At 54.7% G+C, this 89023-nt stretch carries 74 protein-coding genes and 1 pseudogene (1 of these 75 cut by a window edge); 34 read left to right on the top strand and 41 right to left on the bottom strand.

Features of this window, described 5'->3' with window-relative positions; genetic code table 11:
* Positions 1-256, bottom strand: a pseudogene (locus QVF11_RS03460) (DUF2157 domain-containing protein); the annotation flags it as partial.
* Between the two features lie 15 nt (positions 257-271).
* Positions 272-1138 (bottom strand): helix-turn-helix transcriptional regulator, encoded by an 867-nt coding sequence (locus QVF11_RS03455; protein ID WP_142512091.1) that lies wholly within the window; start codon positions 1136-1138, stop codon positions 272-274.
* Positions 1139-1247: 109 nt separating this feature from the next.
* Between QVF11_RS03455 and QVF11_RS03450 the strand changes: the two genes are divergently transcribed.
* Entirely contained in the window at positions 1248-2675 is a 1428-nt protein-coding gene (locus tag QVF11_RS03450) for an MFS transporter (protein ID WP_287855231.1), read from the top strand.
* 77 nt (positions 2676-2752) lie between these two features.
* Positions 2753-3997 carry a mechanosensitive ion channel family protein gene (locus QVF11_RS03445; RefSeq protein WP_287855230.1) on the top strand — a complete coding sequence of 415 codons (1245 nt, stop codon included), beginning with the start codon at positions 2753-2755 and terminating at the stop codon, positions 3995-3997.
* 5 nt (positions 3998-4002) lie between these two features.
* Here QVF11_RS03445 and QVF11_RS03440 read toward each other — a convergent pair whose 3' ends face one another.
* Both QVF11_RS03440 and QVF11_RS03435 read right to left on the bottom strand, forming a co-directional pair.
* Entirely contained in the window at positions 4003-4983 is a 981-nt protein-coding gene (locus tag QVF11_RS03440) for a LacI family DNA-binding transcriptional regulator (protein WP_287855229.1), read from the bottom strand.
* Positions 4984-5053: 70 nt separating this feature from the next.
* A complete protein-coding gene (locus tag QVF11_RS03435; RefSeq protein WP_287855228.1) occupies positions 5054-5959 on the bottom strand; it encodes a LysR family transcriptional regulator in 906 nt (301 codons plus the stop codon).
* Positions 5960-6140: 181 nt separating this feature from the next.
* Here QVF11_RS03435 and QVF11_RS03430 point away from each other — a divergent pair, with 181 nt between their 5' ends.
* Both QVF11_RS03430 and QVF11_RS03425 read left to right on the top strand, forming a co-directional pair.
* Positions 6141-6890, top strand: a complete 750-nt coding sequence (locus QVF11_RS03430) for an SDR family NAD(P)-dependent oxidoreductase (RefSeq protein ID WP_112215328.1) — start codon at positions 6141-6143, stop codon at positions 6888-6890.
* A gap of 117 nt (positions 6891-7007) precedes the next feature.
* Positions 7008-7424, top strand: coding sequence for an Exc2 family lipoprotein (locus QVF11_RS03425; RefSeq protein ID WP_112215329.1), 417 nt, complete (start codon positions 7008-7010; stop codon positions 7422-7424).
* 39 nt (positions 7425-7463) lie between these two features.
* On the opposite strand, the gene QVF11_RS03420 is transcribed toward QVF11_RS03425, so the two are convergent.
* From QVF11_RS03420 to QVF11_RS03380, 9 genes are all read right to left on the bottom strand, one after another.
* A complete protein-coding gene (locus tag QVF11_RS03420) occupies positions 7464-8615 on the bottom strand; it encodes a Gfo/Idh/MocA family protein (protein ID WP_287855227.1) in 1152 nt (383 codons plus the stop codon).
* A complete protein-coding gene (locus QVF11_RS03415; RefSeq protein ID WP_287855226.1) occupies positions 8612-9640 on the bottom strand; it encodes a sugar phosphate isomerase/epimerase family protein in 1029 nt (342 codons plus the stop codon). The genes QVF11_RS03420 and QVF11_RS03415 overlap by 4 nt, the downstream gene beginning before the upstream one ends.
* 16 nt (positions 9641-9656) lie before the next feature.
* Positions 9657-10898, bottom strand: coding sequence for an MFS transporter (locus QVF11_RS03410; protein ID WP_287855225.1), 1242 nt, complete (start codon positions 10896-10898; stop codon positions 9657-9659).
* 353 nt (positions 10899-11251) lie between these two features.
* On the bottom strand, positions 11252-12628 hold the full coding sequence (gene pheP / locus QVF11_RS03405; protein WP_287855224.1) for a phenylalanine transporter: 1377 nt from the start codon (positions 12626-12628) through the stop codon (positions 11252-11254).
* Between the two features lie 140 nt (positions 12629-12768).
* Complete coding sequence (locus QVF11_RS03400) at positions 12769-14979, bottom strand: TonB-dependent receptor (RefSeq protein WP_112215334.1); 2211 nt, start codon at positions 14977-14979, stop codon at positions 12769-12771.
* Between the two features lie 46 nt (positions 14980-15025).
* Positions 15026-16108: a YncE family protein gene (locus QVF11_RS03395; RefSeq protein ID WP_287855223.1), complete on the bottom strand. Its 1083-nt coding sequence runs from the start codon at positions 16106-16108 to the stop codon at positions 15026-15028.
* A 341-nt stretch (positions 16109-16449) separates the two neighbouring features.
* Positions 16450-17403, bottom strand: a complete 954-nt coding sequence (locus QVF11_RS03390) for an aldo/keto reductase (protein WP_287855222.1) — start codon at positions 17401-17403, stop codon at positions 16450-16452.
* 131 nt (positions 17404-17534) lie between these two features.
* Positions 17535-18311: an ABC transporter substrate-binding protein gene (locus QVF11_RS03385; protein WP_110273196.1), complete on the bottom strand. Its 777-nt coding sequence runs from the start codon at positions 18309-18311 to the stop codon at positions 17535-17537.
* Between the two features lie 19 nt (positions 18312-18330).
* Positions 18331-19509 carry a M20 aminoacylase family protein gene (locus QVF11_RS03380; protein ID WP_287855221.1) on the bottom strand — a complete coding sequence of 393 codons (1179 nt, stop codon included), beginning with the start codon at positions 19507-19509 and terminating at the stop codon, positions 18331-18333.
* Positions 19510-20043: 534 nt separating this feature from the next.
* On the opposite strand from QVF11_RS03380, the gene QVF11_RS03375 reads away from it, so the two are divergent.
* Both QVF11_RS03375 and QVF11_RS03370 read left to right on the top strand, forming a co-directional pair.
* Entirely contained in the window at positions 20044-21585 is a 1542-nt protein-coding gene (locus QVF11_RS03375; protein ID WP_287855220.1) for a DUF1593 domain-containing protein, read from the top strand.
* 97 nt (positions 21586-21682) lie between these two features.
* A complete protein-coding gene (locus QVF11_RS03370) occupies positions 21683-22699 on the top strand; it encodes an ROK family protein (protein ID WP_112215338.1) in 1017 nt (338 codons plus the stop codon).
* A gap of 108 nt (positions 22700-22807) precedes the next feature.
* Here the strand turns inward: QVF11_RS03370 and QVF11_RS03365 are convergent, their stop codons facing one another.
* Both QVF11_RS03365 and QVF11_RS03360 read right to left on the bottom strand, forming a co-directional pair.
* Positions 22808-23290, bottom strand: coding sequence for an RcnB family protein (locus QVF11_RS03365; RefSeq protein WP_112215339.1), 483 nt, complete (start codon positions 23288-23290; stop codon positions 22808-22810).
* 216 nt (positions 23291-23506) lie between these two features.
* Complete coding sequence (locus tag QVF11_RS03360) at positions 23507-23896, bottom strand: hypothetical protein (RefSeq protein ID WP_287855219.1); 390 nt, start codon at positions 23894-23896, stop codon at positions 23507-23509.
* A gap of 272 nt (positions 23897-24168) precedes the next feature.
* On the opposite strand from QVF11_RS03360, the gene QVF11_RS03355 reads away from it, so the two are divergent.
* The 8 genes from QVF11_RS03355 to QVF11_RS03320 all read left to right on the top strand — a co-directional run bounded on the left by QVF11_RS03355 (position 24169) and on the right by QVF11_RS03320 (position 34065).
* A complete protein-coding gene (locus QVF11_RS03355; protein ID WP_287855218.1) occupies positions 24169-25287 on the top strand; it encodes an ABC transporter substrate-binding protein in 1119 nt (372 codons plus the stop codon).
* Positions 25288-25347: 60 nt separating this feature from the next.
* Positions 25348-26376: a FecCD family ABC transporter permease gene (locus QVF11_RS03350; RefSeq protein ID WP_185928577.1), complete on the top strand. Its 1029-nt coding sequence runs from the start codon at positions 25348-25350 to the stop codon at positions 26374-26376.
* Complete coding sequence (locus tag QVF11_RS03345; RefSeq protein ID WP_287855217.1) at positions 26373-27164, top strand: ABC transporter ATP-binding protein; 792 nt, start codon at positions 26373-26375, stop codon at positions 27162-27164. The genes QVF11_RS03350 and QVF11_RS03345 overlap by 4 nt, the downstream gene beginning before the upstream one ends.
* Before the next feature lie 353 nt (positions 27165-27517).
* On the top strand, positions 27518-28441 hold the full coding sequence (locus QVF11_RS03340) for an aminoimidazole riboside kinase (protein WP_287855216.1): 924 nt from the start codon (positions 27518-27520) through the stop codon (positions 28439-28441).
* 164 nt (positions 28442-28605) lie between these two features.
* The gene (locus QVF11_RS03335) at positions 28606-30123 is read left to right on the top strand and encodes a carbohydrate porin (protein ID WP_287855215.1); all 1518 of its coding nucleotides are present in this window, start codon (positions 28606-28608) and stop codon (positions 30121-30123) included.
* A 136-nt stretch (positions 30124-30259) separates the two neighbouring features.
* Entirely contained in the window at positions 30260-31630 is a 1371-nt protein-coding gene (locus QVF11_RS03330; protein ID WP_112215348.1) for a sucrose-specific PTS transporter subunit IIBC, read from the top strand.
* Positions 31630-33030 carry a sucrose-6-phosphate hydrolase gene (locus QVF11_RS03325; protein WP_287855214.1) on the top strand — a complete coding sequence of 467 codons (1401 nt, stop codon included), beginning with the start codon at positions 31630-31632 and terminating at the stop codon, positions 33028-33030. Before QVF11_RS03330 ends, QVF11_RS03325 begins: the two co-directional genes overlap by 1 nt.
* A 30-nt stretch (positions 33031-33060) precedes the next feature.
* On the top strand, positions 33061-34065 hold the full coding sequence (locus QVF11_RS03320) for a LacI family DNA-binding transcriptional regulator (RefSeq protein ID WP_287855213.1): 1005 nt from the start codon (positions 33061-33063) through the stop codon (positions 34063-34065).
* A gap of 1 nt (position 34066) precedes the next feature.
* Here QVF11_RS03320 and licT read toward each other — a convergent pair whose 3' ends face one another.
* The 4 genes from licT to QVF11_RS03300 form a co-directional block, all read right to left on the bottom strand.
* Complete coding sequence (gene licT / locus QVF11_RS03315) at positions 34067-34906, bottom strand: BglG family transcription antiterminator LicT (protein WP_112215351.1); 840 nt, start codon at positions 34904-34906, stop codon at positions 34067-34069.
* Positions 34906-36327, bottom strand: a complete 1422-nt coding sequence (locus tag QVF11_RS03310; protein ID WP_287855212.1) for a glycoside hydrolase family 1 protein — start codon at positions 36325-36327, stop codon at positions 34906-34908. The genes licT and QVF11_RS03310 overlap by 1 nt, the downstream gene beginning before the upstream one ends.
* Entirely contained in the window at positions 36324-38204 is a 1881-nt protein-coding gene (locus QVF11_RS03305; protein WP_287855211.1) for a beta-glucoside-specific PTS transporter subunit IIABC, read from the bottom strand. The genes QVF11_RS03310 and QVF11_RS03305 overlap by 4 nt, the downstream gene beginning before the upstream one ends.
* A 211-nt stretch (positions 38205-38415) precedes the next feature.
* The gene (locus tag QVF11_RS03300; RefSeq protein ID WP_112215354.1) at positions 38416-39345 is read right to left on the bottom strand and encodes a LysR substrate-binding domain-containing protein; all 930 of its coding nucleotides are present in this window, start codon (positions 39343-39345) and stop codon (positions 38416-38418) included.
* 171 nt (positions 39346-39516) lie between these two features.
* Here QVF11_RS03300 and QVF11_RS03295 point away from each other — a divergent pair, with 171 nt between their 5' ends.
* From QVF11_RS03295 to QVF11_RS03265, 7 genes are read left to right on the top strand one after another with little or no spacing between them, the layout of a single operon-like run.
* Complete coding sequence (locus tag QVF11_RS03295) at positions 39517-40467, top strand: branched-chain amino acid ABC transporter permease (protein ID WP_112215355.1); 951 nt, start codon at positions 39517-39519, stop codon at positions 40465-40467.
* A 9-nt stretch (positions 40468-40476) separates the two neighbouring features.
* Positions 40477-41583, top strand: a complete 1107-nt coding sequence (locus QVF11_RS03290; RefSeq protein WP_112215356.1) for a branched-chain amino acid ABC transporter permease — start codon at positions 40477-40479, stop codon at positions 41581-41583.
* Positions 41580-42347, top strand: a complete 768-nt coding sequence (locus QVF11_RS03285) for an ABC transporter ATP-binding protein (protein WP_287855210.1) — start codon at positions 41580-41582, stop codon at positions 42345-42347. Before QVF11_RS03290 ends, QVF11_RS03285 begins: the two co-directional genes overlap by 4 nt.
* Complete coding sequence (locus tag QVF11_RS03280) at positions 42340-43059, top strand: ABC transporter ATP-binding protein (protein ID WP_112215357.1); 720 nt, start codon at positions 42340-42342, stop codon at positions 43057-43059. Before QVF11_RS03285 ends, QVF11_RS03280 begins: the two co-directional genes overlap by 8 nt.
* A 27-nt stretch (positions 43060-43086) precedes the next feature.
* Positions 43087-44244: a branched-chain amino acid ABC transporter substrate-binding protein gene (locus tag QVF11_RS03275; RefSeq protein WP_110273177.1), complete on the top strand. Its 1158-nt coding sequence runs from the start codon at positions 43087-43089 to the stop codon at positions 44242-44244.
* 17 nt (positions 44245-44261) lie between these two features.
* Positions 44262-44744: an L-2-amino-thiazoline-4-carboxylic acid hydrolase gene (locus QVF11_RS03270; protein ID WP_110273176.1), complete on the top strand. Its 483-nt coding sequence runs from the start codon at positions 44262-44264 to the stop codon at positions 44742-44744.
* Positions 44741-45982: a Zn-dependent hydrolase gene (locus tag QVF11_RS03265; protein ID WP_287855209.1), complete on the top strand. Its 1242-nt coding sequence runs from the start codon at positions 44741-44743 to the stop codon at positions 45980-45982. Before QVF11_RS03270 ends, QVF11_RS03265 begins: the two co-directional genes overlap by 4 nt.
* 46 nt (positions 45983-46028) lie before the next feature.
* Here QVF11_RS03265 and QVF11_RS03260 read toward each other — a convergent pair whose 3' ends face one another.
* From QVF11_RS03260 to QVF11_RS03245, 4 genes are all read right to left on the bottom strand, one after another.
* Positions 46029-47051 (bottom strand): ABC transporter permease, encoded by a 1023-nt coding sequence (locus tag QVF11_RS03260; protein ID WP_185928576.1) that lies wholly within the window; start codon positions 47049-47051, stop codon positions 46029-46031.
* A 19-nt stretch (positions 47052-47070) separates the two neighbouring features.
* Positions 47071-48555 carry a sugar ABC transporter ATP-binding protein gene (locus QVF11_RS03255; RefSeq protein WP_287855208.1) on the bottom strand — a complete coding sequence of 495 codons (1485 nt, stop codon included), beginning with the start codon at positions 48553-48555 and terminating at the stop codon, positions 47071-47073.
* A 26-nt stretch (positions 48556-48581) separates the two neighbouring features.
* Complete coding sequence (locus QVF11_RS03250; RefSeq protein ID WP_112215362.1) at positions 48582-49505, bottom strand: sugar ABC transporter substrate-binding protein; 924 nt, start codon at positions 49503-49505, stop codon at positions 48582-48584.
* Positions 49506-49918: 413 nt separating this feature from the next.
* A complete protein-coding gene (locus tag QVF11_RS03245; RefSeq protein ID WP_287855207.1) occupies positions 49919-50938 on the bottom strand; it encodes a LacI family DNA-binding transcriptional regulator in 1020 nt (339 codons plus the stop codon).
* A gap of 103 nt (positions 50939-51041) precedes the next feature.
* Between QVF11_RS03245 and QVF11_RS03240 the strand changes: the two genes are divergently transcribed.
* A complete protein-coding gene (locus tag QVF11_RS03240; RefSeq protein ID WP_287855206.1) occupies positions 51042-52046 on the top strand; it encodes a Gfo/Idh/MocA family oxidoreductase in 1005 nt (334 codons plus the stop codon).
* Positions 52047-52091: 45 nt separating this feature from the next.
* On the opposite strand, the gene QVF11_RS03235 is transcribed toward QVF11_RS03240, so the two are convergent.
* The gene (locus tag QVF11_RS03235; protein ID WP_287855205.1) at positions 52092-53123 is read right to left on the bottom strand and encodes a Gfo/Idh/MocA family protein; all 1032 of its coding nucleotides are present in this window, start codon (positions 53121-53123) and stop codon (positions 52092-52094) included.
* Between the two features lie 165 nt (positions 53124-53288).
* Between QVF11_RS03235 and QVF11_RS03230 the strand changes: the two genes are divergently transcribed.
* The gene (locus QVF11_RS03230) at positions 53289-54161 is read left to right on the top strand and encodes an extended-spectrum class A beta-lactamase OXY-8-4 (RefSeq protein ID WP_287855204.1); all 873 of its coding nucleotides are present in this window, start codon (positions 53289-53291) and stop codon (positions 54159-54161) included.
* Between the two features lie 268 nt (positions 54162-54429).
* On the opposite strand, the gene QVF11_RS03225 is transcribed toward QVF11_RS03230, so the two are convergent.
* The 3 genes from QVF11_RS03225 to QVF11_RS03215 all read right to left on the bottom strand — a co-directional run bounded on the left by QVF11_RS03225 (position 54430) and on the right by QVF11_RS03215 (position 56468).
* Complete coding sequence (locus QVF11_RS03225) at positions 54430-54843, bottom strand: DNA breaking-rejoining protein (RefSeq protein ID WP_112215367.1); 414 nt, start codon at positions 54841-54843, stop codon at positions 54430-54432.
* Between the two features lie 86 nt (positions 54844-54929).
* On the bottom strand, positions 54930-55871 hold the full coding sequence (locus QVF11_RS03220) for a LysR substrate-binding domain-containing protein (protein ID WP_112215369.1): 942 nt from the start codon (positions 55869-55871) through the stop codon (positions 54930-54932).
* Between the two features lie 102 nt (positions 55872-55973).
* Complete coding sequence (locus tag QVF11_RS03215; RefSeq protein ID WP_287855203.1) at positions 55974-56468, bottom strand: DUF1097 domain-containing protein; 495 nt, start codon at positions 56466-56468, stop codon at positions 55974-55976.
* 257 nt (positions 56469-56725) lie between these two features.
* On the opposite strand from QVF11_RS03215, the gene QVF11_RS03210 reads away from it, so the two are divergent.
* From QVF11_RS03210 to QVF11_RS03185, 6 genes are all read left to right on the top strand, one after another.
* Positions 56726-57331, top strand: coding sequence for an ankyrin repeat domain-containing protein (locus tag QVF11_RS03210; RefSeq protein WP_112215371.1), 606 nt, complete (start codon positions 56726-56728; stop codon positions 57329-57331).
* A gap of 38 nt (positions 57332-57369) precedes the next feature.
* Positions 57370-58245 carry an oxamate carbamoyltransferase subunit AllH family protein gene (locus QVF11_RS03205; protein WP_287855202.1) on the top strand — a complete coding sequence of 292 codons (876 nt, stop codon included), beginning with the start codon at positions 57370-57372 and terminating at the stop codon, positions 58243-58245.
* Positions 58223-59770 carry an acyl-CoA synthetase FdrA gene (fdrA, locus tag QVF11_RS03200; RefSeq protein ID WP_287855201.1) on the top strand — a complete coding sequence of 516 codons (1548 nt, stop codon included), beginning with the start codon at positions 58223-58225 and terminating at the stop codon, positions 59768-59770. The genes QVF11_RS03205 and fdrA overlap by 23 nt, the downstream gene beginning before the upstream one ends.
* Positions 59770-61185 (top strand): YlbE family protein, encoded by a 1416-nt coding sequence (locus QVF11_RS03195; protein WP_287855200.1) that lies wholly within the window; start codon positions 59770-59772, stop codon positions 61183-61185. Before fdrA ends, QVF11_RS03195 begins: the two co-directional genes overlap by 1 nt.
* An 85-nt stretch (positions 61186-61270) precedes the next feature.
* Positions 61271-62221, top strand: a complete 951-nt coding sequence (locus tag QVF11_RS03190; protein ID WP_287855199.1) for a carbamate kinase family protein — start codon at positions 61271-61273, stop codon at positions 62219-62221.
* A gap of 28 nt (positions 62222-62249) precedes the next feature.
* Positions 62250-63635: an amidohydrolase family protein gene (locus tag QVF11_RS03185; protein WP_287855198.1), complete on the top strand. Its 1386-nt coding sequence runs from the start codon at positions 62250-62252 to the stop codon at positions 63633-63635.
* A 62-nt stretch (positions 63636-63697) separates the two neighbouring features.
* Here the strand turns inward: QVF11_RS03185 and lysS are convergent, their stop codons facing one another.
* From lysS to QVF11_RS03130, 11 genes are all read right to left on the bottom strand, one after another.
* Positions 63698-65215 (bottom strand): lysine--tRNA ligase, encoded by a 1518-nt coding sequence (lysS, locus tag QVF11_RS03180; protein WP_112215377.1) that lies wholly within the window; start codon positions 65213-65215, stop codon positions 63698-63700.
* Between the two features lie 281 nt (positions 65216-65496).
* Positions 65497-66975 (bottom strand): dipeptide permease DtpD, encoded by a 1479-nt coding sequence (gene dtpD, locus QVF11_RS03175; RefSeq protein ID WP_142512121.1) that lies wholly within the window; start codon positions 66973-66975, stop codon positions 65497-65499.
* Between the two features lie 60 nt (positions 66976-67035).
* Complete coding sequence (gene cadA / locus QVF11_RS03170; protein WP_112215379.1) at positions 67036-69183, bottom strand: lysine decarboxylase CadA; 2148 nt, start codon at positions 69181-69183, stop codon at positions 67036-67038.
* Between the two features lie 81 nt (positions 69184-69264).
* Positions 69265-70602 (bottom strand): cadaverine/lysine antiporter, encoded by a 1338-nt coding sequence (cadB, locus tag QVF11_RS03165; protein WP_142512122.1) that lies wholly within the window; start codon positions 70600-70602, stop codon positions 69265-69267.
* A gap of 364 nt (positions 70603-70966) precedes the next feature.
* Positions 70967-72499, bottom strand: coding sequence for a lysine decarboxylation/transport transcriptional activator CadC (gene cadC, locus QVF11_RS03160; protein WP_287855197.1), 1533 nt, complete (start codon positions 72497-72499; stop codon positions 70967-70969).
* Between the two features lie 344 nt (positions 72500-72843).
* Positions 72844-73707, bottom strand: coding sequence for a ribokinase (locus QVF11_RS03155; RefSeq protein ID WP_112215382.1), 864 nt, complete (start codon positions 73705-73707; stop codon positions 72844-72846).
* Positions 73708-73709: 2 nt separating this feature from the next.
* Positions 73710-74567: a MurR/RpiR family transcriptional regulator gene (locus QVF11_RS03150; protein ID WP_112215383.1), complete on the bottom strand. Its 858-nt coding sequence runs from the start codon at positions 74565-74567 to the stop codon at positions 73710-73712.
* Positions 74567-75535, bottom strand: coding sequence for an ABC transporter permease (locus QVF11_RS03145; RefSeq protein ID WP_112215384.1), 969 nt, complete (start codon positions 75533-75535; stop codon positions 74567-74569). The genes QVF11_RS03150 and QVF11_RS03145 overlap by 1 nt, the downstream gene beginning before the upstream one ends.
* A gap of 32 nt (positions 75536-75567) precedes the next feature.
* Entirely contained in the window at positions 75568-77067 is a 1500-nt protein-coding gene (locus tag QVF11_RS03140) for a sugar ABC transporter ATP-binding protein (protein WP_287855196.1), read from the bottom strand.
* Positions 77068-77083: 16 nt separating this feature from the next.
* Positions 77084-78124, bottom strand: a complete 1041-nt coding sequence (locus tag QVF11_RS03135) for a sugar ABC transporter substrate-binding protein (RefSeq protein WP_142512127.1) — start codon at positions 78122-78124, stop codon at positions 77084-77086.
* Positions 78125-78187: 63 nt separating this feature from the next.
* Entirely contained in the window at positions 78188-79168 is a 981-nt protein-coding gene (locus QVF11_RS03130) for a TIM barrel protein (protein ID WP_112215387.1), read from the bottom strand.
* A 501-nt stretch (positions 79169-79669) separates the two neighbouring features.
* On the opposite strand from QVF11_RS03130, the gene QVF11_RS03125 reads away from it, so the two are divergent.
* The 3 genes from QVF11_RS03125 to QVF11_RS03115 all read left to right on the top strand — a co-directional run bounded on the left by QVF11_RS03125 (position 79670) and on the right by QVF11_RS03115 (position 84148).
* Positions 79670-80536 (top strand): GNAT family N-acetyltransferase, encoded by an 867-nt coding sequence (locus QVF11_RS03125; protein WP_287855195.1) that lies wholly within the window; start codon positions 79670-79672, stop codon positions 80534-80536.
* Between the two features lie 265 nt (positions 80537-80801).
* Complete coding sequence (locus QVF11_RS03120; RefSeq protein WP_287855194.1) at positions 80802-82913, top strand: TonB-dependent receptor; 2112 nt, start codon at positions 80802-80804, stop codon at positions 82911-82913.
* Positions 82914-82939: 26 nt separating this feature from the next.
* Positions 82940-84148 (top strand): YncE family protein, encoded by a 1209-nt coding sequence (locus QVF11_RS03115; RefSeq protein WP_287855193.1) that lies wholly within the window; start codon positions 82940-82942, stop codon positions 84146-84148.
* 45 nt (positions 84149-84193) lie between these two features.
* Here the strand turns inward: QVF11_RS03115 and QVF11_RS03110 are convergent, their stop codons facing one another.
* Positions 84194-85069, bottom strand: a complete 876-nt coding sequence (locus QVF11_RS03110) for a LysR substrate-binding domain-containing protein (RefSeq protein ID WP_287855192.1) — start codon at positions 85067-85069, stop codon at positions 84194-84196.
* A 138-nt stretch (positions 85070-85207) separates the two neighbouring features.
* Between QVF11_RS03110 and QVF11_RS03105 the strand changes: the two genes are divergently transcribed.
* Complete coding sequence (locus QVF11_RS03105) at positions 85208-86050, top strand: MBL fold metallo-hydrolase (protein ID WP_287855191.1); 843 nt, start codon at positions 85208-85210, stop codon at positions 86048-86050.
* A gap of 184 nt (positions 86051-86234) precedes the next feature.
* Positions 86235-88211, top strand: coding sequence for a glycoside hydrolase family 28 protein (locus QVF11_RS03100; RefSeq protein WP_287855190.1), 1977 nt, complete (start codon positions 86235-86237; stop codon positions 88209-88211).
* Between the two features lie 67 nt (positions 88212-88278).
* Here QVF11_RS03100 and QVF11_RS03095 read toward each other — a convergent pair whose 3' ends face one another.
* Both QVF11_RS03095 and QVF11_RS03090 read right to left on the bottom strand, forming a co-directional pair.
* On the bottom strand, positions 88279-88770 hold the full coding sequence (locus tag QVF11_RS03095) for a hypothetical protein (RefSeq protein ID WP_287855189.1): 492 nt from the start codon (positions 88768-88770) through the stop codon (positions 88279-88281).
* Positions 88763-89023: the 3' end of a winged helix-turn-helix domain-containing protein gene (locus QVF11_RS03090; RefSeq protein ID WP_287855188.1), read on the bottom strand. It continues 498 nt past the right edge of the window; the window shows 261 of its 759 coding nt (coding positions 499-759); the start codon falls outside the window, past its right edge; its stop codon occupies positions 88763-88765. Before QVF11_RS03090 ends, QVF11_RS03095 begins: the two co-directional genes overlap by 8 nt.

The following is an 89023-nucleotide window of genomic DNA, read 5'->3' as shown; positions in this document are numbered from 1 at the left end:
GCGTCAGCGCCGAGCTGCTGAACAGGCTAAGTAGATACTCAATCAGGTCGCTGTCAGCAAACAGGCTGCCCAGCGCCACCAGCACGCAGGCCAGCGCGGTCCAGAAAGCGTAGCGGCTCAGACGCTGCCAGTCGAAGGGTGAAACGTGCAGCGTTTGCGCCAATCGCTGGCTATCTTCCGGTATTAACTCGCCGCTGTTCTGCCAGGCGTCCAGAGCACGCTGAATGATGCGTTGCTCTTTACGGGTAATATTCATAGGCATTCCTTGTCATTATTGTTTATCCAGCCACGCCAGCGCTTTCTCGCCCGCTTCATCCATCGGTAAATAGACCAGCAGACGCGAGCCGTTGCGCGGGGCCGAATACCAGTACATCTGCTGCAAGCTAAAGCGTCCAAGCTGCGGATGGTTAAAGTTTTTCACCTGATTCTCCACTCCGCGCACTTCATAGCGCTGATGCCACAGTGCCTCAAACTCAGCCGAAGCGGCGAAAAAGCGCGCCAGTTTATTCTCCCACAGCGGGTCGCCGCGGTGCTCCGCCATCGCCGCGCGAAAGTAAGAGACAAATGTCGCCAGCACATCACGATTTTCGATCCGGCTGCGCCAGGTTTCATTGGTCAGGTACAGATAAATGCAGTTGCGATCCTCTTCCGGGATCGTGGCGAAGTCGATACCCATCAGCCGACAAAAGCTGTCGTTCCACGCCACAATATCGAAGCTCGGCTTCTGAATGCTGGCGGGCTGCGGCATCAGGCTATCAAGCATCCGCCGGGTACCGGGGCTAATGCCTTCGCATACCGTGATCTGAGTGGCCTCCGGCGGAGTCAGCCCGGCCAGTACAAACAGATGCCGGGTCTCCAGCGGGCTACACTGGAGCGCATTCGCCACCCCCACCAGCACCGCCTCAGACGGATTCACTTCCCGCCCCTGCTCCAGCCAGGTGTACCAGGTGACGCCAACATCCGCCAGCATCGCCACCTCTTCGCGACGCAGGCCCGGCGTGCGTCGCCGTCCGACGCGCGGCAGCCCCAGGCGCTGCGGGTCGAGGCTTTCTCGCCGGGCACGTAGAAAAGCACCCAATTGCTTACGGCTATCGTCGGGCACGATCGAAAGCGCTTCTCGTTGCGGCATCGTCGTCATAAAACCTCCAGCATGGTAGTACCAATACCAGTATAGACAGGAACTGGTACCCGTTTAAATTATCGGTGATGCTACGGCCATCCGCTGAATGACGCAATGGAGAGATCCGATGAATTCGTCTGCTGTTTCACCCGGCCGCGCCGGTTTATTCCTGCTGTTGACCGGCCAAATGCTGCCGTTGATCGACACCTCGATCACCAACGTCGCGCTGGATTCGATCACCCAATCACTGAATGCCAGCGCCACCCAACTGGAGCTGATTGTTGCGCTATATGGCGTCGCCTTTGCCGTCTGTCTGGCGATGGGCAGCAAACTTGGCGATAACTATGGTCGCCGTCATCTGTTTATGTGGGGCGTAGCGATTTTTGGCGTCGCCTCCCTGCTGTGCGGGATGGCAAATTCCATTCATACCCTGCTGGCGGCACGCACCTTACAGGGAGCCGGTGCAGCGCTGATCGTGCCGCAGATCCTCGCCACTTTGCATATCACCCTGAAAGGCACAGCCCACGCCCGGGCCATCAGCCTGTACGGCGGCATTGGCGGTATCGCGTTTATCGTCGGTCAGATGGGCGGTGGTTGGCTGGTATCGGCGGACATCGCCGGTTTAGGCTGGCGAAATGCGTTCTTTATCAACGTGCCAATCTGCCTGCTGGTGCTGGCTTTTAGCCCGCGCTACGTCCCCGAGACCCGGCGCGAAGCGCATTCGCGTATCGACTGGCAGGGCACTTTCAGCCTTGCGCTGATCCTCTGCTGCCTGTTGTTCCCAATGGCGCTGGGGCCGGAACTGCACTGGCCGTGGGCGCTCCAGCTAATGTTAGTCGCCGTGCTGCCGCTGCTGCTGTGGATGCGAGCCAGCGCGCTGGGCAAACAGCAGCGCGGCGAACAACCGTTATTACCGCCCCGCCTGCTGAAGCTCACCAGCATTCGCTTTGGCATGGCCATCGCCCTGCTCTTTTTCAGCGCCTGGTCCGGGTTTATGTTCTGTATGGCGCTGACGATGCAGGCAGGCCTGGGAATGGCGCCATGGCAGTCCGGCAACAGCTTTATCTCCCTCGGCGTGGCCTATTTCATCTCTGCGCTGTACGCGCCGAAGCTGATTGCCCGCTACACCATGGGGCGCATCCTGCTGATTGGCCTGTCGGTGCAGATTGTCGGCCTGCTGCTGCTGAGCGCCACGTTTTATCACCTCGGAACCCAAACCTCTACTCTGGCTCTGGTGCCGTCCACAGTGCTTATCGGCTATGGGCAGGCGCTGATCGTCAATAGCTTTTACCGCATCGGAATGCGCGATATCAGCGCCTGTGACGCCGGGGCCGGGAGTGCGATTCTCAGCACCCTGCAACAGGCGACGCTGGGACTTGGCCCGGCGATTCTTGGTTCGCTATTTTTAACCCTCGCCCACCGCAGCGGCGGCGACTATCCGCAGGCGTTAATCGATTTTCTGGCGGTTGAGGTGGTGATGATGCTGATATTGGGCGCCATCGCACTATGCCTGCGCCATCATCTGAACGTGCATCCGGCGGTAGCGGCTTCATAATTCACATCTGCGTAACCTGCGATTTGCATAATAGTCATCCAGCGGTCATCATAACCGCTGGATGTAAAGGAGACGTTATGCAGGAATTAATATCGCAAATCGCCGCATTAGGCATCGAAATAACCCCCACCACTTCACTCATTATTATCTTCGGCATTATTCTTCTGACGGCAGTTGTCGTTCACCTTATTCTGCACAAAGTGGTGCTGCGTACCTTCGAAAAGCGGGCGCAGGCCAGTAGCCATTTGTGGCTGCAAATCATCACGCAGAACAAACTGTTTCACCGCCTGGCCTTAACCCTGCAGGGGATCATCGTCAACGTGCAGGCGGTGTTATGGCTGCAAAAAGGCAGCGAGGCTGCGGAAATACTCACCACCTGTGCGCAGCTGTGGGTGATGATATACGCGATGCTGTCCTTCTTCTCACTGCTGGACGTGGTGTTCAATTTATCGCAGAAATTCGCCACCGCCTCTCAGCTTCCGCTTAAGGGGATATTTCAGGGGATAAAGCTGGTTTGCGCGATTATCGTCGGCATTCTGGTTATTTCATTATTGATAGGCCAATCCCCGGCGATTCTGATTAGCGGCCTCGGCGCAATGGCCGCGGTATTAATGCTGGTATTCAAAGACCCGATTCTCGGCCTGGTGGCCGGTATTCAGCTCTCCGCCAACGATATGCTTAAGCTCGGCGACTGGCTGGAAATGCCGAAATACGGCGCTGACGGCGCGGTGATCGACATCGGCCTGACCACGGTGAAGGTGCGTAACTGGGACAATACCATTACCACCATTCCAACCTGGTCGCTGGTGTCCGACTCGTTTAAAAACTGGAGCGGCATGTCCGCGTCCGGCGGTCGACGCATAAAGCGTAGCCTGAATATCGATACCACCAGCATTCATTTTCTTGATGAACAAGAGCAGCAGCGCCTGATTCAGGCCAAACTGCTGAAGCCGTATATGGATTCCCGTCATCAGGAAATTAGCGCCTGGAACCAGCAAAATGCGACCGATCAATCGGTGTTGAACCAGCGCAAAATGACCAACATCGGCACCTTCCGCGCTTATTTGCAGGAGTATTTACGCAATCACTCGCGCATTCGCAAAGATATGACGCTGATGGTGCGCCAGCTGGCCCCGGATGCCAGCGGTCTACCGATTGAGATTTACTGCTTCACCAATACCGTGGTGTGGGCAGAATATGAAAGCATCCAGGCGGATATTTTCGACCACGTGTTCGCGGTGGTTGATGAGTTCGGCCTGCGCATTCACCAGTCCCCCACCGGCAACGATATTCGCTCGCTGGCGGGAGCAGTATCTCAGTAAGGTTCTCAGGCACTGGCGCGGGGGATCACGCGCCAGTCCATCATCACCCGCTCAACGGCAGCGTCAGGATTGTCGATTCTTTTCATCAATAACGTCACCGCCGTGCGACCAATCGCGCGCGAGGGCTGCTCAACGGTGGTCAGCTGCGGCGAGACCACTTCCGCCAGTTCGGTGCCATCAAAACCAATCACCGCAATGTCTTCCGGCACCCGTAGTCCGGCCTGCGTAATGGCCCGCAGTGCGCCCGCCGCCAGTGAGTCAGAAACGGCAAATACCGCATCGGGCTTTTCGTCCAACGCCAACAGCTGTTCCATCGCCTTTTTACCGGCAGCGGCGCTAAGATCGCTGGCGTAGGTCACCTGTTGATAATTCAATTCGCGTACGTGCAGCACGCTTTTATAGCCGCGCTCGCGCAGACGGGAATAGCGATAGCTGAGATCGTGATTTATTAAAGCAATGCGTTTTCGTCCGCTGTCGACCAAACGCGAAACCGCCCCCTGAGCCGCGTCGACGTCGTTAATGCCGACGCAGGAGATGCTGCCGTTATCGGCATATTCCGCGCACTGGACCCACGGCGCGTCGCCAATCATGGTGGTGAGTTCCGGCAGGCTGGAGAGCGCGTTCATGGTGATAATGCCGTCAACCATTTTGCCAGAAAGTAGTTGCAGGCCAGAGGTAGAACGCGCCAGGTCCGACCCGGAGTTACACAGCAGGATCCGGTAGCCGTGCTTTTCAGCCTCTTCTTCAATCCCCTTGACCACTTCAGCGCAAAAGGGATTCGCAATGTTAGAGACCATCACCAGAATCATGTAGCTACGAGCCGTTCGCAGCTGACGGGCCAGCAGATTAGGCTGATAGTTACTCTCTTTAATGGCCTGCAGTACGCGCTCGCGATTCTTCTCTTTGACGGTATCGCTATTATTTAGTACCCGCGATACCGTCGCCACCGAGACGCCCGCCAGGCGAGCGATTTTCTGAATTGACATAGAGACTGCATTTCCTGCAATAGACGTTATATTTCGCAGGCTATCATAATTCTCTGGTTCCTGCGGTCAATTACCCTTTCACCGCCGCCGGAAACGTCTCCACAAGCCATTCGACAAATACACGTAGCCGGGACGTAACGTGTCGATTCTGCGCATAAACAACGTGAAATGGATAAGGAGTTGGACGCCATTTGCTGAGTATTTCCACCAGTGTTCCGTTCGCCAGTTCGTTTTTCAAAGAGTAGGAGAAGGTCTGCACAATACCCAGCCCAGCTTCCGCAGCCGCAATATGGGCATTGCTCTCATTAATACCAAGGTGATATTCCGTTTTGATCTCCTGGGTAATGCCATTGCCCTCAAAGCGAAATGGAAAGGCTCTTCCGCTGGCGGGAGACAAATAGCTGACAAGCCGGTGTCCGTTCTTCAATTCATCAGGATAAGCGGGAATACCGTAGAGTTTGAGGTAACCCGGCGTGGCGCAGGTCATTATCGTTGCTTCACCGATTTTGCGGGCGATAAGCGTCGAGTCGTCCAGCGGCCCACCTCGGATAGCACAGTCGATGTTGCCGCTGATAAGGTCCGTGGGGCTGTCAGCTACCGCCAGATCAATGCGGATATCCGGATAGGTCGCCATAAAGCCAGCCAGAAGAGGGATCAGAATATCGCGGGCGGTTGATCCTCCTACCGAGACACGCAGATGGCCCTTTGGCTTATTGCGAGAAGCTCTAAATGAGGCGTCAATCTCGTCCAGGTCCTTAAGAATACGCACTGCTTTTTCATAGTACTCGCGCCCTTCCGACGTGACGGTAATGCGTCGAGTTGTACGTTGCAGTAAGCAAACGCCAAGATGAGATTCAAGCTGTTGAATCGCTTTACTGAGGGTGGCATTGGGCATATTCAACGAGTCTGCGGCCCGGGTAAAGCTGTTGGCTTCGACAACGCGCGTAAAGACTTTGAGGGCTGAAAACCGATCCATTATTCGCTTTTTCCTGATAGCAGTCGGCGATTATTCATAGGTGTGAAGAGTGTTTTTCACATTACTACGTTTTTTGCACCCGTGGCTGAAGGTACAGTGACAACCGTACTTAGCCGCCAGGTTATCACTGTAAGTCGATGACTCAATTGGCATATTCATACTTTAGTTAAGGAAGTGCATCATGAGTAAAAAACTTTCGGCAAAAATCGCGTTAGTCACCGGCGGTAGTTCGGGTATCGGCCTTGCGTCAGCACAGGAGCTGGCAAATCAGGGTGCGACGGTGTACATCACCGGCCGCCGCCAGGAGGAACTTGACGCTGCGGTGGCGTTAATCGGTCCCGCAGCCAGAGGGATCCGTGCCGATGCCTCGATTTTAAGCGACCTGGATGGCGTGTTTTCGACCATTGCCAGCGAATCTGGACGACTGGACGTGCTTTTTGCCAATGCGGGCGGCGGCGACATGATGCCGCTGGGCGCCATAACAGAAGAGCACTTCGATCGTATTTTTGGCACCAACGTGCGCGGCGTGTTGTTTACCGTTCAGAAAGCCTTGCCGCTGTTGACGCAGGGTGCATCCGTCATCCTTACGGGCTCTACGGCGGCGGTCAAAGGGACCGCGAATTTCAGCGTGTACAGCGCCAGTAAGGCCGCCGTGCGTAATCTGGCACGTTCATGGGCGCTGGACCTGAAGGATCGCAGTATCCGCGTGAATGTGGTCAGTCCGGGGCCAGTGCGTACACCGGGCCTGGGAGGGCTTGTCGCGCAAGAGCAGCGCCAGGGACTCTTTGATATGCTGGCCGCCGACGTACCGCTGGGGCGCATTGGCGAGCCGGAGGAAGTAGGGAAAACTGTCGCTTTCCTGGCTTCTGACGACGCGAGCTTTATTAACGCATCTGAAATCTACGTTGATGGCGGGCTGGCGCAGATCTAAAAAATACGATACCTGAAGACCCCTGGATAAATGGGTCTTCGGGTGCTACCGTGCTATTTTTCCTGTACTCAAATTATCCAGAGTGCATATTCTAAATAATTAGGGATGATGTCATTAATGAAACTAAAAATAGCGATTATCGCATTCAGCTGTTCTCTTGCCGCTCTCTCCGGCTGCACCTCCTCAAAATCTTCGCCGGAGCGCCATGCTTACTATTTTGTCTCACACCGCACCGATTTTGTCGGCGGTAATTTCGCCACTAACCGTCAGGAAAATTACCGTTTAAATCTGCCAAACTTTACCGAGATATATGCTCAGGGCCAGAAAGACAAGGCGTCAGGCATGAGCGAAAACGATGCCCGCCGCACCGCTGATGCCATCAAGCAGCAGGCGGCGCAGGGCACAAAGACGCAGCACTCTTTCAACGGCAACGCTAGCGATAAGTGGGACAACGCAATGGAGGATAAAGACGCCGTGCTGTTCGGCAACGAGCTGTCCGGAGCGTATCTTGATGGCTATCATGGCGTGAAATAATTCAGCCGGTGCGCGAAATGCGCACCGCAGTCTCTCCCGTTACCTTGCCACCCTCACCCAGCGCTGCTGCTGATGGCTTTTCACTATTGCATCAATGATGTACATCACGTCCGCGCCCTCATAAAACGACGCAAAGCGCCGCAACCGCTCTTCCGGCATCTCTCCTGCACGAACCGCCTGATAAAAGCTCAGCATCATATTTTTAAACGCATCGGGCCAACCTTCGATATGCCCGCCAGGAAAATGAGCGCTGGCGGCGACCTCACCCTGCATCAGGCTTGGGTCGTCGCTCAGCAGCTGGTTTGGCCGCTGGCGATGCCCTATCCATAGACGCTGTGGTACTTCCTGATCCCAGGCCAGAGAGCATTGACTGCCGTTGATCTCTACCGTCAGGCCATTTTTTCTCCCGGCACTCACCTGTGAGACGGTGAAGCAGCCTTTGCCGCCATCATCAAAACGGAACAGTACCGACCCCATATCTTCAGTATCGACGGGACGTTCTTCATAACGCACATCGTCACTATGCTGGCTAAAAGTAGCATCCCCGGCAACGGGCGCTTTGCGCGTCGGCCAGACGATAGACAGATCAGCCATCACCTCTACGATGCGTCGGCCGGTCATAAACTGCACCGTATCGCACCAGTGGGAGCCGATATCCGCCACCGCCCGCGATGCGCCACCCTGCGCCGAATCGACCCGCCAGTTATAGTCTGTTTCCAGCAGCATCCAGTCCTGGAGATAGCTGCCGTGTACGCCAAACAGCCTCCCGACATCGCCATTGCGCATCATCGCTGCTGCCTGCTGCACCATCGCAAACTGGCGATAGACAAAACTAACACCGTGGACCACTCCTGCACGTTCTGCCAGCGCCACCAGTTCACGCGCCTCTTCCGGCGTCATGCATAGCGGCTTTTCAGAAAAGACGTGCAGCCCGGCTGAGAGGATCTGTCGGTTAATCTGCGCATGCAGATGGTTCGGCGTGCAGTTATGCACCACCTGCAATCCGGGGTGCGCCAACAATGCCTCAACGCTACCGTAGGCATGTGCCACGTTGAGCTGCCGCGCCTTCTGCTGCGCCAGCTCCAGGTTACCGTCGCACAGCGCGACCACCTCAATATCGCCCACTCTGCGTAGCGCTTCCAGATGCGCCGGGCCAATAAACCCGGAGCCAATAATACCGACTTGAATCATTTTGCCCCCTCCTTGCCTGCGGCAAAATCATCAAACGCCCGCCCGGAAACCGGGATGATATGACGACGGATAAACTCGCTGCCTTCACGCGCACCAACCTCTGCATCCTTCAGGCAGCATTCCCACTCCAGCACCGCCCAGCCGTCAAAATCGTATTCGGTAAGCTTGCTGAAAATCGTTTTGAAATCGATCTGCCCATCGCCCAGCGAACGAAAACGCCCCGACCGCTGCTGCCAGTTTTGATAGCCGCCGTAGACTCCACTGCGCCCGCTGCGGCGGAATTCCGCGTCTTTGACGTGAAACGCCTTTATTCGCGAGTGATAGATATCGATGTACGCCAGATAGTCTATCTGCTGGAGGTGCAGGTGGCTGGGGTCGTAGAGCATATTGCAGCGCGGGTGGTTATCAAGGCGTTGCAGGAAACGCTCAAAGGTCACGCCATCGTGGAGGTCCTCGCCGGGATGGATTTCGTAGCATAAATCCACGCCCTGCTCGTCGAATACATCAAGCAGAGGCCGCCAGCGCCGGGCCAGTTCGTCAAAAGCTTCATCCAGCAGCGGCTGGTTATGCGGCGGCCACGGATAAAAATAAGGCCACGCCAGCGCTCCGGAAAAGGTGGCGTGAGCTTTTAGCCCCAAACGCGCGGAAGCCACCGCTGCCTGACGTACTTTCTCCACCGCCCACTGCTGGCGCGCCCGCGGGTTACCGCGCAGCACAGCGGGAGCAAAAGCGTCAAAGGCCTCGTCATAAGCCGGATGCACGGCCACCAGTTGCCCTTCAAGGTGTGTTGAAAGCTCGCTGATCGCCAGGCCATATTCTGCCAGTATGCCGCTCACTTCATCGCAGTAGGTCTGGCTTGCCGCCGCCTGCTCGACATCGAAAATTGCCGGATGGTTGCAGGGGATTTGCAACGCCTGATATCCCAAACCAGCGGCCCACTGCGCTATCCCTTCCAGCGTATTAAACGGCGCATGCGCGCCGATAAACTGCGCCAGAAAAATGCCCGGTCCCTTGATCGTTTTCATACCACCTCCTGAAAAATTAATGCTGCTCTTTATCGTTGTACTGGAAAGAGAAAAGGAAAATCAGTGCGATAACCGCAGCGGCCACCGCCGGGATCCACCAGAAAGTCACCCACGCCTGCGGTACCGTTTGTCCCGCGACCAGTTGGTTATACAGCGCGCCGGAAATCTGCGAGCCCAGCAACATACCGATACCGTAGGTGAACATCACAATCATGCTCTGTGCCTGACCTTTGACCTTCTCGCCCGCCACGCGGTCGGTATAGATAAAGCCGACCACGAAGAAAAAGTCGTAGCACACGCCGTGCAGCAGGATGCCAAGATAAAGCAGGAAGCGCCCCTCTTCGCTAACGCCCAGCGCAAAGAAGGCGTAGCGTACGAACCACGCCGCCATGCCGATCAGCAACATGTATTTGACGCCCAGGCGGCGGAACAGCAGCGGGATCACCAGCATAAAGAAGATTTCTGACATCTGACCGAAGGACATGGCGGTGCTGACGTCCGCAACCCCGGCATCCGCCAGATAAGAGGCGGTATAGGCGTAGTAGGTGCCCAGCGGAATAGAGATCAGCGTCGCGCACAAGGAGAAAATCAGGAAGTGGCGCGTTTTCAGCAGCGCGAAAGCATCGGCGCACAGCAGATCGCGAAACTGCACCGGGGTCCCTTTCGCCGGGGCCGGCGTGTGCGGCAGCGTCAGGCTATAAATCGCCAGTACCACTGAACACAGCGCCGCGAGGGTGAAAATCCCGGTGGTATCGGAAATACCGGTCACGCCGATGCAGATGCCGGCGATAATCCAGCCGATAGTGCCGAAAACGCGGACCACCGGAAAAGTCTTGTCGACGTTCGCCAGGCTGTGGAACGCAATATTATTAGTCAGCGCCAGTGTTGGCATATAGCACAGGGTGTAGCCGAACAGCAGGCCAATCAGCAGCGCACCGTTTTGCGCCACCAACGCCTGCGGCACAAACCACAGAATCACCGCCCCGGCCAGATGCATGACCGCCATTACCTTCTGCGAAGCAAAGAAGCGATCAACCAGCATTCCCAGCACAAACGGCGAGAGAATCGACGCAATCGGCCCGGCAGAGAAAGCATCGCCAATCAGCAATGACATCTCATAGCGGGTCATCACCAGGCCCAGCGTGACCGACCAACTCCCCCAAATAAAGAACTGCATAAACATCATTAACGACAGCCGCGGCACCAGAAAACGGTGCGTTACGCGGGCACTTTCACGACCTTCGGTTGTTGTTGTCATGTTGACCGCCCTTAAAAAGTAATCGATTACAAAATAGATTCAAATGAAAAGTAATCGATTACAAAAAGAAGATCGCGGGGAAAATGCGCTAAGCGCGAAGAAGATCACAATAAAAGGCAATGTATACCCTAAATAATTCGAGTTGCAGGAAGGCGGCAACGCAGTGAATTCCCAGGAGCTTACTGAAGTAAGTGACTGGGGTGAGCGACAAATCTGTCAGGAACAGATTTGAACGCCGTATTGCGGCGGCCCGTAAGGGCGAGGCTCATGGATGAGCCGAGTAACAAAGCCAACGCACATGCAACTTGAAGTATGACGGGTATAGCCCCGCCGGACGGCGAGGCTGTCACGCCCTACGCCGGGCGGCGCAGAGTTTTAAAGGCCACAAACAGGAACAGGATCCACACCGGCAGCAGAATCGCCGACAGACGCATACCGTCGATCGTGCACATCAGCACCAGGATCAGCCCCAGAAAGGCGATGCAAAAATAGTTGCTGGCAGGCGACAGCAGCGCTTTAAACTTCGACTCACGCCCCTTGCGGCGCTGGGCAGCACGGAATTTCAGGTGCGCCAGGCAGATCATAATCCAGTTCAGCAGCAGCGTCGCCACCACCAACGCCATCAGCAGTCCGAGGGCTTTCTGCGGCAGCAGGTAGTTAAGCAGCACCACCAGCGAGGTGATAATCCCGGACAGTATCAGGGAGTTGACCGGGACGCCGCGCTTGCTGACGCGAGCAAGAAACTTCGGCGCGTTGCCCTGCACCGACAGGCCGAACAGCATCCGACTGTTGGAATAAACGCCGCTGTTGTAGACCGACAGCGAAGCCACCAGAATCACGAAGTTCAGCGCTGAAGCCACCACGTTACTGTCGAGATTATGGAAAATCATCACGAATGGACTACTGTCGGATTTGATTTCCACCCACGGATAAAGGGCCAGCAGAACTACCAGCGAACCGATATAAAACAGCAAAATACGGTACACCACCTGGTTAACCGCTTTCGGAATGCTCTTCTCTGGATTGTGCGCTTCGGCGGCGGTAATGCCGATAAGCTCCAGACCGCCGAAGGAGAACATGATCACCGCCAGCGACATAATCAGCCCGTGCCAGCCAGTGGCAAAGAAGCCACCGTGTTTCCACAGATTGTCGATCCCCGCTTTGCTGCCGCCGTGTCCGCCAAACAGCATCCACAGACCAAAGCCAATCATGCCGATAATCGCCAGCACCTTAATCAGCGCGAACCAGAACTCCGCTTCGCCGTACAGGCGAACGTTAACGAGGTTAACCGCATTGATAATAATGAAGAAGACGGCGGCCCAAATCCACGTCGGCACGTCCGGTAGCCAGTACTGCATGTAGATCCCGGCTGCGGTCAGCTCAGCCATCCCCACCAGCACAAACATCACCCAATAGTTCCAGCCGGAAAGAAAGCCCGCGAATGGGCCCCAGTATTTATAGGCAAAGTGGGCAAAGGAGCCAGAAACCGGCTCTTCGACGACCATTTCGCCAAGCTGGCGCATAATCAGAAAAGCAACGATCCCGGCGACGGCGTAGCCGAGCAGTACGGCCGGTCCCGCCATTTGAATCGCTGGCCCAATGCCGAGAAACAGGCCGGTACCGATGGCGCCGCCAAGGGCGATAAGTTGGATATGTCGGTTCTGTAAACCGCGGTGAAGCGTCGGGCCGCTTTCCTCTACGGCATCCGACGACGTTGACGCGTCTTTCACGTCGATCCCCTGTGTGTTTATATGAAGGGGCACCTTGTAACACTTATACCCGTCATACTTCAAGCCGCAGATGCCCTGGCTTCATACGTTCATTGATTTATCACAAGGGGCGAGCAGCCCTGCCCGCCCCAGCGTTTTGCTTAGAACTCGTAGCCGACCGAAACCTTAAACGTCCGCGGCTCACCGCGGAACAAATAGGTTCCACTGTCATCAGCTCCGGACCAGTAGTTCTCATCCGTCACGTTATCCACCCCCGCCCGTACCGTCATCTGGTTCTGATTCTCGTTAAGCGCCAGGCGATAGCGCACGCCGAGATCCAGGGTGGTGTAGCTATCAATCTTCTTGGTGTTCGCCTGATTGGCATACTGCGAACCGGAGTGGTTGAGGCGCGCGGTGGCGGTCAGACCGTCGATGGGCTTGATATCATACTCTGCGCCAAGCACCGCGTAGAACCCCGGCACGCCAATCGCTGTTTTACCATCGTTGATGCCATCTTTGGTTTTCGACAGCTCGGCTTCCAGCCAGGTGGCGCTGGCGTTAAGACGCAGGCCATATAAAGGTTCACCGAAGATATTAAATTCAACGCCGCGGTTACGCTGCTCGCCGTCAAGACCATAGTGTTTCTTGCTGTCGAGGAATGCTGATGGCATTTTAATTTCAAACAAGGCTAGCGAGCCGCCAATACGGCCGAAATCTGCCTTCACCCCTACTTCGTTTTGTTTGGAGTGGATGATCCCAATACTTTCACCGTAGTTAGTGGCGGAGTTCGGTGCATTGCTGCCCGGCTGAAGAGCTTCGGTATGGTTGGCGTATAAAGAGATAACCTCCCACGGCTTGTAGACCACCCCATAGGTTGGCATCCAGCGACTGTCGTCATACGCATCGCTTTGCAGACCGGTGGTTTTGTCGTAGTTACGCACAACCACTTTTTGATGGCGCGCGCCAGCGGTAAACAGCAGCGTATCGTCCAGCACGCCCAGGGTATCGCTCAGCAGCCAGCCCTGCGAACGGGTACGCCCGCTGGTGAGCGGATCGTAATAGTCGCCGCCGAAGGAAGAGTTAGCCGGAGGCGCAACCTGCTGGGTATTGTAAATATTGACCAGCGGGTTATCGGCAGCCTTAGACATCCGCCACGCGGTTTGGTCATTTTGAGTTTTCGCCGAATAGCCAACGTTCACTTTGTGCGAAACAAAACCGGTAGCGAACTCGCCGCGAATGCCGGCCATGCCGCTGGCGGTATCAATATAGCGGTTGGTATCCAGACGACCCGCCGTGGCGTTGCCTTCTCGATCGATAAGCTTCGAAGCGCTATACAGACCGATTTCATGGGCATGCTGAGCGCCCAGCGACGCATAGGCAGTCCATTTATCGACAATGTCGTACTCCATTCTCAGCATACCGAACTCATTTTCGATATCGCTGTAAGCCCATTTTTGCGTGTAGTTGTGGGTATTGCCCGGCAGACGCGGGATAAAATCAACAGCTGAAATATTGATGCCCATCGGGCCGCCGTGGAACGTTTTCTTCTGATAGCCAAAATCAAAAGAGCTGCGCAAGCGCTCGCCGCGATAGTCGAGACCAATAGCGGCCAGAGTGGTTCTGCGCTTGTCATTCTCGACCGCCGCCTCGCCTTCACGATGCACCAGGTTCACCCGCGCGCCGAACTGGTTATCGTCACCAAAGCGACGGCCTAAATCCAGCGAACCACCGACCTGAGAATCAGAGGTATAGTCCACGCCAACGTTGGCGGTCGGGGTATCTTCTGCACGCTTCGGCTCCAGGTTAATCATCCCGCCGACGCCGGAGCTGGCAGCACCGTTGAGCAGGGCGTTCGCGCCTTTAAAAATCTCGACCCGCTCCAGCATAGCGGTATCCATCACCTGACGCGGCACCACGCCGGACAGGCCGCTCAGGGTCATATCATCGCCATCGAATTTGAGGCCACGAATACGATAGGTCTCGGCATAGTTACCGTAGCCCTGCACCGGCTGAACTCCGGCATCGTTGCTCACCACGTCGGTAATGGTTTTTGCCTGCTGATCCTGAATCAGCTTCGAGGTATAGCCGATGATGCTAAACGGAACGTCCATCGCATTTTGTTCACCGAGCATCCCCAGACGGCCGCCGTTCGCTACCTGACCGTCCAGATAAGCAGGCACTACCAGATCGCCGCCAGATTTAAAATCGCTGTCGGAAGTCGCCCGGACGACCATCGTTTCTTCTGTTTTTTTGCGTTCAGCGTCGTTTTCCGCCGCCGTGGCTGAATGGGTAATAGCGCCAATAGTCAACGCCAGCAGCGTTTTCCGTAGCGGGAAAGCCGAATAGTGAGAGGTAAGCATAATTTGTCCCATAGGTGAGGAAAGTCAAACAAGGGGCCCGCCGTCGGGCCCAAATTTCTTATTTCGCGGTCAGGTCAATGCGGACAACGCTGTCCGGCCCTTTCGTCGAATGATCTTTGTTGAACGGCTGCTTAACGGTGACAAACAGCGTCTGGCCGTCAGCGGAAATCAGCAGGCTGTTAGGGTTAGCCGGAATATCCCACGACTTTTTCAGCGCGTAGCTGGTGCCATCGAGGCTGATAACCTTGCCGGATTCGCGCTGGGAGATATAAATCTCGTTGCGCTTAGGATTGAACTGCACCGCCAGCGAGTCGCCCACGTCCAGTTGCTTAATCACCTTGCCGCTGTGAATATCGAGTACCAGGGTGGTTTTAGCTTTGGAGTTATCGGTGACGAACAGACGACCGGTGGCGCTATCTTCGGCGATATTCAGCAGCAGCGCCGGTTTATCGCCCAGCGGCTTCCAGCGGTGCTCGATACGGTTGTTGCGCGGGTTAATCACCAGGATTTCGCCACTGCCGTTTGCCGCATACAGGCGTGAGGTTTGCGCAGAATAATGCAGGCCGGTCATCCATTTACCGGTGTTTTTGATCCGCGCTTTCAGCTTCAGGGTATCGGCATCAACGACCCAGATTTGTGCCGGGTCCGCGACTGCGCCAACGTAAAGCGTGTTATTGAGCAGCAGGATTTGACGCGCACCGTACGGAAATCCTTCTTTGTTGCGCTCGCTAAACAGCAGGCGTTTTTGGACTTTGCCATTGGCCGTGTCGATAGCGCTAATGCCGCCGTCCAGCGAGTTGGTGACAAACAGCATACTGCCGTCAGGGCTGAGCTGTACGGCAAAGTTTTTCAGGTCGGTGTGGGTCATGCCGATGGTTTTCAGGGTTGCCGGATCCAGCTTGTACACCGCGCCGCCCTGCACATCTTTAAAGCCTTCAGCGCTGGCAACATACAGCGCATCGCCTTTTGGACTGAGCGCCATTTCATACAAGCCTTCCGCCAGCTCGCGTTTGAGCGGCTGTACGGCGGTTTCCGCTTTTTGTTCGGCAACAGGTTGAGAAGCAGGAGAGGTGTGAGTGGCGGCGCAGCCGCTTAAGACCGCAGAGATAGCCAGCGCCAACGCCGGGAGAGTGTATTTCATAAGATCAATCCTGAACAAAATCAATGATCCGATGGTGACTCCGCCGCCGATGTTCTCTTTTTCGGTCTTGCGTTAGCGAGCCCCACCCTACGCCTTCGAAGTTTCCCTGTGAGCACGCCACTAATGCAGGTTATTCCCTGACAAGCCCGCAAACAAAAAGAAGAATGAGAACTATACGCATTATCTTATCGTAATCAAGCCTGTCTTTTTCCGAATGGAAAAACGTTTCATTTTTCGGTGAAAGGTATTCAGAGCAGTGGTATTGGCTGAGGATGAGGAAAAATGGAATACAAAACGCTGATGGAAAAGCGCCGGAACTCGACAGATTCCGGCGTCGAAAACTACGCGCTGGCGGTATCCAGACGCGCCAGCTGTTCAGCGCGGAGGTTCAACGCAGCGGCACGGGCAAAGCTCTCCACCTGAGCGATACTGGTGGCGCTGGCAATCGGGGCCGTTACGCCTTCACGACTCATTAGCCAGGCTAGCGCGACTTCGGCAGGTTTAGCATTCTGTTGTTCCGCCACCTCAACCAGAGTATCGACGATACGCAGCCCGCGCGGATTGAGGTATTTACCGATGCCGCCGCCGCGCTGGCTTTGCGCCAGATCGGACTGCTGACGGTATTTACCGGTCAGGAAGCCAGATGCCAGGCTGTAGTAGGTCACCACGCCGATATCGCGGCTGATGCACAGGTCGCAGAGCGCGCCTTCAAAGGCCGAACGATGATAAAGATTGTATTCCGGTTGCAGCACCTGCCAGGCCGGTAGACCGCTTTTGCGCGAGACTTCCAGGGCGCTCGAAAGCTGCTGTGCATCGAGGTTCGAGGCCCCCATCGCGCGGATTTTTCCCGCCTGCTGTAAGGACTGGAACGCGTCGAGGGTTTCGGCAACCGGGGTTTCCGGGTCCGGCCAGTGGGAAAAGTAAAGGTCGATATAATCGGTGTTCAGGCGGCGCAGCGAATCTTCCACCGCCTGCTGGATCCAGGCTTTTTTCAGTCCTTTATGGCCGGGAAGGCCTAAATCGGAACCGACTTTAGTGAAAATTTTCACCTTATCGCGCATGCCTGGCCGCGCCTGCAGCCAGCGACCGATAATGGCTTCGGACTCGCCGCCCTGGTTACCGTCCGCCCAGCGGGAGTAAACATCCGCCGTGTCGATAGCATCAAAGCCGTGGTCTACAAACGCATCAAGAATGGCAAAACTGGTTTTTTCATCGATGGTCCAGCCAAAAACGTTGCCGCCAAACACCAGCGGGGCGATGGAAAATCCGGTTTTGCCCAAGGGACGTGTCATCATGCCGTTCACTCCTTATCGCTTATATTCAGTATCCTTCGGAACGCCGTGAGGGTCAGGAAAGGACAATTACGGGATAGTAAGAAAAGGAAGCTTGAAGCGGGCTTTCCGTGCCCGCTGAATGCATAACAACATTATGTCCCGGAATAGACATCAAAGCTAAAATATTTCCCTGCTAGCTTTTTATAGGTGCCGTCGGCGAGGATTTTGGCGATCGCACCGTTAATTTCCTGACGCAGGGCTTCATCGTCTTTACGCAGACCAATCGCCGCCCCGGCGCCAAACAGCTTGTCGTCCTGCAAATGCCCGCCAACGAAAGCAAAATCTTTGCCCTGCGGCTGCTGCAGGAAGCTGTAGTCGGCCATCATCCCGGAAAGCACCGCGCCATCAATACGCCCGGACTCCAAATCCTGTACCACGCGATCCGCCCCCTGATAGGCAACGATATTGATTCCCGCCGTGCGCCAGTGCTGGTTGACGTACGTTTCCTGCGCCGACCCCTGCTCTACGCCGATGGTTTTGCCCTTCAACTGCTCGACGGTATTCCCGGCCAGCGTGTTTTTACGCGCCACAAGGAATACCGGGCCGTTATACAGCTTATCGCTAAAGCCAATCTGCTCTTTACGCTTCTCGGTCATATACATTCCGGAAAGGATCGCGTCGAACTTGCGCGCCTTCAGCGCCGGAATAATGCCGTCGAAGTTGCTTTCTACCCACACGCACTTCGCCTGGAGCTGCTCGCAAATCGCGTTCCCGAGGTCAATATCAAAACCCGCCAGTTTACCCTGTGGGTCTTTCCATTCAAACGGTGCGAAAGTCGGGTCAACGCCAAAGCGAATTTCCTTATTTTCTGCGGCCAGGGCTGAAGTTGAGGCCATCAGCGCGACCCACAGCAGAAGAGATTTTTTCATTATTTATGGACTCCAGAGATCAACGGCAGTGTGTTTCAACTAACCGGGCGAACAGGGTCGCGCCGGTGGAAATAATGTCATCATTAAAGTCATAGCCGGGGTTGTGCACCATGCAGCTGCCCTTCCCGCCTTTCTCGCCATTGCCCAGCAGGAAGTAGCAGCCGGGGCGCTCCCGCAGCATAAAGGCGAAATCTTCGCTGGCATTCATTGGAGGTATCGATTCCAGAACGCCTTCTTCACCAAACACCTCCAGCGCCAGCGCTTTAGCAAACTCAGTCTCCTCAACGCTGTTGGTCAGCACCGGATAGGAGTCAAAAACCTCGACCTCGCTGCTGGCGCCGTAGCTTTTGGCGGTAAACTCGGCGAGTTCCTTGATACGTTTAATCAGCAGGTCGCGGATTTCCGGCTTCATCGCCCGCACGCTCAGTTCCATCACCACGTTTTCAGGAATCACGTTAGACGCGATACCCGCCTGGAAGGTGCCCACGCTGACCACTGCGGTTTCACCCGGCGGCACGTTACGCGCCACGATACTTTGTAGATTCATCACCAGCGCCGCGCCGGTCACGATGGGGTCGACGGTGCGCTCAGGATGCGCGCCATGCCCGCCATAGCCGGTAATGGTGATTTTGACCGTATCCGCCGAGGCCATAAAGTTGCCAGCGTAAAAGCCGAGTTTCCCCACCGGCAGACCCGGCATATTGTGCAGGCCAAAGATGCGCTCGCAGGGGAAACGCTCAAACAGCCCGTCTTTAATCATTAAATCTGCGCCGCCGATAGCTTCTTCCGCAGGCTGGAATATCAGATGTACCGTGCCGTTAAACTGGCAGGCCGGAGAAGCGATATATTTCGCCGCCGCCAGCAGAATTGTGGTGTGACCGTCGTGGCCGCAGGCGTGCATTTTTCCGGCAATGGTGCTGGCCCAGGGAAGATCGGTCGCTTCGAAAATCGGCAGTGCGTCCATATCGGCGCGCAGGCCAATGGTGCGTGGAGAGTCGCCCTTACGCAACGTCCCTACCAGGCCGGTTTTTGCCAGCTCACGAGTTACCGTATAGCCCCACTCGGTCAGTTTCCCGGCCACCAGCTCACTGGTATTAAACTCTTCGAGGCTTAATTCCGGATTGGCATGTAAATAATGACGGATAGCAATCATCTCGTCTTCAGTGGCTTTAATTTCAGGAATAACAAAATCGGTCATGCCGGTCTCCGGGATATAAAAATAGGTGCTCAGTTTTAATAACTTAACTTGGCAGGGGTTTAATGCAAGCAGCATTTCTTATTACAGAGGCTGGTACCATCTCATTTATTCATAATGATTTACTCACGAAATTTCTTTCTTTATATCGCAGAGCAAAACAGCATCCTTTCTAATCATCTGATTATCATTACGTTATTAGTGCAATAATAATAAATTAAATGCATTGATGCAGATAAAGGTTCGATAAAATGCTTTACAGGTAATATTTTCGTCTTTCATGAGATCATCTGTAACCTGGAAAAAATCGCTACCACGATCACATAATTTTGCTTTTTCTTTTTACTTTGTTTCCTTTGTTAACTATATTGCACTCACTTGCTTAGTCACCAACGTATATACCCTAAATAATTCGAGTTGCAGGAAGGCGGCGACGCAGGGAATCCCCAGGAGCTTACTGAAGTAAGTGACTGGGGTGAGCGAGGAAAGCCAACGCACATGCAGCTTGAAGTATGACGGGTATATCGAGGTTTGAAGATGAAACAACCCCACAATAGAGTTGCCCAGGGAGTCTGGTTGGCGATGGCCGGGCTGCTGGCGTTATCGGCCCCCCTGACGGTAAACGCCGACGCGACCATCAGCGAAATAGCCGGTAAGGTTCTGCCGTATCAGGAAAACCCGCGCGTCTTCGTGTTAACTGACATTGGCAACGAGCCGGACGATCAGATGTCGTTAACTCGCTTTTTGCTCTATGCCAACGAGATGAACATCGAAGGACTGGTGGCAACAACCTCCACCTGGCAACGGGAAAAAGTACATACTGATATGATCGATCTGGTACTCGGTCATTACGGTGAAGTGCAGCCTAACCTGCTTAAGCATGCCGCCGGGTTCCCAACGGAAGACCAGCTTAAAGCCGTCGTTGCGCCGGGGCTTGCCAGCTACGGCATGGCAGCGACCGGTGAGGGGAAAAACACCGCCGGTTCCGACTTGCTGGTCAAGGCCATTGAAAAAAGCACCGACGATAACCGCCCGCTGTTTATCAACCTGTGGGGCGGCGCGAATACTCTGGCGCAAGCGCTGAAAGACCTGGCACAAAAACATCCTGCCAGCACCGTTCAGACGCTAACGCGTAATCTGGTGGTCTACTCGATTTCCGATCAGGACGACGCGGGTTTTTGGGTGCGCGAGCACTATCCGGACATCACTTACATCGTCGATCCTTCCAGCCAAAATGGCGAAGATTATGCCCGCGCCACCTGGACAGGCATCAGCGGCGACCAGTACTATCGCAACGCGCCGGGGGCGGATTTCACCACCGTGTCCCAACACTGGCTGGATGAAAATATCCGCAACGTCGGACCGATGGGCAAAGGCTACCTGCAATACCTGTTTATTATGGAAGGCGATACTCCGGCGTTTCTCGGCCTGATCCGCAACGGCCTGAATAGCGAACAGAACCCGGGCTGGGGCGGCTGGGGCGGGCGCTATATCGTACGCCAGCCGCAGCATGAAACGCGCGCCATCTGGAGCAGCGGCGGCGATTTCTATCCCGGCAACCCCAACGCCGCCGATACGGTTACCGGCGTCGACGGCAAGCGCTATACCTCAAATCAGGCCACCATCTGGCGCTGGCGTGAGGCATTCCAGCACGATTTTGCCGCCCGCATGGCGTGGGGAGTGAAAGATTACGCCTCCGCTAACCATAATCCACAAGTGATGGTGAACGGTCAGCAGGGACAACAGGTGGTGTATATGGATGCTAAAGCGGGCGACGTGCTCACATTAAGCGCCGCAGGGAGTAAAGATCCCGACGGCAATCAGCTTAGCTATAGCTGGTTCCGCTACCCGGAGGCCGGTTCCGCCAGCTCTCAGCCGGTGGCGGTAAACGATGTGCAAGGACGTCGCGGCGAGGATAATTTGCAGGCCCCCGCTATCCTCGAACTGAGCGATAACGGTAAACCAACGATTGAAGTTAAAGCGCTGCGCAGCGGCACGGAACATATCATTCTGGCAGTGACCGATAACGGCAAACCGTCTCTCACCTCTTATCGACGGATTATTGTTTCGGTCAAATAATCCATCTGGGGCGGCATACATTGCCGCCCGATGAACGGAATGCAGCGCAATGGTATGATGAACGCTAAAGCAACCCTGCGGGCAGAGGCGAGACGGCGTGGATTACAAACAGCAGATCCTCAATATATTGCATAGCGAAGCGGAATCCCGGGCGGAGATGACCAAACGCCTTGGCGTTACTAAAGCCTATATCACCAAGCTGACGGCACGCCTGCTCGATGAACAATTGATTGAGGAGCGGGAAGTCAAAGATCCGACTTTTGGTCGCCCGCAGCAGCTGTTAGCAGTGAAAAGCGCGAAAGCCTGGAGCGCTAATATTATGCTGCGTAAAGGCAGCTTTCAGGGCACGCTTAATGATTACAATACCCAATTGCCGCCGTTAGCGGATCTGCATTTTTCCCTGCCGGAGACAATGACCCCGGGCGAGTTGGTAGACTTTATTGCCGATGGTATCGCGCGGCTATGCGAGCAGGCCAAACTGCCGCGAAGCTCGCTGTGCGTAGCCAGTATCGCGCTACAGGGCGGGATAGAGCATTTCACCGGAGTTGTGCGCTATTGTCCGCTATTTCAGGAAAATAATATTCATCTCACTGCCCTGCTTGAGCAAAAATTAAACCTGCCAACCCGCATCTATAATATCGCCCACTGCACTAACTACCTGCTGGCGAAAAGCTCGCCCGGTCAGTCTTATGTGGCGTTTATGCCCGGATTTGGCAGCCTCGGCTATGGCTACTGCACCCACGGCGAACCGGGGTTGGGCGAAAACGGCTTCTACCCGGAAATAGTGCATCTTCCCTGGCCCGGTGGGCTGGAGCCGGCGTTTAACGTCGAGGTGAATAATATATCCGCTGGCGTAATGACCACCGCGCGGGCGCTCTATTTTGCAATTTGCTGTACCGCGCCGATTCATAATATTAAGCGAGTTATCGCGACCGGTGAGTTATTCGAAGATTACGGTGAGGATATTTTGCCGCTCGCACAGAAAATGCTTGATGAAAATCCTAACTCGCATATTCGCGAAATACGCATCCACCATTATAAAACCGGACACAATTATGGCTGGAAGGGATTAATACAGCTCAGTTCAGACAGTATCACCGGGCTGCTGGTGTAGCGATTTTTCCCTGGTGGCGCTGCGCTGACCGGGCTACCGTCCCGCAGAACATTGGGAACCTGTAGCCCGGACAGGTGCGCAGCACCGCCTCCGGGAACGAGATCAACGTTAGTGGTTCAGCGCGCCGTTAATCAGGATCGACGTAATAATCCCTGTCGCAGCCGCAATCAGTACATAGTTACCGTCAATATACGACCAGTGTTGCCCACGCGGCGGTGCCGGAAGCCCGCGATCGTTCCAGTCGTTCACCCGATAATCATTGCCGCGGAACCGTTCCGGAGCCGGCTGGCCTTTGCGGAAATCATGGCCACTCCACGCGAAGTGATCCTGCTCGTGGCGCTCCTGATGGCGATTATCGGACGAATGATTACCACCGCGATCCGGGCCACGATCGCCACCGTTACCCTGATGATTGTTAGCCTGCGGCCCCTTGCCCGGTCCCTGCTGATGGTTACCATCCGGACCACCGTGGCCGGAATCGTTCTGCCAGACCTGTTGCTGACCGCGATTGTTACCGCCAGGACCATCAGCCCATGAAACGGATGTAAAAGCACAAGATAAAATAATCGCCAGTGAAAGAATCTTTTTCATAGTACACCTCCTGATATATTTCCTTTTTACCGGGAAAATGTGGAGGAATAGTGAGTAATAATATAACCAGGATTATTCCTGGCCTATACCCTTCGTCTTTCAAGCTGCATTTTGTTGGCAGCGTTCTAACGTATTAAAAATATTATGCCGACACTGAATAAATCGCACATAAAAAAAGGCCGCTTTCGCGACCCTTTTGTAGAGTATTGTCAGTGATTATTCAGTAACTTTATTTTTTAACTCTTCAGCGCCTTGTTTGGTTTTATCCCAACCTTCTTTACTGACCTCTTTGGTCTTATTCCAGCCTTTTTCAGTGCCTTCTTTGGTTGCGTTCCAGCCTTTCTCGGTGCCTTCTTTGGTTTTATTCCATGTTTTCTGCGCGCCTTCGCTGACTTCACTACCTACGCTGTCGCTTTTCCCTTCCGCCGCGTGTTTGGCTTTGAGCTGCTGCTCTTCACTCTGGTGCTGAGCCTCATGCAGTTTTTCCTTCGCGGTGTTCGCTCCTTCATGAGCTGCCGCGACGGTATCATCAGTTGCGTGTGTTGTTGCAGCAAAAACAGGAGCTGCTACCAGAATCGCAGATAACGCAATCATTGCTTTTTTCATAATGTCCTCTCTCTAACGAACTTAATGTTACGAGTCGCATTTAGCATGGCACAAGATTTTGCCGTTTGGCTTTAGGGATTGTTCTTAAAACTAATTTCAGACTTTTCTGGCCACTTTTGGCCTGCCAGAGCCCGGTTCCGGCTGCTCGAATAAATTCCAACAAGTTTGTTACATTTTATGTAATTTGCCGCTGATATACTTGCCGTTTATGTTTACACGAGAATAATTCTCAGAATCATTATATTTATAAATTAGCAAACGGAACTCATATTATGGCAAGAAAATCAGTAAGTTCACTCATCCTTACTGCACTGCTCTCCGCCCCATTTTTTAGCTACGCCACCCAATATCCGCTCACCATCACCGACCTTGATGGCCGCAGCATTACGCTCCAGCATGAGCCGCAGCGCATCATTTTGCAGGATGGGCGCGATATTATGGCGATGGCCCTGCTCGACCGCGATAACCCCTTCAAACGGCTGGTTGCCTGGAATAACCTGGCGAAAAAGCAGGACATCAATACCTGGAAAATGCTGAAAGAGAAATGGCCGCAGTCGGCTGAGATCCTCGACATGGGCTTCAGCGATAAGGGTAACGTCGATCTTGAGAGCGTGATTTCCCGCCAGCCAGACCTGATGATCGCCCAGCTTCGCGCTAAACCGGCGCTGGAAGAAAGCGGTATCATCAATAAACTCAGCGCGCTGGATATTCCGGTTCTGTTCGTCGATTATGAAATCAACCCCGGCAAAGACACCGCGCCAAGCATTGACCTGTTAGGCAAAGTCCTCAACCGCGAAGATAACGCCAAAGCCTATACCGACTACTATCGCCAGCAACAGGACGCCATTCGCCAGAAAACCGCGACCATCACGCCGAAAGCCAACGTGTTCGTTGAAGCGCTGGCGGGTAATAGCGATGCCTGCTGCTTTACTCACGGGCACAGCGGTTGGGGCGGTCTGGTGGAAGCCGTCGGCGCGAACAATATTGGATCACAACTGCTGCCGGGCGCTTCCGGCTTTGTGTCGCTGGAAAAAGTGATCAGCATGAAACCTGACGCCTACATTATGACCGGCTCCAAACGCGGGAACAGTCAGGTTCTGCCTCTGGGTCTGGAGGTCGACGCGCAGGAGGTCAATAATCAGGCTCAGGTACTGCTTTCGCGTACCGGCGTCAGCGAGATCCCGGCCATCAAAGCAAAACTTGCTTACGGCATCTACCACCACTTCTACAACCATCCGTGGAATATCGTCGGCATGGAGTATCTGGCGAAGGACATCTATCCGCAGACCTTCAGTAGCCTCAATCCCGATGATAGCTGGCACTACATCGTCCGTCATTTCACCACGCTGCCAGACCTGCCGTTCGTTTTTTCCTGGCAACAAGGCGAGTAATAACCCATGAGTTCAACCACTGAAGCTGGTATCGGCGCGCTCTGCGTCGATAGCCACGGCGTGATGGCAAACTACCGCAATATTGTTCGCCGCCGCGTTATCATGATGCTATTGCTGGTAATACTGATTCTTGCCTCGCTACTGCTCGACTTCGTGATGGGGCCATCGGGCCTGTCGCTGCAAACGCTGTGGCAAACGCTTACCGACCCGGCCAGCGCCAATGCCGGGACGAGGGCGATTGTCTGGGATATCCGCATGCCCTATGCGCTGATGGCGATCGTCGTCGGTCTGGCCCTCGGCCTGGCCGGAGCGGAGATGCAGACTATCCTGAATAACCCGCTGGCCAGCCCGTTTACGCTAGGCGTCTCGTCGGCAGCGGCATTTGGCGCAGCGCTGGCGATTGTGTTGGGAATCGGTATCCCCGGCATTCCTGGCCAGTGGTTTATCTCGGCCAATGCCTTTATCTTTGCTCTGCTGGCGGCGCTGCTGCTGGACGGCATTACGCGTTGGACGCAGGTCGCCACCTCCGGAGTCATTCTGTTCGGCATCGCGCTGGTATTTACCTTTAATGCGCTGGTGTCGATGCTGCAGTTTGTCGCCAACGAAGATACTCTCCAGGGGCTGGTATTCTGGACCATGGGCAGTATTGACCGCGCCTCCTGGCAAAAAGTGGGGATTTTGCTGGCCGTGCTGGCGGTGGTGATGCCGCTATCAATGCTCAGTTCGTGGAAACTGACCGCGCTGCGCCTCGGTGAAGACAGGGCGATCAGCTTTGGTATCAACGTGCGCCGCCTGCGCCTGACGACGCTGCTGCGCATCAGCATTCTGTCGGCAATTTCGGTAGCATTTGTTGGCCCAATCGGCTTTATCGGTCTTGTGGCTCCGCATATCGCCAGGCTCATTTTCGGGGAAGATCACCGTTTTTATCTCCCGGCCAGCGCGCTTATCGGTGCGCTGGTGCTGTCGCTGGCCTCGGTTGCCTCAAAGAATCTCATCCCCGGTGCGATTATTCCGGTCGGTATTGTAACCTCCCTGGTGGGAGTCCCTTTCTTCCTGAGCATCATTTTGCGCCACAGGGGGCACGTATGAGCCATCTGTTATCCGGGCTGGCGCTGTCCCATTTCAGCGCCGGCTATCCCAAACGTCAGGTGATTCACGACCTGACCGTACCACAGCTACCGCGCGGCAAAATTACCGCGCTGCTCGGCCCCAACGGCAGCGGGAAATCCACGCTGATGCGGGCGATGGCCGGGCTGGGACCGAGCAGCGGCGAGCTGTCGCTTGACGGCGAGAACCTGCTGGCGCTGCCCTTTGCCCACCGCGCGGAAAAAGTGGTCTATCTTCCCCAAACGCTGCCTGCAGGCGTGCATTTGCACGTACTGGAGTCGATTATCGTCGCCCAGCGCGCCGCCGGAGGACTGCACAATCCGAAAAACCAGTCGCAGGTGATGTCGCTGCTGCGCCAGCTAGGTATTGAGCATCTGGCGCTGAGCTACCTCGATCAGCTTTCTGGCGGCCAGAAGCAGCTTGTCGGCCTGGCGCAATCGCTTATTCGTCAGCCTTCCCTGCTGCTGCTGGACGAGCCGCTTAGCGCGCTGGATTTAAACTACCAGTTCCACGTGATGGATCTGGTACGCAAAGAGACGCAAAAGCGCAATATCATCACTTTGGTAGTGGTCCACGATATCAATATCGCCTTGCGCCACGCGGATCATGTGTTGATGCTGAAGGAGGGGCGGCTACTTGGGGATGGTGCGCCAGCCAAGGTCATTAATCCGCAGACTCTGGCCACCGTTTACGGCGTGCGCGGGCGTATCGAGCCTTGTTCTCAGGGAGTGATGCAGGTGATTATTGATGGGCTGGTGGCCGGCGTTTAGGTCGCTGTTCGCTGTTGTTTTTATAAGGGTGTCATCAATTCCGTTCCCCGTCAGAGCTTTCCTGAGGTGGTGCCATGTGCCTGACCCGGGCACATTATCCCAGACGGCTGAAGCCCCGTAGTCCAGCTAAGCGCAGCGCAAGCAGGGGAAGTATCCGGGAATCATATAGCCCGACCAGCGCAACATCACCGAGAAAACCTCCAGACTTCCCGGATCGTCACTCTTCTGCGAGCGCGATCTCGTTTTCATGCCCTGGTTCGCACTTTTCCACATGTGACATTCCCCTCATTCTGTCCCTATGCTTTAATGTGCTAAAACGGTTTAATTAAGTTTAGCTATGGAGAATTTTCAGCATGAATGCAAAAGTTTGGGTTCTGGGAGATGCGGTTGTAGACCTGCTGCCGGAAAGCGAGGGCCGCCTGCTGCAGTGTCCCGGCGGCGCGCCGGCTAACGTGGCGGTAGGCGTTGCTCGTCTTGGCGGCAACAGCGGATTTATCGGGCGCGTCGGCGACGATCCGTTTGGCCGCTTTATGCGCCATACCCTGCAACAGGAGCAGGTCGACGTCAGTCATATGCACCTCGACGGCCAGCATCGCACCTCCACGGTGGTGGTCGACCTTGACGACCAGGGCGAACGAACCTTTACCTTTATGGTGCGCCCCAGCGCGGATCTATTCCTGGCTGAAGAAGATCTACCGGCATTCGCCGCCAACCAGTGGCTGCACGTCTGCTCTATTGCCCTTAGCGCCGAACCCAGCCGCAGCACCACTTTTGCCGCAATGGAAAAAATCAAACTTGCCGGTGGTCGGGTGAGCTTTGACCCGAATATCCGTCCGGACCTCTGGCAGGATCAGGACCTGCTGCACGCCTGCCTCGATCGCGCCTTGCGTCTGGCAAACGTGGTGAAACTGTCCGAAGAAGAGCTGGTGTTCATCAGTGGTAGTAATGATATAGCTCAGGGAATCGCCAGCGTCACCGAACGCTATCAGCCTGAATTACTGCTGGTGACCCAAGGGAAAGCGGGTGTACTTGCCGCATTCCAGCAGCAGTTTACCCATTTCAGCGCTAAGCCAGTTATCAGCGTGGATACCACCGGCGCGGGCGACGCTTTTGTCGCTGGACTGCTTGCCAGCCTTGCTGTCAACGGGATGCCGACAGATATTAACGCGCTGGAGCCGACTCTCACCCTGGCGCAAACCTGCGGCGCATTGGCCACAACGGCGAAAGGTGCAATGACCGCTTTGCCATATCAGCGCGATCTTAATCGCCAGTTTTGATCCTTAAGGCCGCTGCGTGCGGCCCACTTTGTTGCATCCATCACATTTATTAAACCGGTTTAGCAAATTAATTTTAAAATGTTAAAGATCATGCTTAACATAGCAATTAAACCGGTTTAGCAAACACACACCATTTTCAATTTTCCTTTTGGGATGCAACCAGCATGTATAGAAAAAGCACACTCGCGGTTCTTATCGCTTTGCTAACCGGCACTGCCTCAGCCCATGCGCAAACGGACCTCAGCAGTATTGAAGCCCGTTTAATCGCGCTGGAAAAGCGCCTGCAGGATGCAGAAAACAGGGCGCAAACGGCAGAAAATCGCGCCGAGTCAGCAGAGAAAAAAGTTCAGCAGCTCACTACGCAGCAGCAAAAAACCCAGGACACAACCCAGGAAGTGGCTCAGCGTACCGCCAAACTGGAGAAGAAAGCCGACGAGAAAAGCGGCTTTGAGTTTCACGGCTACGCTCGTTCCGGCGTGATAATGAATGATTCCGGAGCCAGTACCAAATCCGGCGCCTACATGACACCTGCGGGGGAAACCGGTGGAGCCATCGGTCGTCTGGGAAATCAAGCTGATACCTATGTTGAAATGAATCTTGAACATAAGCAGACCCTGGACAATGGCGCAACGACACGTTTCAAAGTGATGGTTGCCGACGGACAAACCACTTATAACGACTGGACGGCGAGCACCAGTGATTTGAACGTTCGTCAGGCCTTTGTCGAACTGGGCAATTTACCCACCTTCGAAGGAGCATTTAAAGGCTCCACGCTGTGGGCCGGGAAACGCTTCGATCGCGATAACTTTGACATTCACTGGATCGACTCTGATGTCGTATTCCTCGCCGGTACCGGCGGCGGTATTTACGACGTCAGGTGGAACGACAGCATTCGCAGTAACTTCTCTCTTTACGGGCGTAACTTCGGCGATATTGCTGATTCGAGCAACAGCGTGCAGAACTATATCGTTAGCATGAACAACTTTATCGGTCCGGTGCAGGTGATGGTCAGCGGGATGCGGGCAAAAGACAACGACGAACGTCAGGATACCAACGGTAATCCGGTCAAAGGAGATGCGGCAAATACCGGCGTGCATACGCTGCTCGGGTTGCACAACGACAGTTTCTACGGCCTGCGTGAAGGCAGCAGCAAAACTGCCCTGCTCTACGGTCACGGCCTGGGCGCGGAAGTTAAAGGTATCGGGTCTGACGGCGCGCTTCGCTCAGGTGCCAACACCTGGCGCTTCGCTAGCTACGGCACCACGCCGCTGAGCAAGAACTGGTTTATTGCCCCGGCGATACTAGCGCAAAGCAGTAAAGACCGTTATGTCGATGGCGACAACTATCAATGGGCAACGCTCAACATGCGCCTGATCCAGGAGATCAATCAGAACTTCGCCCTCGCTTACGAAGGCAGCTACCAGTATATGGATCTCAAACCCGAAGGTTATAACGATCGTCATGCAGTGAACGGTAGCTTCTACAAGCTGACCTTCGCCCCGACCTTTAAGGTTGGCAGCATCGGTGATTTCTTCAGCCGTCCTGAAATCCGCCTTTACACCTCGTGGATGGACTGGAGCAAAAAACTGAATAATTACGCCAGCGATGACGCGCTGGGCAGCAGTGGTTTTAAATCGGGCGGCGAATGGTCGTTCGGTATGCAGATGGAAACCTGGTTCTGACGGTTAACACCTGACGAGAGGAACCGCCGGGGCGGCAAAGTACGTTTCGTCGCCCCGGACACAATAACGACGCAGAGACTGCGCCCTGCTACCGTGGGACGACAGCTCGAAAATCAATACGCATTCAGAGGGTACTATGGATTTTGAACAGATTTCCCGCTCGCTGCTTCCGCTTCTGGGAGGCAAGGAAAATATCGCCAGCGCCGCGCACTGCGCCACACGTCTGCGCCTGGTGCTGGTCGATGATTCGCTGGCCGATCAGCAAGCCATCGGCAAAATTGAAGGGGTTAAAGGCTGTTTCCGTAACGCCGGGCAGATGCAGATTATTTTCGGCACCGGGGTGGTAAATAAAGTCTACGCCGCCTTTATCCAGGCGGCAGGAATTGGCGAGTCCAGCAAATCGGAAGCTGCGGACATCGCAGCGAAAAAGCTGAATCCTTTCCAGCGTATCGCCCGTCTGCTATCAAACATCTTTGTGCCGATCATCCCGGCTATCGTCGCCTCTGGTCTGTTGATGGGCCTGTTGGGGATGGTCAAAACTTACGGCTGGGTCGACCCGAGCAACGCCATCTACATCATGCTGGATATGTGCAGTTCGGCGGCGTTTATCATTCTGCCGATCCTGATTGGTTTCACCGCCGCCCGCGAATTCGGCGGTAACCCCTATCTCGGCGCGACGCTTGGCGGCATCCTGACCCACCCGGCGCTGACCAACGCCTGGGGCGTGGCCGCAGGTTTCCACACCATGAACTTCTTCGGCCTTGAGATTGCCATGATCGGCTATCAAGGCACGGTGTTCCCGGTGCTGCTGGCGGTGTGGTTTATGAGCATCGTTGAGAAACAGTTGCGTCGCGTGATCCCTGATGCGCTGGATCTGATCCTGACGCCGTTCCTGACGGTCATTATTTCCGGTTTTATCGCCCTGCTGATTATCGGCCCAGCCGGTCGCGCGCTCGGCGATGGCATTTCGTTTGTCCTCAGCACCCTGATTAGCCACGCCGGTTGGCTGGCGGGATTGCTGTTTGGCGGCCTCTATTCGGTTATCGTCATTACCGGTATTCATCACAGCTTCCATGCCATAGAAGCCGGACTGCTGGGCAACCCGTCCATCGGCGTCAACTTCCTGCTGCCGATTTGGGCGATGGCCAACGTTGCCCAGGGCGGAGCCTGTCTGGCAGTGTGGTTTAAAACTAAAGATGCAAAAATCAAAGCCATCACCCTGCCCTCGGCGTTTTCTGCCATGCTGGGTATCACCGAAGCGGCGATTTTTGGTATTAACTTACGCTTTGTAAAACCGTTTATCGCAGCGCTTATCGGTGGCGCGGCGGGCGGCGCGTGGGTGGTATCCATGCATGTCTACATGACTGCGGTAGGTCTGACGGCTATCCCCGGCATGGCTATCGTGCAAGCCAGCTCGCTGCTGAACTACATTATCGGGATGGTTATCGCCTTTGGCGTCGCCTTTATCGTCTCCCTGGTACTGAAATACAAAACGGACGCTGAATAATGTCACTTCCATCACGCCTGCCTGCGATTCTGCAGGCCGTTATGCAGGGCCAGCCGCGCGCGCTGGCCGACAGCCACTATCCTCGCTGGCACCATGCGCCGGTGAGCGGACTGATGAACGACCCCAACGGCTTTGTTGAATTTGCCGGACGCTATCACCTGTTCTATCAGTGGAACCCGCTCGCCTGCGATCATAAATTCAAGTGCTGGGCGCACTGGAGTTCTGCCGATCTGCTGCACTGGCAGCATGAGCCGATCGCCCTGATGCCGGACGAAGAGTACGACCGCAACGGCTGCTACTCCGGCAGCGCGGTGGATAATGACGGCACGCTAACGCTGTGCTACACCGGCAATGTCAAATTCGATGATGGTAGCCGAACCGCCTGGCAGTGTCTGGCGACGGAAAACGCCGACGGCACGTTTACTAAGCTCGGCCCGGTATTACCTCTGCCGGAGGGCTATACCGGCCACGTGCGCGACCCGAAAGTCTGGCAGCATGAAGGCCGCTGGTACATGGTGCTGGGCGCACAGAATCGGCAAAAGCGCGGCAAGGTGCTGCTGTTCAGCTCCACAGATCTCCATGAATGGACGAGTGAAGGCGAAATCGCGGGTTATGGCATCAATGGTCTGGACGATGCAGGCTATATGTGGGAATGCCCGGACCTGTTCCCGCTCGGTGACCAGCATATTCTGATTTGCTGCCCGCAGGGTATCCCCCGCGAGGAAACGCGCTTTCTTAACACCTACCCGGCAGTGTGGATGGCGGGTGATTTCGACTACGACCGCGCCGCTTTCAAACACGGCGAACTTCACGAGCTGGACGCCGGATTCGAGTTTTACGCACCGCAAACCATGCAGACCAGCGATGGACGCCGTCTGCTGGTCGGCTGGATGGGCGTGCCGGACGGCGAAGAGATGCGCCAGCCGACGCTGGCTAACGGTTGGATCCATCAGATGACCTGCCTGCGCGAACTGGAGTTTGCCGACAGCAAGCTCTATCAGCGCCCGCTGCGTGAACTCACCGCCCTGCGCGGTGAAGCGCACGGCTGGCCGGAAAGCATTCTGCCGCTGGCGCCGATGGAAATCAGCCTCGAAACCGCCCGCGACGCCGCGTTAAGCATTGATTTCGGCGGCGCGTTAACCCTTGAGCGCGATGCCAGCGGGATCCGTCTGGCGCGACACAGCCTTGCCAGCGATGAAACGCACTATCGCTACTGGCGCGGCGAGGTTCGCTCGCTGCGAATTTTTATCGACCAGTCGAGCGTGGAAATCTTCATCAACGACGGCGAAGGGGTGATGAGTAGCCGCTACTTCCCGGCCTATCCGGCGCAGTTGACTTTCACGGGCAGCAAGCCGGGCGCATTCTGTTACTGGCCGCTGCGCACATGCATGATAGAATAAGCGTTTTGCTTTCAGGCTCATGGCGTCGTGATGAAAACCAAACGCGTTACCATTAAAGATATCGCCGAACTGGCGGGCGTTTCCAAAGCGACCGCCAGCCTGGTGCTGAACGGGCGTGGCAAAGAGCTGCGCGTGGCGCAGGAAACGCGCGAGCGCGTGCAGGCGATTGCCCGCGAACAGCACTATCAGCCGAGCATTCATGCCCGTTCACTGCGCGATAACCGCAGCCACACCATCGGGCTGGTAGTGCCGGAAATCACCAACTACGGCTTTGCAGTCTTTTCCCATGAGCTTGAGATGCTGTGCCGCGAGGCGGGCGTCCAGTTGCTTATCTCCTGTACCGACGAAAACCCCGGTCAGGAGAGCATGGTAGTGAACAATATGATTGCCCGTCAGGTCGACGGGCTGATCGTTGCTTCCTGTATGCATAATGATGCCGACTATCTGAAGCTCAGCGAACAGCTGCCGGTGGTGCTGTTTGACCGCTGTCCTAATGAAAGCGGCCTGCCGCTGGTGATGACCGATTCAATTACCCCGACGGCAGAGCTGATTTCTCGTATTGCGCCTTCGCATAGCGATGAGTTCTGGTTTTTAGGCGGTCAGCCTCGCCTGTCGCCGTCACGCGACCGCCTGACGGGATTCACTCAGGGCCTGGCTCAGGTGGGTATCGAACTGCGCCCGGAGTGGGTGATTAACGGCAACTATCATCCCAGCTCCGGCTATGAGATGTTCGCGGCCCTATGCGCCCGTCTTGGTCGGCCGCCAAAGGCGCTGTTTACCGCCGCCTGCGGGCTACTGGAAGGGGTACTGCGCTACATGAGCCAGCACCATTTGCTGGATTCAGACATCCATCTGGCGAGCTTCGACGATCACTATCTCTACGATTCGCTGTCGCTGCGTATTGATACCGTACAGCAAGACAACCGCCAGCTGGCCTGGCACTGCTACGACCTGATAAGCCAGCTGATTGACGGCAACACGCCCGAGCCGCTACAGCGCTACCTGCCCGCAACGCTGCAGTTTCGTCATCGTTGATTCACGCATCCAGCCCGCTGATTCGCACCAGGTGCACGGTGAGCCATAGCAGTTCGTTGCCCCCGAGGGTGATATCGAGCTGGGCTTTGACGTAATCGCGGATCAGCAGCGCGCAGCGATACGCTTCTGGATACTCCTTAATCACCTGCACCAGCAGAAAACTGTCCCGCGCGCCGTCCAGTTCCCCCTCTTGCAAACGCTGGAGGAAGAACTGCATATGGACCAGAAAGCGCGAGTAGTTAATCGATTCGGTGTCTATTTGCTGCTTAAAGTGGTACTGCACAAGATTAAAAATATCCTTCAGCATTTTCACCGACTGCATGGTCTGCGCCACGTCGTCACCCTCGCTCTGGCCGTTCACCAGATGAAATGCGATATTCCCGGCTTCCTCTTCCGGTAGCTCAATCCCGTACTGCTGACGAATCATCGTCACCGCTTCGCTGGCGACGCGAAACTGCTGCGGATAAAAGCGCCTGACTTCCGGCAGCAGGCGGTTTTGAATGGTGATCCCTTTGCGACTGCGTTCAATAGCAAACGTCAGGTGGTCAGCGAGGGTAAAGAAAATCTGCTCGCGAACCTTGCTGGCAAGCTGCATATTGGCGCGGGAAATAATCATCGCCGCCATTTCGATGACCTCATCCGGAATGGCGGAGAGCGCTTCAAGATAACCGCTGCGCACACCGAGCGTCTGGGTCACAAACAGCTTCTCTATCATCTGCGGGGCAATCTCATCCCCCGGTCGGCTGTTGAAGCCAATGCCTTTCCCCATAACGATAACCTCCCTGTTATCGTCATCCATGGAGAGCACCAGGCTATTATTGAGCACCTTCTGAACAATCATCACAGAGACTCGTCGTGGTTACCGTTTTGCGTAATGACATCCTTATACCACCAGAAGCTGCGTTTGCGGATCCTTTGCAGACTCTTCAGGTCGTCCTCGCCGCGATCGACGTAGATAAAACCGTAGCGCTTGGCGTACCCCTGGTGCGTGCTGACGACGTCAATCGCCGCCCACGGGCAGTAGCCCATCAGCTCGACGCCGTCAGCAATCGCCAGGCGCATTTGCTCAATATGCGCCTGTAAGAACGCGATACGATAATCATCATTCACCGTCCCGTCATGCTCCAGCTGATCCGGCGCGCCCATGCCGTTTTCAGTGATCAGAATCGGCAGGCCGTAGCGCTCGCACACTTTACGCAGCGTCAGGCGTAGCCCCACCGGGTCGACCACCCAGCCGTAAGGGGTTTTACCCACCCACGGATTTTCCGCTGGCCGATAAACCCCCTCTTCGCCCAGCATAATTTGCTGATCGCCCGCGCGCGGCGCAACGTCTGCGCCGTCACCCCGACTGGCAGCAATCGTCGCGGTGGAGTAGTAGTTAATGGCGATAAAATCCGGCCGCCCCTGCTGTAAAATCAACGCATCTTCTGGCTGCATTTCCGGCGCGAGGCCGCGATCTCCTAAATACGCCCACGCTAAGGCGTTGTAGCGGCCATGCACCGCCACATCCAAAAAGCTCCAGCAGCGCAGCGTTTCCCAGTTATGCGCGGCGATGGCATCTTCCGGTTTGCAGCTTTCGGCGTACATCGAAGTGGTGTTTATCGCCGGACCGATGCGCACCCCGGGAAACTCGCGGTGGCACAGGGCGAAGATCTGCGCCTGGGCCAGCATCATATGGTGATTCTGCTGGTACAGCGCTTTCTTGTCCGGCAACTCACGATCCGCGGGCACGCCAATCGCACCAGGGTGCAGGATCATGGTGTTCTGCTCGTTAATCGTCAGCCATAGCGGAACTTTATCGGCAAACTCGCTGAACAGCAGCCGGGCATAGCGCACAAATGCCTCCCCGGTTTTTCGGTTTAGCCAGCCGCCTTTTAGCTCAAGTGCCCAGGGCAGGTCGAAGTGGTACAGAGTGACAATCGGCGTAATGCCGTGGCGCGTCAGGGCGTCAATCAGGCGGCGATAAAAGGCCAGACCGGCTGGGTTCACCGCACCGTCGCCGTCCGGGATCACCCGCGACCAGGCCACCGAAAAGCGATAGGCCCTGAGCCCCATTTGCGCCATCAACGCAACATCTTCTTCTACGCGATGATAGTGGTCGCTGGCAACGCAGAAGTCTGCGGTCCCCGCCGGATGGCTGAGCATATCAACCACCGACGGCCCTTTACCGTCCTCATTCCACGCGCCCTCGACCTGATAGGCCGAGGTGGACGCGCCCCACAAAAAACCGTCCGGGAACTGCGCTTTGTTTTGATAAATCATGCCTGCGCCTCCTTAGCGGATTGCACCATCAGTTGCTCGCCGTAATCGACCTGCGCGGCGGCGGTCAGGCGCAGTGAGTGCTGCTCGTCACCGTTGACCACAATCACCGGGGTAATCAGGTCATACCCGGCCTGTTCGATGGCGGGGCTATCAAAGCGGATCAGCTCCTGTCCGGCTTCCACCTTATCGCCCACTTTCAGCGCTGAGCTAAAGTGCTGGCCGTTAAGATTAACCGTGTCGATACCAATATGGATAAGCAGCTCAAGCCCGCTTTCGCTTTGCAGACCCACCGCGTGACACGATGGCAGGAACATCATCACCGTGCCGCTAAACGGCGCGCGCAGTACCCCTTCCTGTGGACGAATCGCCAGGCCCTCACCCAGCAGACCGCCGGAAAAGACATCATCATTCACTTCACTCAACGCCACCACCTGGCCGCGCAGCGGGCTGAGCACTTCAATCTCACCCTCCATTTTCGGGCTAACCGCAGGTTGTGGCGCCTCACTGACCTCTTCTTGATCCTCAGGCGTATCTTTAAAGGCGATAAACCAGGTCAGGGTAAAGGTCACCACGATAGAAATCGCGCAGGTCACCAGCGCATGGACGATGTTCATCGGGTTTTCGCCGATAAACGCCGGCAGCGCCGCGAGGCCTGGAGAGACAAACGCGTAGCGCACCAGCCCGCTCACCCCGGCATAAACCCCTGCGCAGCCGCCGCCGATCATCGCGGCAATCAGCACGCGGCGGAACTTGAGCAGTACCCCGTACAGCGCCGGTTCGGTGATCCCCAGCAGCGCGGTAAAGCCCGATGAAGAGGCCAACTGGCGCAGGTTGCTATTTTTGGTTTTCAGCGCCACGCACAGCGTTGCCGCGCCCATCGCCACGTTTGACGCCAGCATCCCCGGTCCGTTAATCATCTCGTAACCACTTTTACTCAGCTGTCCGGTGGCGATTGGCGTCATCGCCCAGGCGGTGCCGGTAATAATCAGGAAGGGTTGCAGAGTGCCCATCAGCATCGGGATCAACCAGCTGGCGTGGCGGTCGATAGCGCCCGCGCCTGCGGCCACCAGGTCGTTAAGCAAAATACCCGCCGGGCCGACAACCACCAGCGCCAGCGGCGCGGTGATCAGCAGGATCAGCATCGGCTTAACGAAGAATTTGATAATCGAGGGCGAGACCTTCTCAGCGAAGCGCTCAACCCACGACATCAGCCACACCGTCAAAATAATCGGCAGCACCGACCCGGCGTAATCGGAAAGCAGAACGTTGATACCAACAAAATCAACCGCTTTACCGGCAGCCAGCATCTGGCCGATGCCCGGGTGCAGCAGCACGCCCGCAAGGGTCATCGCCAGAATGGGGTTACATTCAAACTTCAGCGACGCCCCGTAGGCCAGCAGCACTGGCAGGAAGAAGAACGCGGCATCGGCAATAATGTTGAGCAGCTGATAGGTCGAACTGGTTTCGCTAATCACGCCGGTTAGCTTAAGAATAGCCAGCAGCGCCTTGATCATCCCCGCGCCGGTAATCGCCGGGATCACCGGGGTGAAGGTGGTCGAAATAACGCTGATAATGCGCGCCACCATACCGGTCGGTTTGGCGTTTTTGTCGCCGCCTGCCTGACTTTTCTTTTCCGGTAGCGCCTTATTGAGCAGGCGATAAACCTGCTGCACCTCATTGCCGATCACAATCTGGAACTGGCCGCCCTTCTCCACCACGCTTATCACGCCGGGGATAGTGCCAATCTGCGCATCGTTAACTTTCGCGCGGTCGTTGAACTCCATGCGCAGTCGGGTCGCGCAATGGGTGAGCATTCGGATATTCTCCGCACCGCCCACCGCGTGGAGGATTTTGTCTGCTGTTTCGTTATAGTTCATAGTGTTCCCTGGTGTTGGGGCAAAAAAAAAGACCAAAACAGAGACGCTCCCCTTGGCGGGAGAGCATTTCTATTTTGGTCTTGCCTGCTTTCGCAGTAGCACGCCATCATAAAAATGGGTTATTTCGGCGGATTATCTAAGCGGCTTTGCTGTATTTCAATCACCAGCGGGTAAAAATGTGATCTTGATTGAGTAAATTCTTCAGTAAATATCAACCGAGAGCCTGCTGACGCAGCCAGCTCTGCAATAGCTTAGCGTTAGGCGTCATATCGCTATCCTGACGTACGCAGAGGTAGTAATCCCGGCCATCATCTATCGCCGAATCGAAGATTTTCACCAGCTCGCCGCTCTTCAGATAGGGGGCGATTAGCGGCTCGCGCATCAGAGCGCAGCCCAGTCCGGCCTGTACGCCTGCCAGAGTCAGCAAGCCATCCTCAAATAATGGCCCCGTCGAGCGCGGTGGACGCTTGACCCCCTGCTGCACAAACCACTGGTTCCAGGTCGTGCGCTCCTCGTCGTGCAGCAGCGGCATCTGCAATAGCTGCTCCGGGGTATCAATATGCCCATGCAGGCGCAAAAAGGCCTGGCTGCATACCGGCACCATTCTGCCGGAGATCAGCTTTTCGCTTTGATAACCCACCCAGTGTCCGTTGCCAAAGCGGATCGACATATCGGAGGCGTCGCTAAGGTAGTTACGGTGGTTGGCGTAAACCACGTTGATTTCAGTGTTCGGATTGGCATGCACGAACGACGGCAGGCGGGGAATAAACCAGCCCATGCCAAACAGCGGGATCAGGCTGATCGTCACCTGCTGGGTTTGCACCTGATCGACCAGATGCTCAGTGGCCTGGCGCAGCACGTTAAACGCCGCGCGGATCGAGCGATAATACTCCCGCCCCTGCTGGCTGAGGGTCAGCCGCCGCCCCTGGCGTTCGGTGAGCGGGATCTGCAAATAACCTTCCAGTACCTTCAGCTGATGGCTTACCGCCGAGGGTGAAATCGCCAGCTCCTGCGCCGCCAGGGTCACGCTACCCAGCCGCGCAATCGCCTCAAAGGCGCGTACCGCCCGCAGCGGCGGATCGTTGGCTAAAGTGCTCTCCGACCAGCTAACCGGCCCTTCCGATTGTTCTGTTTTTTTCATATGTTGATTTTCTTAGCGCATTCCCCGATCCGACACATTCTTTAATTATATTTAAAATCATAAAGATAGTTAACCACACTTTTATAATAAGAAAGAATATATGCGTATTTTACAATTTAATTCATTTGTTGGATGGTAGCTGTTATTTGAGCATCTTGTCGGAAGAATCAGTTGGACACACTCATACAACAAATTATCAACGGGGTCATGCTCGGCAGCATTTACGCCCTGATTGCGCTGGGCTACACCATGGTGTACGGCATTCTGCGCATTATTAACTTTGCCCACGGCGATATTCTGATGGTCGGCGCGCTGACCACGCTCTCCGGGATGAACGCGCTTAATGCCCACTTTCCCGGCCTGCCGCCGCTGGCTCAGCTGGGGCTGGCGCTGCTGCTGGCCATGGCGGTGTGCGCCCTGCTGGCGATGGCGGTGGAGCGTTTTGCCTACCGTCGCCTGCGCAACGCGCCGCGTCTGGCGCCGTTGATCTCCGGGATCGGCGTTTCAGTTCTGCTGCAAACTGTGGCGATGATCGTCTGGTCGCGCAATCCGCTGATGTTTCCGCAGATCCTGCCGATGGACCCGATCGCCGTGACCCACGGCAGCGAAGCGCATCCTCCGGCTCTTGTGACCGTCACCGGCATGGTCACCGTCGCGCTGGCCCTGGCGGTCATGCTCGGCCTGTGGCTGCTGGTGGAATACACCCGCTTAGGACGCGGCATGCGCGCGGTGGCGGAAAACCCACGTATCGCCACGCTGATGGGCGTAAACCCTAACGCCATTATCGCCCTCACTTTCGCCATTGGCGGCGTATTCGCCGCGCTGGCCGGCGTGATGATGGCCAGCAACTACGGCAATGCCAGCTTCTCAATGGGGTTTCTGCCCGGCATTAAAGCCTTTACCGCCGCGGTGCTCGGCGGCATCGGTAATATTCGCGGCGCGATGATCGGCGGCCTGCTGCTGGGGCTTATCGAATCACTCGGCGCGGGCTATCTCGGCGACCTGACCAACGGCGTTTTCGGCAGCAACTATCAGGATATCTTCGCCTTTATGGTGCTGATTCTGGTGCTGGTTTTCCGCCCAGCCGGTTTACTCGGCGAACGCGTTGCGCACCGGGCCTAGGAGGTAACAATGACAACAGCACAACTCGACACGCCCATCGTCTCCCGCCGCTTCTGGTCCGGGATGACCCTGTTCGTCTGCGCGCTGCTGGTCGCGCCAATGGTCGCCAGCCAGCTTGGCGGCAACTACTGGGTTCGAGTCATCGACTTCGCCCTGCTCTATATCATGCTGGCGCTGGGGCTGAATATCGTGGTCGGCTATACCGGCCTGCTGGATATGGGTTTTATCGCCTTTTACGCCGTCGGCGCGTATCTGGCAGCGCTGCTGGCCTCGCCGCACCTGCTGGACGTGTTCCCGATTTTAAATAGCTGGTTCCCGGACGGCCTGCATACCTCGTGGCTGGTGATTATTCCGCTTGCCGCGCTGGTGGCAGCGGGCTGCGGTATCGTGTTGGGCGCGCCGACGCTGAAGCTGCGCGGCGACTACCTGGCGATTGTCACTCTTGGCTTCGGCGAAATTATCCGCATCCTGATGCGCAACCTCGACCGCCCGGTCAACATCACCAACGGCGCAAAAGGCATCTCAGGTGTCGACACCCTGAGCCTGTTCGGCCTCAAGTTTAGCGGCGTCTATCACTGGTTCGGTTTTAAAGTCCCGGCATTGTGGTTGTGGTACTACCTGCTGATGCTGGTCATCGTGGCGATTATTTTTGTCTGCCTGCGTCTACAGCATTCGCGCATCGGTCGCGCCTGGCACGCTATCCGCGAGGATGAAGACGTCGCCCGGGCGATGGGGATCAACCTGCGTAACTACAAGCTGCTGGCTTTCGCTATCGGTGCTTCTTTTGGCGGCGTAGCGGGCGCGCTGTTCGGCGCGTTTCAGGGCTTCGTTTCGCCAGAATCCTTCACGCTTCAGGAGTCGATTGCGGTGCTGGCGATGGTGGTACTGGGCGGGATGGGGCATATCCCCGGGGTGATCCTCGGCGCGGTGCTGCTGACCGCGCTGCCGGAGCTGCTGCGTAGCCAGGCCGCGCCGGTGCAGCAGGCGCTGTTTGGCGAAGTGCTGATTGACCCGGAAATATTGCGCCAGCTGTTTTACGGCCTGGCGCTGGTTGGGGTGATGCTACTGCGTCCTCAGGGCATCTGGCCCGCACGTCATAAAGGAGCGAAAGCATGAGCCTGCTAAGCGTGCGCCATATGACGAAACGCTTCGGCGGCCTGACGGCAGTCGACAACGTGTCGCTCACCATCAACGAGGGTGAAATCTACGGCCTGATTGGCCCCAACGGCGCGGGAAAAACCACCTGTTTTAACCTGATAACCGGGCTTTACCCGGCGGACAGCGGCGAGTTCGCTATCGGCGGAGAAGCCTATTTTCCGAAGAATATTGAGAAAGTGACCGCCGCAGGCATCGCCCGCACCTTCCAGAACGTGCGGCTGTTTAACGACATGTCGGTGCTGGAAAACGTGATGGTGGGCCGCCACGTGCGCACCCGCAACGGTCTGTGGGCCGCGCTCTCCCGCCATAAACGCGCCCGTGCTGAAGAGGCGCAGACCCGCGAGCTGGCATGGCACTGGCTGGACTATACCGGCATCGCGCAGTTCGCCCACTATCGCGCCTGCGACCTCGCCTACGGCCACCAGCGGCGGCTGGAGATTGCCCGCGCGCTGGCTACCGACCCGCGCCTGCTGGCGCTGGATGAACCGGCTGCCGGAATGAACGCCGCCGAGAAAATGGCCCTTGGCGAACTGCTGCTGCGCATTCGCGATGACGGCAAAACGCTGCTGATGATTGAGCACGACGTCAAGCTGGTGATGGGGATCTGCGATCGCCTGATGGTGCTGGATTATGGCAAAACGTTAACCAGCGGCACGCCGGAAACCGTACGCCGCGATCCGGCGGTGATCGCCGCCTGGCTGGGAGGCAATGTCCATGTCTGATCTATTAACCGTTAGCCAGTTGAGTGTTCATTACGGCGGCATCCAGGCGGTGCGCGACGTCTCATTCAGCGTGAAAGAGGGTGAGCAGACCACGCTGATTGGCGCCAACGGTGCAGGCAAAAGTTCAACCGTCCGCGCTATTACCGGGCTGGAACCCTTTAGCGGCGACATTCTGTTTAACGGCAAGCCGATACGCAAACGCCGGGCCGAATCCCTGCTGCGTGAAGGGCTGGTGATGGTGCCGGAAGGTCGCGGCATCTTCGCGCGCATGACGGTGCTGGAAAACCTGCAAATGGGCGCGTGGCTGCGACGCGACGCGGCGGCGGTCAAACAGGAGATGCGCGCCATTTTCGAAAACTTTCCGCGCCTCGCCGAACGCCAGCATCAGCTGGCGGGACTGCTCTCCGGCGGCGAACAGCAGCTGCTGGCGCTTAACCGCGCCCTGCTCAGCCAGCCGCGCCTGCTGATCCTCGACGAACCCTCGATGGGTCTGGCGCCGCTAATGGTCGAAAACATTTTTCGCGTCATCGCCACCCTGCGCCAGCGCGGCGTCGCGCTGCTGCTGATAGAGCAGAACGCACGCCTGGCTCTTGAGGCCACCGACAGCGCCTGGGTGATGGACAGCGGCAGCATCGTCGAGCGCGGTCCGTCGCAGACGCTGCTGGCCGATGACCGTATTGCACAGATTTATTTGGGCGAAATGCCCGTTTAACACACCAACCAGCATCAGGGAAAAACAATGAAAACAGTAAAAATCAGTGCGCTCAGCGCCGCTATCCTGCTCAGTGGTTTTGCCTCATCCGCCGCGTGGTCTGCGGCCAGCGAAACCGTCATTATCGGCCTGGCAGGCCCGCTGACCGGCCCTTCCGCGCGTATCGGCAAGGACCTGGAAAACGGTGCGCAGCTGGCGATTGACGATATCAACAAGCAACATCCGACCATCGGCGGCAAGGCGGTAACCTTCAAGCTGCAATCGGAAGACGATCAGTCGGACCCGCGCACCGCCGTTGCCGTCGCCCAGCGTCTGGTCGATAGCGGCGTCGCGGGCGTGGTCGGTCACTGGAATACCGGCACCAGCATTCCTGCCGCGCGGGTTTACCACGATGCGGGCATCGCCCAGGTTGCACCGGTCGCCACCGGGCACGCCTATACCAAACAGGGCTTCGACACCAGCTTTCGCGTGATGGGCCACGATGATGACGGCGGCCAGTTTGCTGGACAGTACGCGGTGCAAACCCTGAAGGCCAAACGCATCGCGGTTATCGATGACCGTACCGCCTTCGGTCAGGGGCTGGCGGATGAGTTTATTAAGTCGCTGGAAGCACAGGGAATCAAAATCGTTGACCGCCAGTACGTCGATGACAAAACCGTCGATTTCAGCGCGGTGCTGACCGCGATCCGCAGCAAAAACGCCGACCTGATTTTCTTCGGCGGCGTCGATAGCCAGGCTGCTCCGCTGGCTCGCCGCATTAAACAGCTGGGCATGAACTCCACCCTGATGGGCGCGGGCGGCTTCGTGAGCCAGACCTTCCTCCAGTTGGCGCAGAAAGAGGGCGACGGCGTGGTGGCGCTGGAGCCGGGGCTGCCAGTCGAACAGATGCCGGGCGGTAAGGCCTTTGAGCAGGCTTACCAGTCGCGCTATCACACTCATATCGAGCTGCATGCGCCGTTCGCCTATGACGCCACCCGCGTACTGGTTGCGGCGATGGAAAAAGCCGACTCCGTCGACCCGGCCGACTACCTGCCCGCGCTGCGCGCCATTAGCTATTCCGGGGTCACCGGACAAATCGCCTTTGATAAAGAGGGCAACCTGAAATCGCCAACCTTTACCGTTTACAAAGTCGTCGACGGTAAATGGCAGCCGCAAACCGTACTCGGCGGCGCAACAACGAAGTAACGCAGTGAGGCAATGTGATGAGTGATAATAATGAGCTGGGCATTCTCGCCCGCCGCAAAATTGAAGCAGAAATAATCAAGCCGATTTACGACATCCTGGTGCGCGAGATAGGTAAAGCTCGCGCCCAGGCCGTTATCGGCGAAGCGATTGAAAACGCCGCCATTGAGGCGGGAAAAGCGTTTGCCAGCCAGGAGCCGAATGGCGCGGATATCCAGAGCTTTGTCGCCCTGCAGTATCTGTGGGAGAAAGATAACGCCCTGGAGGTCAAGGTGCTGGACGCCGACGACCAGCAGTATAACTACAACGTTAACCGCTGCCGCTACGCCGAGATGTACCACGAGATGGGACTGGGAGAAATTGGTCACCTGCTCTCCTGCGCCCGCGATGACAAGTTTATCGTCGGCTACGCCCCGGACGTGGAGCTGACCCGCACCACCACCATTATGCAGGGTGGAAAGTGCTGCGACTTCCGCTATCGCGTGAAAAAGGACAAACCATGATAACCGTCAACGGCGAACGTCTGTGGTCGACGCTCAACGAGATGGCCCTTATCGGCGCGACGCCGGCGGGCGGCGTAACCCGGCTGACGCTGAGCGACGAGGACCGCCAGGCGCGCGATCTGCTGCGCCAGTGGGCGCAGGAAGCTGGTTTTCCCTGCGAAGTCGATAGCATGGGCAATATGTTTATCCGCCGCGCCGGTAAAAATTCGCAGCTTGCTCCGGTGCTGACCGGTTCGCACGTCGACTCTCAGCCGCTCGGCGGCCGCTATGACGGGATTTACGGCGTGCTGGCCGGACTGGAAGCGCTGCGCACGCTAAACGATCTCGGCGTTGAGACCGAACGCGATATCGTGCTGGTGAACTGGACCAACGAAGAAGGGGCGCGCTTTGCCCCGGCAATGCTGGCATCCGGCGTCTGGGCCGGACAGTTTAGCGAAGCCTATGCGCTCGCCCGTGAAGATCGCGACGGCATCAGCGTCGGCGAGGCGCTGGAGGCTATCGGCTATCGCGGCGAACGCCCGACTGCCGCCTTCCCGCTGCACGCCTGCTACGAAGTGCATATCGAACAGGGGCCGATTCTGGAAGAAGAAGGCGTTGATATCGGCCTCGTCCATGCAGCAATGGGTCAGCGCTGGTTCAACGTCACGCTGGAGGGCTTTTCCGCCCACGCCGGAACCACGCCGATGGGCAGCCGCCGCGATGCGTTGACTGCTTTCGCCGAGCTCGCGCTGGCGGTTGAGCAAATCGGCATCGCGCACAACCCTGATGGCCGGGCGACGATTGGCATGGCGCAGGTGATACCGGGATCGCGTAACGTGGTTCCAGGCCGCGTGGCATGTAGCGTCGAGTTTCGTCATCCACAAACCGCAGCGCTGGAAGCCATGGAGCAAGCTCTGCATGGCGCTGCTGACGCGCTGGCAGCGCGCGGCGTGGCAGCAAACGTCGAGCGTATTTTCGATTACGCGCCGATTGCCTTTGACGCCGGGTGCCTGGTGCGCAGTCAGCGAGCGGCAGAGGCATTGGGCTACAGCGCCAGGACCATGGTTTCCGGTGCCGGTCACGATACCTGCTATGTCAGTAAGGTCGCGCCCGCCAGCATGATTTTCATCCCCTGCGAGAAAGGGATTAGCCATAACGAGGCGGAGAATATTCTGCCCGCGTGGGCGGAGAAAGGGGCCAACGTGCTGCTCAACAGTTTGCGCCTTGCTGCCGATGAGCAGGAGCCGGGTAGCGCGTAAACGAGCAACCAGCCCGCAGCGATTCACGCCGCGGGCTATCTTTGAGTTAATGTTTCTTGCGGTTACGCCGCATATCGATGGTCACCGCCGCGACGATAATGATGCCTTTGATAATATCCTGCACGTAGGCGTCGACGCCGACAAAGGTAAACCCGCTTTTAATCAGGCCAAGGATCATCGCGCCGATTAAGGTTCCGGTAATACGCCCCACCCCGCCCATCAGGCTGCTGCCGCCAATGACCGCTGCGGCAATCGCATCCAGCTCATAGGACATTCCCATGCTCGACTGCCCGCTGCTGACGCGCGCCGCCAGCACCACGCCCGCGAGGCCGGAGAGCGCCCCGGCGATGGTATAGACGATCACCAGGTACTTATTCACGTTAATACCGGAGACCTTCGCCGACGTCATATTGCCACCAATGGCGTACACGTATTTTCCGTAGCGGGTATGTTTCAGGGCAATGTGAAATACCGCGGCGACGACGAAGAAAATAATCACCGGCATTGCCCCCTGGCCGATAGCGGTAAAGCTGTCGGATAAGAAGCTAATCGGGTTGCCCTGGGTGTAATACTGCGCGAGGCCGCGCGCCGACACCATCATCCCCAGCGTGGCGATAAACGGCGGAATACCGGTGCGGGTGACGAGAAACCCGTTGGTTAAACCGCACAGCAGGCCGACGCCAATCCCGGCACCAATCGGAATGACCGCAGGCATATTGACCAGCGACGGGAACATCGGCGTCAGGCTGTCGGAAGTTTGTGCGAGGCTTGCCGCCACCACGGCGGCGAGCGCGATCACCGAACCGGAGGAGAGGTCAATCCCGGTGGTAATAATGACCTGCGTCACCCCCACCGCGATAATGCCGATAATCGCCACTTGCAGAACAATTAATATCAGGCGGTTGGTATTCATTAAAAAGGACTGATCGCGCACGTACCAACCGGCAATTTCAAAAGTCAGGGCAATCACCAGCATGACGATAAATATTCCGGTATCTTTCGGCAGCTTGTGACGTAATTGACCAAAGAAAGAGGGCTTATCATTGACCGGGGTCGCCGTTATTTTCATATTGCTCATTCTCTGTGCCTCAATGGGATGCCAACGACAAAATGGTTTCCTGGTCGGCGTCCTCTTTATCGAGGATGCCGGTAATACGCCCTTCATGCATCACCATCACCCGGTCGCTCATGCCGAGAATTTCAGGTAATTCAGAAGAGACCATAATCACCGCCACGCCGCGGTTCGCCAGTTCGCTGATCAGATGATAAATTTCCGCTTTCGCCCCCACGTCGATTCCGCGCGTTGGCTCATCGAGAATCAGTATTTTCGGCTGGGCTAAAAGCCAGCGGGCAATCAGCACTTTTTGCTGATTACCACCGCTGAGGTTATTAATAATCTGATCCATGGTTGGAGTTTTAATATTCAGGCGGCGGATCTGCTCCATGCAGTCTTCGGCCATTTTGAGATGCTGAACAAAACCGGTTTTACCAATATATTCCGGCATTTTGACGATACTCATATTCTCGAGGACCGATAACACCAGGAACAGGCCTGACTTTTTGCGGTCTTCGGTGAGCAGCGCCATGCCTTTTTCGATGGCCGTTGACGGCGAATCGATATTAACCGGCATTCCGTCTATCAGTACTTCGCCGCTATCGGCTTGCTCCATGCCGAACAGGCTTTCCATGACTTCGCTACGCCCGGCGCCCACCAGCCCGGCCACGCCGAGGATTTCGCCGCGCCGTACGCTAAAGTTGATATCGTGAAAGACCCCTTTACGCGTCAAATTGCGCACCGTCAGCACCTCTTCGCCAATGGTGTTATTAAACTTGGGAAAGAGCTGAGTAAGCTCCCGGCCAACCATCTGGGTAATCAGCGACTGGCGAGTAAACTCGGTGGTATTTTGACTGCCAACCCAGGTGCCATCGCGAAATACGCTGATTTCATCGGTAATCGCGAATATCTCGTCCATCTTATGGCTGATGTAAATAATGGCTTTTCCCTGCTGGCGCAAATCGCGAATAATCGTAAACAGGTGCGCTACTTCGCTCTCGGTTAATGCCGAGGTCGGCTCATCCATAATCACAATATCCGCGTTCCAGGAAACCGCTTTGGCAATTTCCACCATCTGCTGGGCAGCGATACTTAACTCCCCCACCAGCCGGTCAGCGGATAAACGGATATTCAGTTTATTCAGCAGTTCCTGAGTCTGGCGGGTAAGCTGGCGATGATCGACAAAGCCATATTTCATCGGCTCACGGCCCAGCCAGATATTTTCCGCCACCGTCATATGCGGCACCAGATTAAGCTCCTGGTGGATCATCGAGATCCCGGAGCGCAGCGCGTCCATCGTATCCTGAAACTGGACCGGCTCTCCTTTGACGCGGATCGCGCCTTTATCGGGGCGATAGATCCCGATAAGGCATTTCATTAACGTCGATTTCCCGGCGCCGTTTTCGCCCATCAGCGCGTGCACCGTCCCCGGGCGCACGCGTAATGAGACGTTGTCGAGCGCCTTCACGCCGGGGAAGAACTTGCTGATACCTTCGGCTTCAAGTGCAAAAGCGTTCATACGTCCACCTCCAAACCACTGAGCAATTATTTCTGGTTGCGGTTCACAAACTCAGCCATGTTGTCTTTGGTGATCAGCTGGTAGGGAACGTCGATGACCTTTTCCACTTTCTCGCCGTTAGCGAGCTTAACGGCGGCATCAACCGCGCCTTCGCCCTGCCCTTTCGCGTCCTGGAAAATCGTGGCGATCATCTTGCCGTTTTTGAGCATTTGCAGCGCATCGGGCGTGCCATCCACTCCGGCAATCAGAATATGGTTCGGGTTTTTACCCAGCGCCTGCAGCGCACCGATGGCCATTTCATCGTTGTTGGACGCGATAGCCTGAATGTCTTCACCGCTGGTCATCCAGTTGCTGACCACGTCAACGGCATCGTTACGCATAAATTTGGCGGTCTGTTTTTGCACAATTTTGATATCCGGGTACTTCGCCACCACCTCTTCGACGCCTTTGGTGCGGTCGCGGGTCGATTCATTCGCCAGGTCGCCGAGCAGAATGGCGACGTTGCCTTTACCGTTCATCGCCTTGGCTAACGCTTCCATCTGTAAGCGCCCCGCCAGCACCGAGTCAGAGCCGACGTAGGCCATTTTGTCGGTCAGCTGCGCCTGTGGGCGGCGGTTAACAAAGACCAGCGGAATACCGGCTTTGGTGGCCTGGTCCATAATCGGCTTCACCGCGTTGGTGTCGACCGGGTTGACGATAATCACATCGACGCCCTGGCCAATAAAATTTTGTACCTGCTGTAGCTGCTGCGAGACGTCGCCTTTGGCATCTTCGACCTGCGACTTAACTCCATCTTTTTGCATCTCTTTTTGCATCGCGGTGCGCAGAATCGTCAGGAAGTTGTCATCAAATAGCGCCATAGACACACCGACCGAAATATCTTTCGCCATCACGACCGCTGGCAGCATGCAGGCTATCAAAGAGGCAACAACCGTTTTCTTGATATTCATAGTTGATCCTTTATTTACAGGTACATCGGTTAGGTAAGATAAAATGAAAAATTAGTTTCATTAATTGTGCGTTAAGCGCCTGCTTTTTCAGCTTTTCGAAAAAACGGACCGCGTGCTGGCGCATTTTTCACTGTTGATCGGAATCACAAAATTTAGTTGTTTTAGAATGTGTTTTTGAAACATCAGTCCATTTATTACGAAAGAAACATTCCAGACCATTTATTTCATTAACAACACATATGAAACTTTTATAAGTAAATAACTGAAATGAAAATTTTAAAACCGCACGTTAACAGAACTTTGACACACATCTAACATTGACGCATAAATGCGCAAAAAATGAGAGACAGGCGACGATTTGGGGCGCTGTGAGATAAGCCTTGCGGGGAGTTCAAAAAGAAGAATAAGAGCGCTCAGTCGACGTTTTCAGCGCTATAGAGGATAAATTCGACCCTACCATCGCTAAAAACATCCGGTTGATAGCCGGTCTCAAGATGGCGCAGGGCCAGTTCCACCGCCAGTTGGGCGTGCTGGCGAGGGTTTTGATCGAGCGTCAATGCCATTCCCCCCTGCGCCAACTGCTCACGGGTGGTGCTGTATCGTTCATGGGTAATCCAGCAGCATTCGCCGTAGCGACGATGGCGGGCCAGCGCCTGCGCCACCTGCGTATTGCCAAGGCCGGTATTGTAAATGCCGACGACATCGCGATTACGGTTCAGGGCTTTCTCCAGCAGGCGGTCGATTTGCTGTCGGTTATCCTCCCCCGCCAGTACTTCACCCAGTTGTAGATGAGGAAAACGTTGGCTAATCACATCGCGAAAGCCCTGAATACGCGAGCGATGAGCGCTGAAGTCCTGGCGACCGCAGATCATCAGCACTTCGCCGGAACGATGGGCCATCAGTCCCATCATCATGCCTGCGGTGCGTCCAGCCTGCTGCTGATTAATCCCCACATGACAGAGCCTCTGCGCTTGCGGAAGGTCGGTGACCAGCGTAATCACCGGCACGTTTGCCTCTCGGCATTGACGCAACGCCTCGTAGACCCGCGGATGTTCGTTGCCAAAGACAATGATCGCATGGCGCTTTTTACTGCTGCGGATAATGCTTTTCGCCAATTTTTCTGGCTCAGATTCCGCCACCAGCGTGCGGTGCAGCGTAAGACGACGATAGCCAAGACTATCCGCCACGTCGGCGAAATCCTGCGTCAGGCGGGAGAAAAACAACGAATCATTAGCGCTGAGGAGCACTTCGATTTGCCACGGTAGGCGACGCTCTTGTGGCAAAATCCGCTTCAGCCCGGCTTCGCGGGCCGCCTGCAACACTCTGCGGGTGGTTTCCGGCGATACGCCGCCGCGCTCGTTAAGCACCCGATCAACAGTCGCCACACCAACGCCAATCTGCTTAGCCAGTTCCTCCAGCGAAATACTTTTCATCGCTCCCCTCACCATGATGGAAATCCATCAAAACGCCTGTGTCGGTCAGTGTAGCAAACGGATTACTTTGGCAGCGGTAAATCCCTTTTTCTGGAGAAGAAAAATGACCTGCATTCGTTTTGCACTGTTAGGCAGCGGTTTTATCGGCCAGGTTCACGCCGCCAGCCTTGCTCGCCATGAACATACCGTTCTGGCCATGGTGGCTGATGCCGACCCCAATCGGGCGAAAGCGCTGGCCTCCCGTTACAGCGCGCGGGCGGTAACCGTCGCCGAGGCCATCAATAGCGATGCGATTGATGCGGTGCTGATCGCCAGCTCAACCCCATCGCACGCGGAGCTGCTGGAGGCCGCCGCGCGCGCCGGGAAAGCCGTCTACTGCGAAAAACCCATCGATCTTTCGCTGGCTCGCGCACGGGAGGTTGTCGAGAAAGTGTTGCCGCTCAAAGTGCCGGTAACCGTGGGGTTTAACCGCCGCTTTGACGCCAGCCATCAGCAGTTGCGCCGTCAGGTTGAGGCTGGCGTTATCGGCAAAATCGAGCTGGTACAGATGGTGTGCCGGGCATCGGTTATGCCGCCGCTCGAGTATCTGCGCAGCTCCGGCGGCCAGATGCGCGACCAGGCGATTCACTTTTTTGACCTGCTGCGTTTTCTTACCGGCGATGAAGTGACGACCGTCGCCGCCATGGGAGGCGCGCTGGCGCAGCCGGAGATCGCCGGGTTCGATGATGTCGACACCTCCATTCTGCTGCTGAGAATGCGCGGCGGCGGGCTGGCTCAGCTGGACAATACCCGGCGTACCGGCCACGGCTACGATGAACGCGTTAGCCTGCTTGGAGCGGATGGCGTGGTAGAGTCCGGCAGCCAGACATCACGCGGCGTGACGCTGTGGCAAGGAGATCGCTGCATTCAGCCCGGTCTGTATCCGGACTGGTTCAGCCGTGTCCAGGGTTCGTATTATCAGCACATGGATGCCTTTGTCCGATCGCTGCGCGGGGAAAACGTACCGGACCTGCCGGGGCTGCTGGACGGCCTGCAAGCGCAGGCTATCGCCGAGGCCGCCGTGCTCTCGCTGCAACAGGAGCAATTTGTTAGCGTCGACCTGTCGTAAAAAAGCCCCGTATACCTGACGGTATACGGGGCAAGCACCGCGCCACTAGCGCTCTTCGTTAAATACCACGCCAATCTGCCGCCGCACTTCATCCATTACGCTCAGGTTTTCCAGCACCCTGGCCAACGGGCGGATCGGCGAATTCGTTAATCCCTGCCCGACGCACCAGGCAAAATGCTCGGCCTGATAAAACAGCTGGTCATAGCGATTACGCGGCTCTTCCCAGCGCAACACATTGCCGCCCTGGCTGGCGGTGAGGGTAAAATTCCCCGGCGCGTAAAACTGCCCATCAAGGGTCAGAGTCGCATTGCGCCCGGCCACCACCGCGCCGCCCGGCGTATTGCTGAATAGCGTGGTGTTCAGCAGCCCTTGCAAGCCCTCTTCCCAGTTAAAAAGCATCGAAATTTGCCCGTTGACGCCTTTCTGGGCTGGACGCCCGCGGGCGATAATATCCTGCGGCACACCGCCAACCATGACGCTAAACGAGGTCAGATAGCTGCCAAGATCCATCATCGGACCACCGGCGAGGTCGGCATTAAAAATGCGATGATCCGGCGTAAAGAACTCCCCGTGATCGGCGAGCAGCGTATGCAGATCGCCCAGTACGCCGTCATCCAGCAGTTGGCGAATCACATCATATTTCGGCGCGTAGTCGCACCACATCGCCTCCATCGCCAACTTGCCCCGCTTTGCCGCTTCGGCTTGTAGCGCGGCCCCTTCCCGCCGGTTCAGCGCAAAAGGCTTTTCAATCAGCACATGCTTACCCGCTTTTAGTACCCGCAGCCCGTCCGGGAAATGGTGATTGTGCGGCGTGGCAATATACACTGCATCAATATCCGGACGCGCCAGCATCTCATCCACCTGAGCGTAAGCCTGAGGGATCGCCCACTGTGCAGCAAAACTGTCGGCCTTTTGTTGCGTGCGCGAGGCCACGGCGACAACCTGCTGACGGCTCTGCTCTTTTAAAGATTTTACAAAACGCTCGGCAATCCATCCGGGGCCAATAATTCCCCAGCGCAGAACAGGGACAGATTGCGCGGCGTGATGGCGCGGTTTCGGTAACTGAGACGGGAACATAGCGGCTCCTTGTTTTTATGGGGTATACACAAAGGACACTATAAGCAGGCGCTAAGGGTGAGGAATAACGAATTAATGATGGAATTCCATCATCGAATTACCACTTGTCAAAATACAAGATGTCGCGGATAGTCCGGGCAGCTAATCACTATCAAGGAGCCAGAGATGATTAAATGTTCGTGGCGTAAAACCGCCCTGATTGCCGCCGCCTTGCCTTTATTGCTCTGTAGCAGTTCATTATGGGCCAATGCCGATGCTATTCAGCAGAAGCTGACTGATTTAGAAAAAAGCTCCGGCGGCAGGCTGGGCGTAGCGCTGATTAATACTACAGATAATTCTCAAATCTTATATCGCGGAGATGAACGTTTTGCCATGTGCAGCACCGGTAAAGTGATGGCCGCTGCCGCGGTGTTAAAGCAAAGCGAAGTCGATAATCAAGTATTGAATAAAAGACTGGAGATTAAGAAATCAGATTTGGTGGTCTGGAGTCCGGTGACCGAAAAACATCTGCAGAGCGGAATGACGCTGGCGGAATTAAGCGCCGCAACCCTGCAATATAGCGATAACACCGCGATGAATAAGATGATTGGTTATCTTGGCGGACCAGACAAAGTGACCGCATTCGCCCGCAGCATTGGCGATGTCACTTTTCGTCTTGATCGTACGGAGCCTGCGCTGAACACCGCGATCCCGGGTGATGAACGCGATACCACCACGCCGCTGGCGATGGCCGAAAGCCTGCACAAGCTGACGCTGGGTAATGCTCTGGGTGAACAGCAGCGCGCCCAGTTAGTGACATGGTTGAAAGGCAACACCACCGGCGGGCAGAGCATTAGCGCGGGGCTGCCTGCAGGCTGGGTCGTGGGAGATAAAACCGGCGCCGGTGATTACGGCACGACCAATGATATCGCCGTTATCTGGCCGGAAAATCATGCCCCGCTGGTGTTAGTCACTTATTTCACCCAACCACAGCAGGATGCGAAAAGCCGCAAAGAGGTATTAGCCGCAGCGGCAAAAATCGTGACCGAAGGGCTGTAGCCCGGTTCGGGGGTTTACACCACAATCCAGGAGGGCAGTCCGCTACGGCTTCCCGGGCCAGGGGTTCACTGCCGTGGGCAGATCGGTAGCCCGGACAGGCGTGTCACGCGCCGCCTCCGGGAAATTCAGCCACTCTGCGCTCTGCTCCCGGGGGCGGCGCTCAACGCGCCTTGCCCGGGCTACGGGTTCACCGCCATCTGCGATCCGGTAGCCCGTATAAGGCATTTACGCCGCAATCCGGGGAAAGCCGAACGCTCATGTTGAAATATTAATCCGTGATTTTAAACGTCAGCGCATAGGTGCTGGTTTTACCTTCATCACGCGCCCCCCCCATCTGATAAACCCGCACGGTATATTTACCACCAGCAGTAAGACGTTGCTCAAAAACATCGCCGCTCATTGATCCGTTATAAATCACCTCGTTAGCCGGTGTGATCACGTTAAAATAAGGATGCGGCCACTGGCTCTTCATGCTGATATGCATCATCTGGCCCGATTTTGCCATCAGCGTAAAATCATGACTATCATCACCGGTCACGGTACTTTTTATTATCGTGCCGTTGCTGCCTTTATCAAAACGAACGGCATTGCTGTTTATTTTATCACTCGCTATTAATGATACTGACGTTAATAAACAACTAACACAGATCATGCCACCAACAATTAACTTTAAATTTTTCATTTAATTAACACCTTATGTTTTTTATGCGCGCTGTTATAGCACATAAGGTGTCAGGAGTAAGCGCGACCGTAATAAAAGCCTGAATATTATTCTCGCGTCTCCTGACGATGGAGTAAATCCTGATAAATCGTCGTTAATATCCCTCCCGGACGAAACCCTTTTTTGATCCATTGCGTCACCTGGCCGGTCGCGGCGTGCTGGGTCGCCAGCAGCATTCCCGAGTCCTGTCGCGGGTTGTGGATCTGGCGGGTCACCAGCAATTTCTTCTCCATCGCTTCATGCGCCATATAATCCGGCAGAAATCCGATCCCTTCACCGAGGATCTGGCACTGGCATTTGGTATTAAAGTCCGGCACCAGGATCGCCTCCTGACCGTGCAGCAGCCAGCCCACCTTTTTATTAATGGTGCTGGCGGTATCCTCAACCATGATATTGGGGTACAGGCGTAGCTGGCTTTCGGAAATCGGCTCCGGCATAAACGCCAACGGATGATCCGGGGCAATAGCAAATACCCAGCGGATCGAGCCGATCTCAGTGTAATCAATACCGCCGCCGTCGAGCAGGGTATCCGGCGCACCGATAGCGATATTCGCTTGATTATTAATCATCGAGTCCCAGACACCGTTATAGACCTCGGTGGTCACAGTTATCTGGCAAGTAGGAAACTGTTTTTTTAACACCTGTAGCAGCCGTGCCGTGTGGCGCGGCGTATAGAGCAACTGATTAATACAGATGCGCACCCGCGCTTCAATTCCCTGAGAGATGGTATCGATGCTGCGCTTGATAGCGTGAAAATCATTCAACAGGTCAGTGGCTTTGCGAAAAAGATAAAAACCGGATTCGGTCAACTCAATGCTGCGGGTATTGCGGGTAAAAAGCACCACGTCCAGCCCCGCCTCCATCCGTTTGATGGTGTAGCTAATGGCTGATGTGGTCAGCCCCAGCTCATCTGCGGCTTTACTAAAGCTGCCGAAACGTGCTGCGGTGGTAAACGCCAGCAGGTTCTCTTCAGTAAAAATGGAATTCATGTGGTGCTCCTGCTTTTATTTACCCATACAGTTGGGAAATGTATTGGCAGTACTGATGCCAGGGCAACCATTTTTGAATATCTTTTAAAAACTGGCGGCTTATTACACGTTCTCCTTCGACGTCGCCTCGCTGAGTTTTCGCCCGCTATACTCGGAAATAAAGCCCACGCAGTTACCGGCCAGGAACCCCAACAACGTCACCGTCCAGTTCAGCCCGGTGGCGAAAAACAGCGTCATCCCCAGGAAGCCGCCAGGAATAAAAGAAGTGAGCGCAAACCGTCCCTGCCAGACGATAACCGCCGAAAACGGCACCGTGGTTATTACGCTGGCCCAGAAGCCCGAAATTCCCGTGGCTGAAGCAATCCCCCCCGCGGCCAGCGCGGCGAGATACGCCCAGATGGCCCCGGAATAGTTAACGAAGAGACTTTTTACCCAGCCTTCTTTACCGCCGCCCGCCGCGTAAAAACTACAAAAGGCGACAAAGCCAATGGTACCGAGTAATTCCCAACCGTGTTGCAGCCCAACGTGCGAGGAAATCAGCTGCCAGACGCCAGCGCAGATGCCAACCGTAATCCCCGTAGCGGTGAGTCCGTTCATATCTCTCTCCTCTTATTAAAATGGCCTGATGAAGTATTTCAGCGAGGAAACTATATCGAAACAAAACCCGATTGAGTTAAGGGACAAAGAGGGAAAGAAACAAACGTTGCACTAACGCACAGTCTGCATCGATTATTAAATAATATTCAACAATCAACCTGATTATGGCGAATAAAATTTAAGCGGGTTCTTTTCTCATAATTTCGTTGCTATTCTCAGACCACCAATAAACAGCCACAAAAATCAGGGGAATGATAATGACCACACCAAATCTGCTGAATGAATATTTACTGGCTGCTGAACTAGGTAATTTAAATCAATTAAAAACCTGTCTAACACAAGGTTTCGATATTAATGCCAGCAATCGCCAGGGACAAACGGCCATTACGCTGGCAAGTCTGAATCACCATTATGACTGCGTCTCTGTGTTAATTTCCGCCGGAGTCGATATTAATCAGCAGGACAGAACCTGCCTCAATCCCTTTTTACTCAGCTGCCTGAATAACGATATTAAATTGCTGCAATTAATACTCCCCGCAAAGCCGGATCTGAACTGTTTAACCCGATTTGGCGGCGTGGGCCTGACGCCTGCCTGCGAAAAAGGCCATATTGAGATCGTTAAAATACTGCTGGCCGAGACCGATATTAACGTCAACCACACCAACTTTGTTGGCTGGACGCCGCTGCTGGAAGCGATCGTTCTCAATGACGGCGGCCCGACGCAGCAGGCTATTGTTAAGCTGCTGCTGGAGCACGACGCCAGCCCGCATATGACCGATAAATATGGCAAAACCCCGCTGGAGCTGGCACGGGAGAAAGGGTTTGAAGAGATTGCCCAATTGCTAATTTCTGCGGGAGCATAAACAGGAGCAGCGCTATCAACACCTTCACACCACGATGTGTGCAAGCGCTAACTGCAGATGAGGGTTTTCTCTGTGCACGCGGTAGTGGACGGATTGAGCAGGTCTTTTCCCGGGCGGTCAATATCTGGCTCCCGACAGAGCAGCAGCTACTGACGCTGCTTGGCGAAGGCTACGATAACGCCCCCAACAGCTGTCGGTTAGCGCTCACACACTTAAACACCCTGTTCCGGCCAGGTGAAACGGTCGAATTTGGTGATTCAGGCATCGGCGTTGGCAAGAATATCTGGATAAATACCGGTACCTGCTTTCGCTGGCAGACGCCGAAAATGACGCTGAATACCGCGCGATTTGGGGCTATTCCCTGGTCACGCTGGCAAGAGTTTATTCACCTGCAACTCCATGAGGATGAAACGTTATTCCTCTATCGCGGCGACAATCCTTTTTATCGGGAGCTCGCCAGGGAATTGCAAGAGCGACGAAAAAGATTACTTAACGCCATTACGCAAAAACAAAACATCACTCAGGCGGTTAGCCAGATGATTGGGTTGGGAATTGGCCTGACGCCGTCAGCGGATGATTACCTTGTAGGGCTAAGCATTATTTTATTTATTACCGACCACCCGGCAGAAAAATACCGGGAAGCATTTTTAACTGCACTACAAAGTGCCAAAAATAATACTACGCAGCTGAGTGCAATAACGTTAGAAGCTGCTTTACATCAGCGTTATCGCGAAAGTATTGCCACCTTGATTAACCAGATAATTAATCAGGTGGACCATTTTTCTATTCAGACCATTGCCGAGATTAAAAATATTGGCTCAAGTTCCGGCTGCGACATGCTGTATGGCATAGCGGACGCCTGCGCGCTGAGCCAAACCTACGGAGGGAATTATGTCAGTCAAAATAGTTATTAAAAAGAACACGTATTTTGATTCCGTGTCGCTGATGTCGATATCGACACGCGCCAACCAACTCGACGGCGTCGAGCAGGCGTTTGTGGCGATGGCGACCGAGATGAACAAGGGCGTGCTGAAGAATCTCGGGCTGCTGACGACAGAGCTTGATGAGGCGAAAAACGGCGACCTGATGATCGTTATCAACGGCAAAAACGGCGCCGATAACGAGCAGACGCTGGCGGCTATTGAAGAATTATTCACTAAAAAGGCCGACAGCGGCTCGCACGAAGCGCGCTACGCCACCCTTGCCAGCGCCAAAAAGCATATACCCGAGAGCAACCTGGCGGTGATTTCGGTCAACGGTCTGTTCGCCGCCCGCGAAGCGCGTCAGGCGCTGCAAAATGACCTCAACGTGATGCTGTTTTCCGACAACGTGTCGATTGAAGATGAGCTGGCGCTTAAGCAGCTGGCGCATGAAAAAGGGTTACTGATTATGGGCCCGGACTGCGGCACCGCCATCATTAACGGCGCGGCGCTGTGCTTTGGCAACGCGGTGCGGCGCGGTAATATCGGCATTATTGGCGCATCCGGCACCGGTAGCCAGGAGCTGAGCGTGCGCATTCACGACTTCGGCGGCGGCATCTCACAGCTGATCGGCACCGGCGGACGCGACCTGAGTGAAAGAATTGGCGGGCTGATGATGCTCGACGCCATCGCCATGCTGGAAAACGATCCGCAAACTGAAATCATCGCGCTGGTCTCTAAACCGCCCGCCCCTGCGGTGGCACGTAAAGTACTGGAACGTGCACGAAGCTGCCGTAAACCGGTGGTCGCCTGCTTCCTTGGTCGCGCTGAGCCTCCGGCGGATGAACAAGGGCTACAGTTTGCACGCGGGACCAAAGAAGCGGCGCTGAAAGCGGTTCTGCTGAGCGGCGTGAAAAAAGAGTCTTTAGACCTGCACCCACTGAACGGAAAGCTGATTGCCGAGGTTCGTGCGCAGCTCACGCCACAGCAAAAATATATTCGCGGCCTGTTCTGCGGCGGCACCCTGTGCGATGAAACGATGTTTGCGGTGATGGAAAAATACGGTGACGTTTACAGCAACATTCAGCCCGACCCAGCCTTCCGTCTGACTGACATTAACCGCAGCGTCAAACACACCTTCCTCGATTTCGGTGATGATGACTTCACCAACGGCAAGCCGCATCCGATGATCGACCCGACTAACCGCATCAGCCGTCTGCTCCAGGAAGCGCGCGATCCTGAAGTCGGCGTCATCGTGATGGACTTCGTGCTCGGTTTTGGCTCGCACGAGGATCCAGTCGGTTCAACGATCGAGGCAATCCGAGAAACAAAAGCGATCGCTGCCGCCGAAGGGCGAGAGCTTGCGATCCTCGGCTACGTGCTGGGGACCGATCTTGATACGCCATCGCTGGAAAAACAGCGCCAGATGTTAAGCGACGCGGGCGTCATTCTGGCCAGCAGCAGCACCAATACCGGATTGCTGGCGCGTGAATTTATCTGCAAAGGGGAGAACGCCTGATGAGCCAGTTATTTAACCAACCGTTGAACGTGATTAACGTCGGTATCGCCATGTTTAGCGACGATCTGAAAAAGCAGCATGTTAATGTCACCCAGCTCGACTGGACGCCGCCGGGCCAGGGCAATATGCAGATTGTTAACGCACTGGATAGCATCGCCGACTCGCCGCTGGCGGAGAAAATCGCCGACGCCAACCAGCAGGCGCTGGAACGTATTATTCAGTCGCATCCGGTGCTGATTGGCTTTGATCAAGCGATCAACGTGGTGCCGGGCATGACGCCGAAAACCATTCTCCACGCTGGCCCGCCGGTGAAGTGGGAAAATATGTGCGGCGCAATGAAAGGTGCGGTCACCGGGGCGCTGGTGTTTGAAGGGCTGGCGAAGGATATCGACGAAGCGGCGGTACTGGCGGCTTCCGGCGAAATCACCTTCTCGCCGTGCCACGAGCATGACTGCGTGGGGTCGATGGCGGGTGTGACCTCCGCTTCGATGTTTATGCATATCGTCGAGAACAAAACCTACGGCAACATCGCTTATACCAACATGAGCGAGCAGATGGCGAAGATCCTGCGCATGGGGGCTAACGACCAGAGCGTGATCGACCGTCTGAACTGGATGCGTGACGTACAGGGCCCGATGCTGCGCGACGCGATGAAAATCATCGGCGAGATTGACCTGCGGCTGATGCTGGCACAGGCGCTGCACATGGGCGACGAGTGTCATAACCGCAACAACGCGGGCACCACGCTGCTGATCCAGGCGCTGACGCCAGGGATTATTCAGGCGGGTTACTCCGTTGAGCAGCAGCGCGAAGTGTTTGAATTCGTCGCCAGCAGCGACTACTTCTCCGGCCCGACGTGGATGGCGATGTGTAAAGCGGCGATGGACGCAGCGCACGGCATCGAATACAGCACCGTGGTCACCACTATGGCGCGCAACGGCGTCGAGTTTGGCCTGCGGGTCAGCGGCCTGCCGGGGCAATGGTTTACCGGCCCGGCACAGCAGGTGATTGGCCCAATGTTTGCCGGATATAAGCCGGAAGACTCGGGGCTGGATATTGGCGATAGCGCGATTACCGAAACCTACGGCATCGGCGGTTTTGCGATGGCGACGGCCCCGGCAATTGTGGCGCTGGTGGGCGGTACGGTGGAAGAGGCTATCGATTTCTCCCGCCAGATGCGCGAAATCACGCTGGGCGAGAACCCGAATGTCACCATCCCGCTGCTCGGTTTTATGGGCGTGCCGACGGCTATCGATATCACCCGCGTCGGCAGCAGCGGCATTCTACCGGTGATCAACACCGCTATTGCGCATAAAGATGCGGGCATCGGCATGATTGGTGCCGGGATTGTTCATCCACCGTTCGCTTGCTTCGAGAAGGCGATTTTAAGCTGGTGCGAACGCTACAACGGATAACGGACGCACCCTCTCCCTTTAAAAGGGAGAGGGTGCAAACCCAACAACAATAATCACATCACCTTCTGCACTGGAAACCTACACCATGAAAGAACTTGTGGTCGTTGCCATTGGTGGCAACAGCATAATCAAAGACAACGCCAGCCAGTCGATTGAACATCAGGCGCAGGCGGTGAAAGCGGTCGCCAATACGGTGCTGGAGATGCTGGCGTCCGATTACAACGTGGTGCTCACCCACGGCAACGGGCCGCAGGTAGGGCTGGATTTACGCCGCGCCGAAATCGCCCATGAGCGCGAGGGTCTGCCGCTCACCCCGCTGGCCAACTGCGTCGCCGATACTCAGGGTGGGATCGGCTATCTTATTCAACAAGCGCTGAACAACCGTCTCGCCAAACGCGGCGAACAAAAAGCGGTGACGGTGGTGACGCAAGTGGAGGTGGATAAAAACGATCCTGGTTTTGCCCATCCGACCAAACCCATCGGCGCGTTCTTTAATGAAAACCAGCGTGATGAGCTCCTGCATGCCCATCCAGACTGGCGATTTGTCGAAGACTCAGGACGCGGTTACCGTCGGGTCGTGGCTTCTCCTGAGCCGCAACGCATCGTCGAGGCCGCTGCTATCAAAACCCTGACTCAGCAAGGTTTTATCGTGATTGGCGCAGGCGGCGGCGGTATTCCGGTGGTGCGCGGTGAGCAGGGGGATTATCAGAGCGTCGATGCGGTGATCGACAAAGATCTCTCCACCGCCCTGCTGGCCCGCGAGATCCGCGCCGATATTCTGGTTATCACCACCGGTGTTGAAAAAGTCTGTATCCATTTTGGTCAACCCAATCAGCAGGCGCTGGGCACAACCACCGTCAGCGAAATGACCCGCTATATGCAGGAAGGCCATTTCCCGGCGGGCAGTATGCTGCCAAAAATCGTCGCCAGCCTCGAGTTCCTGCAACACGGCGGCAAACGGGTCATCATTACCACGCCGGAACGCCTGGCCGCCGCGCTGCGCGGGGAAACCGGAACCCATATCGTGCATGACTAAGATAGGCTCTAAAACAAAAGGAAGAGAGATGAATAGAGACAATAGCCGCCGGGAGTTTCTCAGCCAGAGCGGTAAGATGGTCACCGCTGCCGCTCTGTTCGGTGGTGCGGTTCCGGCCGCCTATGCCGCGAACAGCCAGACTCCGGCGAGCACCTGCGAAAATAAAAGCATCAATCGCATCGCCAACAACCACTACTATCTCGACAACGTCCTGCTGGAAAGCGGCTTTGAGTATGAGAACGGGGTTGCGGTGCACACCCGCACTGAACGGCAAACGCTGGAGATTCGCGACGGCAAAATTGCGGCGCTGTTAAGTAATAAAAACCATCCCGATACCGCCCTTCCCCACTATGACGCAGGTGGCAAGCTGATGCTGCCGGCGATGCGCGATATGCATATTCACCTGGATAAAACCTTCTACGGTGGCCCGTGGCGATCGCTGAACCGCCCGGCGGGCACCACGATTCAGGATATGATCAAGCTGGAGCAGAAGCTGCTGCCCGAGCTACAGCCTTACACGCAAGCGCATGCCGAAAAACTGATCGACCTGATCCAGTCCAAAGGCTCCACCATCGCCCGCAGCCACTGCAATATTGAGCCAGTCTCCGGGCTGAAAAATCTCGAAAATCTTCAGGCGGTGCTGGCGCGACGTCAGGCGGATTTTGCGTGCGAGATCGTCGCCTTTCCACAGCATGGGCTGCTGCTGTCGAAATCTGAACCGCTGGTGCGTGAAGCGATGCAGGCCGGCGCACACTATGTTGGTGGGCTGGATCCGACCAGCGTCGACGGCGCGATGGAGAAATCGCTCGATACCATGTTCCAGATTGCGCTCGATTACGATAAAGGCGTCGATATTCACCTGCACGAGACTAGCCCGGCGGGCATAGCGGCGGTGAATTATATGGTGGAAACCGTCGAGAAAACACCGCAGTTGAAAGGCAAGCTAACCATCAGCCACGCCTTCGCGCTGGCGATGATGAATGAGCAGCAGGTAGATGAAATCGCCACGCGTATGGCGGCGCAGCAAATCACCATTGCCTCCACCGTGCCCATCGGCACGCTGCATATGCCGCTCAAACAGCTGCGTGATAAAGGCGTCTTTGTGATGACCGGTACCGATAGCGTTATCGATCACTGGTCGCCGTATGGCCTCGGCGACATGCTGGAAAAAGCTAACCTTTACGCCCAGCTCTATATTCGCCCCAACGAGCAGACGCTCTCCCGTTCGCTGGCCATCGCCACCGGCAACGTGCTGCCGCTCAATGATAAGGGCGAGCGCGTCTGGCCCAGGGCGCAGGATGAAGCCAGCTTCGTGCTGGTTGACGCTTCCTGTTCCGCCGAGGCGGTGGCGCGAATTTCGCCGCGTGCCGCGACCTTCCATAAAGGCAATATGGTGTGGGGCAGCGTCGGATAAATGCCCCTGTAGATGCAAAAAACCCCGGCACCAGACCGGGGTTGGGTTTATTGCAATAGCACTTATTTCACCGGACGCATGGCCGGGAACAGGATCACATCGCGAATGGTATGGCTGTTAGTAAACAGCATCACCATACGGTCGATACCAATCCCCAGACCGGCGGTCGGTGGCAGGCCATATTCCAGCGCGGTGACGTAGTCTTCGTCGTAGAACATCGCTTCGTCATCGCCCGCCGCTTTGGCGTTAACCTGATCGAGAAAACGCTGCGCCTGGTCTTCGGCATCGTTCAGCTCGCTAAAACCGTTACCGATTTCACGCCCGCCGATAAAGAACTCGAAGCGATCGGTGATTTCCGGGTTCACATCGTTACGGCGCGCCAGCGGCGAAACTTCTGCCGGATACTCGGTGATAAAGGTCGGCTGGATCAGGTGCGCTTCCGCCACTTCGTCGAAGATCTCGGTGACGATACGCCCCAGTCCCCAACTTTTCTCGACATGAATGCCGATGGATTCCGCCAGCGCTTTCGCCGCGTCGAAGTTATCCAAATCCGCCATCTCAGTTTCCGGACGGTATTTCTTAATCGCTTCGCGCATGGTCAGTTTTTCAAACGGCTTGCCGAAGTCGAACATCTGGTCGCCGTACGGCACTTCGGTTTTACCCAGTACGGTCTGCGCCAGCGTGCGGAATAGCGACTCGGTCAGTTCGATCAGATCCTTGTAATCCGCATACGCCATATAGAGTTCCATCATGGTGAACTCAGGGTTATGGCGTACGGAGATCCCTTCGTTACGAAAGTTACGGTTGATCTCGAAAACCCGTTCGAAGCCGCCAACCACCAGCCGTTTCAGGTATAGCTCCGGCGCGATGCGCAGATACATGTCCAGATCGAGGGCATTATGATGGGTGATAAACGGACGCGCCGAAGCGCCGCCGGGGATCACCTGCATCATCGGGGTTTCCACTTCCATAAAGCCGCGCGCGACCATAAATTGACGCATAGTCGCGAGGATCTGCGAGCGCACCTTAAAGGTGTGGCGCGACTCTTCGTTGGAGATCAGATCGAGATAACGCTGACGGTAGCGCGCTTCCTGATCCTGCAGGCCGTGGAATTTGTCCGGCAGCGGACGCAGGGCTTTGGTCAGCAGGCGCAGCTCGGTGCAGTGAATGGAGAGTTCGCCGGTCTGGGTTTTAAACAGTTTACCGCGCGCGGCGATGATGTCGCCGAGGTCCCATTTTTTAAACTGCTCGTTATAGACGCCTTCCGGCAGGTCGTCGCGGGCAACGTATAGCTGAATGCGACCGCCAACGTCCTGTAAGGTGACGAAGGAGGCTTTCCCCATGATACGGCGAGTCATCATGCGGCCAGCAACGGAGACGTCGACGCTCAGAGAAGTGAGTTCGTCGTTGTCCTTACCATCGAATTCAGCATGGAGCTGGTCAGAGGTATGGTCGCGACGAAAATCGTTCGGGAACGCCACGCCCTGCTCGCGCAGCGCGGCCAGTTTTTCACGACGGGTTTTCAGTTCATTATTAAGGTCAATTGCCTCATCGGCACCTTGTGCTTGTTGTTCAGACATGTTGGTTCCTCATAACCCTGCTTGCAAACTTGCTTCGATAATTGAACCAGGTCACTACACGGCGCGGCCTGTCTCGGGTGGCAGCACCGGAGAACAATCTTAAGGAGCCTGGTTTCACTTCCGGCTGATTTCACTCAGCCATCGCTTAAGTAACAGTTTTTTGTCTTCGGCTTCCGCGCTCGCCAGAATATCCTCCTCCTGATTAGTGAACGGTGCAAGGAGCGGCTTTCGCTCCGCTATTGGGTATGGACCCCGGAGGCGGCGCTGCGCACCTGTCCGGGCTACAGGTCCGCACGAGTTGGAAAATCACCGGCAGCCGCGCGGCGTTTGCCCACGCTACAGGCAGCGGCAAAAGCGATAATGACAATCGCCACCACGCAGCCCAGCGTCCACTCGCCCATTTGCGCAAAGAAATGCTGATACGCGACAATCGCCGTATCGCTGATTTGCGACTCGGTGGTCTGCTGCGCCACCACGCCCGCCAGCCAGTTAGCCACCGCGCCGGTCGCCAGCATATAAATCCCGGTCAGCACGCCGGTCACGCCGGGCATATTGAGACGGGTGATTTGCGCCATCGCCACCGGATCGATAAACAGCTCGGCAAAGCCCATCAGCGCCAGACCAGCCACCATCATGCCCATCGACGCCTGGCCCTGTGTCGCACCGTGGCGCGCATTAAGCGCCAGCAGCATAAAACCGCAGCCCATCAGCACCAGACCGAAGGCAAACTTCAGCCAGACGCGCAGCGCCGAACGGGTACTGCCTTCGGGGCGCATTAGCCACGCCAGCACGACGCCCGCCGCCATCACCGCCACGGCATTCACCGACTGGAACAGCGCGGTCGGCACTTCAATATTCAGCAGGCGGCGATTAACAAAGTGGTCGATAAACAGGCTGATTGAGCTACCGCCCTGCTGCGCCAATACCCAGAACAGCGTACCGGTCAGCATTAGAAGTACGATTTGCCACAGCGCGCGGCGGTGTTCGGGGGATTTGACCATAATTCGCGCCACCATTTGGGCAGCGAACACGCAGACAATCGCCAGCAGATAGCCAGACCAGTTATTCTCCAGCAGCAGCGTAAAAAATACCGGCGCAACGCAGAGCATCACTACCAGCCAGCCCCAGGTCGGCAGCACAAACTTCACCGTCCGCAGCGCCTGTTTATCGACGCTGCGCGTGTCGCGGAAGTACCGGCTACCGCTTAAGAAAATCATCAGGCCGACAAACATACCGATCCCCGCCAGCGCAAAGCCGATATGCCAGCCGTACCACTGTGCCGCCAGTCCGCAGGCGATTGGCGCGGCGATGGAGCCGACGTTACCGGCGGCGTACAACAGCGAAAAACCGCCGTCGCGACGCGGGTCGTCAACGGCGTAGAGCTCGCCCAGCAGACAGCTGATGTTGGATTTGAACAGGCCATAGCCGCAGATAATGATCGCCAGCGCGAGATACAGGCTCCAGGTGGAATCGGATTCGACGCCCAGCACCACATGGCCAAGCGTCATTAACAGCGCGCCGGCAATCACTGCCGTGCGGTTGCCGAGCAGGCGGTCGGCAAGCCAGCCGCCGAGAATAGGAGTGACGTACACCAGGGAAGCGTAAGCGCTGAACAGGCTGATGGCGTGGCTGTCATCGAAGCCAAGCTGATGGGTGAGATAGAGGATGAGTAAGGCACGCATGCCGTAAAAGCTGAAGTACTCCCAGATTTGGATCGCTACGATGTAGTAAATCGCGCGCGGCTGTGAGGGTGTTTTCATGTGTTCTCCTTGCAGCGTGAAAAAAGGGAAGTGGCAAGCCACTTCCCTGTTGTGCATCGATTATTTGTTGTTTTCGTCTTTCAGCACTTTAACGGTATAACGACCATCCGCCTGCCGATAGGCACCGTGGATATCGGTTTCGAAGCCCGGATAGTGAGCACCGATTTCGCACAGCATCTGCAGGAACTCCAGCACCGGACGGCTCTCTTCGGTGATCATCTCACCCGGCATCACCAGCGGAACTCCCGGAGGATACGGCAGGATCATGTTGGCGTTGACGCGACCGACCATCTCTTCGAGATAAACCTCTTCAGTCTGACCGTGCAGCTCTTTTTGGAACGCAGCGTATGGCGTGATCATCATCGCTGGCAGCACTTCGAATGCGCGGAACATCAGGTCCGGCAGGTTGTGATGCTCAACCAGTTTGTGAATGTTCTGCGCCAGTTCCTGAACACGCATGTTTTCATAGAACTCAGGATCTTCACGGTACAGCGACGGCAGCATGTTTTTCACCCGCAGGTTCAGGTCGAACGCGCGTTTGAAGTCAGTCAGCGCGCGCAGCAGGCTCAGCGCTTTGGTTTTGTCGATACCGATGCTGAACAGGAACAGTAGGTTGTACGGACCGGTTTTTTCGACCACGATACCGTGTTCGTCGAGGTATTTCGCCACGATGCTGGCCGGAATACCGAACTCATCCATGGTGCCGTCTTTCTTCATCCCCGGGGTCAGCAGCGTGACTTTGATCGGGTCGAGGTACATGTGTTCGTTGTCGATGTTTTTGAAACCGTGCCATGCGCTGTCGGAGCGCAGCGGCCAGCATTCAGCACCATCGATATGTTCCGGCTGCCAGACGTCGAAGAACCACCCTTCAGACTCGCCTTTCAGACGTTTAATCTCTTTACGGAACTTGATTGAACGCTCGATAGAACCGTCGATCAGGCGCTTACCGGCGTTGCCTTTCATCATCGCCGCCGCGGTTTCGGTAGAAGCCACCACGCCGTAGTGCGGAGAGGTGGTGGTATGCATCATGTAGGCTTCATTAAAGGTTTCTTCGTTAACGTCGCCTTTAATGTGGATCATCGAAGCCTGGGAGAACGCCGCCAGCAGTTTGTGCGTAGACTGGGTTTCGTAAATCACTTTCCCTTCAACACGACCGCCGCTCATCCCGCATTTACCGGCGTAAATCGGTGAGAAATTGGTGTAAGGCACCCATGCTGAGTCAAAGTGGATGGATTTCACATCCAGAGTTTTCTTGATGAAGTCGGTGTTGTACAGCAAGCCATCATAGGTGGAGTTGGTGATTACCGCGTGCACCGGCCAGGTGGCGTTCGGGGTCTCTTTCACGCGTTTGGCGATAGTCGCATGCTGGAATTCGCTCTGCGGGATACCGCCGAGGATGCCGTAAGCGTTACGCGTCGGACGGAAGTAGATTGGCGTAATGTCGCTCATCATCATCAGATGGGTCAGCGATTTGTGGCAGTTACGGTCAATCAGTACGGTGCTACCGGCCGGCGCGGAGTACATCCCGACGATTTTGTTGGCGGTAGAAGTGCCGTTGGTCACCATATAGCTGCGTTCAGCATTAAAGACGCGAGCAATATACTCTTCCGCTTCTTTGTGTGGACCGCTGTGATCGAGCAGAGAACCCAGTTCAGAAACCGAAATCGAGATGTCAGATTTCATGGTATTGGAACCAAAGAAATCGTAGAAGATGCTGCCAACTGGGCTTTTCTGGAACGCGGTACCACCCATGTGGCCTGGGGTACAGAAGGTATATTTGCCTTCACGCACGTATTTGAACAGCGCCTTGGTCAGCGGCGGCAGAATGGTGTCGATATATTCGTCAGTGTTCTGTTTGATTTTGTCGGCGATATCATTCGCCGCGCCCAACGCATATTCGAAGAAGCGAACCTGCATACGCAGATCGTTGAGGCTCACGTCCAGAGTGGAGTAAGTGTTAGCGAAAGCGTACAGCGGCATGTATTCGTTCAGTTTGCTAATTTCTTCACACAGTTCGAGATTGTATTTATCCCAGTCGAAGATAACGCCGCACAGACGCGCATTGTTTTCGATAAGTTTTAATAAGTCGTCACGGTCGTTCGGGTAGACAATACGGAAGTCCAGGCGTTCGAGGGCGCGATGCAGTTCACGGATGGGCTCTTCTTTGAAGTAAACACCCATGTGATTCATGATTGCGATAACGTTCATAGTCAAATCTCCAGATAAAGAAAGCCCCTCCCGCCACGTCGTGACAGGTGATGGAAGGAGCCTCAGGAATAGGGTTACTGATTAATGCGCGCTGGCGGTGTTGTTATCAGCGGAACTGTCGTTACTCTGACGCTGGTGCATTTTGCGACCGTAGAACATCAGGATAATCAGGCTGACGATAAAGGTACCGGCCAGTTCGAAGGAGCTTGCACCCATCAGGGCGATGAAGCAGAACCCGCAGCCAAGGACTGAACAAATCAGGCTGACGAGGTTACGAATGTTGATGCCTTCGAAGCGAATCAGGTCAACGCAGGAGTAGAAATAAGGCAGCATGGTCAGCAGAACCGCGATACCGGTCAGCTCGCCGAACAGGTCGGAAGCTTTACCGCCGGTTGAGTTCATCAGGGTGATCAGCACCATCAGAACAGTCATTTTCACTGCGGCCAGCAGCAGACCTTTTTTCGGGTTACCGTTTTTGTCCAGCTCACCGTAGATTTTCGGGAAGTTACCATCGTTAGCCGCACGTACACCGGCCTGGCCGACCAGCATCATCCACGAACCAAGCGAAGTCAGACAAGCAAAGGCGGTAAAGGCGGAAACGACCGGAGCAGCCCAGCCACCGAGCATAGTGGAAGCACTCACCGCAAACGGCGCGCCGGAGGCAGCCATTTCAGAGGCAGGGTACATACCGGCAATAACCTGAGTCGCGGCGATATAAACGATACCTGCCAGCGCGGTCCCCAGCATGGTGGCCAGCGGCACGGTACGTTTCGGGTTTTTCACCATCCCGGTACTCACTGCGGCAGATTCAACACCCACGAAGGCCCACAGGCAGAGCAGGATACTTTTGATAACCGCGTGGCTATCTGTCGTCGCGGAAGTGTTCCAGTTAGCCTGATAGGTGGCAACGTCAAACCAATGCCAGCCAACAACCGCCGTCATCACCACCGGAATAAGTACCAGCACCAAACCAATTGTGGTTAAGCGGCTAACCCAGGTTCCGCCGAGCATATTCACGAAGGTAAATATCCACACGATAGCAATACAAGCAATACCTGCTGGTACCGGGTTATTTAAAATTGGGAAGAAGGTTGATAAATAAGAGACGGCGGTAATCCCGATTGCCAGATTACCAATCCAGTTTGCGTGATAATAAAGGACACCAGTCTGGAAACCGAACGCCGGAGATATTTCACCCGCATAGGCAATTGGACCACCCTGCTGCGGGTTTTTGGTCGCCAGTCGGGCATATACATAAGCCAGAGACATTGCGCCAATAATAGATATCACCCAACCCCAGATGGCGATAGAACCGATACTCGCCAGGTTCGCAGGTAATAGTGCAATACCGCTCCCCATCATATTACCGGCTACGACACCGGTACAGGCAAATAGCCCGATCTTCTTGGCAGAACTCATGTTTGCTTTTCTCCTAAGTTTATTTGGGAGGTACAGATCATGATGATGAACCTTTTATTGACCCGACCAACTGCCAATAAGATTACGGATTAGTACGAGATAAGTCCTAAAGATAAAGTGAAATAACGACAAACATCAGACAAATGACATTTTGACCTTTTTCGCGCAACATATCAGGATGACAAGTTGATATCAAAAAAAGATAAACATTGAATATTTACAGCAAGTTAGGACAACACCGCATGTTGAAATTGTGTTGCAAACAGGCTGGAAATTGCTATAGATATATAACAACAGAGAGGCTCATGAGAAACATAATATTAACCTCATCATGGCCAAAACCATGGCCATGATGAGGGTTTACTTATTCTGAAGCGAGGAAGTTATCGAGATACGGAACAACGCGGGTTACGGAGGTCTGAAATACGGCGTTTTCAATCCAGTAAAATGTATTCTCTCCTGGGCGCAAATTAAACGCCGTCAGGTAGGCATCGGCCGCTTCCCGGCTCTGCCCTTTCATTTCGTAGACTTTACCTAACAGCACATAGTTCATCCACGACATTTCGAGATCAATGCCGGTATTAATCGCGCTGTAGGCTTCATCGACTTTTCCTTTGCCAAGCATATCCACCGCTTTAATCTGATAAAATATTGCCATATCTTTAATCCCAGGCATATTACCCACTCGGGTTATTTCGCTATAAAGATCGGCTAACTGTTTATCATCCAGCGGCTGCTGAGAATGGCGCAATACGTCAACCAGCGCCTTTTCCGCATAAGCATAAGTGAAGTCCGGTGACTGTTTATTAACGTCCTCCAGCAGAATGCTGGCCTTACCGAGGGAATCGACATCGCCGTACATTAATAGCTGATGGGCCTGATAGAAATGCGTGAGCGCCATACTTTGCGAGGGTTGATACTGCTTTAACATCTCCTGCATGCGCGCTGGCCACGGCTGTTTCAGCGCCTCCGACAGGCTGCTCAGCAGGTCGTTTTGAATCGACAGCTGGTTGTCGTTGGTGACGAAGTAGCGCTTGTCCATCATGGTCGAGCCGTCGGCGTTATCGACCATCTTAACCGACATAAAGCACTGCTGAGCACGGTAGTGGCGCTGGTTGACAAACTCAATGGTCAACGTTTTTCCAGAACTGCTTGGCTCATTAATGTTGTAGTTGGTTTTGTCGTGCACCATAAAGGTGGAGAAGGTGTTCAGCGATGTGGTAATCAGGCTTCCTAAGCCGATGGCATAGGAGTGCTGTGACGACCAGTTATTGCAGGTGCTGCCGCTGAGCAGGTGAATATCAACATCGCGCGGGTTGAGCAGCAGCCGCGCCTTAGTGACCGGCGGGCGCGACTCCAGAGTCGATAGTGCCACCAGCGCCACGCAGCTGCCGAGGGCCAGCAGGAACAGTCCCCAGACGATAAAGGTGCTAATCCGCTTACGTTTTTCAGGTTTTGCGGGCGGCGCAATCTCCGGCGCGGCCATATTGGGCTGCGGGGAGGCCGACGGCGTGCCAGGTTCAGCCATCGGTGTTTCTGCAGGAATAACCGGCGTCAGTTCCTCCCCCTCTTCCGTACACCAGATAACCGGTACCGTCAGCTTATAGCCGCGTTTGGGTACGGTAGCGATATATTCCAGGCTGCTATCGTCGCCATCTTTCAAAGATTTGCGCAATTCGGAGATACTTTGCGTCACAACGTGACTGGTCACCACATTGCGAGTCCAGACGTTATCAATAAGCTCGTCCCGGCTGAGTACTTCTCCGGGATGGCGGGCAAAGAAAACCAGAAGATCGATCAGGCGCGGTTCGAGAGTTAGCTGACGCCCCTTGCGGCTAATTTGGTTAACAGAGGGAGTAACCAGCCATTCTCCAACGCGAACAACAGGTTGTTGCATAAACAAGAGCCCCAGGACGAAAAAGGGAAAGGCGCGATGATAACACATTTCCCCTACCTATTTATGATAGGGGTCATGACCTTGAACGCGATATATTCCTCTTCGTTTTTAATGCCTGGCAAAATTTCATTTGCGAATGATAAAAATCAGATAACCAAAGAGGATATTTGTGAGCACTTTAAAAGTAGCAATAAGATGAGGTCGTAGGGATTGTTTGTGAGGAGGAAAAATAGAGGGCTTATGAATTTTTCGAACGACCAGAAAGCTGGGGCCCTTTTCGGACGCTGAAGTTCAGCCAACAATAGCTGAACTTCAGCGCTTAGACGTGTAATGACAACCAATGATTAAACATTCGACTGCGAGACATGTCGGGCCGCTGCAGCATTGGCACTCGCCACCGCTTCCGCTAACGACTTATTGGCCGTTAAAGAGGCACACAGCGCTCCCACAAAGCAGTCTCCGGCCCCATGAGTGCTAACCAGTTTAACCTTCTGAGCGGGTAAAGTTTGAGCAACATCACCAGACTCGCACCAGGCGACACCATGTTCACCGGCGGTCACAATCACCTTATTAAAGCGCTTCGCCAGTGCCGTCGCGGCCTGCTGCGCCGAGGCTAAATCCTCGACGGTGACGCCACACATATCACGAGCTTCAATGGCGTTGACGATCAGGATATCGATAAGCGCAGCAAACTGCTCGCCAAGACGGCGCGCTGGTGCGGCATTAATACACACTGGGATGCTGCGCTGTTTTGCCGTACTCGCTGCCAGCAAATTAACCGTCTCAGGGACTTCATTTTGCAAAACCAGCATGCTGACGTTGTCCCAGAAGTGCGCGTCCTGAAATACGCTAGCGGGAATTTTCTGGTTAGCGTTAGAGACCACTACCGCACCATAATCGCCTTCCTCATCGGAAATAGCCACGCTCATCCCCGAAGGGCTATCCGCCACCAACGCCACCGCGCTGACATCAATACCTGCCTGTCGTAAGGTATCAACCAGGAAACGGCCCTGCTCATCCGTGCCAACAGCTCCGGCAAAACAGACCTCTGCGCCAGATTTGGCCGCTGAGATCGCCTGGTTCCCCCCTTTGCCGCCAAACTTATAGCGACAGGCGGTGCCCATTACCGTTTCGCCTTTCTCAGGCCGATGGTGTGCATCAATCATAATGTCGTAATGAAGGCTGCCTGCGACTGCAATTTTGTTCATAACTAGAACTCCCGAAGATCCTGAACCGCACGCTGGGTTTTCATCAGGTTTTTCTCTGCCCGACTAAGATCCTTTTTAGCGATAGCCACAAACAGCGCATCCAATATATTGAGCTGAGCAATACGCGATGCGGCATTTTCGCCAAGTAGATGCGACCCTTGAGATGTTGAATTCAGTACCACATGCGCGTTTTGCGCAATAGGTGACTCTGCATAATTAGTGACGACAATAACTTTGGCGCCGTTACGTGCGGCAAGTTTCACCGGAGCATTCACCGCACGGGTCGCTCCGGAATGGCTTATGGCAATCACCACATCATCATCAGATAGCACAGCAGCAGACATCAACATAATATGCGCATCATCATAAACTGAAGACTTTATGCCTATTTTCAGCAGTTTGTGCGCAAGATCGCGGGCAACTGTCGCTGAACCACCAACGGCATACAGATCAATATGACGCGCTTTAAATATAATATCCGCCGCACGATTGAATTCAGAAATATCAAGAATAGACATGGTCTCTTCGATAGCCTGAATTGAGGTGCGAAATACCTTAGCCAGAAGCTGTTCAGAGGTATCATCAGGCTCAATTTCCGCATGCAATCCCGCAACTTCTGATTCGTTATAATAAATCAGGCTACTTCTGAAATGTCTGAAACCAGTAAAGTTAAGCTTTTTAGTTATTTTAACAATCATGGCTTCCGAGACATTATTTTCCTGAGCAATTTCTTTTAAAGAAGTCTGCTCCGTCAGATCGGTCCGGGAAATTATTGCCTCAACAACACGACGTTCCAGTGGTGTCAGTTGGGGCAAACGCATACGTATCTGAGCGCCAATGGCTCGTGGATCCTGCTTCATTACTTGCCTCGGGTTGCTCTGTCAATTAACATCGCTATGATAATAATAAGGCCTGTTGCAAGCAATTGATAAAATGCCTGAATATTGAGCAGCGTCAGTCCGTTACGTAATGCCCCCAGAATAATAACCCCGATTAACGTGCCGAATATGCTGCCTTTGCCCCCCATCAGCGACGCTCCACCAATCGCCGCGGCGGCAATGGCATCCAGCTCCCATAATGTTCCGATAGTGGGTTCCGCTGCGCCCAGGCGGCCAATCAGTATCAGTGAGGCCAGCGAGGCAAGAACACCAGAGATGACGTAAACGGTAATTTTCGTACGTCTGACCGGTACGCCCGCCACGCGTGCAGCTTCTTCATTACCGCCAATCGCCAGAATATATTCTCCGATCGGGGTTTTGTTCATCACCGTCCACAGCACAAAAGCAATAATGGCGACAATAACAATCGGCATTGGCACGCCAAACAGCGAGCTGTTAATGATATCCCTGAACGATGCAGGGATACCAAATACCGGATTGCCACCAGTAAAGATCAGCGCAATAGCCCGGAAAAGCGATAACCCCCCCAGGGTGACAATAAACGGCTGTAAGCCAGCCCATGCGATAAGCGTGCCGCTGAAAAGTCCGCACATTGCGCCGACGCCCAGCGTCATCAGGATAGCCAGCGGAACAGGAACCCCTGCAACCATGAGCGAAGCGCCGAAGACGGCTGACATTGCGGCGGTCGGGCCAACGGATAAATCAATACCACCAGAAATGATAACTAAAGTCATTCCCAGGGCAATTAATGCATTAATTGAAGATTGCTGAAGAACATTAAGTAAATTAGGTAACGTCAAGAATACCGGTGATAAAAAAGAGAAGGTAACAATAATTATCAGCAATCCGATTAACGTCCCAGCATCGCGCACATTAAATTTAAGCAGTGAGGACGGTAATGTTCTATTTTTACTTGCTTGTGTCATCATGGTTATGGCCTTTCAATATTACTGGTGATAAGTCAGGCAATATGGCCCGCATCATTAATAGCAAAACGGGCGATATTCTCTTCAGTAATAGAATCCCCCGTTAACTCCTGAGTTATTTTCCCTTCCCGCATAACCAGAACACGGTCAGAAATCCTAATGATTTCTGTCATTTCTGATGAAACCACAATAATAGCTTTACCGGCTGCGGCGAGTTTTTCTATCAGATTATATATTTCTGACTTTGCCCCAATATCAATTCCCCTGGTCGGCTCATCAAATAAAAAAACCTGTGCATCTGCAGCAACCCAACGACCAATAATCACCTTTTGCTGATTTCCTCCGCTTAGGGTGCCAATCGTTTTTTCAATATCCAGCGGGCGCAGCTTCAAATCCGACATCACTTTATCGGCAACCTGATTGAGCCTTGCGGTGTTAACCAGTCCTGCGCGAGTAAAGTGACGCATTGACGGTAGAGCCATATTCATCTTTACCGCTCGTTCCTTAATAATCCCTTCCTTTTTACGATCCTCAGGGACTAACCCTATCCCGGCTTTGATCGCCGCCCTGACATCCTGACGCTCAACCAGTTGATCATTAACCCGTATCGTACCGCCGGTGCGTTTATCTATCCCGGCAATAAGCTTTAGCAGCTCGGTTCTTCCTGCACCCACCAGGCCCGAGATCCCGAGAACCTCTCCGGCGCAGACGGTAAAACTAGCCGGGCTAACTGCCGAACTCGTCAGTCCTTCAACCGTCAGAACCTTTTGTTCAGTGGCCCAGGAGTTATGCGCAATATGCTCAATTTTCCTGCCGACCATTTTGGCGACAATACTTTCTTCGCTCTCATCACTGATATTCACTACGCCAACCTGCCTGCCATCGCGCATGATGGTAGCCCGGTCGCACACTTTGAATATCTCATTCATTTTGTGAGAAACGTAGATGAGAGAAACACCCATTGCTTTCAGGTCAGCAATCAACTCAGCGAGGCGCTCGAACTCTCTGGGCGTCAGGCTGGAGGTTGGCTCATCCATAGCAATAATCCTGGCATCATCAAGCAGCGCTCGGGCAATCTCCACAATTTGCTGCTGCGAGACTTTCAGGTTTTTAATCGGCTCGCCGGGGTCGATAGAAGGATCGAGCTGTTTTAATATCCGCCTCGCCCTCTCCTCTTGCTCCTTCTTATTCAGCCACATTCCCTTTGCTTTAGTGAGCGGGCGTCCAAGAAACATATTTTGCGCAACGGAGAGTTCAGGAACATGCTGTAACTCCTGGTGAATCATAGCGATGCCGGCGTGACGCGCGCTGAGCGGATTTTTTATCAGCACCTGACGCCCACCAACGCTGATGTCTCCTTTATCCGCACTGCGTACGCCGGAAAGAATATTCAACAACGTCGATTTTCCGGCGCCATTTTCACCAATAAGCGCGTGGACTTCCCCTGGTCTGACGCAAAAATCAACATCCTGTAACGCGGCGGTATTTCCGTAAGTTTTATTGATGCCGCGCATCTCTAAACGATACTGTTCCATAAACTCTCCGCGCACCTTATTGTTGGGTCAGTAGCTGACGTAACGCGTTGTTATCTTTAGTCGAAAACGCATCAACGTTCTCTTTGGTAATTAATGCCTGAGGGGTGGAGATTACGCGCGACAGTTTCTGACCGTTAATCAGACGAATCATGACATCCATAGCCACTTCACCAGTCAACACGGGGAAACTATCTACCGTACCGGTCAATTCACCGCGCTTGATTGAGGCATAGGCATCGGAAATCCCGTCGGTGCCGAACACAGAAACCTGTCCGGATTTCTTGAGAGAGCGAACGGCTTCCACTACGCCGAGTGCCATGGTGTCGTTATTGGAATAAAAACCTATCAGGTCGGGATGCTGTTGCAGGATAGTGCTCGCCGCGTTGAATGCCTGCTCGCGACTCCAGTTGGCCGGTACGCTGGCAACAATGTTAAATTTGCCGTTCTCTGCAAGCGTTTCTTTAAACCCACGGGTGCGTTGCCCGGCCGCATAAACACCAGGCTGGCCTTCGATTACCGCCACCTTTCCCCCCTGTGGATGATGCGCGATGAACCATTTAGCCACGCGAACGCCGTTATCTTTCTGCACGTTCCCGACGTAATATTGCGCGTTGGGCATAACAGCGTCGTTCACGTTAATCACCGGAATCCCCTTTTTCTTCGCGCTTTCCAGCGCCGGGGAGAGGTTGATATCCGTCTGCGGAGATACCAGCAGGCCATTAAACCCCTGAGAAATCAGGGTTTCAGCAATGGAAAGCTGGCCTAGCTGATCTTCTTCATTGGCCGCTGCCTGATAGGCCACGGTGAAACCATAACGACTGGCGACGTTTTTATAGCCCTCCCCCAGAGAGCGCCAGTACTCATTGGTCAACGTTTTAGATACACCGCCGATTTTCAGCGACTTATCAGCCGCCGGTAGCGGGCCGTATTTGCTTTCCAGTTGAGACCAGTCAGTTCGATCCGGCTCAGTATCGGATTGTAGCGGCGGTAAATCCGCCGCATAGACGCTTGAACACAACAGAGATGAAGCGAGTACAGAGAGTAATATTTTTTTCATTTTTCAGCCTTTATTCTCATTATGTTTATCGTGGACCTGACGGCTTTGTCAGCATCATTGGTGCTAGCGGGCTAGCATGATGTCATTAACAATTTGTTGAGAGGCGACGGCGTCCTGCCGACCGATGGCATCCAGCAACGGCTGGTTGTTTTCCAGTTTTTCACACAGTTTCAGCAGTCGCGTGACGGTGGCAATATTCGTTTCAGCCTCACGAATGGGATCGAGGCCGCTGGCATCCGGGAAGGTGTCAAAGTAATAGGCCCCCTGATAACCATCGCGGCGCATTTGCCACAAAAACTCAAGGGTTGCTCGCGGGTTAACAGAGGCTGCCATCAGTCCATCATCTCGTTTTCCCCAACCGTCATTCAGATCCAGTCCTAACAGACGGGAACGGCGCGCAACCATGGCCGCCGCGTAGGCCGGAATTTCATTGGCGAAGAGAACGTGCGCAAAATCAAGGGTGATCCCAAGGTTTGGCGCTCCGGCTTCTTCAACTGCCAGCAGGCAGGTGGTTACGTTCGGGAAGATGCTAAACGCACGCGGTTCATTCGGTTTATATTCGATACTAATATCAATATCCGGCGCATATTCCGCGATCTCACGTACTGCGCCGACCGCATCGTCCCAGATTTTTTTGTAATCAGCCTGGAAGCAATAATCGAAACCATCCTGCCCCATCCAGAGCGTCATCAACCTGGAGCCAAATTCACGCCCGGTATCAATACCGCGCTTAGTTAACTCGATTGCCTCGCGGCGAATTTTTGGATCCGGATGAGTAAACGCGCCAATACGATACTGCGGAGCATCCCAGCGCATCTGCATACCGTTCACGGCAAGACCTGCGTCTTCAATCGCCCGACGCATGGTATTGATATCGTCGTTCATATGCTGAGGGAAGTTCAGATCAAGATGGGTAAGGCCCTTTACTTTCCCGGCACGTTCAATCATCTGCAATACGGTTGGCTTCCCCTTCAGCTCCGGCCAATAGAGATAAGCCCCTGATGCGAAAGAGTTCAGACGGGTGGCGAACTTTAATTCTGACATGTTATGCAATCCTTCAAATACAGTTGTGATGTACTTTATCTTTTCACGGTTTTTTGTGAAGTTGTTTTAAACATACTCAGCCCGCTTCAATAAGCAAGCGCAATCGCGAAACGTCTGAAAGTTTTGCGATCTCTCTCACGAAAGCAATAGTATGCAAAACTGCAGAAGTGCCCTGGGGTTTATGTAACAGGAAATGGGTAATCTAAAGAGGCGTTCAGGATGAGGTTACTTCACAAATTAAAATTTAATTGTAAATTAACATACTTGGATCTGCGGTTTTTGTATTGCTACTCTTTCAGAGGATAAGAAAGGTTCAGCCTTAGGCGGTTTAACCACAAACAGCTTAACTGTGACCGAGCCAACGTCCTGAAAGATAGCTTTAGGCTGAAACTGTACAAACAGAATAAAAACACCATACTCAACGCCAAAAAGGTGATAGAGAGAGGATGTCTTACCTGAAGGCCTGTCGGATATTAAAACGGATAAAAAAGGAAAATGACGATGACCTGGAAATTAGTTAAGCAAATTGTGCACAATGACGTTTTAAGAAATAGCTTCATTGACCTGGCGATTAAAACCTTCGACCTCTCCTTTAAAGAGTGGTATCGCAAAGGTTACTGGACCGACGCCTATATTCCCTACGCTCTGGTGAGCAACAATAAAGTGATTGCTAACGCCTCTGCCAATATCATCGATCTGGTCTGGCAAGGTGAAGCCCGCCGCTATATTCAAATCGGTACCGTGATGACCGATGTCGACCATCGAAACAAGGGGCTGGCCGGGCAGCTTGTTAATGAAATTCTGGCGGACTGGCAGGATAAAGCCGACGCATTCTTTCTCTTCGCTAACCCGACAACCGTTGATTTTTATCCAAAATTCGGCTTCGAGCGCACCGACGAGCATCAGTATATTATGCCGGTGATGCCCGCAGCAGGCGACTTCCGCAAGCTGGATATGGACCAACCGGAAAACGTTGCGCTATTGCGGCAGTACTATCAAAAATCGAATCCATTTTCGCAACTGCGGATAGAGGATAACTTCGGTTTATTAATGTTCTACTGCTCCGCTTTTATGAAGCACTTCGTCTATTATTCAGAGAAAAATCAGGCTATCGCGATTGCGATGCAAAACGGTCCGGCGCTGATCTTTTTTGATATTTTCTGCGATAGCGGCCGCTCGCTACCGGCCATTATTAACGAACTTGCCGATAAAAATACTTATCAGGCCATACTGGGCTTTACCCCCAAAGAGAACCGGGTTGGCGAGTATGAAAAAATCGAAGGGGAAGATATTTTGTTTATCTACGGACAAAAAGAAAATATCTTCAAAGAGAATAAGCTGATGTTCCCGCTGTTATCCCACGCCTGAATCTGAGCAGCAGCCGTATCCCGATGGCTGCTGCGCTTCTCTTCTCAGCCTCTGCACCCTGCAGTTTTCTTCCGGCCAGCTACAAAATATAGCGACTAGCATATAATAATGAAAATCGTTATCATCAGAAACAAATAATTACATCTGGCATTAGATTTTAATTAAAACGCTTTAAAAAGAGCCAGAACACGCTAATAACGGTACACCGTCAGTTAGCCGTGAGCAGTGTCATCAATTTACCTTATGGATAAAGGAGAGATGACGCATGAGCACGCATACCGCCGCTCAACACCACGCTTCAACTGACCGGTCAGAACCGATTGAGTCAGCGAATTTTTCCGGGTTTCCCGCCCTTTTAGTTGGCCTGTGCTGCCTGCTTCCTCTTAATGTACTCGCCGCAGAGAGCGAAGAGCAGGAGAAAAAGCGCACGGATAGCAGTTATCAGGATCAGGATCTGATGATCGTTACCGGCGAAAAAACCGCTCGTTCGCTACTCGATACCGGCTCCAGCGTTGAGGTATTCGATAGCCGACGGATCGACAGCATGCCGGGAGCTGAAACCGTCTCTGACCTGATGCGCATGACTGCCAACACCGTCGATATCGGTATCGGTAACGATCTGCCAACCGTACGCGGGGTGGATGGTTCCGGGCCGAGCACCGGAGCCGGAGCGTTTCTCAGTGGGACCCGTCCGCGCCTGGGGCTTTCTCTTGATGGTCGCTCGCTGACCTATAACGAACAGGCCTACGGTCCGCAGTCGCTGTGGGATATGGAACGGGTGGAAATTTTTCGCGGACCGCAGAGCTATATTCAAGGCCGTAACGCCATTGCCGGGGCCATCGTGATGACATCAAAAGACCCGGATTTTGGCTGGGAGAGCGCCTTCAAAGGCGGCGCGGGTAATCAGCACTCATCCCAGCTTGCCGCGATGGTTAACGCTCCGCTTATTGAAGAACAACTGGCCTTCCGCGCCAGCGTTGATCGCCAGCGGCGGCGCAGCGATATCGATTTACCAGCCTACGATCCGGTCGGCGATCCGAGCGAAGTACAAACCACCAGCGCTCGCGCGAAGCTGCTATTCAACCCGGCAGGTCTGCGCAATCTCACCACCAAACTCACCTTCAACCACTCCGATAGCGGAGCTCCACAAAACGAAAGCCTTAACCCGATGCCACACCCGACCAGCTCCCGTTACGACTGGCGGCGGGCGGTGTTTAAAAGCAACGTCAATAGCGGTATCTGGGATCTTGCCTGGGAAGGCGATGACGGCCTGCGGCTGGAAAACCGCTTTATTTACACTGGGTTCCACATTAACCGCTACGTCGCCGACGGCCTGCCAAAAGCCAAAATCGATGGTTCTGAAGTGCACGTCGAACCCGTCGTGCACTTCGGCAATAGCGACAGCCGCCTGCGGGGCTTTGCCGGATTACGCTATTTCGACGCCTCACAGGATGAGTCAGTCTATATCTTTGGCGGTTCCACCTTCACCGATGATACCCGCACCAGTTCAGCCTACGGCGAGCTGACCTGGGCGGTCACGCCGCAGGTGGATATTACGACCTCCACCCGCCTTGAGCGCGAGCACCGCAAACGTCTCGGCGGCAGCCAGAGCGTGCGCATTGATTTTGACGAAACTTACAACGTCTTTTTACCGAAACTGGACGTCGCCTGGAAACCGGAGGCCAATCAAACCTGGGGCGCACGCGTTGCGCGAGGCTATAACGCCGGCGGCGCGGGGATCACGCTGAGCGCACCGATCACCAGCTACACCTATGACTCGGAATACGTCTGGAACTATGAGCTTTATACTCGCCACGCCCTGAACGATGGCAACGTAGTCTTAACCGGCAACCTTTTCTACAACGACTACAAAGATATGCAGCTCCCCTATTACCTCGCCGCCAATTCTACGGTAATCCGTAATGCCGATAAGGTTGAAACCTGGGGCGCAGAGATGGGAGCCACCTGGACACCGCGTTGGGATCTGGAGCTTTCCGGCAATATCGGTTTACTGAAAACCAAAATTGCCGAATTCCCCGGCAGCGGCGTTGAAGGTCACGAGCTGGCCCGCGCTCCTGCGTATACCGCCAACGTCGGCGCCGCCTGGCAGGTTGCCAGCGGCTGGGAGCTGAGCGGCAACGTCGCCTTCTCCGACTCCTACTACTCCGCCTACGACAACGACTCACGTGGTCGTATCGGCTCTTATTGGTCGGCGAATGCGCAGCTGGCTTACACCTTTATGTACGGTCGGGCGACGTTGTTCGCGCAAAACCTGTTTGATTCCGACCGCAAGGTGATGGTCAGCAGCAACGATGTTTATACCGCCATTCAGCAACGCTCACGCCTGGTCGGTGCCGCCGTGGAATTACGCTTTTAACGAACACCTTAATTGGAGATAACAGGATGTCTGGGATCCACTTTCGTTTATTTACCGCCTTGCTGATGGCAACGGCGACATTCGCTCAGGCGCAGGAGACGCTTATCAAGCCGGAGGATATTCATCGCGCCGCCGTCGCGCCAGCGGTGGTTGAGCTGGCCTGGAGTGCAAAACAAAATGCCGTGTTTGTCAGCTCGCCGGACTGGAAGGATGAGAAAAAATCGACCGTTCTGCGCCTCAATCCGCAAACTCTGGAAACGCAGGCCACCATCTCTATTGATGTCAAAGGTTTTGGCGTCGCGCTGGACGATGAGAATAATCGTCTCTATTTGACCGAAGGCTTCAACGGCAGCGTGGGGATTGTTGATACCGCCACCAACCGCAGCCTGGGGTCGATAAAATTACAAGATGAGGTCAATATTGAATCAGCCTGGCGTAAAGCGGGCATGAGCGGTGAACGCCTCGATTTTATGCTCGCCGAGCTTAAGCGTTTCAAAATCAGCGAAGGCTATCTGTATAAAGTCCGCGAGGCGCGATTTGATGTCCAGACCGGGCGTCTGTTCCTGCCAGGCCTCGGTTACGGCGTGGACAGCGTGCTCTACGTGGTGAATACCCGCACCGGCAAACTGGAGAAAACCCTTCCCGGCTTCGGTTTCTATGCCGTCGGTATCGCGCTGGATGAAAAAGGACGCCGTGTGTTCGTCTCGAACATGCAGGGTCAGTTGATGACCGTCAATGCCGATACACTGGAAATAACCAGTAAGCATGAGATCCAGGCCGATCAACTGCTGAATCTGGTTTATGACCGCAAAAACGATCGGATTCTGGGCGTTGACCAGGGGATCGATCGCGACAAGTACCGCAACTATCATCTGAAAGAAACCTACACTCGCCGCAGCAGCGGGCATCGCCTGTTCGCTCTGAACGCGCAGGACGGCAAACTACTGACCAGCGTTGAGACCCAGGAAGTGCCGATTTCCCTGCTGCTTGATGAAGAGAAAGAACGGGTTTATGTGACCAATCGCGGCGGCGTGCGGGTGGAAAAAGGCGCAGGCTCGCTTTCCGTCTTTGAGAGTAAGACGCTGGCTCATCTGCAAACCCTTCCGCTGCTTCCACACCCAAACAGCCTGGCGCTGGATAACAAATCGCACGCGCTGTTTGTCACCGTGAAAAACGACGGTGCGGCGGCAAAAGCCAACACCGAAGAAAGCGTAGCGCGAATTCCGCTGCGTTGATAGTTGATTCTTAGAACGTTGAGGCCCGGCTTGCTGTTGGGCCTTTTATTGCACAACCAGCCACTGTTCAAATGCCTGCAGCGCTGATTCATTGATACCCTCTTCCAGCGGCTTTACCAGGCAAAAGCGCTTGCTGAGAGTGCGGGCTACCGGCCAGGGTGCAACCAACAGCCCGTTTTCGAGCTCATTTTCGACATATACATGAGGCACCAGCGCAACGCCCTGTCCGGACAGCGCGGCGGCAATCGCCATTTCGTGCAGATCGTAGCGCACGCCCTGCGCCGGGTTTTCCAGCGTGATCCCGCACTCCTCGGCGTAGCGATGCCAGGCCTCAGGATTCTGCAGTCGATGAATGCGCGGAAGCTCGTTCAGTTGGCTGACGATGTCCCTTCCCGTGAGTAAGGCTGAGTGGCACACCGGCACCAGCCTCTCTTCAAACAAAAATTGCCTGTGCATTCCGGCCCACGCGGGATGCTCGAAGTGAACCGCCGCATCAAAACCGCTGCCAGTAATAATAAACGGATCGGTTCTGACCGCGATATTCAGCGTGATATCCGGATGCTTTCGATGAAAATCGCCCAGGCGGGGGATTAACCAGCGGCTGGCGAAGGTGGGCGGCGCAGCGATTTCCAGACTTCGGCTGCCGTCCGCTGCCCCCATCAGGTACTGGGTATCGCGCTCAAGCCGTTCCAGCGTTTCGCGGACATGGTGCGCGTAGCGCGCGCCGTTAGGATTGAGCCGCACCCGGCTCCCTGTCCGATCAAATAGCTTACAGTCCAACAGGGATTCGAGCCGGGCAATTTGCCGACTGACCGCCCCCTCAGTTAACGAGAGTTCTTCCGCCGCGCGGGCAAAATTACCGTGCCGGGCGGCAGCCTCAAAGGCCTGCAGAGAGGTGCTGCTGGGGAGTTTTCTTCGCATTCTGGCAATCTCGGTTTTTCGGTTTTAGTGACTAAATATCATTGAGTAGTGAAAGAATATCGCTTCCGACCGCTAAATACAGAACATAGCATGATCAAACATCACTCTATTGATTTCTTTATCCTGTAAAAGGTATTTATGCACAATCCCTCATTTATTTCCCGTCAGATTGGCGATTTTCTGGTTACCGCCCTTAGCGATGGCAGCATGTCCGCCAGCCTGGCGCTGCTGTCCGGTATAGATAGCCATGACGCCGGGGAAATCCAGCACTCCGCGGGCATATCCGACCTCGGTAATATTGACATTAATGGTTATCTTATCCGTGGGAGAGGACGAACCATTTTGGTGGATGCCGGTACGGGAGGACTGAATAATGCGGGCGGCGTATTGCTGGAAAGTCTGCAGGCCGCAGGCGTCGCGACGAAAGATATTGATACCGTGCTGTTGACCCACGCGCACCCGGATCATATCGGCGGCCTGCTGGATGCGAGCGGGGCGCCAGTCTATCCCAACGCCCGGCTGCATCTTCACCCTCTGGAAGCCGAATACTGGCAGGATGACTGCATGCTAAAACGGGCCAATGAACGGGGGCAGCGTAACTTCGCCCTCGCCCGCCGCACGCTTGACGCCTGGGCGCACAACCTCAGTTTTCTGGATAATCGTGAAGTGGTCGAGGGTATTCGTCCACTCTGGCTACCCGGCCATACGCCAGGCCACTGCGGGTTTCGCATTGACACAGGCCATAGCAGCCTGCTGATTTGGGGTGATATCGTTCATTTTCCACATATTCAGGCCGCGCAGCCCGCCGTTTCTATCGCTTTTGATTGCGATCCGGTACAGGCCAGAATAACGCGGGAAGCGATCCTTGCTCAGGCCGCAAGCGAAAACCTGCTGATTGCAGGTATGCATCTTGGCGGGTCGGGTTTTGCGCATGTCGTACCCACGTCACGCGGGTATCGTATTGATGACTCACCGGAGTAGTTGGCGCGCGGGTCGGTGATGTCTGTCTACTTGTCACCTTTTCATCGTCGGTAAGCATAAATTTTTCTCTGCTGAAAAATTGAGCTTAAGCGCATTTATTTTCCTGCAAAAATATAAAATATAATTTCATTTTTAATGAAGTTTGGTTTTGTTTTTCCATAAAATATGACATTAAGGAAAATCCATGCGCAATAGCTTCAAACCTTCACGCTGTATGCTGGCACTCACCCTCGCTCTGGCCGGGGTGGCAAGCGGCTGTAATGACAACAGCGGCGCGAATGATAACCACCAGGATGCGCCCGCTTCCGCGCCGCAGAATGTGATGGTTCCGATACTTTCTGCCGATGAAAACAGCCTGGTGCTGGTCTGGGAAAAACCGGAGTCAGAGACGGAACAGGTCGTGGACTACGTTATCTATCGTGACGGCGAGCGGCTGGGTAGCGCAAGAGACAATCAGAACCACTATTCCCCGGCAAAGCCCTATATTGATAACTTTTACCAGCACGTTGCCAGCGACGGCTGGCAGCAGCAAATCGACCTGCGTACTTATACCGTCGGCGGCCTGAAGCCGGATACGGAATATGAATTTACGATACGCGCGGTCTATGCGGAGGGTAAAGAATCCCCGGATAGCGCCATAATTAAAGCGCGCACCAGTAAAACCCCACATATTATTGAAGCCAAAGCGTTCGGTGCGAGAGACGATGGCACAACGTTGAATACCCAGGCCTTACAGCAAGCGATTGATAGCTGTACCGTCACGCAATATCCGCAGGGTTGCAAGGTGGTCATTGCCGGCGGCGAATTCAAAACCGGTGCACTCTTCCTGCACAGCGATATGACGCTGGAGATTGCGGCTGGCGCGACGCTGCTGGGCTCGGAAGATCCGGCTCAATATCCGCTGGAAAAAGGCTATTACCTCTATCCCTACAGCGATCATCCGCAGCCTCGTCGCCCGCCATCATTAATTAACGTGCTGGAAAGCAACGATAAAGGCAAATCCCCCGCCGGAACGTTTCGTAATATTCGCATCGTCGGCCAGGGGACCATTGACGGCAACGGCTGGACCCGGGGCGTAAAAAACGGCGGCGAGGCGACGATTACCGATGAACTGGGTAACGAGTTGCCGCAGTACCGCGCGAGCAATGCTAAAAAAGTCAGCACAGACGGCATTCTGGCAAAAAATCAGACCGAGGAAGCCATCGGCGAAGGCGTTGAAAGCAATAACGCCTATAAAAACCGCCGTTCCAGCCTGATGACCCTGCGCGGCGTGCAAAATCTCTACCTTGCCGGACTCACCATTCGTAACCCCGCCTTCCACGGCGTGATGGCGCTTGAGTCGGAAAACATTACCCTTAACGGGCTGATCCACCAGACTTTTGATGGCAATAATGCCGACGGCGTGGAGTTCGGCAATAGTCAAAACGCTTTAGTCTTCAATAACTTTTTCGACACCGGAGATGATTGCGTCAACTTTGCCGCCGGGTTTGGTAAAGGGGCGGAAACCTTCCATCAAAAACCACAAAGCGGGGCCTGGATCTTTAATAACTATTTCCGCAAAGGCCACGGTGCCGTGGTGACCGGCAGCCATACCGGGGCATGGATCGAGAAAGTTCGCGCCGAGGATAACGTGATGTATATGACCGATGTTGGCCTGCGCATGAAGAGTCGCCCCTACTATGGCGGCGGCGTGCGCGATGTACTGTTCCGCAATAACGCGATGCAGAATATCGCTAAAGAACCGTTTGTTTTTACGATTAAATACAGCGCGGATGTGAATGATACGACGCCAGCCGATGAGCCCGCTCAGTTCCGCGATGTTCAGGTACAGAACGTCACCGTTGACGGTACTTCGGCGAAAAACAGCATTCTGGTGGATGGGATGACCATCGCCGAAATGGCGGAGTCATTTGGACTAACTTACTCTCGCGATGCTTATCACCAGAATTTGCGTTTTTCCAACGTCAAATTCCGCAATACCAAAGCCACCAGTATCTCTTTCCTCCACGACAGTCAGTTTGATGAAGTGACGTTCGCCAACACGCCGCAGGCCTGGGAATTCTTCGCGGTAAATGACGTCACACTCGCCGATAGCCTCCATCAGCAGAGCATCACCAGCGGGGAGAATGACAAAGTGACTCTGGAAGGGGCAACGAAGTAATATCGTTCCCGGCGGCGCGAGTCGTCGGGGATTTTCAGTAATTCAAAACATAACGAATATCCGCCGCTCATCTATCCATAGTAAAGACACAGGTCATAGCCGGTGCATTAAGTGTTCCCCAGACTATATAGTCTCTACTTTTGGTAAAGATAAATATGGGCGATTTTCCTGATAGCCCCATTATATCGTAGATTGGCATAACCAGGTTATCAGGAGCATCTCCATGTTTATTATCACGTCGCTCCCCGGGCTGGATTTTGTATCGCCCTTCGCCTACCTCCAGATAATCAAAAGTAATATCCTGCGAAAGATAGTAAGATTCATCGCCATCGACTATTTTTCCCGACAACGCAATATAGCCAGTGTTATTACTCATATCAAATAAAACACGACCATCAAAGGTATATGAATCACTCAACGCTGAAATAGTATAAAAAATACTTGCCTCACATGTTTTTATTTTATTCTTCCTGCTCAGGAAATCTAATAAATAAAAAACAATAGCAATTACCACACAACACAAAAAAATAGAGTATAGATAGAATTTATTCTTAATCACGTTGCCTCCATTTATTTGCATAGACATTATTACAGTAGATGATTTTATTGCTTATGCTATCCGCAGGGCAAAATGAGGAAAATATTTCTCCAGACCGACCATGAAGTACGCTTCTTGGGACATAAATTATCAACCTGGCCGGATTGCTCTGACAATACTCAAGCAGGACTGGATGATGCATAGTCAGAACATTAATAATTTTCCCCTGCATACTCTCTGGAATCTGGACGTAAGATTTTATGTGGCACTGTCC

This window comes from Klebsiella sp. (assembly GCF_027492335.1).
In the GTDB taxonomy this organism is placed as follows: Bacteria; Pseudomonadota; Gammaproteobacteria; order Enterobacterales; family Enterobacteriaceae; genus Klebsiella; species Klebsiella huaxiensis.
The sequence above is the reverse complement of the archived record's forward strand: the minus strand, read 5'-3'. Positions and strand labels throughout refer to the sequence as shown.

Excerpts from the sequence above, each read along its gene's own strand:
- QVF11_RS03120 (WP_287855194.1), top strand. The coding sequence starts at position 80,802 with ATGAGCACGCATACCGCCGCTCAACACCACGCTTCAACTGACCGGTCA.
- QVF11_RS03330 (WP_112215348.1), top strand. The coding sequence starts at position 30,260 with ATGGATTTTGAACAGATTTCCCGCTCGCTGCTTCCGCTTCTGGGAGGC.
- QVF11_RS03410 (WP_287855225.1), bottom strand. The coding sequence starts at position 10,898 with ATGACAACAACAACCGAAGGTCGTGAAAGTGCCCGCGTAACGCACCGT.
- QVF11_RS03265 (WP_287855209.1), top strand. The coding sequence starts at position 44,741 with ATGATAACCGTCAACGGCGAACGTCTGTGGTCGACGCTCAACGAGATG.
- QVF11_RS03305 (WP_287855211.1), bottom strand. The coding sequence starts at position 38,204 with ATGAACTATAACGAAACAGCAGACAAAATCCTCCACGCGGTGGGCGGT.
- QVF11_RS03450 (WP_287855231.1), top strand. The coding sequence starts at position 1,248 with ATGAATTCGTCTGCTGTTTCACCCGGCCGCGCCGGTTTATTCCTGCTG.
- QVF11_RS03210 (WP_112215371.1), top strand. The coding sequence starts at position 56,726 with ATGACCACACCAAATCTGCTGAATGAATATTTACTGGCTGCTGAACTA.
- QVF11_RS03140 (WP_287855196.1), bottom strand. The coding sequence starts at position 77,067 with ATGGAACAGTATCGTTTAGAGATGCGCGGCATCAATAAAACTTACGGA.
- QVF11_RS03290 (WP_112215356.1), top strand. The coding sequence starts at position 40,477 with ATGACAACAGCACAACTCGACACGCCCATCGTCTCCCGCCGCTTCTGG.
- QVF11_RS03300 (WP_112215354.1), bottom strand. The coding sequence starts at position 39,345 with ATGAAAAAAACAGAACAATCGGAAGGGCCGGTTAGCTGGTCGGAGAGC.
- QVF11_RS03435 (WP_287855228.1), bottom strand. The coding sequence starts at position 5,959 with ATGGATCGGTTTTCAGCCCTCAAAGTCTTTACGCGCGTTGTCGAAGCC.
- dtpD (WP_142512121.1), bottom strand. The coding sequence starts at position 66,975 with ATGAAAACACCCTCACAGCCGCGCGCGATTTACTACATCGTAGCGATC.
- QVF11_RS03150 (WP_112215383.1), bottom strand. The coding sequence starts at position 74,567 with ATGAAGCAGGATCCACGAGCCATTGGCGCTCAGATACGTATGCGTTTG.
- licT (WP_112215351.1), bottom strand. The coding sequence starts at position 34,906 with ATGATTGTTCAGAAGGTGCTCAATAATAGCCTGGTGCTCTCCATGGAT.
- QVF11_RS03335 (WP_287855215.1), top strand. The coding sequence starts at position 28,606 with ATGTATAGAAAAAGCACACTCGCGGTTCTTATCGCTTTGCTAACCGGC.
- QVF11_RS03385 (WP_110273196.1), bottom strand. The coding sequence starts at position 18,311 with ATGAAAAAATCTCTTCTGCTGTGGGTCGCGCTGATGGCCTCAACTTCA.
- QVF11_RS03240 (WP_287855206.1), top strand. The coding sequence starts at position 51,042 with ATGACCTGCATTCGTTTTGCACTGTTAGGCAGCGGTTTTATCGGCCAG.
- QVF11_RS03325 (WP_287855214.1), top strand. The coding sequence starts at position 31,630 with ATGTCACTTCCATCACGCCTGCCTGCGATTCTGCAGGCCGTTATGCAG.
- fdrA (WP_287855201.1), top strand. The coding sequence starts at position 58,223 with ATGTCAGTCAAAATAGTTATTAAAAAGAACACGTATTTTGATTCCGTG.
- QVF11_RS03395 (WP_287855223.1), bottom strand. The coding sequence starts at position 16,108 with ATGAAATACACTCTCCCGGCGTTGGCGCTGGCTATCTCTGCGGTCTTA.
- cadC (WP_287855197.1), bottom strand. The coding sequence starts at position 72,499 with ATGCAACAACCTGTTGTTCGCGTTGGAGAATGGCTGGTTACTCCCTCT.
- cadB (WP_142512122.1), bottom strand. The coding sequence starts at position 70,602 with ATGAGTTCTGCCAAGAAGATCGGGCTATTTGCCTGTACCGGTGTCGTA.
- QVF11_RS03345 (WP_287855217.1), top strand. The coding sequence starts at position 26,373 with ATGAGCCATCTGTTATCCGGGCTGGCGCTGTCCCATTTCAGCGCCGGC.
- QVF11_RS03145 (WP_112215384.1), bottom strand. The coding sequence starts at position 75,535 with ATGATGACACAAGCAAGTAAAAATAGAACATTACCGTCCTCACTGCTT.
- QVF11_RS03195 (WP_287855200.1), top strand. The coding sequence starts at position 59,770 with ATGAGCCAGTTATTTAACCAACCGTTGAACGTGATTAACGTCGGTATC.
- QVF11_RS03125 (WP_287855195.1), top strand. The coding sequence starts at position 79,670 with ATGACCTGGAAATTAGTTAAGCAAATTGTGCACAATGACGTTTTAAGA.
- QVF11_RS03425 (WP_112215329.1), top strand. The coding sequence starts at position 7,008 with ATGAAACTAAAAATAGCGATTATCGCATTCAGCTGTTCTCTTGCCGCT.
- QVF11_RS03250 (WP_112215362.1), bottom strand. The coding sequence starts at position 49,505 with ATGAATATCAAGAAAACGGTTGTTGCCTCTTTGATAGCCTGCATGCTG.
- QVF11_RS03215 (WP_287855203.1), bottom strand. The coding sequence starts at position 56,468 with ATGAACGGACTCACCGCTACGGGGATTACGGTTGGCATCTGCGCTGGC.
- QVF11_RS03430 (WP_112215328.1), top strand. The coding sequence starts at position 6,141 with ATGAGTAAAAAACTTTCGGCAAAAATCGCGTTAGTCACCGGCGGTAGT.
- QVF11_RS03190 (WP_287855199.1), top strand. The coding sequence starts at position 61,271 with ATGAAAGAACTTGTGGTCGTTGCCATTGGTGGCAACAGCATAATCAAA.
- QVF11_RS03380 (WP_287855221.1), bottom strand. The coding sequence starts at position 19,509 with ATGACCGATTTTGTTATTCCTGAAATTAAAGCCACTGAAGACGAGATG.
- QVF11_RS03100 (WP_287855190.1), top strand. The coding sequence starts at position 86,235 with ATGCGCAATAGCTTCAAACCTTCACGCTGTATGCTGGCACTCACCCTC.
- QVF11_RS03235 (WP_287855205.1), bottom strand. The coding sequence starts at position 53,123 with ATGTTCCCGTCTCAGTTACCGAAACCGCGCCATCACGCCGCGCAATCT.
- QVF11_RS03440 (WP_287855229.1), bottom strand. The coding sequence starts at position 4,983 with ATGTCAATTCAGAAAATCGCTCGCCTGGCGGGCGTCTCGGTGGCGACG.
- QVF11_RS03375 (WP_287855220.1), top strand. The coding sequence starts at position 20,044 with ATGAAACAACCCCACAATAGAGTTGCCCAGGGAGTCTGGTTGGCGATG.
- cadA (WP_112215379.1), bottom strand. The coding sequence starts at position 69,183 with ATGAACGTTATCGCAATCATGAATCACATGGGTGTTTACTTCAAAGAA.
- QVF11_RS03275 (WP_110273177.1), top strand. The coding sequence starts at position 43,087 with ATGAAAACAGTAAAAATCAGTGCGCTCAGCGCCGCTATCCTGCTCAGT.
- QVF11_RS03225 (WP_112215367.1), bottom strand. The coding sequence starts at position 54,843 with ATGAAAAATTTAAAGTTAATTGTTGGTGGCATGATCTGTGTTAGTTGT.
- QVF11_RS03360 (WP_287855219.1), bottom strand. The coding sequence starts at position 23,896 with ATGAAAAAAGCAATGATTGCGTTATCTGCGATTCTGGTAGCAGCTCCT.
- QVF11_RS03340 (WP_287855216.1), top strand. The coding sequence starts at position 27,518 with ATGAATGCAAAAGTTTGGGTTCTGGGAGATGCGGTTGTAGACCTGCTG.
- QVF11_RS03110 (WP_287855192.1), bottom strand. The coding sequence starts at position 85,069 with ATGCGAAGAAAACTCCCCAGCAGCACCTCTCTGCAGGCCTTTGAGGCT.
- QVF11_RS03420 (WP_287855227.1), bottom strand. The coding sequence starts at position 8,615 with ATGATTCAAGTCGGTATTATTGGCTCCGGGTTTATTGGCCCGGCGCAT.
- QVF11_RS03320 (WP_287855213.1), top strand. The coding sequence starts at position 33,061 with ATGAAAACCAAACGCGTTACCATTAAAGATATCGCCGAACTGGCGGGC.
- QVF11_RS03400 (WP_112215334.1), bottom strand. The coding sequence starts at position 14,979 with ATGGGACAAATTATGCTTACCTCTCACTATTCGGCTTTCCCGCTACGG.
- QVF11_RS03130 (WP_112215387.1), bottom strand. The coding sequence starts at position 79,168 with ATGTCAGAATTAAAGTTCGCCACCCGTCTGAACTCTTTCGCATCAGGG.
- QVF11_RS03365 (WP_112215339.1), bottom strand. The coding sequence starts at position 23,290 with ATGAAAAAGATTCTTTCACTGGCGATTATTTTATCTTGTGCTTTTACA.
- QVF11_RS03455 (WP_142512091.1), bottom strand. The coding sequence starts at position 1,138 with ATGACGACGATGCCGCAACGAGAAGCGCTTTCGATCGTGCCCGACGAT.
- QVF11_RS03105 (WP_287855191.1), top strand. The coding sequence starts at position 85,208 with ATGCACAATCCCTCATTTATTTCCCGTCAGATTGGCGATTTTCTGGTT.
- QVF11_RS03230 (WP_287855204.1), top strand. The coding sequence starts at position 53,289 with ATGATTAAATGTTCGTGGCGTAAAACCGCCCTGATTGCCGCCGCCTTG.
- QVF11_RS03185 (WP_287855198.1), top strand. The coding sequence starts at position 62,250 with ATGAATAGAGACAATAGCCGCCGGGAGTTTCTCAGCCAGAGCGGTAAG.
- QVF11_RS03285 (WP_287855210.1), top strand. The coding sequence starts at position 41,580 with ATGAGCCTGCTAAGCGTGCGCCATATGACGAAACGCTTCGGCGGCCTG.
- QVF11_RS03255 (WP_287855208.1), bottom strand. The coding sequence starts at position 48,555 with ATGAACGCTTTTGCACTTGAAGCCGAAGGTATCAGCAAGTTCTTCCCC.
- lysS (WP_112215377.1), bottom strand. The coding sequence starts at position 65,215 with ATGTCTGAACAACAAGCACAAGGTGCCGATGAGGCAATTGACCTTAAT.
- QVF11_RS03135 (WP_142512127.1), bottom strand. The coding sequence starts at position 78,124 with ATGAAAAAAATATTACTCTCTGTACTCGCTTCATCTCTGTTGTGTTCA.
- QVF11_RS03445 (WP_287855230.1), top strand. The coding sequence starts at position 2,753 with ATGCAGGAATTAATATCGCAAATCGCCGCATTAGGCATCGAAATAACC.
- QVF11_RS03115 (WP_287855193.1), top strand. The coding sequence starts at position 82,940 with ATGTCTGGGATCCACTTTCGTTTATTTACCGCCTTGCTGATGGCAACG.
- QVF11_RS03220 (WP_112215369.1), bottom strand. The coding sequence starts at position 55,871 with ATGAATTCCATTTTTACTGAAGAGAACCTGCTGGCGTTTACCACCGCA.
- QVF11_RS03155 (WP_112215382.1), bottom strand. The coding sequence starts at position 73,707 with ATGAACAAAATTGCAGTCGCAGGCAGCCTTCATTACGACATTATGATT.
- QVF11_RS03260 (WP_185928576.1), bottom strand. The coding sequence starts at position 47,051 with ATGAAAATAACGGCGACCCCGGTCAATGATAAGCCCTCTTTCTTTGGT.
- QVF11_RS03245 (WP_287855207.1), bottom strand. The coding sequence starts at position 50,938 with ATGAAAAGTATTTCGCTGGAGGAACTGGCTAAGCAGATTGGCGTTGGT.
- QVF11_RS03355 (WP_287855218.1), top strand. The coding sequence starts at position 24,169 with ATGGCAAGAAAATCAGTAAGTTCACTCATCCTTACTGCACTGCTCTCC.
- QVF11_RS03280 (WP_112215357.1), top strand. The coding sequence starts at position 42,340 with ATGTCTGATCTATTAACCGTTAGCCAGTTGAGTGTTCATTACGGCGGC.
- QVF11_RS03270 (WP_110273176.1), top strand. The coding sequence starts at position 44,262 with ATGAGTGATAATAATGAGCTGGGCATTCTCGCCCGCCGCAAAATTGAA.
- QVF11_RS03415 (WP_287855226.1), bottom strand. The coding sequence starts at position 9,640 with ATGAAAACGATCAAGGGACCGGGCATTTTTCTGGCGCAGTTTATCGGC.
- QVF11_RS03310 (WP_287855212.1), bottom strand. The coding sequence starts at position 36,327 with ATGATTTATCAAAACAAAGCGCAGTTCCCGGACGGTTTTTTGTGGGGC.
- QVF11_RS03390 (WP_287855222.1), bottom strand. The coding sequence starts at position 17,403 with ATGATGACACGTCCCTTGGGCAAAACCGGATTTTCCATCGCCCCGCTG.